General features: G+C 36.7%; 105 protein-coding genes, 1 tRNA gene and 1 pseudogene (1 of these 107 only partly in view). 42 read left to right on the top strand and 65 right to left on the bottom strand.

Annotation, left to right across the window (positions count from 1 at the left end; genetic code table 11):
* Positions 1 to 226 precede the first annotated feature (226 nt).
* The 7 genes from NYQ10_RS20295 to NYQ10_RS20325 all read left to right on the top strand — a co-directional run bounded on the left by NYQ10_RS20295 (position 227) and on the right by NYQ10_RS20325 (position 9790).
* Positions 227 to 2497 carry a glycosyltransferase gene (locus NYQ10_RS20295; RefSeq protein WP_289878045.1) on the top strand — a complete coding sequence of 757 codons (2271 nt, stop codon included), beginning with the start codon at positions 227 to 229 and terminating at the stop codon, positions 2495 to 2497.
* Between the two features lie 266 nt (positions 2498 to 2763).
* Positions 2764 to 3522, top strand: coding sequence for an MlaE family ABC transporter permease (locus tag NYQ10_RS20300; RefSeq protein WP_289878046.1), 759 nt, complete (start codon positions 2764 to 2766; stop codon positions 3520 to 3522).
* A gap of 1 nt (position 3523) precedes the next feature.
* On the top strand, positions 3524 to 4303 hold the full coding sequence (locus NYQ10_RS20305) for an ABC transporter ATP-binding protein (protein WP_289878047.1): 780 nt from the start codon (positions 3524 to 3526) through the stop codon (positions 4301 to 4303).
* 22 nt (positions 4304 to 4325) lie between these two features.
* The gene (locus tag NYQ10_RS20310; protein WP_276172733.1) at positions 4326 to 5171 is read left to right on the top strand and encodes an MlaD family protein; all 846 of its coding nucleotides are present in this window, start codon (positions 4326 to 4328) and stop codon (positions 5169 to 5171) included.
* A 109-nt stretch (positions 5172 to 5280) separates the two neighbouring features.
* Positions 5281 to 8091 carry an AsmA family protein gene (locus NYQ10_RS20315; protein ID WP_289878048.1) on the top strand — a complete coding sequence of 937 codons (2811 nt, stop codon included), beginning with the start codon at positions 5281 to 5283 and terminating at the stop codon, positions 8089 to 8091.
* A gap of 5 nt (positions 8092 to 8096) precedes the next feature.
* Positions 8097 to 8549 (top strand): low affinity iron permease family protein, encoded by a 453-nt coding sequence (locus NYQ10_RS20320; protein WP_289878049.1) that lies wholly within the window; start codon positions 8097 to 8099, stop codon positions 8547 to 8549.
* Positions 8550 to 8590: 41 nt separating this feature from the next.
* On the top strand, positions 8591 to 9790 hold the full coding sequence (locus NYQ10_RS20325; RefSeq protein ID WP_289878050.1) for an NAD(P)/FAD-dependent oxidoreductase: 1200 nt from the start codon (positions 8591 to 8593) through the stop codon (positions 9788 to 9790).
* Between the two features lie 83 nt (positions 9791 to 9873).
* On the opposite strand, the gene NYQ10_RS20330 is transcribed toward NYQ10_RS20325, so the two are convergent.
* The gene (locus NYQ10_RS20330) at positions 9874 to 10824 is read right to left on the bottom strand and encodes a helix-turn-helix domain-containing GNAT family N-acetyltransferase (protein WP_289878051.1); all 951 of its coding nucleotides are present in this window, start codon (positions 10822 to 10824) and stop codon (positions 9874 to 9876) included.
* 326 nt (positions 10825 to 11150) lie between these two features.
* The gene (locus NYQ10_RS20335) at positions 11151 to 12176 is read right to left on the bottom strand and encodes a helix-turn-helix domain-containing protein (RefSeq protein WP_289878052.1); all 1026 of its coding nucleotides are present in this window, start codon (positions 12174 to 12176) and stop codon (positions 11151 to 11153) included.
* A gap of 170 nt (positions 12177 to 12346) precedes the next feature.
* Here NYQ10_RS20335 and NYQ10_RS20340 point away from each other — a divergent pair, with 170 nt between their 5' ends.
* Entirely contained in the window at positions 12347 to 12832 is a 486-nt protein-coding gene (locus NYQ10_RS20340; RefSeq protein ID WP_436836297.1) for a DNA-deoxyinosine glycosylase, read from the top strand.
* A gap of 298 nt (positions 12833 to 13130) precedes the next feature.
* A complete protein-coding gene (locus tag NYQ10_RS20345; RefSeq protein ID WP_289878053.1) occupies positions 13131 to 13565 on the top strand; it encodes a DUF6526 family protein in 435 nt (144 codons plus the stop codon).
* A gap of 1 nt (position 13566) precedes the next feature.
* Here the strand turns inward: NYQ10_RS20345 and NYQ10_RS20350 are convergent, their stop codons facing one another.
* The 3 genes from NYQ10_RS20350 to NYQ10_RS20360 form a co-directional block, all read right to left on the bottom strand.
* A complete protein-coding gene (locus NYQ10_RS20350) occupies positions 13567 to 14730 on the bottom strand; it encodes a hypothetical protein (protein WP_289878054.1) in 1164 nt (387 codons plus the stop codon).
* Between the two features lie 196 nt (positions 14731 to 14926).
* Positions 14927 to 16345: an MATE family efflux transporter gene (locus tag NYQ10_RS20355; protein WP_289878055.1), complete on the bottom strand. Its 1419-nt coding sequence runs from the start codon at positions 16343 to 16345 to the stop codon at positions 14927 to 14929.
* Positions 16346 to 16404: 59 nt separating this feature from the next.
* A complete protein-coding gene (locus tag NYQ10_RS20360; RefSeq protein ID WP_289878056.1) occupies positions 16405 to 16881 on the bottom strand; it encodes a MarR family winged helix-turn-helix transcriptional regulator in 477 nt (158 codons plus the stop codon).
* A gap of 170 nt (positions 16882 to 17051) precedes the next feature.
* On the opposite strand from NYQ10_RS20360, the gene NYQ10_RS20365 reads away from it, so the two are divergent.
* Positions 17052 to 17966 carry a hypothetical protein gene (locus NYQ10_RS20365; protein ID WP_289878057.1) on the top strand — a complete coding sequence of 305 codons (915 nt, stop codon included), beginning with the start codon at positions 17052 to 17054 and terminating at the stop codon, positions 17964 to 17966.
* A gap of 338 nt (positions 17967 to 18304) precedes the next feature.
* Here the strand turns inward: NYQ10_RS20365 and NYQ10_RS20370 are convergent, their stop codons facing one another.
* The 6 genes from NYQ10_RS20370 to NYQ10_RS20395 all read right to left on the bottom strand — a co-directional run bounded on the left by NYQ10_RS20370 (position 18305) and on the right by NYQ10_RS20395 (position 28092).
* Entirely contained in the window at positions 18305 to 20323 is a 2019-nt protein-coding gene (locus NYQ10_RS20370; protein ID WP_289878058.1) for a glycoside hydrolase family 97 protein, read from the bottom strand.
* A gap of 25 nt (positions 20324 to 20348) precedes the next feature.
* Positions 20349 to 21593, bottom strand: coding sequence for a glycoside hydrolase family 71/99-like protein (locus NYQ10_RS20375; protein ID WP_289878059.1), 1245 nt, complete (start codon positions 21591 to 21593; stop codon positions 20349 to 20351).
* A 311-nt stretch (positions 21594 to 21904) separates the two neighbouring features.
* Positions 21905 to 23407 carry a RagB/SusD family nutrient uptake outer membrane protein gene (locus NYQ10_RS20380; protein WP_289878060.1) on the bottom strand — a complete coding sequence of 501 codons (1503 nt, stop codon included), beginning with the start codon at positions 23405 to 23407 and terminating at the stop codon, positions 21905 to 21907.
* 29 nt (positions 23408 to 23436) lie between these two features.
* Positions 23437 to 26451: a SusC/RagA family TonB-linked outer membrane protein gene (locus NYQ10_RS20385; RefSeq protein WP_289878061.1), complete on the bottom strand. Its 3015-nt coding sequence runs from the start codon at positions 26449 to 26451 to the stop codon at positions 23437 to 23439.
* Positions 26452 to 26479: 28 nt separating this feature from the next.
* Entirely contained in the window at positions 26480 to 27562 is a 1083-nt protein-coding gene (locus NYQ10_RS20390) for a hypothetical protein (protein ID WP_289878062.1), read from the bottom strand.
* 8 nt (positions 27563 to 27570) lie between these two features.
* Positions 27571 to 28092 (bottom strand): DUF5004 domain-containing protein, encoded by a 522-nt coding sequence (locus NYQ10_RS20395; RefSeq protein ID WP_276172715.1) that lies wholly within the window; start codon positions 28090 to 28092, stop codon positions 27571 to 27573.
* A gap of 480 nt (positions 28093 to 28572) precedes the next feature.
* Between NYQ10_RS20395 and NYQ10_RS20400 the strand changes: the two genes are divergently transcribed.
* The gene (locus NYQ10_RS20400; protein WP_289878063.1) at positions 28573 to 30171 is read left to right on the top strand and encodes a DUF6377 domain-containing protein; all 1599 of its coding nucleotides are present in this window, start codon (positions 28573 to 28575) and stop codon (positions 30169 to 30171) included.
* 225 nt (positions 30172 to 30396) lie between these two features.
* On the opposite strand, the gene NYQ10_RS20405 is transcribed toward NYQ10_RS20400, so the two are convergent.
* From NYQ10_RS20405 to NYQ10_RS20445, 9 genes are all read right to left on the bottom strand, one after another.
* The gene (locus NYQ10_RS20405) at positions 30397 to 31620 is read right to left on the bottom strand and encodes a sterol desaturase family protein (RefSeq protein WP_289878064.1); all 1224 of its coding nucleotides are present in this window, start codon (positions 31618 to 31620) and stop codon (positions 30397 to 30399) included.
* A 133-nt stretch (positions 31621 to 31753) separates the two neighbouring features.
* Complete coding sequence (locus NYQ10_RS20410; RefSeq protein WP_289878065.1) at positions 31754 to 33040, bottom strand: Glu/Leu/Phe/Val family dehydrogenase; 1287 nt, start codon at positions 33038 to 33040, stop codon at positions 31754 to 31756.
* 458 nt (positions 33041 to 33498) lie between these two features.
* Positions 33499 to 34350, bottom strand: a complete 852-nt coding sequence (locus NYQ10_RS20415; RefSeq protein WP_289878067.1) for an EamA family transporter — start codon at positions 34348 to 34350, stop codon at positions 33499 to 33501.
* 105 nt (positions 34351 to 34455) lie between these two features.
* Entirely contained in the window at positions 34456 to 35919 is a 1464-nt protein-coding gene (locus NYQ10_RS20420; protein WP_289878068.1) for a magnesium chelatase, read from the bottom strand.
* Positions 35920 to 36007: 88 nt separating this feature from the next.
* The gene (locus NYQ10_RS20425; protein WP_289878069.1) at positions 36008 to 37126 is read right to left on the bottom strand and encodes a vWA domain-containing protein; all 1119 of its coding nucleotides are present in this window, start codon (positions 37124 to 37126) and stop codon (positions 36008 to 36010) included.
* Between the two features lie 106 nt (positions 37127 to 37232).
* Complete coding sequence (locus NYQ10_RS20430; protein ID WP_289878070.1) at positions 37233 to 37631, bottom strand: YchJ family protein; 399 nt, start codon at positions 37629 to 37631, stop codon at positions 37233 to 37235.
* Positions 37603 to 37836, bottom strand: coding sequence for a hypothetical protein (locus NYQ10_RS20435; protein ID WP_057116258.1), 234 nt, complete (start codon positions 37834 to 37836; stop codon positions 37603 to 37605). The genes NYQ10_RS20430 and NYQ10_RS20435 overlap by 29 nt, the downstream gene beginning before the upstream one ends.
* A gap of 79 nt (positions 37837 to 37915) precedes the next feature.
* Complete coding sequence (locus NYQ10_RS20440) at positions 37916 to 38062, bottom strand: hypothetical protein (RefSeq protein WP_289878071.1); 147 nt, start codon at positions 38060 to 38062, stop codon at positions 37916 to 37918.
* Positions 38062 to 38604 (bottom strand): hypothetical protein, encoded by a 543-nt coding sequence (locus tag NYQ10_RS20445; RefSeq protein WP_289878072.1) that lies wholly within the window; start codon positions 38602 to 38604, stop codon positions 38062 to 38064. Before NYQ10_RS20445 ends, NYQ10_RS20440 begins: the two co-directional genes overlap by 1 nt.
* An 86-nt stretch (positions 38605 to 38690) precedes the next feature.
* Between NYQ10_RS20445 and NYQ10_RS20450 the strand changes: the two genes are divergently transcribed.
* From NYQ10_RS20450 to NYQ10_RS20475, 6 genes and pseudogenes are all read left to right on the top strand, one after another.
* Positions 38691 to 38936, top strand: coding sequence for a hypothetical protein (locus NYQ10_RS20450; RefSeq protein ID WP_276172705.1), 246 nt, complete (start codon positions 38691 to 38693; stop codon positions 38934 to 38936).
* Positions 38937 to 39258: 322 nt separating this feature from the next.
* A complete protein-coding gene (locus tag NYQ10_RS20455) occupies positions 39259 to 39699 on the top strand; it encodes a KTSC domain-containing protein (RefSeq protein WP_276172704.1) in 441 nt (146 codons plus the stop codon).
* A gap of 261 nt (positions 39700 to 39960) precedes the next feature.
* Positions 39961 to 40722, top strand: a complete 762-nt coding sequence (locus NYQ10_RS20460; protein ID WP_289878073.1) for a DUF4369 domain-containing protein — start codon at positions 39961 to 39963, stop codon at positions 40720 to 40722.
* A gap of 18 nt (positions 40723 to 40740) precedes the next feature.
* Positions 40741 to 41130, top strand: a pseudogene (locus tag NYQ10_RS20465) (TlpA family protein disulfide reductase); the annotation flags it as partial.
* A gap of 383 nt (positions 41131 to 41513) precedes the next feature.
* Positions 41514 to 41594 (top strand) — tRNA-Tyr (locus NYQ10_RS20470).
* A 292-nt stretch (positions 41595 to 41886) separates the two neighbouring features.
* Positions 41887 to 43194 carry a site-specific integrase gene (locus tag NYQ10_RS20475; RefSeq protein ID WP_179005354.1) on the top strand — a complete coding sequence of 436 codons (1308 nt, stop codon included), beginning with the start codon at positions 41887 to 41889 and terminating at the stop codon, positions 43192 to 43194.
* A 40-nt stretch (positions 43195 to 43234) separates the two neighbouring features.
* Here the strand turns inward: NYQ10_RS20475 and NYQ10_RS20480 are convergent, their stop codons facing one another.
* The 22 genes from NYQ10_RS20480 to NYQ10_RS20585 form a co-directional block, all read right to left on the bottom strand.
* Positions 43235 to 43555, bottom strand: a complete 321-nt coding sequence (locus tag NYQ10_RS20480) for a hypothetical protein (RefSeq protein ID WP_256871169.1) — start codon at positions 43553 to 43555, stop codon at positions 43235 to 43237.
* Positions 43542 to 43817 (bottom strand): hypothetical protein, encoded by a 276-nt coding sequence (locus tag NYQ10_RS20485; RefSeq protein ID WP_056253946.1) that lies wholly within the window; start codon positions 43815 to 43817, stop codon positions 43542 to 43544. Before NYQ10_RS20485 ends, NYQ10_RS20480 begins: the two co-directional genes overlap by 14 nt.
* Before the next feature lie 83 nt (positions 43818 to 43900).
* Entirely contained in the window at positions 43901 to 44188 is a 288-nt protein-coding gene (locus tag NYQ10_RS20490) for a hypothetical protein (protein ID WP_179005352.1), read from the bottom strand.
* 22 nt (positions 44189 to 44210) lie between these two features.
* A complete protein-coding gene (locus NYQ10_RS20495; RefSeq protein WP_179005350.1) occupies positions 44211 to 45242 on the bottom strand; it encodes a hypothetical protein in 1032 nt (343 codons plus the stop codon).
* Between the two features lie 27 nt (positions 45243 to 45269).
* Positions 45270 to 46073 carry a hypothetical protein gene (locus NYQ10_RS20500; protein WP_256871168.1) on the bottom strand — a complete coding sequence of 268 codons (804 nt, stop codon included), beginning with the start codon at positions 46071 to 46073 and terminating at the stop codon, positions 45270 to 45272.
* Positions 46074 to 46100: 27 nt separating this feature from the next.
* Complete coding sequence (gene traN / locus NYQ10_RS20505) at positions 46101 to 46931, bottom strand: conjugative transposon protein TraN (protein WP_179005348.1); 831 nt, start codon at positions 46929 to 46931, stop codon at positions 46101 to 46103.
* A gap of 17 nt (positions 46932 to 46948) precedes the next feature.
* Positions 46949 to 48235: a conjugative transposon protein TraM gene (gene traM / locus NYQ10_RS20510; RefSeq protein ID WP_179005346.1), complete on the bottom strand. Its 1287-nt coding sequence runs from the start codon at positions 48233 to 48235 to the stop codon at positions 46949 to 46951.
* Positions 48202 to 48639, bottom strand: a complete 438-nt coding sequence (locus NYQ10_RS20515; RefSeq protein WP_289878074.1) for a hypothetical protein — start codon at positions 48637 to 48639, stop codon at positions 48202 to 48204. The genes traM and NYQ10_RS20515 overlap by 34 nt, the downstream gene beginning before the upstream one ends.
* Positions 48640 to 48689: 50 nt before the next feature.
* Positions 48690 to 49301, bottom strand: a complete 612-nt coding sequence (gene traK, locus NYQ10_RS20520; RefSeq protein ID WP_256871167.1) for a conjugative transposon protein TraK — start codon at positions 49299 to 49301, stop codon at positions 48690 to 48692.
* Between the two features lie 24 nt (positions 49302 to 49325).
* Positions 49326 to 50492 (bottom strand): conjugative transposon protein TraJ, encoded by a 1167-nt coding sequence (gene traJ, locus NYQ10_RS20525; RefSeq protein ID WP_256871207.1) that lies wholly within the window; start codon positions 50490 to 50492, stop codon positions 49326 to 49328.
* 46 nt (positions 50493 to 50538) lie between these two features.
* Complete coding sequence (locus tag NYQ10_RS20530) at positions 50539 to 51174, bottom strand: TerB family tellurite resistance protein (RefSeq protein ID WP_179005339.1); 636 nt, start codon at positions 51172 to 51174, stop codon at positions 50539 to 50541.
* 11 nt (positions 51175 to 51185) lie between these two features.
* A complete protein-coding gene (locus NYQ10_RS20535; RefSeq protein ID WP_179005337.1) occupies positions 51186 to 51803 on the bottom strand; it encodes a hypothetical protein in 618 nt (205 codons plus the stop codon).
* A 15-nt stretch (positions 51804 to 51818) separates the two neighbouring features.
* On the bottom strand, positions 51819 to 52508 hold the full coding sequence (locus NYQ10_RS20540) for a conjugal transfer protein TraI (protein WP_179005335.1): 690 nt from the start codon (positions 52506 to 52508) through the stop codon (positions 51819 to 51821).
* A 12-nt stretch (positions 52509 to 52520) separates the two neighbouring features.
* A complete protein-coding gene (locus tag NYQ10_RS20545; protein WP_289878075.1) occupies positions 52521 to 54989 on the bottom strand; it encodes a TraG family conjugative transposon ATPase in 2469 nt (822 codons plus the stop codon).
* Positions 54970 to 55617: a DNA cytosine methyltransferase gene (locus tag NYQ10_RS20550; RefSeq protein ID WP_179005331.1), complete on the bottom strand. Its 648-nt coding sequence runs from the start codon at positions 55615 to 55617 to the stop codon at positions 54970 to 54972. Before NYQ10_RS20550 ends, NYQ10_RS20545 begins: the two co-directional genes overlap by 20 nt.
* A 34-nt stretch (positions 55618 to 55651) precedes the next feature.
* Positions 55652 to 55960: a DUF4133 domain-containing protein gene (locus tag NYQ10_RS20555; protein WP_179005329.1), complete on the bottom strand. Its 309-nt coding sequence runs from the start codon at positions 55958 to 55960 to the stop codon at positions 55652 to 55654.
* Positions 55961 to 55971: 11 nt separating this feature from the next.
* Complete coding sequence (locus tag NYQ10_RS20560; protein ID WP_179005327.1) at positions 55972 to 56310, bottom strand: DUF4134 domain-containing protein; 339 nt, start codon at positions 56308 to 56310, stop codon at positions 55972 to 55974.
* Between the two features lie 128 nt (positions 56311 to 56438).
* Positions 56439 to 56924, bottom strand: a complete 486-nt coding sequence (locus NYQ10_RS20565) for a hypothetical protein (RefSeq protein ID WP_289878076.1) — start codon at positions 56922 to 56924, stop codon at positions 56439 to 56441.
* Positions 56925 to 57166: 242 nt separating this feature from the next.
* A complete protein-coding gene (locus NYQ10_RS20570; protein ID WP_179005323.1) occupies positions 57167 to 57733 on the bottom strand; it encodes a hypothetical protein in 567 nt (188 codons plus the stop codon).
* Between the two features lie 16 nt (positions 57734 to 57749).
* Positions 57750 to 58952, bottom strand: coding sequence for a hypothetical protein (locus tag NYQ10_RS20575; RefSeq protein WP_179005321.1), 1203 nt, complete (start codon positions 58950 to 58952; stop codon positions 57750 to 57752).
* A gap of 33 nt (positions 58953 to 58985) precedes the next feature.
* A complete protein-coding gene (locus NYQ10_RS20580; RefSeq protein ID WP_179005319.1) occupies positions 58986 to 59873 on the bottom strand; it encodes a helix-turn-helix domain-containing protein in 888 nt (295 codons plus the stop codon).
* A 293-nt stretch (positions 59874 to 60166) separates the two neighbouring features.
* A complete protein-coding gene (locus NYQ10_RS20585; protein ID WP_179005316.1) occupies positions 60167 to 60856 on the bottom strand; it encodes a hypothetical protein in 690 nt (229 codons plus the stop codon).
* Between the two features lie 336 nt (positions 60857 to 61192).
* Here NYQ10_RS20585 and NYQ10_RS20590 point away from each other — a divergent pair, with 336 nt between their 5' ends.
* Together NYQ10_RS20590 and NYQ10_RS20595 are read left to right on the top strand one after the other, a co-directional pair.
* Positions 61193 to 62890 (top strand): AraC family transcriptional regulator, encoded by a 1698-nt coding sequence (locus NYQ10_RS20590; protein ID WP_179005314.1) that lies wholly within the window; start codon positions 61193 to 61195, stop codon positions 62888 to 62890.
* 68 nt (positions 62891 to 62958) lie between these two features.
* Positions 62959 to 63135, top strand: a complete 177-nt coding sequence (locus NYQ10_RS20595) for a histone H1 (RefSeq protein ID WP_056253890.1) — start codon at positions 62959 to 62961, stop codon at positions 63133 to 63135.
* A gap of 77 nt (positions 63136 to 63212) precedes the next feature.
* On the opposite strand, the gene NYQ10_RS20600 is transcribed toward NYQ10_RS20595, so the two are convergent.
* On the bottom strand, positions 63213 to 63488 hold the full coding sequence (locus tag NYQ10_RS20600) for a helix-turn-helix domain-containing protein (RefSeq protein ID WP_179005312.1): 276 nt from the start codon (positions 63486 to 63488) through the stop codon (positions 63213 to 63215).
* Positions 63489 to 63994: 506 nt separating this feature from the next.
* Here NYQ10_RS20600 and NYQ10_RS20605 point away from each other — a divergent pair.
* The 3 genes from NYQ10_RS20605 to NYQ10_RS20615 all read left to right on the top strand — a co-directional run bounded on the left by NYQ10_RS20605 (position 63995) and on the right by NYQ10_RS20615 (position 71104).
* On the top strand, positions 63995 to 67018 hold the full coding sequence (locus NYQ10_RS20605) for a SusC/RagA family TonB-linked outer membrane protein (protein WP_179005310.1): 3024 nt from the start codon (positions 63995 to 63997) through the stop codon (positions 67016 to 67018).
* An 11-nt stretch (positions 67019 to 67029) separates the two neighbouring features.
* A complete protein-coding gene (locus NYQ10_RS20610; RefSeq protein ID WP_179005308.1) occupies positions 67030 to 68439 on the top strand; it encodes a RagB/SusD family nutrient uptake outer membrane protein in 1410 nt (469 codons plus the stop codon).
* Positions 68440 to 68506: 67 nt separating this feature from the next.
* Positions 68507 to 71104 (top strand): S9 family peptidase, encoded by a 2598-nt coding sequence (locus NYQ10_RS20615; RefSeq protein ID WP_179005306.1) that lies wholly within the window; start codon positions 68507 to 68509, stop codon positions 71102 to 71104.
* Between the two features lie 59 nt (positions 71105 to 71163).
* Here the strand turns inward: NYQ10_RS20615 and NYQ10_RS20620 are convergent, their stop codons facing one another.
* The 3 genes from NYQ10_RS20620 to NYQ10_RS20630 form a co-directional block, all read right to left on the bottom strand.
* The gene (locus tag NYQ10_RS20620) at positions 71164 to 71445 is read right to left on the bottom strand and encodes a hypothetical protein (RefSeq protein ID WP_179005305.1); all 282 of its coding nucleotides are present in this window, start codon (positions 71443 to 71445) and stop codon (positions 71164 to 71166) included.
* Between the two features lie 64 nt (positions 71446 to 71509).
* On the bottom strand, positions 71510 to 73018 hold the full coding sequence (locus NYQ10_RS20625; protein WP_179005303.1) for a MauE/DoxX family redox-associated membrane protein: 1509 nt from the start codon (positions 73016 to 73018) through the stop codon (positions 71510 to 71512).
* A gap of 186 nt (positions 73019 to 73204) precedes the next feature.
* Positions 73205 to 73495 (bottom strand): hypothetical protein, encoded by a 291-nt coding sequence (locus tag NYQ10_RS20630; RefSeq protein WP_179005301.1) that lies wholly within the window; start codon positions 73493 to 73495, stop codon positions 73205 to 73207.
* Between the two features lie 291 nt (positions 73496 to 73786).
* Between NYQ10_RS20630 and NYQ10_RS20635 the strand changes: the two genes are divergently transcribed.
* The 3 genes from NYQ10_RS20635 to mobC are packed head-to-tail and all read left to right on the top strand — an operon-like array spanning position 73787 to position 77434.
* Positions 73787 to 74179, top strand: coding sequence for a plasmid mobilization protein (locus NYQ10_RS20635; protein ID WP_179005299.1), 393 nt, complete (start codon positions 73787 to 73789; stop codon positions 74177 to 74179).
* Complete coding sequence (locus NYQ10_RS20640; RefSeq protein ID WP_179005298.1) at positions 74164 to 75420, top strand: relaxase/mobilization nuclease domain-containing protein; 1257 nt, start codon at positions 74164 to 74166, stop codon at positions 75418 to 75420. Before NYQ10_RS20635 ends, NYQ10_RS20640 begins: the two co-directional genes overlap by 16 nt.
* Positions 75421 to 75445: 25 nt before the next feature.
* The gene (mobC, locus tag NYQ10_RS20645) at positions 75446 to 77434 is read left to right on the top strand and encodes a conjugal transfer protein MobC (protein WP_179005296.1); all 1989 of its coding nucleotides are present in this window, start codon (positions 75446 to 75448) and stop codon (positions 77432 to 77434) included.
* Positions 77435 to 77596: 162 nt separating this feature from the next.
* On the opposite strand, the gene NYQ10_RS20650 is transcribed toward mobC, so the two are convergent.
* The 10 genes from NYQ10_RS20650 to NYQ10_RS20695 form a co-directional block, all read right to left on the bottom strand.
* A complete protein-coding gene (locus NYQ10_RS20650) occupies positions 77597 to 78274 on the bottom strand; it encodes a hypothetical protein (RefSeq protein ID WP_179005294.1) in 678 nt (225 codons plus the stop codon).
* On the bottom strand, positions 78274 to 78741 hold the full coding sequence (locus NYQ10_RS20655; RefSeq protein ID WP_179005292.1) for a hypothetical protein: 468 nt from the start codon (positions 78739 to 78741) through the stop codon (positions 78274 to 78276). The genes NYQ10_RS20650 and NYQ10_RS20655 overlap by 1 nt, the downstream gene beginning before the upstream one ends.
* 201 nt (positions 78742 to 78942) lie before the next feature.
* The gene (locus tag NYQ10_RS20660; protein ID WP_179005290.1) at positions 78943 to 82089 is read right to left on the bottom strand and encodes a hypothetical protein; all 3147 of its coding nucleotides are present in this window, start codon (positions 82087 to 82089) and stop codon (positions 78943 to 78945) included.
* A complete protein-coding gene (locus NYQ10_RS20665) occupies positions 82079 to 82648 on the bottom strand; it encodes an ABC-three component system middle component 1 (protein WP_179005288.1) in 570 nt (189 codons plus the stop codon). Before NYQ10_RS20665 ends, NYQ10_RS20660 begins: the two co-directional genes overlap by 11 nt.
* A complete protein-coding gene (locus tag NYQ10_RS20670) occupies positions 82626 to 83912 on the bottom strand; it encodes an ABC-three component system protein (protein ID WP_179005286.1) in 1287 nt (428 codons plus the stop codon). Before NYQ10_RS20670 ends, NYQ10_RS20665 begins: the two co-directional genes overlap by 23 nt.
* Before the next feature lie 11 nt (positions 83913 to 83923).
* Positions 83924 to 84970: a ComEC/Rec2 family competence protein gene (locus tag NYQ10_RS20675; protein ID WP_179005284.1), complete on the bottom strand. Its 1047-nt coding sequence runs from the start codon at positions 84968 to 84970 to the stop codon at positions 83924 to 83926.
* Positions 84971 to 85753: 783 nt separating this feature from the next.
* Positions 85754 to 86083 carry a DUF3892 domain-containing protein gene (locus NYQ10_RS20680; RefSeq protein ID WP_179005282.1) on the bottom strand — a complete coding sequence of 110 codons (330 nt, stop codon included), beginning with the start codon at positions 86081 to 86083 and terminating at the stop codon, positions 85754 to 85756.
* Positions 86084 to 86127: 44 nt separating this feature from the next.
* On the bottom strand, positions 86128 to 86550 hold the full coding sequence (locus tag NYQ10_RS20685) for a hypothetical protein (protein ID WP_179005280.1): 423 nt from the start codon (positions 86548 to 86550) through the stop codon (positions 86128 to 86130).
* On the bottom strand, positions 86534 to 87754 hold the full coding sequence (locus NYQ10_RS20690) for a nucleotidyltransferase domain-containing protein (RefSeq protein WP_179005278.1): 1221 nt from the start codon (positions 87752 to 87754) through the stop codon (positions 86534 to 86536). The genes NYQ10_RS20685 and NYQ10_RS20690 overlap by 17 nt, the downstream gene beginning before the upstream one ends.
* Before the next feature lie 4 nt (positions 87755 to 87758).
* Positions 87759 to 88910: an SAVED domain-containing protein gene (locus NYQ10_RS20695; RefSeq protein WP_179005276.1), complete on the bottom strand. Its 1152-nt coding sequence runs from the start codon at positions 88908 to 88910 to the stop codon at positions 87759 to 87761.
* 960 nt (positions 88911 to 89870) lie between these two features.
* On the opposite strand from NYQ10_RS20695, the gene NYQ10_RS20700 reads away from it, so the two are divergent.
* Positions 89871 to 90716 (top strand): restriction endonuclease, encoded by an 846-nt coding sequence (locus tag NYQ10_RS20700; protein ID WP_179005274.1) that lies wholly within the window; start codon positions 89871 to 89873, stop codon positions 90714 to 90716.
* 483 nt (positions 90717 to 91199) lie between these two features.
* Here NYQ10_RS20700 and NYQ10_RS20705 read toward each other — a convergent pair whose 3' ends face one another.
* From NYQ10_RS20705 to NYQ10_RS20715, 3 genes are all read right to left on the bottom strand, one after another.
* Entirely contained in the window at positions 91200 to 91409 is a 210-nt protein-coding gene (locus NYQ10_RS20705; protein WP_179005272.1) for a hypothetical protein, read from the bottom strand.
* A 136-nt stretch (positions 91410 to 91545) separates the two neighbouring features.
* Complete coding sequence (locus tag NYQ10_RS20710) at positions 91546 to 91686, bottom strand: hypothetical protein (RefSeq protein ID WP_179005270.1); 141 nt, start codon at positions 91684 to 91686, stop codon at positions 91546 to 91548.
* A gap of 257 nt (positions 91687 to 91943) precedes the next feature.
* Positions 91944 to 92399 (bottom strand): hypothetical protein, encoded by a 456-nt coding sequence (locus NYQ10_RS20715; RefSeq protein WP_179005268.1) that lies wholly within the window; start codon positions 92397 to 92399, stop codon positions 91944 to 91946.
* A 723-nt stretch (positions 92400 to 93122) separates the two neighbouring features.
* Between NYQ10_RS20715 and NYQ10_RS20720 the strand changes: the two genes are divergently transcribed.
* Positions 93123 to 93371: a DUF6965 family protein gene (locus NYQ10_RS20720; protein WP_179005266.1), complete on the top strand. Its 249-nt coding sequence runs from the start codon at positions 93123 to 93125 to the stop codon at positions 93369 to 93371.
* A gap of 257 nt (positions 93372 to 93628) precedes the next feature.
* Here the strand turns inward: NYQ10_RS20720 and NYQ10_RS20725 are convergent, their stop codons facing one another.
* Positions 93629 to 93892: a hypothetical protein gene (locus NYQ10_RS20725; protein WP_256871165.1), complete on the bottom strand. Its 264-nt coding sequence runs from the start codon at positions 93890 to 93892 to the stop codon at positions 93629 to 93631.
* A 399-nt stretch (positions 93893 to 94291) separates the two neighbouring features.
* On the opposite strand from NYQ10_RS20725, the gene dinB reads away from it, so the two are divergent.
* The 5 genes from dinB to NYQ10_RS20750 all read left to right on the top strand — a co-directional run bounded on the left by dinB (position 94292) and on the right by NYQ10_RS20750 (position 102267).
* A complete protein-coding gene (gene dinB / locus NYQ10_RS20730) occupies positions 94292 to 95473 on the top strand; it encodes a DNA polymerase IV (protein ID WP_289878077.1) in 1182 nt (393 codons plus the stop codon).
* A gap of 3 nt (positions 95474 to 95476) precedes the next feature.
* Positions 95477 to 98533, top strand: coding sequence for a DNA polymerase III subunit alpha (locus NYQ10_RS20735; RefSeq protein ID WP_289878079.1), 3057 nt, complete (start codon positions 95477 to 95479; stop codon positions 98531 to 98533).
* A gap of 61 nt (positions 98534 to 98594) precedes the next feature.
* Positions 98595 to 99215 carry an alpha-ketoglutarate-dependent dioxygenase AlkB family protein gene (locus tag NYQ10_RS20740; protein ID WP_179005260.1) on the top strand — a complete coding sequence of 207 codons (621 nt, stop codon included), beginning with the start codon at positions 98595 to 98597 and terminating at the stop codon, positions 99213 to 99215.
* 123 nt (positions 99216 to 99338) lie between these two features.
* A complete protein-coding gene (locus NYQ10_RS20745; protein WP_179005258.1) occupies positions 99339 to 99656 on the top strand; it encodes a DUF3606 domain-containing protein in 318 nt (105 codons plus the stop codon).
* A gap of 292 nt (positions 99657 to 99948) precedes the next feature.
* Positions 99949 to 102267: an ATP-dependent helicase gene (locus NYQ10_RS20750; RefSeq protein WP_179005256.1), complete on the top strand. Its 2319-nt coding sequence runs from the start codon at positions 99949 to 99951 to the stop codon at positions 102265 to 102267.
* Positions 102268 to 102476: 209 nt separating this feature from the next.
* Here NYQ10_RS20750 and xseB read toward each other — a convergent pair whose 3' ends face one another.
* Complete coding sequence (gene xseB, locus NYQ10_RS20755) at positions 102477 to 102686, bottom strand: exodeoxyribonuclease VII small subunit (protein WP_436836298.1); 210 nt, start codon at positions 102684 to 102686, stop codon at positions 102477 to 102479.
* Entirely contained in the window at positions 102661 to 104097 is a 1437-nt protein-coding gene (gene xseA, locus NYQ10_RS20760) for an exodeoxyribonuclease VII large subunit (RefSeq protein WP_179005254.1), read from the bottom strand. Before xseA ends, xseB begins: the two co-directional genes overlap by 26 nt.
* Positions 104098 to 104417: 320 nt before the next feature.
* Here xseA and NYQ10_RS20765 point away from each other — a divergent pair, with 320 nt between their 5' ends.
* Genes NYQ10_RS20765 through NYQ10_RS20780 form a run of 4 tightly spaced genes read left to right on the top strand, consistent with a single transcriptional unit; the run spans position 104418 to position 106934 of the window.
* Positions 104418 to 104804 carry a single-stranded DNA-binding protein gene (locus tag NYQ10_RS20765; protein ID WP_179005252.1) on the top strand — a complete coding sequence of 129 codons (387 nt, stop codon included), beginning with the start codon at positions 104418 to 104420 and terminating at the stop codon, positions 104802 to 104804.
* Between the two features lie 44 nt (positions 104805 to 104848).
* Positions 104849 to 105208: a DUF7222 domain-containing protein gene (locus tag NYQ10_RS20770; protein WP_179005249.1), complete on the top strand. Its 360-nt coding sequence runs from the start codon at positions 104849 to 104851 to the stop codon at positions 105206 to 105208.
* Between the two features lie 26 nt (positions 105209 to 105234).
* Positions 105235 to 105624 carry a PcfK-like family protein gene (locus NYQ10_RS20775; RefSeq protein ID WP_179005247.1) on the top strand — a complete coding sequence of 130 codons (390 nt, stop codon included), beginning with the start codon at positions 105235 to 105237 and terminating at the stop codon, positions 105622 to 105624.
* Positions 105621 to 106934 (top strand): PcfJ domain-containing protein, encoded by a 1314-nt coding sequence (locus NYQ10_RS20780; protein WP_276174768.1) that lies wholly within the window; start codon positions 105621 to 105623, stop codon positions 106932 to 106934. Before NYQ10_RS20775 ends, NYQ10_RS20780 begins: the two co-directional genes overlap by 4 nt.
* Positions 106935 to 107030: 96 nt before the next feature.
* Here the strand turns inward: NYQ10_RS20780 and NYQ10_RS20785 are convergent, their stop codons facing one another.
* Positions 107031 to 107276 (bottom strand): hypothetical protein, encoded by a 246-nt coding sequence (locus tag NYQ10_RS20785; protein ID WP_149207808.1) that lies wholly within the window; start codon positions 107274 to 107276, stop codon positions 107031 to 107033.
* Between the two features lie 273 nt (positions 107277 to 107549).
* Between NYQ10_RS20785 and NYQ10_RS20790 the strand changes: the two genes are divergently transcribed.
* Positions 107550 to 107975: a response regulator gene (locus tag NYQ10_RS20790; RefSeq protein WP_179005243.1), complete on the top strand. Its 426-nt coding sequence runs from the start codon at positions 107550 to 107552 to the stop codon at positions 107973 to 107975.
* Positions 107976 to 108070: 95 nt separating this feature from the next.
* Here the strand turns inward: NYQ10_RS20790 and NYQ10_RS20795 are convergent, their stop codons facing one another.
* Positions 108071 to 108463, bottom strand: coding sequence for a response regulator (locus tag NYQ10_RS20795; RefSeq protein WP_179005241.1), 393 nt, complete (start codon positions 108461 to 108463; stop codon positions 108071 to 108073).
* Positions 108464 to 108748: 285 nt separating this feature from the next.
* On the opposite strand from NYQ10_RS20795, the gene NYQ10_RS20800 reads away from it, so the two are divergent.
* From NYQ10_RS20800 to NYQ10_RS20820, 5 genes are all read left to right on the top strand, one after another.
* Entirely contained in the window at positions 108749 to 108943 is a 195-nt protein-coding gene (locus tag NYQ10_RS20800) for a hypothetical protein (protein WP_179005239.1), read from the top strand.
* A gap of 350 nt (positions 108944 to 109293) precedes the next feature.
* The gene (locus NYQ10_RS20805; RefSeq protein WP_179005237.1) at positions 109294 to 112548 is read left to right on the top strand and encodes a PAS domain-containing sensor histidine kinase; all 3255 of its coding nucleotides are present in this window, start codon (positions 109294 to 109296) and stop codon (positions 112546 to 112548) included.
* Entirely contained in the window at positions 112538 to 112981 is a 444-nt protein-coding gene (locus NYQ10_RS20810) for a response regulator (RefSeq protein WP_223704583.1), read from the top strand. Before NYQ10_RS20805 ends, NYQ10_RS20810 begins: the two co-directional genes overlap by 11 nt.
* 498 nt (positions 112982 to 113479) lie before the next feature.
* Positions 113480 to 113836, top strand: coding sequence for a YciI family protein (locus NYQ10_RS20815; protein ID WP_179005235.1), 357 nt, complete (start codon positions 113480 to 113482; stop codon positions 113834 to 113836).
* A complete protein-coding gene (locus NYQ10_RS20820) occupies positions 113826 to 115040 on the top strand; it encodes a DUF6596 domain-containing protein (RefSeq protein ID WP_179005233.1) in 1215 nt (404 codons plus the stop codon). The genes NYQ10_RS20815 and NYQ10_RS20820 overlap by 11 nt, the downstream gene beginning before the upstream one ends.
* 220 nt (positions 115041 to 115260) lie before the next feature.
* On the opposite strand, the gene NYQ10_RS20825 is transcribed toward NYQ10_RS20820, so the two are convergent.
* Positions 115261 to 115343, bottom strand: the final stretch of a protein-coding gene (locus tag NYQ10_RS20825) for a fasciclin domain-containing protein (RefSeq protein ID WP_179005231.1). Its footprint extends 472 nt past the window's final position; 83 of the gene's 555 nt are visible here — the last part of the coding sequence; its start codon lies beyond the right edge, outside the window; the stop codon is at positions 115261 to 115263.

Below are 115343 nucleotides of genomic sequence, written 5' to 3' on the forward strand. Positions count from 1 at the left end.
AATATTTTCACTATACTTTTTTTTTCTTACAGAATTACCATGTTTATGCTTTTGAGTTAATTTTTTAGTGGATTGGATTAATCGTCGCTTCCTTCTCAAAGTAATTTTATCTAAAATTAATTACAGAACGAGCTTAAGCTCAAATGAATATTAGGCATTGTCACAAAAATCTTTAGGTGGCATTCTGAACCTTAACGAGTTATTAACCGAACAAAATTTATTCCTCATGAAAACAATATCAAATAAATCAAAAATAGTTTTTCTTTCAACTTTTCCGCCAACTCAATGTGGCATTGCAACTTATACTCAAGATACAATTAAAGGAATAACAGATGTTTACGGTAAATCTATTCAATGCGAAGTATGTGAGCTAGTTAGCGAACCTAAAGAAAACCCAACGCAAGCATTTACCTTAAATACTAAAAACAGAGATGAATATACTAAAGTTGCAGAAGAAATTAATGCCGACGAAGCCGTAAAATTGGTTCATATTCAGCATGAATTTGGTTTGTTTTCTGGAAATTACGGAGATTATCTTTTAGATTTTTTAAATGCAATAAAAGTACCTGTAACGTATACTTTTCACAGTGTTATTCCGAATCCGAATGATGAACTGAAAACGTTTGTAAAATTGCTACTTACTTATAGTAATTCGGTTTTTGTAATGACTAATAAATCTAAAGAAATACTAATCAACGATTACGATATTAATGAAGAAATAATTACTTGCGTACCTCACGGAACCCATATTGTCGTTTATGAAAAACCAGAAACTGCAAAAGAAAAATTAAATATTCAAGACAGATTAGTGCTTTCAACTTTCGGTCTTTTGGGTGAAGGAAAAAATATCGAAACAGGTTTACAGGCTTTACCAAAAATTATTGAAAAAGCGCCAAATGCTTTGTATTTAATTATCGGGAAAACGCATCCGAATTTAATTAAAGATGGTGTAGATCTTTATAGAGAAAAATTAGAAGGAATTGTTGAAGAATTAAATCTTCAAAACAATGTTCGATTTGTAAATCAATATTTAGATACCGATGAACTTTTAGAATATTTAAAAGCTACCGATATTTACATGTTTACTTCTAAAGATCCAAATCAAGCAGTTAGCGGAACATTCTCTTACGCGATGGGTTGTGCCTGTCCGATTGTGGCTTCTAAAATTCCACACACTAAGGAAGTCCTTACAACAGATTCAGGAATTTTGTGCGACATTGGAGATTCAGATCAATTTGCTGCCGCGGCAATTAAATTGATTGAAGATGAAAATCTAAGACACGAAATGGGAATTAATTCATTCACAAAAATGCGAGCTTCTTCTTGGGAAAATGTTGGAATTACTCAAATGAACACCTATATAAAATTGATTGATAATCCGGCAGAAATTAAATTCAGTTATCCTGAAATTCAGCTAAAACATATTAAAAAAATGACTACCGATTTAGGTATCATCCAATTTAGCAAAATCTCAATTCCAGATTTAGAGTCAGGTTATACATTAGATGATAATGCTAGAGCATTGGTTGCATTTTGTTCACATTACAGATTAACTCAAGACAAAGAAGATTTAGCTTATATACTAATCTATTTAGATTTTATACAACGTTGTCAGCAGCCAAAAGGCGATTTTATCAATTATGTAGACCAAGAAAACCGCGAACATATTGAGCAAAATGCCGAAGTTAATTTAGAAGATTCTAACGCAAGAGCAATTTGGGCTTTAGGAACTGTGGTTTCATTATCTGATATTCTTCCTGAAGCAATTGTTAAAAAAGCTGCAAAATGTTTATTAGCTTCTTTAAAATGGGCAGAAAACATTCAATCTCCGCGTTCAATTGGTTTTGCAACAAAAGGATTGTATTTGTATCATACTACTGTTCCAAACCTTTATGTTGCGGCAATTATCAATAAACTAAATGCTAAATTATTGGCAAATTACGAAGATACAGCAACGGAAGATTGGCAATGGTTTGAAAATTATTTAACATACGGAAACGGAATCTTACCAGAATCTATGCTTTATGCTTATTTAATTACCAATAAACCTATTTATCAGAAAGTTGCACTAGACTCTTTAGATTTCTTGATTTCTAAAACTTTTGTAAAAGGAAACTTTAAAGCTATTTCAAATAAAAGCTGGCATCATAAAGGTTCAGAACCGCACGAATACGGCGAACAGCCAATAGATGTAGCATATACCATTATGACCTTAAATGCATTTTATAATGAATTTAAAACGCCTTCATACAAGAAAAAAATGAAAGCAGCTTTTAATTGGTTTTTAGGTAAAAATCATTTAGGCCAAATTATGTACAATCCTGTAAGTGGCGGCGGTTACGATGGACTTGAAAAAGAAAATGTAAACCTTAATCAAGGTGCAGAATCGACAGTTTGTTTTTTAACAGCGAGATTGTTAATGGAAAAATTAGCAATGTCACAGTCTAAAGTTATTCCCTTAATGAAAAGCCGTTCAGGAATTGCTATTAATTCATAAAATATAAAACAAAGCTAACCAAATACTTCTCTTTTAAAACCCGAAAAATCCCTTTCTTAACGAAAGGGATTTTTTGTTGCATAAAACCGTAACGTCAATTTGCCTTAATTATTATGTTCTTATGTAAATTATATAAGGCTGAAAAAAATTTGTGTAAAATATTTTAACAAGTATTGAGCTAACTTTCATCTATAATTCAGTAAGTCCAAAAAACTGTTAAATAACTGATTATCGATTAAAAAATTCACACTAAAAACATAAACATTTTGATTCTCAACCTAAAAAATATATTCACCGAAATTGGAGAAACTACAATATTCGCCAAGAAGTTTTTTAAGGAGGTTTTTATTCCGCCTTACGAGACCAAAGAGTTTTTGAAACAGTGTTATATTATTGGTTACAAATCGTTGCCGCTGGTAGCCATTACAGGTTTTATTATGGGTTTGGTACTCACATTACAATCTCGTCCGACGCTAGTAAAATTTGGTGCAGAATCTTGGCTTCCCGGAATGGTTGCACTTTCGTTAATTAGAGAAATTGCTCCAGTAATTACAGCGCTGATTTGTGCAGGTAAAATTTCATCTGGAATTGGGGCCGAACTTGGTTCAATGAAAGTAACAGAACAAATAGATGCGATGGAAGTTTCTGCTGTTAATCCGTATAACTATTTGGTGGTTACGAGAGTTTTAGCCTGTACTTTGATGGTTCCGATTTTAGTTTTTTTTGCTGATGCAATTGGAATTGTTGGCGGATATGTCGGCATAAACATACACGGAGACGTTAATTTCTATAGATTTTTAACACAGATTATTCAGTCTTTAGAATTTTTAGACCTCTTTCCAGCCACTATCAAAACTTTCTTTTTTGGATTTGTAATTGGTATGATCGGATGTTATAAAGGTTTTACAGCATCAAACGGAACAGAAAGTGTAGGACAAGCAGCTAATTCTGCAGTTGTAACGGCATCATTAAGCATTTTTATTATCGATATGGTGGCTGTTCAAATAACCGATTTATTCTTTTAAAATGACAAAGGAAAAAATACATAAAGAACCTAAAACGAAAGAAAAAGATCAATCTCCAATTATCGAGATCAAAGATCTGCATAAAACTTTTGGAAAAGATAATACCATTTTAAAAGGTCTAAATCTGATTTTGCATAAAGATGAAAACCTTGTGGTTTTAGGAAAGTCAGGATCAGGAAAATCTGTTACGATAAAATGCATTGTCGGATTGATTGAACCAGACAAAGGTGAAATTAAAGTTTTTGACGAAAATGTTCTTAACATTTCAAAAAGCGAGCTGAATGCCATTAGAGTTCGAATTGGTTTTTTGTTCCAAAGTGGAGCACTTTACGATTCGATGTCAGTTAGAGAAAATCTCGCTTTTACATTGAGTAAACACAAACGCGATTTAAGTGCCGATGAAATTGAAAAAGAAGTCATGGAAGCACTAGAAAGCGTTGGTTTAGCAGAAGCCGTTGACAAAATGCCTTCGGAACTTTCGGGCGGAATGAGAAAAAGAATCGGCTTAGCGCGAACGCTAATCTTAAAACCTGAAATCATTTTGTACGACGAACCTACAACTGGTTTAGATACCATAACATCAAGAGAAATCAGCGAATTGATTTTGGATATTAAAAACAAACAAAAAACCTCGTCAATCATTATAACACACGATATGGCTTGCGCTAAAATGACTGCCGATAGAATTGTTGTTTTAAAAGACGGTGTAATTCATGCCGAAGGAACTTACGAAGAACTAGAAAAAGATGAAGACGAATGGGTGCGCTCATTTTTTGAATAAAGCAAAATAAATAATAGAAATCATGGAAAAGCAATCAGGATATACTTGGAAATTAGGAATGTTTGTAACAATTGGCTTACTGCTTTTTGTAATGGCCGTATATTTTATTGGAAAACAAAAAAACCTCTTCGGTTCTACCTTTCATATCACTTCTCAATTTAAAACCGTAAGCGGATTAGAAGTTGGAAATAATGTTCGTTTTTCGGGAATTAATGTTGGAACGGTCGAACAGATTCAACTAAAAAATGATTCAACTGTAATTGTTGTTTTAGTGATGAAAGAAGATGTTCGAAAATTCATTAAAACCGATGCTACAGCAAGCATTGGATCAGATGGTTTAATGGGCGATAAAGTTTTGACCATTACTCCAGGTGCGAAGTCTCAAAAAATGATTGAAGACAACGGCATCATCGCTTCTGTAGACGGAATTGAAATGCACGACATTATGAAAAGCGTTAAAAAGAGCGTGGATAATATCGGCGTAATTTCAGATGAAATAGCCATTTTCAGCCATAGCATGAATAACGGAAATGGTGCTCTAGCCCGTTTGGTTAAAGACGATAAAATGGCAAACAGTGTTTCGAATACGCTTAATAACCTAGAATCTGGAACAAAAGGTTTCAGTGATAATATGGAAGCAGCAAAAAGCAACTTTCTTTTAAGAGGTTATTACAAGAAAAAAGAAAAACAAAAAGAAAAAAAGATAGAAGAAGCGAAAGAGAAACAAGAAGAAGCAAAAGAAAAAGCTGCTAAAGAACAAGAAAAAAAGGAGAAGGAGCTGAAAGAACAAAAGGAAAAAGAACAGAAGGAAAAAGAGGAAAAACAGAAAGAAGATGCTAAAAAAGCAGAAGCTGAAAAGAAAAAATAACTCCTAATTTATTACAAATAATAATAAGTTATAACGTATTGTTCATCTTTTATAAATCTTTTTACATCTACATTTAACTGCCGTTTTTAAACAGCAAAAACTTACATATATGCCTACCACATTCAAACATACCGCCTTAAAAGTTTTAAAAATCACTGGAATAACAATTGCGGTGATTTTGTTTTTGTTGTTTATTATTCCGTTGCTTTTTCCTGGAAAAATTGCTTCTGAAGTAAAGAAAATTGCCAACGAAAGATTAGACACAAAATTAGATTTTACGAAATCTAAACTTTCCTTTTTTACTCATTTCCCAGCTTTGACTGTTTCTTTAGACGAATTGTCATTAACTGGTTCTAAACCTTTTAGTAATGATACTTTGTTAAAAGCAGATGAAGTTGCTTTTGGAATTGACATCAAAAGATTACTATTTGACAATGAAGTAAAAATCAACAAACTTTATGTTTCTGATGCTTTGATTAATGTAATGGTGAATGAAAAAGGTCAAGCCAATTACAATATTTATGTTGCGCCAGAAAAACGAAAAGACGAAAAAGATGCACCAGAAGAAGGAACAGCAATTCGATTAGAAAGAATAGATATAAAAAATTGCCACATAAAATATAATGACCGTTCGGCAAAAATTTTGGTTGACGCAAAAGGCTTCAATTATGTTGGAAAAGGAAACTTAAGCGAAGATATTTTTGATCTTGCCACAGATGCCAAAATTGATAATCTTGATTTCTTTTATGACAGAACAGGTTATGTTAGAAAAAAAGAAGTTCGTGCTGAATTAATTACAAGAATTAACACCAATTCGCTTTCTTTTATTCTACAGAAAAACGAATTGCGTATTAATAAACTGCCTTTAAAATTTACCGGTTTATTTACCATTTTACGAGACGGATACAAAATTGATATCAAAGCTTTATCAGAAAACACAACCGTAAAAGATTTGTTATCTGTAATGCCTCCAGAATATTTGACTTGGTTAGAAAAAACGGAAATTTCTGGAAGAAGCGATTTATTATTGACTTTTAAAGGCGATTATAATGTAGCGAAAAAACAAAAACCAAACTTGGCTTTCAATTTAAAAATTAATGAAGGTTCGGTAAATCATAAAGACGCACCAGTTCCTTTAAAAGATTTTCAAATGGATTTGAATGCCATTCTTCCGTCTTTAGATACCGAGCAATTGTTGGTGAATCTTAGAACTTTAAAATTTAAAGTTGGCGATAAAGATTATTTCAATGCTTATTTACGCAGTAAAGGTTTGAACGAAATGACTATTGACGCCAGCATAAAAGGCGCTTTAGATTTAGCGGTTGTTGATGCTGCTTTAGGTTTAAGTGATTTCGATTTGAAAGGAATTTTAAAAACCGATATTCAGGCGAAAGGACTTTTCAGCACTTCAAAAAAATTATTTCCGAAAACAATCGGAGGTATTTCTTTGCGAAACGGATGGCTGAAAACAAAATATTATCCAAATCCAATTACCAATATCACTTTTGTAGCAAATATGCTTAATAAAGCGGGAACTTTTCAAGATTTAATTGTTGCCGTTGCGCCTGCGTCATTCACTTTTGAGGGAAATCCAGTTTATATAAACGCCGCACTATCAGATTTTAATGATTTGGCTTATAATGCAAAAATAAAAGGTGAATTGAATGTTGGAAGAATTTATCAGGTTTTCTCACAAAAAGGTCTTGATTTAACAGGTTATGCAAAAGCCGATCTTTCTCTAAAAGGAAAACAAAGCTACGCCACAACTGGACAATATGACAAATTAGACAATAGAGGAACTCTGATTCTTAAAAATATAAAAGCTACATCCGAATTATTTCCGAAAGCGTTTTTTATAAAACAAGGAAATTTCCGTTTTCAAAACGAAAAAATGTGGTTTGAGAAATTTTATGCCTCTTACGGAAAATCCGATTTTGATATTAATGGTTATTTGTTAAATACCATTAATTATTTCCTAGAATCAAATGGAACTTTGAGCGGAAACTTCAACCTAAAATCAAAATTGATTAATGTTGATGAATTCATGGCGCTTGAAAAAGGAGAAAATAAAGATCAAAAGACAGAAATAGAATATGCAAAAGAAGATAATCCAAAAATGAGCGGTGTGGTTATGATTCCGAAAAATCTAAATGTAAGCTTAAATGCAAATGCAGACAAAGTAGAATACAACGGATTGATAATCAATAAACTTAACGGAAAAACTGGCGTTAAAAAAGAAGGATTTTACTTAGAAAACATTAACTTTAACATCATTGATTGCATTGTCGGAATTAATGCTTTTTATAAAGATGAATCTCCAACAGCTGCACACTTTGACGCTCATTTCACTGCAAAAGATTTCGATGTACAAAGAGCATACAAAGAAATTCCGATGTTTCATGATATGGTTTCTGCTGCAGAAAAAGCACATGGAATAATTTCTGTAGATTATAAAGTTAAAGGCGATTTAGACGGAAATATGGGACCAATTTATGCATCGCTTAACGGTGGCGGAACCATAAATCTGCGCGATGTAAAAATTCAAGGTCTGAAATTATTTGACGGAATTAGCTCTAAAACAGGACAAGACGGTTTGAACAATCCAGACATGAAAGGAATTGAAATTAAATCGACTATTGACAAAAACTTAATTAATGTTGAGCCATTTACCTTTAAAGTGGCTGGTTTTAGACCAACAATTAAAGGAACTACAAGCTTTGATGGACTTCTAGATCTCAGAATGCGTCTAGGTCTTCCCCTATTCGGAATTATCGGTTTTCCTATCGTAGTTACGGGCACGCATGAAGCGCCAAAAATTAAAATTTTCAGCAAAACTGGGCAAGAAATTAATCCAGCGGTTTATGATGAAAAAAGAAATAAAGTAATCAAGAAAGAAAAAGTCAGCAAATCCAAAAAATAATACTGATGAAAAAAGAAAAGCAAAATAAAAATGGATTTTTTGAAACGTTTGCCTCCAGAGTTACAAAAGCAACCGGAAGCACGACTGCATTTATAAGTGCCTTTTTGCTTGTGGTTGTTTGGGCTATTTCTGGACCTATTTTCAATTATTCTGAAACCTGGCAGCTAGTTATTAATACAGGAACAACTATTATAACTTTTCTGATGGTATTTCTCATTCAGAAAGCACAAAATAAAGATTCGCTTGCTATTCAGCTAAAGCTAAATGAACTCGTAGCTTCTAATGAAATGTCGAGCAACAGTCTTATTGATATTGAAGAAATGACCGAAGAAGAAATGATTATCATTCAAAAATACTATCGCCGATTAAGCGAATTGGCTAAGAAAGAAAAAAGCATCAAAACTTCACATTCTATTTCAGAAGCGCAAGAACTTCATAATAGAAAACACAAAAAATAGCACCAAATACACAACCAAAACTTAACTTTAAATAACCATAAATGAAACTGAGCTCTACCGAAACTTATTGGCCACTAAAAAATGCCATGAAACACAGCTATCCTTCTATAGCTTCTGATATCACTACCGATGTTTTAATTATTGGCGGCGGTATTACAGGAGCTTTAATGGCTTATAAATTAGTAAACGAAGGCAAAAAAATTGTTCTTGTAGACAGGAGAGATGTTTGCGGAGGCAGCACCTCTGGAAGTACCGCTTTATTACAATACGAAATTGATGTTCCGCTTCATCAGTTAATTAAGCTTAGAGGTACAAAATGTGCCATAGAAAGTTATCAAAATGGTAAAAAAGCTATTTTCGATCTTCGAAATATCATTGATGCCGTGGGTTGCGACTGCGGTTTTGAATTTAAAAAAAGCATCTATTTTACCACTTTAAAGAAAGATGTTCCTTTTTTAAAAAATGAATTCAAATCGAGAAAACAACATGGTTTCGAAGTAAGCTGGCTCAGCAGATCTGAATTGCAAAAAATGGGTTTAAACGCAATTGCTGGTATAGAATCTAAAACTGCTGCTGTTATGGATCCTTTTAAACTGGCAGGCGATTTACTTTTTTATTGTCATGAAAAAGGAATGCAGATTTATGACCGAACTAATATTACTGGCATTCAGCATCAAAAAGGGAGAATTATTGCGACTTGCGAAAATAAATACACCATAAAAGCAGACCACATTATACATTGTACGGGTTATGAAAGCACAGAAACACTGCAAGAAAAAGTTGTTGATCTGAAAAGCACTTTTGTAATTGCTTCAGAAAGCCAGCCTGATCTTCCTGAAAATTTTAAACACGCCATATTCTGGGATACAGGAAATCCTTATAATTATATTAGAACGACAGATGATAACCGAATTATTATGGGCGGTGGCGATGAAGATTTTAGAGATGCCAATAAACGTGATAAATTGCTTCCTAAAAAAGAAAAATATCTTTTGAAACAATTCTTGAAAAGATTCCCAGATTTAGATTTTAAAATTGATTATTCCTGGGCAGGAACTTTTGGAGAAACCAAAGACGGACTTCCCTATTTCGGAAAACCAAATTCGAGAAGAAATGAGCATTATTTTTTAGGTTTCGGAGGAAACGGAATTACGTTTAGCGTAATGGCAATGAACTCTATTCTAGATTCAATTCACAATAAAAAAAATACAGATTTGGAGTATTATAAGTTTGGACGATAATTCAAGAGGCAAAGGTTCAAAGGCACAAAGAGGCAAAGGTTTAAAAACTTTGTACCTATGTCCCTCTGAACCTTTGTCACTTTTTAAAAAACCAACTCCATCTGAATATTACATCTTTTATATGGCGTTTCTAAGCCAAAAACTTTTTCGAAACCAAGTTTATAATAGAGATTTATTGCAGGTTTTAAGATTGTATTGCTTTCCAAATATATTTTTTTTGCTCCAAGTTCTTTTGCTTTTTCGGCAATTGCTTTTCCTAAAAGCCAGCCAATACTTTTGCCTTGAGCTTTGGGTGAAACCGCCATTTTTGCCATTTCAAAATCATAATCGGCTACATTTGATTTTATTAGTGCACAAACACCAACAGGTTCGTTATCATATAAAGCAACCAAAATTTCGCCACCTTTATTAATAATATATTCTTCAGGATTATCTAGTGCTTTATAATCAGACTCTTCCATTTCAAAATAAGTCGAAATCCATTCTACATTCAAATCTTTAAATGCTTTTTTGTATTTAGAATCGTATGCAACAATTTCTACATTTTTGCTTTCGCGAAGTTTTTTCTGGTCGCTAACTCTTTTAAAAAGTGATTTCTGCTGCAATAAAAATTCCCATTCTTCGACCGCAGCCCAAAGATTGTGTTTCGCTTCAGATATTAAACCTTCAACAGCAACATCAATATCTAATAATTGCTGTTTGATTTTCTCAGAAATCTCAATTCCTTTCTTTGTTAAAACAACATTATTTTTACGTTTGTCTTCTGTTTTTATACCTTCTTCAAGTATTCCAGCTCCAATCATTTCCTGAATAATTTTACTTACAGAAGGTTGCGAATGCCCAATTTCATTAGCAATTTCGGTAATTGTAATTTCTCTATCTTCAGCAATTGTATAAAACACAGGAAACCATTTAGGATTAAAATCTACTCCATATAATTCGTAAATTTTAGAAGCATCTTCTGTAAAAGATGCAGTCATTAAACGTAAACGGCTTCCTAAAGCTACTTTTCCAACTTTATCAAAAAATTCCATAACAATAATTAATTATATAACTAGTTATGCAAATGTATAAAAAAAAACTTTTTTACAAAAGATTTTTTTTGGGACAAAGGTTCAGAGGCGCAAAGGGTCAAAGATTTTTTACTTTGAACTTATACAACACTACCGCTGAACCTTTCAAAAAAAAAACTAAGATTCTAAATTTAGAGTTTTAATTTTTCAGTTAAAAACTCATAAAATCAGAATCTTAGCATTTTAGTATATATCTTGCTTAAAAGCTAACGACATTATTTATTATGACAATTTTAGAAACCTTTGCAACTTTGTTCCTTTGTCTCTTTGTCTCTTTGAACCTTCTTCTAAGCTGTAATAGCCAACGAGTTCAAATTAAACTTGTATTCTTTTGGACTGCAATTGTATTTTTGTTTAAATATTTTAGAAAAATAACTTCTGCTTGTAAAACCGATGCAATACACAATTTCTGAAATATTTAGATCAGAAGTTCTAATTAAAACTTCTGCTTTTAGAACTCGCATATGAGTAATATAATCGTTTACAGTGCGATTATGAATCATTTTAAAACCTTCTTGAAGTTTGTTTGGAGATAATCCAGATTTTTTACTCAAAGATTTAATAGAAAAAGCTTCTTCTGGAGTTGATTTTATAAACTCCGAAAGTTCTTTTATTTCTTCCATTTCTCTCAAAGTCAAACCGTTTGATTCGTTTGCAAAAGCATGTAAATCATCAGAATGCTGCTGAATTTCCATTGCCAGAATAATTCTCATAATTCCTTCTTTCAAAAGATTTCTAACAATTCCGGTTTGCGTAATCGAATTAAGTTGCTCGATTTTTTCGGCAATTTGTAAATTATACGAACCGATATAAAAGAAATCTTGAACCAAATTGTTTTCAAAAAATGTATCTCTTACCTTTTGATTTAAAGATTGCGCCTGTTGTTTTGTATCACTTTGTGTTCCAACAATAATCAAGGTCAATTTTGTTTTTTTTCCTTTTTCAAAAAATAAAACATTATCCTGATTTTCTTTAGAAGTTACAATTGCTGTTTGAAAGGTTTTTAGTTTTCGCTCTTCTCCATTCAATCCAAAACTATGCGCGAGATTTCCTTTAGAACAATAAGCAAAATAAATAGGCGACGATTTCACATTCAAAATATCTAGTCTAACATCTGTAGAAAATGTCATATCAAATTGAACGTAAGAAATAGCGTCATTAAAAGAAGCTCCGATTATGGAACCTTCGGCAAAACTATTTTCAACTTCCAACGTATATTCGTCTAAGTCAAAAGTCACTTTTCCTCCAAAATTTGTATGAAGCTCATCAAAAATATTCTGAGTTTTCTCTGTATTTATAGTAACTATTTTCATGGTCGACGGATTTAAATTCTACAATGTATCCAACAGATCATTTGTAAAAATCTGAAATTCAAAGTTCGTTTAAAGACAGACCAAAGTTGTTATATAATTTTTCGGTTTTGTTTTATAATTCCTTATAAATGCTTACTTTAACATAAATTGAAGAATTGTTATAAGTAAGTATGAAAAGTTTCTCTTTTGCTCCAATAAGTTCACCAACTTCCAAAATATTAATTTTAGGCACAATGCCTGGAACAAAATCCTTAGAACTAAATCAGTATTATGGTCATAATCAGAACAACTTCTGGAAATTTATGTTTAAAATTTTAAATGAAGAATTCTCTGAAAATTATGAAGAAAGAAAAAACCTGTTAATTAAAAACAAGATCGCATTGTGGGATGTCTTACAATTTTGCGATCGAATTGGAAGTTTAGACAGCGCTATAAAAAATGAAATAGCAAATGATTTTGAAAATTTTTTAGAACTTCATCCTCAAATAAGCGTCATTTTCTTTAACGGACAGAAAGCTGCTTCCTTTTTTAAGAAGTATGTTCGTTTAAATAAAGATTATCAAACCTTTACATTGCCTTCTACAAGCCCCGCCAATGCCAGCAAGTCTTTTCAAAGTAAATTAGACCAGTGGAAACTCATTGGAACCTATTTATAACTAGGTAATTTTATACAATTAAAAGGCAAATATTGGAATCATGTAACTTTTTCCTTTTAAAATATAACAAATCTCAACCACTCTTAAAGTAATTTTACAAAAAGAAAAATAAGCCATATTGAAGATTTGACAAATGAAATGGAAAGGCTTTCTTCTTATTAAAATTTACAAAGCAAACTGTAAAAAGTTTAGTCTATAAAGAGAACATTGGTTATGTTAGTTTATTTTTGGGAAAAAGCTACTCTATAGAAATATAGAGTAGCTTTGTTTTTATAGGCTACCATAAAATTCAAAAAGCATGAAAATTCAAACCTATTATAATCATATTCGGTTTTACAAACCGCATCATTTCATATACTATCCTGTTTTAATTTTGTTTCTAATTGCGAGTATTTATTTTGCGATTACAACAGAAGATCACTTAATTTGGGCCTTTATAAGCGTCGGTTTTATATTCTTATTTGCGCTTGCTTTTATGCTTCGTCAGCATTATGCGCTTACTTTGCAAAACAGAATTGTACGTCTAGAAATGCGTTACCGCTATTTTACATTAACTGGAAAACGTTTCGAAGAATTTGAATACAAACTAACAGACGATCAAATATTTGCTTTGCGATTTGCTCCAGATGACGAATTTATTCCTCTTTTAGAAGATGTTTTAAAAAATAATTTAACTGGCGATGCAATCAAAAAAGCAATCGTACACTGGAAAGCCGATTATCACAGAGTTTAACTTATTCTTTTCTTTTATTGAAAATAAGATAAAACAGAAACAACAAAATCCAAACTACAGCAATTACGATAAAATAGATTCCGATAATATTGGGATGCAGATAATTCGGCTCGTAGAATAATTTGTCTAAAGTGGTAATTTTTTCTATAAGCGCTTTTCTATCAAAATTATTTCTAATTCCGTTTAATGGTTCATCATTTTTATCTCTGTAATGATAAACATCTTGCGTTAATTGTTTCGGGACAAGATTTGTCTCTATATTGTATTTTTTAAGAATCGTATCCAATCTTTGAAACTCGTATGTTAAAGAATCTTTCTTCGATTTATAAAGCAAATTATAACGGTCAATTGCCGCTTGACGTTTCTGTTTATTAATCGAATCTCCTTTTACAGCACTAAATAGCGAATTATTTTCTAAGAAAATGCAAATATCTTCATCATGTTCTGGATGCACAGGAACACTTTTGAAAACAATTTCGGTGCTATCATTAATTTCTCTTTTCAAAATAATTCGTTTGTATAATTCTTCTTTATCAAAACCTAAAATATCCAGAATACTGTCTGCTTTATTGGTTGTTTTATCAAAAGTACTTGCCAGAGCTTTTATGGTATCGATACTATAATAAGTAGTTTCTGTAATAGGATATTCGCCAGCCGAAATGGTATCTTCTTGTTTAATTACAGGATAAGGTTTTGGATATAAAATATTCTCATAATTAAACAATTTCTCCGAAGTGTACGAAGTGTAACCATACAAAAACGGATTTAAAACATTCAACAGTTTTTTATCTTTATTAAAATCTTTTTCAGGTAATTCTGTTTTCAGTTTCGCATTCATTCCGAAACTGTAACTGATAAAAAATGAAAAAGTCAAAAAAGAAATTAATAGCAAACAAGTTGCGATTTTTAGCAAATTTCCACCTTTATAACTTTCTCTAGAATGATTTTTAACCAAAAAAATCAGAAAGAATAACAAAAACAATCCGCTTACAAAGAAATGCGAAATCGAAACGTCATCGTAAAATTTAAATCTGTAGAATTCGGTATAAATATTTATTTTCCCTAAACCTTTAAAAGTCAAATAACCGTACAGAAAATAAACTAAATGAATTAAGGCTAATACAATAACAGATTTTACGAAGTAACGTTTTAGGTTTTTAGTCATGGAAAAAGGTTGTAAGTTGCTAAGATTCTAAGGTACTAAGTTTTTTTTAAAGTGACAAAGATTCAAAGGTTCAAAGGAACAAAGGTTTAGCCGTTGTTCAATAAAAAACAAAAAAAAAGACGCACAATAATGCGTCTCTTCAAAACCTTTGTCCCTTTGAACCTCTGAACCTCTGAACCTCTGAACCTCTGAACCTTTACTTAACCTCAAACCCTTCTTTCACAATTTCCTTTTCAACTTTATCAATCAACTTATTGGTTTTGCCTGTTAATCTTTCTTTTTTCCAATCTCCTTTTACATACAAAGCCAAAGTAATTAAAGCCGTTAGAACCGACGCAATCGGGAAAGCCCACCAAATTCCTATTTTACCTAAAGAAGTATTATGAGATAAGATAAAAGCAAGCGGAAACTGAATTACCCATTGCGAAACTAAAGTCAGAATCATAGGTAATTTTGTATTTCCAACTGCACGGAAAACGCCTGTTAAACAAAGTTGTAAACCTAAAAATCCCCAAGAAAGGCAAGTGATTCTTAATAATTCTGTTCCGCCTTCAATAACTGCCTGATCGTTTGGAACGAAGAACGCAATTAAATAAGGAGCGAAAATAAAAGCAATCACGCCAAGTCCCGTCAATAATCCGAAACCTAAATAAGCGCCTAATTTTGCAATTTCACCCGCACGGTCAATGTTTCCCGCGCCAATATTTTGACCAACCAAAGTTGCGATTGCCATCGATAAACCTAAAGCCGGAATTAAAATCAATTGAATTAAATTTGATCCTGCACCGTAAGAAGCAACGGTTAATGTTCCAAAACGTACAATTAAAAAAGTAATCGCCATCATTCCTAACGCTCTCATTGACTGCTCGATGGAAGAAGGGAATCCGATTTGAAAGGCTTTCTTAATATGTTTATAATCTGGTTTAAAATCTTGAATGCGAAGATGAATTCCGTGTTTTCCACGAAACAAGATTGCAAATCCGATTACAATTGCCAAAAGCTGTGTAAACAAAGTTGCCAAAGCTGCACCTTTTACACCCATTGCAGGAATAAAATTCCAACCGTAAATAAATAACGGATCTAGAGCAAAATTCAGAATAACGGTTCCTAAAACTATATAAACAGGTAAAGTAACACGTCCAACTCCACGCATAATGGACTGAAAAATCATAAATCCGAAACTAAAAACAAGTCCTATAAACGCTACGCGCATAAATCCTAAAGCATCAACATAAACTTGTGGCGTTACTTTTAACAGATATAAAAAATACGGACTCAAAATATATCCAATTATTGACAGTACAATCGAAACGATAATGACCATTGATAATGTTTGCGCCGCCACATGATTGACCATTTCCTGATTTCCAGCACCAAAATACTGAGCAATCAAAATTGATCCTGCAATGGCTAGTCCAGTTCCTAAAGCAATGGTTAAAAATATTACGGGAGTACTTATTGAAACTGCTGCAACGGCATCTCCGCCCAATCGGCCAACCCAAAAAGCATCAACCAACTGATATGCAGCTTGTAATAAATTGGCAATCATAATCGGAACTGCCAATTTTAATAATGAAGAAAGAATTGGTCCTTCTAGTAATTCATTTTTTTTCATTTATTCGAAATAACATTAAAAAATAAGTTGATATATCAACTTTTAAAGTTTAAAAAAATTTAAAGTGTTTCTAGTTTATCTGCGTATGATTTTACAATACCCAAAGCTTCAATTCTTTCTTTTGGAGAAAAAACAGACATTACCTCATCTTCAGCTCTTTTCATAAGAGAACGAATTTCTTTTGCCATTGTAAAACCTTCATCAGTAAGACTTACGATATTTTTTCGTTTATCGATTTTATCTTTTACAACTTCAACTAAATTCTTTTTTTCGAGAGCTGTAATACTTCTCAAGATAGAAGATTTGTCGCGCATTGTCTTGTCTGACAATTCTCTCTGCGAAAATCCTCTGTGACGTAAAATCATAAGTAATGGCAATTGTTCAAGCTGCAACGTAATTCCTGATTCTGTCATCAGCGCATTTGTTCTTCTAAAAATTGCCCTTTTCATACGATGAATTTGAAAAAAGAAGCTATCAGCTATTTCTTCTTTCCAAAAGTTTAAAGCATTTTCTTGATCTGCATTTATATTTTCCATGATGCAAATTTACAAAAAAGGATGACATGTCAACTATTTTTTAAAAATTAATCATTTAACTGATATTCAATTGTTTCAATCAAATAATTCGACTCAAAAAAGAAATTTGAACGATTATTTTTACTAACTTTATTGTTAAAATTTTCCTAATCAAATAAAAAATAAAGCTGATGAAAAAACTATTTATTTTTTTGGTAATGACGCTCTTTTGGATTCCAGTAAATGCTCAAACATTTGCAGAGAACACTTCAATTGAAAGTTTAACAACTGTTAAATCCGAAAGTGAAAATTTTCAGGATAATTACGCTGACGATCTTCCTTGGCATGCTAGAAGATTTAAAGTGACGGCTGGCGCTTTTTTTCCTATTAATAATACAGAAGTTAAAGTGGGTAGTAATAATGGTGAATTTGGAAATATAATTGATTTTGAGAAAGATCTTGGCTTTAATAAAAGTACGACTTCTTTTTTCGGAACTTTTGAATGGAGAATTTCCCGAAGATCTAGACTTGGCGCTGAGTATTATTATTTAAGCAGAAATTCTACAAAAACACTTCAGAAAGAAATTGAATTTCGCGATCATGTTTATCCTGTAAATGCTACTGTTTATGCTTTTATGGACAATCATATAGGAAGAATTACTTACGGTTATGCATTTGTCTCAAAACCAAAATATGAAATCGGGGCTCTTATTGGCGCGCACGTTCTTTTTGGCGACGTCGGAATAGGATTGGCTGGCGAAACGGCAAATTTAGAGGTTAAAGATAATTTTGGCTTTACTGCTCCTCTACCCGATATTGGAGTTTGGGGAGAATTTGTCTTAGGAAGAAAAGTTGGTCTTTATGCTAACTTCAATTATTTTGCAATTAAAATCAACGACTTTGACGGAAGATTGTTGAGTTACAATTTATCAATTTTGTATAATGTCTATCAAAATTTTAGTCTTACCGCTGGTTATACTGGCCTAAATATCAGAGTTGATATGGAAAAAGAAAGACTAAATGGATTCTTTAAATGGGGATATAATGGCCCAACTTTAACCGCAACTTATAGTTTTGGAAATCATGTGAAGCTTTATAAACATTGATTTTGAGCTTCTAAGGTTCTGAGTTGCTAAGGTGCTAAGTTTTAAAATTGGAATCTTTTTTTAACGCAAAGAGCGCTAAGATTTTTTGATAAGCGAGTTTTATAAAAACGCTAAGTTCGCAAAGCTTTGTGTAGAAAAAAGCTTTGCGAACTTAGCGTTTTGTATTCGTAATCTATTAAAAAATCTTAGCGCTCTTTGCGTTAAAATTAAGTTCAAAGTTAAGAAAACCTGAAACTTGAAACTTGAAACAAAAAATAAAAAAACAAACCCGATAGCTGCTCAGCTATCGGGTTCACTTCCAAACTTAAACTTACTTAACTCAAAATAAACTAACTAATTTATTTTTCTTTTGGAGTGAATTTTATAGCTGTTCCTCCTCCAGCTGCCAACTTAATGTTTAACACGGTTTTGCTGTTTACTGTTTGTTTAGAGATTGTAACCGGATACGGATTTGTTTTGTAATTTGCACCTGCTCCGTCTGCATATATTTCTGCTTCGTATTGTTTATTTTTATCCAAGAATGAAAGCGCAACTTTTAAATCTCTCGCATTTCTATTTGTAATAGATCCTAAATACCAGTTTTTTTCATCCCAATCTTTACGGGCAATTGTAGTATATTCTCCAATTTTTGAGTCTAAAACTTTGGTATCAGACCAAGTGCAAGGCACGTCTTTTACAAACTGAAACTCTGGTTTTCCTTCATAATTTTCTGGTAAGTCTGAAGCCATTTGCAACGGACTGAAAATAATAACATACAACGCCAATTGATTTGCCAAAGTTGTCTGTACTTTTGCTCCAGAAGGCGTTTTATAATCAAAATTGAAGTTTCCTGGAGTATAATCAAATGGTCCAGAAAGCATTCTTGTAAAAGGAAGCGTTGTTAAATGTTCTGGAGTATTTCCTCCATCTACAGACCATGCATTGTATTCTTGTCCGCGTCCGCCTTCTTGAGACATGAAGTTTGGATAAGTACGCTGCAAACCAGTTCCTTTCATTGGTTCGTGATTGTCAATCATAATATGATATTTGGCCGCCGTTTCGATTACTTTTCTGTAATGACGCGCTCCGTATTGGCTATCATGCCATTCTTTTTTATCTAAAAATTTGTTTACATAACCCGTTTTAACCGAATTGACACCCATTTTTTGATACAATTTGAAAGCATCTTCCAATTGATTTTCGTAGTTTTTGGTTGCTCCAGCAGTTTCATGATGTCCGATTAAACGAACATTTTTAACGGCAGCATATTTTGTAATTTCTTCTAGATTAAAATCTGGATAAGCTTTTACAAAACTAAACGCAGAACCGTCTGCCGTCCAGTCGCCGTCCCAGCCTTCGTTCCAACCTTCTACCAAAACTCCGTCAAAACCATTTTTTGCTGCAAAGTCGATATATTCTTTCGTATTTTTTGTAGTTGCACCATGTTTTGGTCCTTGTCCCCAAGTATATTTTTCTAAGTGCATTCCCCACCAAATTCCGATATATTTCGAAGGCGTTATCCAAGATAAATCTTCAATTTTTGACGGCTCGTTTAGATTCAGCATAATGGTTGAAGTTGCCACTTCTCCAGGATTTTTGCCCACAACAATAGTTCTCCAAGGCGTTTTAAATGGCGTTTCTGCATATACTTTTACACCATCAGCCCAAGGCACTAAATCGCTTTTGTATTGTTTGTCTGAAGTTTTTAATAAAGTCATAGAAGCAAAATCTGTTAAATTAGCTTCGTGAATCGCTACATACAATTTGTCTTTTGTTTCGAAAGTTGCGGGCGTATTAATGGTATCCGTTTTACTCATTAATGTTTTGCGATAAGTACTTTCGTAATAGCTATTTTCTCTGTGAACCGGAATCCACCAAACTTCATTATTATCTTTAAAAGTAAATTGCGTTATTTCATTAGAGATTTTGACTTTTCCTAAATGTGACTGTTTTGGAAATTCATATCGAAAACCTACGCCATCATCAAAAACCCTGAAAACAATATCTACCAAGCGCTCCTCGCCTTTTGCTTCTTTTAAATGAACAATCAATTCGTTATGATGATCTCTCACTTTTTTGAATTCGCCCCAAGGTTGTTCCCAAGTTTCGTCTGCCGATTTTTCTTCAGTAGAAACCACTTCAAAACCGTCTGTCATTTTGGCTAAACCTTGAAATTCAAACCCCATAAGAGAAGGCTCAATAACCGATTTTCCGTTAGAAGAAAAACTATATTGCGGCTGTCCAGTTGGTGTTAATTCAAAAGTTAATTCAGAGATTTTTTCTGGAGAACTGATTTTATACGTTTTTTTAGTACTGCATGCCAGCATTACTATTGATGCCAGCGCCATTATACAGTATCTATATTTTCTGTTTTTCATTATTTAAATTGTATTAATTACAGCTCTATTTTATTTCGCTCATTATTTGTTTTGCTTTTGCAGGCTGCATCGAAACAAAGTAATTAAACGCTTGATTGAGTTTTTTCTGGGCATCAGCATTTCCTTTTTTCTGCACTCGCAAATCATACAATTTGCTGATATCTGGAAATATGTTTTCGGTGTTTTTTACTCCAGCAAAAGTTTTTATTTTTTCAATGAAAGAATAACCAAATTCAGCAGTTGGCTCAATCATGGTTCCTTCTCCGAAGTCATTCCACGTGATTAATTGCAAATAATTGACATTGGCATTTTTGGCAAGTGTAAGCGTTTCATCAAGCGTCGCTCCATTTTTATGATCGATTGTCCAACCAATTGCAGCTCCGCCTCCACCTTCAGCATAAAAATCTTTAAAACCCGGATAAGCACTTCCCATTGCAACACCTAATTTAGGTTTGGTATTCGTATAAAAATTAGTCAAGAAACTGTTGTCTTTATATACCCATGCATACTCGCCAGAAGCGTTGTCTCCAGCTTTTACAGAATGATCCCAAAGCGTTAGAAAAGTCGGTTTCGTTGTTAATGTATTAAACACATTGGTCCATTCTGCAGGCGTTTGCAAAACAATTGGTCCAAAATTCATTAGAAGTGGTTTGCCATTAATTTTGATATAATTAGCATCAGTAAAATAATTATTTTGTACATAAGCTAAATCTGTTTTTGCAGCGCTTGTTACCGAAATGGCTTTTCCAGCATTGACAACATTGGTTAAAAATCGATCTTCATACACGATAGCATATTCTAAACCTACTTTGTCCAACATTTCAATTAACTGATCTGTATTTTCTTTGACCATTCTATAATCATTAACATCGTAAGTGCCGTACCAATCGATTAGAATTCCATCAATTCCTGAATATTTCATCAACAATAAATGATTTTCTATCACATTTTTATCGCCTGAGTGATAAGGTCCAATCAGCGGATAATAATATGATGCGATTTCTCTTCGGCCGTTTGCGCCTACATTATTCGGTTTTTTATTTGCCATTGTCCAGTGATATCCCCATTTTTTATCGGCACTGCTTTCGTTGGTTTCAAACCACGGCATATAGTGCATATAAATTTTGGTGCTGTTGGTTTTCTCAATCGCAACAGGTGCTGTTTTTTCTGGTTCTGTAGGTTTATCTGAACTTTTGTCATCGCTGCTGCAGCCAGCAACCATCACAATGCTCATTAAACCCAAAACCATTGATGTGATATATCTTTTCATATTGTTGTTTAATTTATTTTGGAACTAACGTAATAAGATCATTTTTTTAAGTTTTAGAAATAGTCCCAGAGGGACGAAATATTTATAGAAAAGCATTTAGCCCAATAAAAGAACTCCAGCTGGGTGAAATATTTATTGATCTTTACGTGTCACTCCTCCGGAGCTTTATTTGCACTATCAAATTATTCTATAAATATTTAGCTCCTCCGGAGCTGTTCTTTCTTTTGTAACTGAAATATATCTTTAGTAAATTCTTAAAAACATGTCAGCCTTCCACGACTAACCAACATGGAAGACTGACATTCATAAACCTAATACCCAGGATTTTGTTTCAGGTTTTTATTTGTTGTAAGTACTGAACTTGGAATTGGAAAAATGGCTCTGTATTTTTCGGTTGCACCTTTTTCCCACCAAGGCAAAAAGAAGGTTCCAAAACGAATGTTGTCTGTTCTTCTTCTTCCTTCGAATGTGAATTCTTTCAACAATTCTTGATCGATAAATGCAAGATCAATTGTCGTTGGCATTTCTTCTCCGGCGCGCGTAACTACTTGCTGTAAAAATGGTTTTGCTAAATCTGGCGAACCTAAACGAACATAACATTCTGCTTGCATCATTAAAATTTCTGCATAACGAATTAAAACGAAATCATGATCACGTTCCCATTGTTCTCCATCTTTCATTTCATATTTTGCCAAACGAACACCCTCATTTTCTTTTGCATCTGTCAAACTTGTTAAGTTCTCTGTGTAAGTCAGCGGTTCTCCATTATCCATCATAATTACAGAACCTGTTGCTAAGTTGATTTGATCGCCATGAAGCATACATTTTTTTCTTTTGTCTGTATCTGTAAAAGCAGAATATACTCCTGGTTGTGCACACATTCCGTTTGCGCTCCAAGGATAATTTCCTGTTGCAGAAATGGCTAATTTTTGGTTGTAATGTGCAGACATTGAATTCATATAATTTCCAACTGTTCCTGCTTTTGAATCGTAAGGAATTGCGAAAATTATTTCTGATGAAGTCTGATTTTCTGTTGCAAAATTGGCAAAGAAATCTGGCGTTAAAGTATATCCAGTAACTTTCTGGCACATATTAAGACAATCTTGCCAACGCGCAACGCCTACAAATGCTTCTGAATTAAGATATAATCTTGCTAAAATCGAATACGCAACATTCTTAGTTAATTTAGAATACACCACATTTCCATTTAAATACGGAATCGCGTCTGTCAATTCTTTTTCTACAAAATCATAAACTTGTTTTCTAGTTGAATTAGTTGGAAGATCAGTATCTTCAAAATTGGTTACAATTGGCACATTTCCGAATAAATCTAAAAGATTGTAATAATAATATGCTCTAACCGCTTTTAGTTCAGCAAAAATTGGTGCTTTTGCTTGTTCCGTCAAAGTCGATTTATTGATTTGATAAATGATCGCGTTGATTTTTGCAATTCCAGTATAATTGTAACGCCAAGCCGAAAGAATCATTCTATTATCTGCTTTCCAAGTATGTCTTTGCGCGTCTTGATATTGTCCGCCATCATACCAGTTGGTTCCTCTTGTTGGAATGGTCGCTTCATCTGAAACAGTTTCGTTCAAAAAGAAAACATATTCGCAAGTTGGATAGTTATTCGAAATCGGATCGGCAAATCCTCTTAACGAAGAATAAGCTCCACCAACCAACGCATCAATTTCTTTAGTTGTGTTTCCAAAATTCCCATCTTCTACCTGATCATACAACTGCTCGTTTAGATCAGTACATGATACCGTAAAAAGCATACTTAAAAGTATTGGTGCTATTATTTTGATTTTCATTTTTAGTATTTTATGGTTATCAAATTCGCTTAATTATTCAGCGTAAAATTTAGTCCAACAGAAATCGTTGTTGGTCGAGGATAATTATTGTATCGGTCAATTCCAGGAGCTGCCAAACCAGTCTGATCCATTACACCAGTTTGATTTATTCCGTCTTGAGCATTTAATCCAATCTCTGGATCTACACCTTTGTAACCTGTAATTACAAATAGATTTTCTCCCATTACATAGAATCTAACTTTCGATTTTTTGTATTTCAATGGCAAAGTATATCCTAAAGAAAGTGTCTGAAGTCTGAAGAATGATGCATCTTCAATCCAATAATCTGAATATTTTGGAGCCGAAGTAAGACCGCTGTTCAAGAAATCATCTGGCACATTAAAAGCTGGCAATCTGTTCGGATCGTTTAACATCATGTTGGTCGCGTTTAAAGCTTTTTGACCGAACATTCCGTATCCTGAAACTCCAAGATCAAAGTTTCCGTAAGAAAAATTCATTCCGATACCTAAAGTTAAATCTGGCTGAATGTTTCCTAAATCTCTTTTGTCAGCATCAACCAAAGCGTTTTCTGCAACAACCTCATTAGCAGCGTTGTAATACTGAATTTTTCCATCAGCATCTAAACCAGCATTTTTGAATCCCCAGAAAGTTCCAACTGGATATCCTTCTGCAATAATTTGAGAATATTGTCCAGACATACCTGCTAAACCATGAAGAGATCCACTGTAAATAACATCTGTTTTATAAGTTGGGTTGGAAAGTTTTTCGATTTTTTGAACATTGTGTCCAAGCGTCAAATTAGCATTCCAGTTGAATTTATCTCCTTTAACAATATCTGCGTTTAAAGTCAATTCCACACCTTTATTAGACATTTCACCAACGTTTGCTAGCATAGTTCCAACTAAATATGGCGGTTGAGGCACTTCATAAGTGTATAACAAATCTTTTGTTTTTTTAGAATAATATTCAAAAGATCCTGTAATTCTGTTGAAAAGACCGAAATCAAAACCAACGTTAATTTGTTCTGTAGATTCCCATTTCAAATCAGGATTCGGATTTTGTTTTGGAGAATATGCCAAACTCCAAGTTTTTGTAACTGGATCGTAATAACTATCATTTCCAACTCCTAAGATAGAAAGTGATTTGTACTCACCAATTCCGTCTTGGTTTCCTGTAATACCCCAACCTACTCTTAATTTTAAGTTGTCTAACCATCCTTTTGAAGATTCCATAAATTCTTCATTAGAAACTCTCCACGCAGCAGAAGCAGAAGGAAAAGTTCCCCATTTATTGTTTTCTCCAAAACGGCTTGATCCGTCACGTCTTACCGTTGCTGTCAATAAATATTTTCCATCGTAGCCATAATTTGCACGAGCATAAAAAGAAACTAAATTTGATTTTCCTTTATATGAATAAACATCACTCAAACGATAATTGTAACCTGCTCCTAAATTGTTATAACCAAAAGCATCTGTCACAAAACCACCTCTTTGCGCTCCAAAACCTTCGTAGATATTTTCAAGGTAAGAATATCCAGCCAAAGCGCTAATGTTATGTTTATCGATTATTTTGCTATAATTCACATAAAGTTCACCTTGTGCATTTGTATATTCAGCGTAAGTTCTTTGGGCAAAACCGCCTTCTGTCTGTCCTTCCATAACCGCGTAAGACGGTTTGTAAGTTCCTCCTTTTACTGCATTATGTTCTAATGAAATATTTGCAGTTGCAGTAAAATCATTCAAGAATTTTACATCTGTTTTAAAATAACCTAAAAGTCTGTGTCTTTCGTTATCAAAAGTTCTGTTGGTTAAAATCTCAACTGGATTTTGATAAATATTTCCTGTTACTTCGCTAAAATTTCCATTTGAATCGTAAACCGGGATTGTTGGATTTAAGTTATAAGCTCTTTCAAAAATTCTATAATCAATCGGGTGCCATTTGTCAATATTTGCAAATAATCCCATATCAAATTTCACTTCTTTGTTATCGCCTAAAAATTGATAACCGCTAACATTTCCGCTTAATCTTTCTAAACCAGATTTTTTAATAACTCCTTCATTGTTTAAGTATGAAATTGAGGTTCTAAAACCGCTGTCTGCTTTACCTGAATTAATACTCAAAGTGTGAGATTGAGAAATAGCCGTTTGCTCAATAGCTTTTTGCCAATTTGTATTTCCTCCATAATCTACAGCATCTGCAAGTCCGTTTTGGCGAACATATCCTCTCCACTGATTTGCTGATAATAAATCTAAATTATCATTAACATAACCAAAACTAGTTTGTCCGCTGTACACAACAGAAACTCCTTTTGTTCCTGATTTTGTCGTAATCATAATGACTCCATTTGCTCCACGAGAACCGTAAATTGCAGTTGCAGAAGCATCTTTTAGAACGTCAACCGATTTAATATCCGAAGGTTGTACGATATTAATATCAACTCCAGCAATTCCGTCCACAACAATAAGCGGACTATTACTTGCTGTTAAAGAAGTTCCTCCACGAAGACGAATTGTAGAACCCGCCGCTGGATCTCCAGAAGGACGAATAATATTCAATCCTGCTACTTTTCCTTGTAAAACTTGCTCTGTAGAAGAAATTGTTCCTTTTACCAAATCATCTGCTCCAACTGTAGAAATTGCTCCAGTCAAATCTGATTTTTTTACTTTTCCGTAACCTACAGAAACAACTTGTACTTCTGCCAAAGCGTAACCGTCATTTTGCAGACGAACTTCATAATTGTTATTTCCTGTAATTTGGATTTTTTGCGTTGTCGATCCGATAAACGAAACTTCAATTGCACTTCCTGCGGCTACCTGAAGACTGAATTTACCATCAAAATCTGTTGTAGTTCCGTTTTTTGTTCCTACTTCAATGACAGAAGCTCCCGGCAATACCGTTCCAGTATTGTCATAAACGGTTCCTGAGATTTGTTTTTTCGTCTGCGCGAAAAGACCAGCAGAAAGAAAAAGCATAAAAATCATCAATACCGCTCCTTTAGCAGTCCACATTTTATGCTGGACGCTTTTTATATTTTTACTATTCATTAGAATTGGTGTTTTAATTTAATAGTGATTATTTGTCTAGAGTTTTAAGCGGAATCATCGTATCCGAAATCGTTTTGTCTTTGTTATCCTTAACCAAAACATGGATTTCGTTCAAATTCGGAAGTCCGTTTAATTCTGTAACCAGATTGACAAAACCTTTAATTTCTGTAGTTCCTCCAGAAAACTCACCAGAAAATGTTTTTGTTCCAGCAGTAATCGTGTAGATTAATTTGTTTACGCCTACTTCGTTGTTTTTTCTAGACATTCCAAGAAAATCTTTTTGACTGATTTGTAATGGAAAAAAACTGAAACTTGGCGGCGGTGGCGGAATAAATTCTCCTGCATAAATAATTTGATCGCCAGAATTTGTAGTCCAATCTTTTGCTACCATCAAGAAAGTTATGTTTTCCATAACAAAACCTGCTGGCGGATTGTAATACTGTTGTGGAATCAAATCCATTCTATAAAAACCATTTCCAAGATCTTTCAATTTTGTTTTCTCAGAAACGTCTGGAAGCCAAGCCTGATATTCTTGCAAAACAGCCCAATTATTTAAACCACTATGAAAGTGAACACTTTCAACTCCAGCAAAACCCTCTTTCAAATTAGAATTGAATAAAATACTAACCGGTTTATCAATCAAAGGTTTTGACGGATACGATCTGATTAACTCATTTGAAGTATAAAACGATGAAAAATCAGTGTAAGGAATATTTGCAACATCACTTTGTTTAGATCCGTTAAAATTTTTCAAGCGAAACCAAAATCCAGCACTTGCTGCGATTTCAGCAGGAGTTTTAGAAAAATAAACCGTTGGTGTCAAAGTAAAACTCCAGATTTTATTTCCTTCGTATTTCAGTTTTGCAAAACTTGAAGAGTGTTCCCAGTTTCCTGCATCTGGCTCAGACGGAGACCAAATCCAGATGTATAAATCTTCTGTCTCAGCAAATGTAGATGATGACATATCAAAATACCACGTAACTTTTTCATCATATTTGTAAACAACAGGAAATGATGACATTGGTCCCACAGCTCCTGCGGCTTCTTGCGCCTTAACAAAATTAGGAGCCATCAACAAGCCAAGTAAAATTGTACATATAAACTTTTTCATATTACTTTTTAATTAATAGCATTTAATTTAAATACATAAGACACAAAATCTACTCCGCCTGAAGTACGGGTTAATTGAATTTGCATTTCTTCATTTTTTCCCGGAACTGCAAGTAATCTTAGTTCGTCTGTTTTTTGAGTTTTCTGTGCATCACTGTACAAGTAGATTTTATTTGTGCCACTATTAGTTGGCTGAAAATCTGAACTTAATGCCCAGTATCCCTTTGCAGCAAATAACGGAGGGACGTTTCCGGTAACTTCATAACTTGTTGGTTTGTTATTTTCATCTACGTTGAATTTGATTTTAAAATCTTCGTAATTGAAATAAGTACTCAAGTTTTCTTCACTTGGTTCGATCTTGTTTGCCTTGGCAACTTCGTCGACCATTTTCAGATTTGTTAATCCCCAATTTCCATTTACTTTTTCATAAAGGGTAATCGGATCTACGTAGCTTCCGTCATCTATGTTATCGCAACTAATTGCAAAAAAACACATCATAAAAGCTAACCAATAAAGACTTTTACATTTCATAAATTTTTGGTTTTTGTTAGTTTGTTATCCCCTTCAAAAGGATACCACGAAGCTAGAAGTTAAATAAATCCTAAAAAAAAAATCGGATAAAAATCAAGATATAATTCAGACAATTTCAAAAACAACTTACTGATTATCAATATTTTATTGTTATTTTTAAAATCAAAAAATCAAGGTGTTGTTTAGATGAAAATCAGTAGTTTTTTAATGGTAAAAATGACAATATGTAAAATATTTGGTATATTTTTTTCACTATGCATTTATATAACCTGTTTTTATTGTATAATTGCAAATAAATTGACCATTTTTAACATTTAACGCTTGTTTTCATCTCAGAAATCTTCTTTTAAAGCGATGTTATTAAACGAATTACAAAATTCCAAAAAGTCAGATTTCCGTTTATATCAAACTTATTTTAATTTTAAAACGAATTAACTAACTATACAAAAAATCAACCTTACTCTAAACCAAAACTAAATCATGCGAAGAATATTCATGCTGTTTTTCTTCATTATAGGATTTTCTCTAACTGCGAAAGAGACCAATCCTTATTTAGAAGAATTAGATCAGGTGCTCTTAAAAAAAGACATTTACCTGAAACAGAAATATCGAAAAATTGAATCTTTAAAGAAAAATGTATCCAAGTTTACATTGAGCCAAAATAATGAAGCTCTATATAATTGCTATATGTCATTATTTGATGAATACAAATCTTTCAAATATGATTCGGCTTATTATTATTTAGAACAGTCAAAAATCAAAGCAAAAGTTTTAAAAGATCCCAAGTTTTTGTCTAAAAGCCGAATCAAAGAAGGTTTCGTGCTTTTATCTTCTGGACTTTTTAAAGAAGCAATTGACACTTTAAACGTTATTGACGACACGAAATTAGACATTAAAAACAAATTCGAATATTACAACATCAAAGCCCGCGCCTATTACGATTTAGCCGATTATAATCGTGATCAGCGTTTTAATATTCATTATGTTCAGCAAGGAAATCATTTCTTAAAAAAAGCATTAGAATTAATTGGCACTAATACGAATGAATATTGGGCGGCAGAAAGTCTAAAACGACTTAAACAGCAAGATTGGCGAGGTGCTGAATTTGCTTTCAGTTATTGGATTAACAATTATAATCTTCCGCCAGATTATTACGGAATTGCAACTTCGAGTCTCGGATACATTTATTCTGAACGAGGTTACACAAAAAAAGCCATTCAATATCTGGCAATGGCAGCGGTTGCCGATGTCAAAAATGCGACAAAAGAAACCGTAGCGCTAAGAAATTTAGCCAATGAACTTTTTAAAATGGGCTATTTGGACAAAGCCAACGAATACATTAACATCGCAATGGACGATGCTACTTTTTATAATGCAAGGCATCGAAAAATTGAGATTTCGTCGATTCTTCCTATTATCGAAAAAGCACAATTGAATAACGTAAAAGATAAAAATGATAAACTTGAAAAAATCATTATTCTTTTGACGATTCTTACGGTTATCATTTTTGTTTTTCTTGGAATTATTTTCAAACAATTAAAAGAGAAAAATAAAGCCCGAAAAACTATGGCTGAGTCCTATTTAAAATTACAGGAAATGAATGTAAGTTTAAGCGAAGCAAATGCGATTAAAGAAGAATACATCACCTATTTCATTAAGGCAACTTCGGCTTTCATTAATAAAATAGATCATATCCAGAAAAGTACGCTTCATAAAATCATCACCAAAAAAACCGATGAAGTTATTGCAAGTTTAAAGCGTTATAATGTAAAGGAAGAAAGGGAAAATCTTTTTCATCAATTTGACGAAATCTTCTTGAAATTATTCCCAACTTTTGTGACGGATTTCAATAATCTATTTCCAAATGATCATAAATGTTTGGTCAAAAAAGGGGAACTTTTAAATACCGAATTGCGAATTTTTGCTTTGTACAGATTAGGAATTCAAGACAGTAATCAAATGGCAGAGTTTTTAGAACTTTCTGTAGCTACAATTTATACGTACAAAACCAGAATTAAAAGCAAATCTGATTTTAAAGATACTTTTGAGCAGAAAATTATGGAGATAAAGACGATTTAAGGTTCTGAGATTCTAAGGTTCTAAGTTGCTAAGATTCTAAGTTTTTATTAAAGCATTTCAAGTGCTTCGGAGAAGCATAATATTTATAGAAATAATATAGCACACCACCAAAGAGCTCCAGCGGAGCGGCATATTTAATTTATATGTCGCTCCGCTAGAGCTCTTCTATTTCAAACAAATATGTTTTCTATAAATATTTCGTCCCTCTGGGACTATCTTGTAAAATCATTCAGCACTTTCCAACTGCAAAATCGTATTTTGATAAATCTTACTTAATGAAAATAATTGCTCAACAAAAATCATAATCGCTATTGGAACAAAGAAAAATACAAGCAAATCTTCTTCGTATAAAAAATACGTTGTAATCATAATTATACGACTGTATTCTATATAATAAATCCATTTTCGCTGTTCTAACAAAGCTCCGCAGTTGATTAAAGTTAGAATTACCAATGAAAGCACAAATATCTTGTCGTAACTTTCTAAATAATCAAAATAATAAGTAAAGACAGTCAGAATCAAAGTGCAGATTCCTAATTGTATATACAAGTAGTTTTTAAATCGAAGTCGCTGATTTGGAGAAGCTTTATCTTGCAGAAAACGCTTTTCCAAAATCGGACGAATGTCTTGATCCATATGTGCCGGACTTCCAAAAACGGCTTTCCATCTTGCTTTAAATCCGCTTGAGCGCTTCCATAATTCGTAAATTTCAAAGTAATAATGAAAGTGCTGCCATAAAAAACTATAGCTTTTTAGCGGATGCGTTAATCCGTATTTTGGTTTTTCTTCTTCAGTTTGGAAAGTTCCAAAAAGTCGATCCCAAAAGGTAAACATATCGCCGTAATTTTTGTCCAGATATTTTTCGTCAGATGCATGATGAACACCGTGAACAGAAGGTGTTACAAAGACATATTCTAACCATTTTATTTTACCAATCAATTGTGTATGAGTGAAGAAAGAATACGCGCCATGAACAATCAACATTGTAATAACCATACTTGGATGAAACCCAACAAAAGGAAGAACACACCAAAATCCAGTTCGAATTATGGCTTGAAAAGTAGTAATTCTCGCCGCAGCCGTAAAATTAAATTCTTCACTATGATGATGGACAATGTGCGCCGCCCAAAAGAAATTGACTTCGTGCCCTAATCGGTGGTACCAATACCAGACAAAATCGGTTGCAAGAATTAGTGCGAACCAAACTAAAGCATTGCTCGGAATTTCGAACAATCTATAATTGTCATAAATCAAATAATAAAGCTGATAAAAACTAGCTGCGATAAATAGATTTATCAAGCGCTCTGCAATTCCGATGGAAATATTAGAAACAGAACTTTCATAATTAAAAATTTCAGGCTTTTTCTTGCGTTGAGCAAGCTTATATTCTAAAAACAAAAAAAGAAAAAAGGCCGGCATGGCAAATGCGAGAAAATTGATATTTTTCATTTTGGTTGATATTTTTCGATTCTAAAAATTGTACTATCAAAAACAAACGAAAAAGACACTTCCATCAATTACGTTATTTTAGGAGACAAAAACGTAATCAACGAAAATGATCTTTTACGAAGTAAACCTGATTTTAATTCTGCTTAAACAAAGGAGCTTCCAAAGCAACTTCCTTAACCGATTGTGTTTCGGCTACTTTTTTCAAAGCAATAATATAAGCAGCAATACGAGGCGTTACATCATGTTTTACTGCCACTCTAAAAACAGTTTCAAAACCTTTTTCTAAAATATCTTCCAGACGTTTATTAATCTGGTGAATTCTCCAAGACTCCAAAAGCGAATTTTGAAGCCACTCGAAATAAGAAACTGTAACACCGCCGGCATTGGCTAAAATATCAGGAACAACTAATATATTTTTATCATGTAAAATCTGATCTGCATCTGAAGAAACGGGACCGTTTGCACCTTCAACAATAATTCTGGCTTGAATATCTCCAGCATTTTTCTGTGTAATAACATCTTCTTTTGCAGCAGGAATCAACACATCAACATCCAAAAGCAATAAATCTTCATGTTTAATGGCAACCGAATTTGGGTAACCTTTTATGGTTTTATTATTCAAATTATAATATAAAATCAACTCCGGAATATTGATTCCGTCAGGATTATAAAAAGCTTCTGAAACATCGCTTACTGCGACAATCTTCACTCCTTTTTCATACAGAAACAAAGCAGAATGTAAACCTACATTTCCAAAACCTTGAATTGCCGCAGTTGCTCTCGCTGGTCTAATTTTTAGTTTTTGAAGCGCCAAAAGACTAATAATACTTACACCTCTTCCCGTTGCTTCAACTCTACCTAAAGATCCACCAGAATGAAGATGCTTTCCTGTAACAACGGCATGAATTGGTCTTCCATGCAAAAGCGAAAATTCGTCCATAAGCCAGCCCATTTCGTCTGGTCCCGTTCCCATGTCTGGAGCTGGAACATCTTTTTCTGGGCCAAAAATATCAGCTAAAGCTTTGGTGTAAGCTCTTGTAATTTTTTCTAATTCGGTTTTAGAGTGTTTTCTCGGATCGCAAATAATGCCGCCTTTTGCACCGCCAAAGGGAATTCCAGTTACAGCAGATTTCCAGGTCATCCAGGCGGCAAGTGCTTTTACCTCATCTAAATTTACAGCAGTATCATAACGAATTCCACCTTTAGAAGGCCCTAAAGCCGTATTATGAATTACGCGATAACCTTCAAAGTTCTGAACGTTTCCGTTGTCTAGAGTAATAGAAAAATTTACGGTAATTTGTTTTTCTGGGCGCTGCAACTTTTGACGAAGTGAATTGTCTAAGTTTAAAATATCTGCAGCGATATTAAAACGATCAATCATAGATTGAAACGGATTGTGTTTTATAATTTCTGAACTCATAATATATAGTTTTTAGGTTTGGGTTATCTTTTTATGTCTATTGAAAATCTTTATAAATAAAAGAGATTTTGCTTTTATCTCGTAAAACTGATGCAACACGGAATCTTTATGAGGCATCGGCGCATCAAAATTTTCATATTTCTATTGGTTCTCATATTTAGATTTTTTAACGATTCAAAAAAAAGCCTTTCATGGTGCAATGAAAGGCTAAAAAAAAAAATAACTAACAAGTACTTTCTCTATTAACGCCATTTCAAAACGTGATTCAACATGCAGCACATCGCAAAGCTGCAATTGAAAGACATCATAATATTTCGGCTATAGTTTTTCATTGTTGAAGCAAAGCTACAAAATTATATTTAAAAATTCTATAGAATTAGTCGAGTTTATTTTTAATAAATTTTAAATAAACTATTAAAACAGCTGTAAACTAAAGAATTACGACTTTAAAAATTTTATTATAATTGCGAAAAAACTATAAAAACAACTGCAATTAAAGCCAAAAGCAGTCCCAAAATATTGGTTTTAGATAATTTTTCTTTGAAGAAAAAAGCACCGATAATTGTTCCTAAAATAATTACACCCATATTCATTCCTGCAAAAACTGTCGATGGGTTTTCTGAAAATGCTTTGTGCGCCTTTAAGTAAAATAATATATTTCCGAAGTTAAAAATTCCGACGAACAGTCCGAAAGGAATATTTTTAACTGCTAAATTTTCTTTTGTTACGAATGCTTTATACATAACAATAACCAGCGAAACTGCAAACGAAATCAGGAAAACCAAAAATAAGGAAGTCGTATAAGGCACAACAGTGTATAAAGCAATTTTCTTAAATAGAATATCAACAATACCGAAACCAAACAAAACCATCGTTGGATAAATCCATTTATTTTCTTTGTTATCTGATGGCTTTTTCAATATAAATAAAAGCGCTGCAAAACCAATTAGCACACCAATAACTTTATAAGTATTAAATGCTTCATTAAACAATAACCAAGCGGCAAGAATCGGGATAAAAAGCGATAATCGTTGCGCGGCATCAGTTTTTGCGATTCCCATAAATTTTATAGAAAGTGCGAGAAATAGAAATACAATTGGAAGCAAGATTCCAACCGATGTATAAACTTCTAAAGGCGCATTATTATCTAGCGCTTTTAGATCTGGACTAAACGTAAAATAGCAAAGCGTAATTGCCGTTATATAATTGAATGAAATAATTTGTGATGGATTGGCTTCATATTTTCTAGAAATTTTGAATATAACACCAACAATAACACTGCAAAGAATACTTAATATAAGGAATAACATAGATTTATTTTTGGACTGTAAAAGTAATCTTTTGTAAAATAAAAAAGTCCAGCCGGTTTTAAAAAACCAGCTAGACCAGATTAAAATTTTAAAGCAATTCTATTTTTAGAATTTGCTGATATAACTTCCGTAAATATCTCTAAACTGATTTCCTTTTGCAAATCTGTCTTTGCTTAACTTTCTATATTCTACCAATCCCCATAAAACAAATTCTTTCAAAAAATAAAGATCTTCTTTTGCAGTTTGAGGCTGGTATTTTTTTATTAAATCATCTAAAGGCGTTACTTCATCTAGAATACTTTTATAGTCTTTATCTGAAGCGTCGTCTAATAATTCGAAACCGCTTTCTGCAAAAAACCATTCTACAATATCAGAATAAGGTGTTTTTTCGTCTGGTTTTTCTAATTTTTCAATTTTTGGAAAATATTCTGGAAACAAAGTTCGAATTGCAGAACCAATTAAACTTTCAGCCACAACGTCTGCTCCCTCCTGCTCTCCTTCGTAAACCAATTCTACTTTTCCTGTAATTGCTGGAATTATTCCGATAAAGTCAGACAAACGTAAAGTTGTTTTATCAACGCCAGAAATTAAGGCGCGGCGTTCTGCTGTACTAATTAAGTTTTCAAAAGCGGTAATACTCATTCTGGCGCTTACTCCACTTTTGTTATCAATATATTCACTTTCGCGAGCTTCAAAACTAATTTGTTCTAAAATATCTCTTGCTAAACTCGGAACATAAACAATATCGGTTTGATTTTTATCTAATTTAGATTCTTGTTCTGTAATCGTTCTTGCAATGGCAATACTTTCTGGATAATGCGTTAGAATCTGAGAACCAATTCTGTCTTTTAAAGGCGTTACAATACTTCCTCTATTAGTATAATCTTCTGGATTTGCAGTGAATACGAATTGCATGTCTAAAGGCATTCTCAATTTAAAACCTCTAATTTGAATATCGCCTTCTTGCAAAATATTAAATAACGCGACTTGAATTCTGGCTTGCAAATCGGGTAATTCGTTAATTACAAAAATACAGCGATTCGCTCTCGGAATCATTCCGAAATGAATTACACGATCGTCTGCATAAGACAATTTTAAATTAGCCGCTTTAATTGGGTCAACATCTCCAATTAAATCCGCAACTGTTACATCTGGAGTTGCCAGTTTCTCGAAGAAACGTTCGCTTCTATGTAACCATGAAATTGGAGTTTCATCGCTTTTTTCTGCAATTAAATCTTTTGCAAAACGAGAAATTGGGTTTAATGGATCGTCATTAATTTCTGAACCAGAAACATACGGAATATATTCGTCTAACAATTCGATCATTTTACGAGCCAAACGCGTTTTCGCCTGTCCACGAAGTCCCAAAAGATTGATATTATGACGAGATAAAATAGCTCTTTCTAATTCTGGAATTACCGTATTTTCGAAACCATGAACGCCTTCAAAAACTGGTTTCCCAGATTTAATTTTTTCACGGAGATTATTTCGTAATTCATCCTTTATGCTTGTACTTTTATATCCAGCGGCTTTTAATTGACCTAATGTCTTTATAGTATTTATTTCCATTGTATTGAAATATAGATTGTTTATTAATTGATTTGGCGCTTCGACTTCGCTCAGCGTGACAACTGCGACTGAAAACTGTGACTGAACACTATCTGACTCTCTTCTTTCTATTTGTTTCGTAATCTTCAAAAATCATTTCGCCCAAACCTTTAATTCCGGTATAAAATGCTTTTCCTTGATTGGCTTCTGTAAACTGATTTACAAAACGCTGCAAATACGGATCTTTGGCAATCATAAAAGTGGTAATCGGAATATGAAGCTTTCTTGCTTGTTGAGCCTGCGTGTAGCATTTGTCTACAATATATTCGTCCAAACCATTACTATTCATATAATAAGAACCATCTCGCTCGCGAACGCAGCTTGGTTTTCCGTCGGTAATCATAAAAATTTGTTTGTTGGTATTTCGCTTTCTGCGAAGAATATCCATTGCAAGCTGTAAACCTGCAACGGTATTAGTATGATACGGACCAACTTGCAAATAAGGCAAATCTTTAATCGGAATCGTCCAGGCATCATTTCCAAAAACCAAAATATCTAATGTGTCTTTTGGATATCGGGTTGTAATTAATTCTGCTAATGCCATAGCCACTTTTTTTGCTGGAGTAATTCGATCTTCTCCGTACAAGATCATACTGTGGCTAATGTCAATCATCAAAACGGTACTCATTTGCGCTTTGTACTGAGCATCTTCAACAACCAAATCATTTTCGGTCAGCATGAAATTTTCGACACCGTTGTTAACTTGAGCATTTCGAAGACTTTCAGTTAATGAAATTCTTTCTAAGCTATCTCCAAAATTAAATTCGCGGAATTCGCCTGTATGTTCATCACCATTTCCAGCATATTTTGTTTTATGATTTCCGTTTCCAGAACGTTTCAGATTTCCGAAAATTTGATCCAAAGCTTGTTGTCTGATGGCTCTTTCGGTTTTTGCAGTAATTCCTAAACCAGAACTTCCATCGCCTTTTACTTCATCTCTGATGTAACCTTTTTTCTTCAGATCTTCAATAAAATCGTCTATAGTGTAGTTCTCGTCGGTAAGTTTATATTCTATATCCAGTTCCCGAAGCCAACTAATTGCTTCATCAAAATCACCCGAAGTATGAGTGATCAGCTCTTTAAAAATCGTAAAAAGTTTGTCAAACGGAGACTGAAAAGGAGCTTCGTAAGTCTTAAAATAAAAGCCTTTTTTAAATTCGTTTTTCATAAATCTAAAATTACATCTTTTTAGAATTATGAAAAACGAATCTTTTATTAATTTTTAGTTAAAATATTCAACTAAAAACCGAAGTTAACAATGTTAGATATGTTAATTATTCAAACTTTCCATCCAAATAATACCACACTCCATTTTCAAATTTAAAAGTTGAAAATTCGTAATGTATTTGCGGCTTGTTATTTGAATCTAAAAAGTAAGCTTTGAATTCGACCGTATTTTCAGTAAAACTCAGAATTTCTAATTTGTGCCATTTATTAGAAACTGCCCATCTTAAAATTTCAGGTTTCGAATAATATTTTCTTTCCGAAACATAAGTGGTTTCTAAAAGATAATCAGCATTATGAGTTGTATATGCAGAATATCTAGAACGCATTAAAGCTAATGCTGAAGATGCTTTTTGATTGTCTTTCAAATACAATCCGCAGCAATTTTCAAAAGGCAATCCAGTATCGCAAAAACATTTTTTATTCTCCATCGACAGGTTCTTCTCCATTAATTTTAACGTGAAGCTGGTTCAATAAAACCTGATAACGCGTAATTTCTCTTACTTCTTCATCTTCTTCAGCAAAATCAATCATTTCGTCAAGTGTTTCACTTACTTCTAAAAGTTTATTATTGGCTTCTCTATCATTTTTTGCAGCGATTAAATCTATAATTTCTTGTACGCTTGCTTTTAGTGTTTCGAATTTACTATTCATTTCTTTTTTAGTTTCAGGTTTCAAGTTTTAGGTTTCAGGTTCAACTTGGAACGTAAAACCTAAAACTTGAAACAATAATTTATTCTTCGTTTTTACTTTCGTTGAATTTCTTTATGATTTCCTTTAATTTTTCTTTTCTGGAAATTTCAGCTTGTTTTGCTTTTGCTTGGGCTTTGTGCAACTTATCGTTGTGCTTTTTGATATTCTTTTCGTTATTGCGTCCCATTATACTTCTCTTTTAATTTGTTCTAATGTTTTTTCTGTGAAAATCAATTCTTTGATAATTTGTTTTCGCAAATCGTCAATATCATCATAATCGAAATATTTTGCCCAATTGGTCAGTTGCTGCAGATTTCTTATTTGTTTTAAACGTTTTGTTGTTTCAAAACTTGTTCTTAAAACTGCTTTTCCATCATATTCTGGATTATTTTTATGCTCGTAATTCGCAAGACTATTTTCGAAATCGGCTTTAATATAATACAGTTTTTCTTCGGCATTATCTGGATAAAATTCACTCCATTTTGCAAAACCAATTTTCGTTTTAGATTCTGTTTCTGGATTAAGGGCAATTAAACGCCATTTACTATTTGCCAACCTTCCCCAATGATTAGAAACACGATACATTCCTACTTCTGTATAATAATAGGCACTTCCTGCTTTACTTTCAAATTGTTTTTTCAAACCGACAATTGCTTCTGGAAGTACTTCATGAAAAGCACAAAAGGTATTTTTAAAAGAATTAGGATGTGGTTTAAAGTTTTTCTGCATTTTGCAAATATACTCAGTTTGAAGAGAACTCCATAAAACAATCCATAATTGCTTACCTTTGCTTCTTAATTTAAAAACATAAAATCATGTCTAAAGATACACAAGAAAAAATGCCGCAAAAAGGAGTTTACACTGGCATTATAGAAAAAGATGAAAACAACAATTATTTCTGTGGCGAATATCTTTTAGATTATAAAATGGTTCAAACGAAATTTAATGTCGGTGATTGGATTACTATAAAATCTGTTATTGAAAACCCAAGCGACATGAGCTACGATAAATATCCTAAAAAATCAAGAAACTTCGATAAGGCGAATCATAAGCCTGAGTAGTTTTTTTGTTTCAAGTTTCAGGTTCCAAGTTTTTTTTGTTGGAACGCGTAATTTTTAACGCAAAGAACGCTAAGGCTCTTTTTACTGAATGCTATACATTGAGAATATTTAAGTTCGCAAAGCTTTATGTTGACAAAGCTTTGCGAACTTTGCGTAAACCTTAGCGTACTTTGCGGTAAAATAAACTTACAGTTAACTTTCTTTAATATTTTTTCCATCAAAACTAAAAAGTTAAAAAAAAGTGTACCTTTGCAAAAAATTTGTCGATTTGAACTAATTAATATCGATTTCAAACTAATAGACAAGTAGTTACCTTTTATTTATGAAAAAAATAGTTGAATACCGCAAGTTACTAAACGTAGAGAAAACTGCAGAGTTAAAAGATTTAAAAACAATTTATCGTAATGCGATGAAAGAATCTCATCCAGATAAATTCGTTGGAGATGACGCTGGTCTGAAAGCTGCAGAAGAAAAAAGTAAAACAATCATCGAAGCTTACCATTTCTTAGTAAGCATTCATCCTGATACTATTAAACTTAACTTACCTGAGTACACTGAAACAATTTCAACTTGTACAATTACAGATTTTAAATTTGTTGAAGGACGTTTAATTATTGATTTTTCTAACGGAAGTGTTTACGAATACATCAGTGTTCCAAAAGCAACTTACGTGAAAATGGTAAATGCTGATTCTCCTGCAAGATTTGCAAAAAGACATATTTTAAATTCTTTTACTTGGAGAAAGAAAACAAACCAAGAATAGTTTTAAAAACACTATATTTACAAAAAAGCACTCAATTAAACGAGTGCTTTTTTTATATCTAAAAATTAAAAATTTGAATATAATGATTTCAAATAAGTTTTGTGATGATAGTTTCAAATCAATTAAAGCGAACAAACACGCTGATTATATGCATTTTAAACCTAAAAAAACTATAACAAAATTTTAGGTTACAAAATTCTGTATGTTTTATATTTTTAGATACTTTTGTTGCACAAATCAATTAACTAATTAATTTTTATAATGAAAAAAATACTTTTTGTACTTACAGCTTCTGCAGCTATCATTTCTTGCAGCAAAGTTAAAGATGGAGAATACCTTATTACAGGTACTGCTACAGGAATTGAAAACGGAAAAACAATCATTTTACAAGGTGCTGATCCGGCTACAAGAATGCCAGTTTCTTTAGATACAGTAAAAGTTGAAAACGGAAAATTTGAAATAAAAGGAAAAGTAACTGAACCAGCTTTCCATACTTTAATTTTACAAGGTGCTAATGGTCCTATTCCATTCATTCTTGAAACTGGAGAAATTAAAGTTAATATTGACAAAGATAGTATCCATAAATCTAAAGTTTCTGGAACTTACAATAACGATGAGTATGTTGCCTTTACAGAAGACATGACAAAAACTCAAAAAAACTTAATTGATTTTCAGAAAAAGAATAATCAAAAAATGCAACAAGCTCAACAAGCTCAAGATACAGCAACTATCAACGGTTTGATGAAACAGTATATGACAATTCAAAAAGAGGTTCAGGAATCAAGCAAAACTAAATATTTAAAGTATGCTGAAACTCACCCAAAATCATTCATTACAGTTTTGATTGTTCAAAGTATGTTTAATGATCCAGCGGCAGATACAAAAAAATTAGAAGCACTTTACAATTCTTTAGATGAGTCTGTAAAAAATACTGCTCCAGGTAAAGAAATCAAAACTAGATTAGGTCAAGCAAAAATGCCATCAGTTGGTGCTACAGCTCCGGCAGTAGGCAGCCCTAACTGAAGAGCAGATTTTTCGGCTCCTAATCCAGAAGGAAAAATAGTTTCTCTAAAAGAAAGTTTAGGAAAAGTAACTATTGTAGATTTTTGGGCTTCTTGGTGCGGACCATGCAGACAAGAAAATCCTCATGTTGTGGCATTATATAAAGAATTACACTCAAAAGGTTTAAACATCATTGGAGTTTCTTTAGACAAAGATGCTGCTGCTTGGAAACAAGCGATTGCAAAAGATGGATTAACTTGGACTCACGTTTCGAACTTAAAACATTGGGAAGAGCCAATTGCTAAGCAATACAATGTTGAAGCAATTCCAGCTACTTTTATACTTGATGCAAACGGAAAAGTAGTTGCACAAGATTTAAGAGGTTCTGCATTAAAAGAAAAAATACTAGCGCTTTTAGCAGCTAAATAATACTTAAGTATTCAGAATAAAAAAATCTCCCTTGTGGAGATTTTTTTGTTTTATAAATAATGATAAAATCCATAAAGAAGAAATTTCAAAAGCCTAAATTAACTCACTATTTATTCTAATACATCAATAACAACAAAGCTTAACGCCTTAACAAAACTTAAGTTCAATACAAAAACCAGAAAAACAGCAAAGAGAATAATCTTACATTCTGAAATAAATCAAAAAAAAATTGAACAATGGCGTTTTTTATTTTATTCAATTCCAACTAATTAAAAAATAACTTTAAAATAACTTAAAATTAAGTTCTTTTTTTGTTTGGAAATGTAGAAAGAGTTCCTATCTTTGCCACCGCTTAGAACAACAAAGCACAACAAGCTGAGATCGGGGAGATACTCAAGCGGCCAACGAGGGCAGACTGTAAATCTGCTGTGTGAACTTCGCAGGTTCGAATCCTGCTCTCCCCACGGAAAGGCCTAAAAGGCGGAAAACTTAAAGTTTTCATTCTTTTCAAAAAGCCAAAAAAAATGTCTGAAGACCTGCAAATTCAAGGATTTGCAGGTTTTTTTTATTTTAGGCCTGTTTTCAATATTTATAAATCCTCACAAAATTAAAGGTGCAGAATCGGTGCACTTTCCGGCGCGCTGAAAAGTGCACCAGAAACAGCAAAAATCCCTTATACTACAGGGGGTTAACGAGATTAACGACTTGATTTGGCAGTAATATTATTCTACATTTATTAATTTAAAAAGTAGGATTATGTTGGAAAGCAGTTTTGGTTTGGGATTCTTTTTAAAAAGACCCAAAATAGAAAGTAAAGAATGGATTGTGTATTTCAGAATAACTGTTGACGGTATCCGTAAGGAAAGCTCAACCAAAAGAAAATGGGATAGTACACGATGGGATCAAAGGTTCGAAAGAGCGGTCGGCTCAAAGGAAGATGCAAAGTCGCTGAACTTCTTTTTGGATTCGCTGACTTTAAAAATCAATGAAATCAAAACCGAAATGATGTACAGCGGCAAACTCATAACCGCTGAGAAAATTATGGACGAGGTTCTCGGCAGGACAGCGCCGAAGATCAAGGTGCTCGAGGAATTTCAAAAGCATAATGATGAAATGGAGGCGCTTCTTGGAAAAGGCTATGCAAAAGGCACCCTTGACCGGTTTACCATTACTAAAAACCATTTGACTGCGTTTATAAAATTCAAGCTTAAAAAGCACGATCTTGAATTTGCGGATTTGAATCTTGAGTTTGTAAAGGATTTCGAGTTTTACCTTAGAACTGTACGCGACTGCAGCAACAACACCACCCTCAAATACATTGCAAATTTCAAAAAGATTGTAATCCGCGCCATTGATAAGGAGTTAATCACCAAGGACCCATTTAAGAACTTTAAGGGACGTAAAACGAAACTGGTAAAAAAACCACTCACCGCACAGGAATTGTACGAACTTGAAAGTCATTATTTCACAACTGACAGGCTCAACGTAGTAAGGGATGTATTTGTCTTCCAATGCTACACTGGCCTGGCTTACATAGACGCTTATCAATTAAAGAAAACGGATATCAAAGAAGGCATTGATGGAAATCTATGGATTATGTCCGAAAGGCAGAAAACAAACTCATCATTTAATGTCCCTCTTCTTCCCCAAGCACTGAAAATAGTTGAAAAATATAAAGAGCACCCGCTGTGTATCCAGCGCGGAACCGTGCTTCCTGTTTCATCCAACCAGAAAATGAATGAGTATCTAAAAGAGGTGGCAGTCTTGTGTGGCTTTCCTTTTACATTAAACACGCATATGGCCCGCCGTACATTTGGAAGCACTGTGACATTAAATAACAACGTCCCTATTAATGTAGTTAAAGAACTGCTGGGTCATGCATCGGTAAAACAGACTGAGGCATATGCTATAACTGAGCAGGCTACAATCGGTCGTGAAATGTCAATTCTGAATAAAAAGCTGAACAAAAACGCTTCCAAGATTTCAAAACCGGACTTAGCGGTTCTCGGAAGACTTGAAAAAGAAATCCAGGCAATTAAAAAGAAATACAACATAACTTCTTGAAACTTGCTTTCAGATGGTAATTAAAATCAAAGAGGCTATCTCAACAATTCTGAGATAGCCTCTTTTTATATAGTTTAACTACACTTTTATAACCCGGATGATAAGACGGGCTGTATTTAATATAACCTAATTCCTGCAGCTGTTTAAAATATTTGTGATAAGTGGGTAGTGTATTTACATGCGCCATTTCCATAATTTTACTTCGGCTGACTTGTATCCTCCTACCCTGCCCCTGTCTGTAACCCAATCCTAATATTGCCGTTAAAATTGACAAATGCCACACATTAAGCTTTGGATCAGCAATATAAACTGAAAGATATTCCATGATATTGCTTTCTTTTAATTTCTTAGTCTTTTTCATCCCTAAAAAGTTTTTGAATATCTTCTCTATTGTAATAATAGGATCCAAGCACTTTCTTAAAACGTACTTTTTGTGATGTTCTAAGAGTCTGAACAGATCCGGCAGAAATGTCGAGCATCCTGCGGACAGCCTTACTTTTCAGCCACTCAGATTCCCTTTCAATATTTTCTGCATTAAAAGCTTCCGAAACCGCATTACGGATTGTATCGGTCATTAACAGTCCAAACTGCCTTAAATCGTCTTTTGTTATAAGTTCTTCCATAAAATACCGGCTTAATGCGTTACAAAAAATTAAATCATATACTTAAAAAGATCATCGTCATTCCAAAAAAATTGCCGCAAAGCTTACTCCAAATAAAAATAAACACTGCTTCTTTTGTTCTTATTCTTTGTCGGGACATAAATAAGATAACCGTAATCATCTAATTCGCGCATGCATTTATGATAAGTTTTTGGAGATACAACCTTAGCGATATTCTGGATTTCAATACTGTATGCCTGAATTGGATTTATAAAATTCCTGTTTGCGCGAAATTGAAGCAGGGCGGCAAAAATTGCAATGTGAGTTGTGCTGATTCTGAAATCATTTTCAATTGCCTGAAAAAATCCCGATAAAAGCTTAAAATCTTCCATAACTCTATAAGATAAATAAACATCACATATGATGAGATTTTTTTGCGGTCTGAGTCTCAATATTGTGCTGTGGTTTCAGCAGCGGGCTAATTTTACAGCCGCTTTTAATTTCTCCCAGACTAAGTTTCTGCATTCTGTCATTATAAAAATTCAAGGTTTTAAACCGTGGATTTGCTTCCAAAAAAACCTTCATTTCTCTCCCTTGTATCATAAAAGCAACTTCTTCCCTCTTCCCCTTTTTCAAAGAATCGACCAGGGATTCGAATGTCTCATAGTCATCATTTTTAAGAGGAACAGTCCTTAAAGCATTGCTTACATTGTATCCATACGATTCTGGAAATTCATGCATCCTATAATTGTCATTAAGATCCCTGTCGTTGAAGCTAAACTGTTTCCAGGTTCCGCTTTTTAGAACTGCTCTTCCTGCAAGCATTTCGTATGCTTCAGCTGCGCTGAAGCCCTCAGATTTTTCATTCTTAAAGTAATGTGTACATCGGCTGGATGGCGACGAATCTGTATAAAGAATTGATCTGAATCCATCAAATTGGTAAGCCCCCTGCGCATCTTTTACAAATTGAAGTGAATGTTCAAGTCTTTCATTCTCTGAGATGTGATAAGAAACAGGAACAGTAAAATTTAACAGCTGTTCCTTCATATTCGCCAATACTTTGCCATAAGCCTCATGAAAACCGCATTTTATCAACTGTTCCTCTAAAGTTTTCTTGTTTAATTCCAGATCTTTAAGATAATCCTGTTTATCTATCCTTTCAAAAACAACAGCACTAAGCGCTCCATTTACAAGCCTAACAATGATATTGGGATAGACTTGATGCTTCAATTTGTTATATTCATGCTTAAGAAACCTGAGAGTTATTTTTTCATCTACAGCTTTCGTCTTTTCATATTTAAAAAGTAACATCTTAAAAAATTTCAGTTTCTCTATGCCACAAGAGCGTTCTATATTAGGGCTGTTCTGAAATAGAAATTTTAATTTTTCTTCCTTGGACTGCCACACTTTTATCTCATTTTCTACTCGATTGTTTTCAGAAGACATAACTCAGTTTTAATTTATTTAAGCACCTTAAACCGATCTGCCCGCTTTTTTTGAACGGGAATTAATTTTTTTTTCTTTCTGAGAGGTCTCATCGGAATTGTCAGCCAGGTCTGCGCTCTTTCCTTTGGACTGCGACTGCTTCTCGTTCTTGCTTTCACGGTCATTTATTCTCTGCAGAGAAGAATCATAAACCTTAATAGTCTTAAACTGGGGATTAGCTTCCACAAACTGTTTTCTCTCCTCTCCTCCTACCACAAAAGTTACGGACTGTAGATTGCCTTTTTTCAGAGAGTTCATCAAATCTTCCTTGTACTGAGGTGTCAGAAGTTCTTTTATCGAATGCTTTTCCAGCGAAGCTTCCAGATCATATCCATAGTTCTGATGATAATGCTGAAGCTTGAAATTTCCACGGTCGTCACTTTCTTTGAAGTCCATACGAATCCAGCAATTATAGGCTTCACCGTCCTTATTCTTTAAATCCTTATTGACCGATCTGCCCTCCATCAAATTATACGCCTCTTTGAGAGTGATGCTGGTATTATCATTGTTAATATAAAAAATCTGTTCCAATCCCGGCTTATTATCCTCTTTTTGTAGATTAACCTGATAGGAATTGAAAAAATACATATCGCTCTGGTCGGACTTTTTAAAATTCAGTTCAACAGTGACTGTATCTTTGTTAGGGACACCATTGTTCATAATACCGGTATGCATTAATTTAAAATCCTTATCCCCCTTCTGAATATTCTCTCTTAATTCAGCATCAAAAGTTTCTCCGAATCCAGTATATTTTAACTGGTCTTTCAGATACTGTACATTTTTCTCGTTCATGATATTCACATTTAAAATTAGTACTGATTATAGGTTACCCAGTATTTCAAGATTAACCAGGTGCCTGTTTTTTATGTTAAGTTCCAGATGCCTGCCTCCATTTTTCTCAAAGACCTGCATTGTGAATTTCTTCTTTTCCGGTATCGTAAATTTAGCTATGGCAAAAACTACTGTAGTTTCAGATTTATCGGAAATCCTGCTAAATTCTCCGGTGCATAAAAGCGGTGTCATTTCTATTTCCTGAGCTGCAGTTCTTTTGGATTTTTTCTGGTCTCGGATAAAAAAACGAAGTTGGTCCACATCGTAATTAATTCTGGAATCATTCCCTAAAACCAATCTGAAATACATCACGTCCTGATGAATAAAAATGCCGTCAACCTTAAACTCAATTTCTGCATTTTTTGAACCCAGTCCGCTTACCTTATTTTTCTTGGATAGAGCAAACAGGGCATATTCTTTTATTTCTTTCTGGTTTTCGTTCTCAAGGGAAAACAGCAGCGATTTATCGTCACCAATTCGTAACCGTGCATCCACATTTAATGTAGGACACAGATCATCAAAATTTAAAATGAAACTGTAAAGATTACCGTCGGAAGTTACAACAGTCAGGTTAGTCTGTGGAAAATTCTGCTTGCCAGCTTTAAGAAGCAGGATATTTTCAACTCCCTTTGCTTTCTGTACCAGAACATCACGGCTTCCGATATCAAGGCTTTTTACTGCATACGGAAATAAAATACTGGTGGTTTTTGTATAGCTAAGCTGTATATTATTAAATTCGGCTTTAGCATCATACTGTGCAGAAACTGAAAAACCAGCCAGAAAAATAAATGTGATAATTAGTGTCTCTAAATTTTTCATTTTCTTTTAGTTTAAAGTTATTGTTCATTCTTTTCTTTTTCATCGTAGAGAAGCACTTTGTAACCTGCCTTGACTGCTACTTTTATCAGCTTAACTTTCCTGCTTAAAAGTGATTTGGCTGCCTCCACTCCCATTCCTGCCGCCTGAGCTCCCCAAGAATCACTGACTCCTGCCAGTCCAATACTCTGCATGGACCTGTCAGCGGATGCTTTTGCTACATCCCTGTTTATGGTTCCAGGAATGTAAATGCCTTTAATGCCGTCTATATCAAAGACGGATAGTTCAACCGGGAAAATGGAATTCTGGTATTTTATGGTATTGATCTTTATTTCAAGCCTTTCTCCCTTAAGTGACGCTGTCCCAAAAACGAAACTGTTTTTTGGAATTAGTACGCCATTGATAAAAACGTCACTTGCAAGTCTGATTTTTACAATAGAACCGTTGACAATCGTCTGCGTTTCATGAACAGCTGCCTCAACTGCGTTCTGATTTTGTTCATCGTTGATTTCACCATCAAGCGAATAAAATGAATTTGCTGACTGCTCATAATTTACTTTGTTGGTCTGAAGAGAGCTCAGGTTTTGCTCTTCAGCTTTTCTGTTCACTGAAAAAACTTTTCCTTTTTGAAGCTTTGAGTTCTGACGCAGTTTCTCCTGTACACGTTCTGGGTGCTGGATATCCAGAATATTTTCCAGCATGCCGCCAAGCTGGGCAAGTTCAGGATCAGGCTCAGAAGGCGCACTCATGACTGCCATGAGCTGTTCAAGATTTTTTAACTCGGCTGATTCACCGTCAGGCATTTTCTGGTACTGAAATTCCCTCATATCCTGACCGCTCTGATATTCTTTTGGAGGCTCCGCAATAGCTTTCTGGAGCGCTTCAAGTTTCTGGTACATCTTCTTTTCATTCTCTGGTTTTAGATAGTCTGTTTTCAGTCCGTTTTGTTTATCATTCCATGCAACCTCATCCGTATCAAAAAAACGTTTTGATTCAAGATTATCATTATCTTCCGCACCAACCGAATAATTAGGATCTTTCTTTTTTTGTTCCTGCAGTTTTATAGAATCAATTGATGCCTGGTCATAATAGCTCATTTTATCCAAACTGGAATCTTCCTTTAGTTTTGGATTTGGAAGCAGCATATTAAATCCTTTTTTTTCAGTTCCTGAAATTGGATTTTCTGTTCCTTTGCCTCCTCCAAGCACCCAGAACAGCATGGTTATAAATGGAAGAACAAGCAGTGGAAGAACCAGCATCATACTGCGATTCTTTATCTCTCTGGTTGAAAGTGTTTTATGTTCCATAATCTTATTTTTTTATAGTTAGATGAATTAGTTTCCTTGAGATTCGGACTGCTGGTAAAATCTTCAGCGTTGGAATTTTGATTTTTAGACCAATCGATTAAGTCTGCTGCATTTATCACACTATCAATATATCTGCTGATATTGGATCTCTCAGCATATTTGTTAAATGGCAGATCCAGAGAATGCATATGGCCTACCTCATCACCATAAGCATGCTTAAGCACTTTTACTGCATCAATGTTCATTGATTTTTGACTTTCTGACAGAAAACCGCTCAATGCGTTATAAACACATAAAATCGTTCCAAGGGCCGCAAAAATGATTACTGAAAACTTAAGCTGTGAATTTGAAAGGTCTCTAGTCAGCCTATTCATTTTTTTTACCCACCAGAATCTGATTATCATATATGACCTTGAAGACTTTACATTCTGTCTTTGTTTTCGCATCAGACTTCTCATGGCTTTCTGTTTACTGTTCCAAGATCTTTGTTCTCAAGAGTATTGAAGCGTTCAATCAGAAAACCATGCGGATTATTATCGCTCCTTGAAACATTTCGAAGCGTTCCTTCCGTAATCAGATTTCTGTTCAATATGCTTGTTGTCCTTATGATGTTCTGCCGGGCAAAGCACTTAAAGCGGTAGGGATATTCATTAATATCAAAGCTTACGCTGTCTACAATAACAGTCTGGCTGATATTTCCTGATATAATTCCCGAATAATATCCGTTTTCTTTTAAATCATCGTATATGCGCTTGACAGAATTATCAGCCAGATACAGGGCCTTGGTAACATTGGCTTTAATTACTTTATCATCTGGGTCAAGGCTGAAGAAAAACTGATGGAATGTCCTGACATGATCCCTTGCTTCAACAGGTACATTATCCTTACGGTCTGATGCAAATGCCTCAAGCGCTTTTCCATTTGCCAGGATGTAAACCTTGTCTTCCATTAAAGCAATAGAGCTGAAACTTTTATACAATGCATAACAGGTTATGGCAGCGCAAGCAAGAACGACCAGCATAGTAAATCCCCTGACATGGCGGAAAGCCGTATCTAAATTTTTCATCTTCGTAAACATAATCTAGTGTATTTAACTTTTAGAATTTCCTTTGAGCCTGTCACTCATATAATTTCCCTTTTCTTCAAAATAAGGCGAAGCAGCTGCTGAAGATGACATGCTCTGGCTCATTCTGCCTGCTGCATTTCCCATTGAATCCATTACCATTCCTGCTCCTGTGGCAGCTCCTCCAATCACTGAGGAAGTCGATCCGCCAAACAGGCTTGTCACTTTCTGTCCCAATGCGCTTCCTCCTGATGCATGCACGATATAATTGGCCACAGAAGGCACAGTAAAGTACCCCACAATTCCTATAATCATGAAAATTAAGTAGCCGATATCGGTCCTGCTGAAAAAAGTATCTCCCGCAGTATTAATCTGTGAGATATCAAGCCTCAGCATCTGTTCCTGAATCTTCCCGATAATGCTTCCGAAAATGTTGGCAACGGGAAGCCAGAGATAAATGTTTATATACCTGGCAAGCCAGACCGTCAGGGTATGCTGGAATCCGTCAAAGACTGCGATTCCAAATACCAGTGGCCCTAAGATGGACAGCACTACAAGCTGAAATGTTCTGAGAGTATCAATACACAATGAAGAAGCTTCGAAGAGAATTCTCAGAATTTCGCTAACCCATTCCTTTACAGAATTCCTGAAACTATATGACGCTTTCTCCATTGCAAATTTTATATCATTTCCGATTCCTTCCATAAGTCCTTCATCTGAAGAATCTGCACCGTCATGAGTGTATTTATACCATCTGTCGCGGTCGCCTGTGCCCAGCACTCCGACATACATTTTCCAGGGTGCGCTTTCTTTGACTGCTTTTTCTTTTTCTCTCAGCAGCACTTCGATTGCTTTGTTTGACCCCTCAACCATAGAAGCTGTGGCAGTAACTGTTGGTTTCATGACCCCGTTTATGAGCGCCAGAACAGAAGGAAAAATCATAATGCAGAAACCGATCACAAAGGGCCTGAAGAGCGGATAAAAATCAATCGGTTCCGCATTGGCAATATGACGCCAGACTCTTGAAGCGATATAGAAAATTGCAGCAAATCCCGCCAGCCCCTGCCCGACTCCAATCAGATTGCTGCAAAGCGGCATCATCTCATCGTAAAGCTGTTCCAGAACTGCATGAAGACTGCCGATATTATCTCCGAGTCCCTGTGCAGAAACTGTTTCAGGGAACATAAAGAGCATTAATACTAATACAGCTGATTTGAAAATATTTATCATAAGGCCAGAGTTAATTTTTAAACCGATAACTGTTCCGCATCGCATTCGCATCATTAGCTTCCTTAGAACGCTGCAGCGCAAGCACTGATGTTGATCCGTTAAAATCATTTAGAAACAGCACCTTCTGCTGCATATCTTCATATATCTTATCTATAGCTGCAAGCCTTTCGTCATCACTCATTCGGAGTTTATCAGCTGTTACGATGGAAGTCAGTTCGTCTAAATTTCTGAGGCTTTCCCTGCTTAAATTAGAATACACTTTTTCAAAATACTGGATTTCCTGACGGCTGAACTTTTCATTTTTAATGATAAGGTCTATCCCTTTTCTGCTTTCCCTCATGAGCGTTAACTGATAGTCGATAATGTCCCCGACTCTTTTGTAATTCTTTACCACTGGGCTGACCTGCATCAGGGCATCCAGGAAAGTCTTATGCAGTGAAAAATTCCCCTCTGACATATCTTTGACGGCCTTATACCCTCCGCTGAGAATATCATATCCTTTTTTCATGTCGCTTAATATCTTTTTAAACTGCGACAGCTTTTCGATATTTAAAATAAGCTGCTGGATTTCAGCTGACTGTGCCTTTCCAGTAAAAGGCATAAAAAACAGAAATAGCATTGCAAAAAATATAAGTATCTTTTTCATGATTTGTTAATTTATAAGCCAAGCAGAACTTCGGCTTGTTTGACATCATTTTTTTCTCTTGCTTTTGATAATGCCAGAAGTTTAATCTCACCGCTGAATTTTTTACAGAAAGAATAATCTTCCCGCGCAGCTTCATAAAGCTTATCAATGCGTTCAATACGTTCATCATCTTTCATTTCAAGTGAAGTACTGGTTGTGATAAGAAGCAGTAAATCAAGATTGTCATCACAGCTGTCCGCCAGACGCCTGAAAGTCCTTTCAATGTATTCAAGTTCATTTCCGTGAAACAGATCATCCTGAGGGAGGCTTGCTAAAGTATTTTTATATATCTTAAAAATTTCAATCTGAAGAGTGATTATTTCAGCCACCCTGCCATATTTTTTTACTTTGGGATTAACCGATACCAGTGATGTGAAATAATCGCTGTGCAGGTTCACTTCTCCCTTCTTTACATCTGATATAAAGTTAAGTCCGCTTTTAACTGCCTTATAACCTTTTGCCGCATAATCCACATAAGTTCTCAGGGCTGCTATCTGAAGCAGCAGCATCCTTTTCTGTTTTGCCTGCTGAGCCTGAAGCTGGCATGCAGATAAAAATACAGACACAAGAAGCATTATTATATTTTTCATTAGTTTTAGAGTTGATTACGGAATTCCGTAAAATTGTTTCACTTTATTTACATCAGCATCTGTTTTTGCTCTCTGGAGGCTGAGCAGTACATTCTGTTGGTTAAAAAGTCTCAGATCATTGTAATTTGAATCTATCTGATCTGCTGCTGTATTTATAATTTCGAGTCTTTTCAGATCGCTCATCTGCGTGGTGAAAGATTCTATGATTAAAAATATCTGGTCGATATTTTTCATGCTTTCTCCAAGAATTCCGTCATACACTTTTTCCATGTATTCAAGTTCAGAGATTTTGAAATGGTCGTCTCTTTTAAAAAGATTCCAGGCCTTTTCATATTCGGCAATCAGGCGGGTCTGTTTTTCTGAAATTTCTTTAATTCTCTGATAGTAGGTTATAATAGATTTCACCTTCTGCAGTTCGTCGTAATAATCCTTATAGAGATCACGCTGTTTTTTTGTCCAGTCCGAAATCTCATCGAGTTTCAGTTTTGAAAGCGTGTTTTCAATCTGCTTCTGTGCATTCTGAAGCCAGATGGTCTTATTCTGAAGCCTTTGGATCCCCAGATCAATTGCCTTTATTACTTTCTTGGTAACTGCTTTTACAATCTCCAATATCGGCAGGGCTGCTGTCTTTTCTGCTGGTCTTGCAGGCATGCTTACTAAAAAGAAACACATTAAAAATGTGACAGCTTTAATTTTAGTTTTCATTTTTCTAATTCTTTAAGTTCTGCTTCTTAATTCCTGAGCCATAGCGGCAATTCCTTTTTTGATGTCTCCTCCAAATTTCTGGGCGTACAAATTCATTTTTACTTTCTCGCTTTCCTCTGTAGTGTAGGCAAGATATTCCTCCAGAGACACTTCTGTCTTATAAACCTTGGACAGCATTCCTCCAAGAGATATAAAAACTTCCTTGTATTTCTTGGAAGGATCATTTGCTTTGTTCACCGAAAGCACCAAAGCTTTTTCCTTGTCAGTCAGCCCAAGCAGTTCCTGAATCTGGTCAAACTTATTCTGGTACTTGCTCTGGTCCAGCAGAATTTTGCAGTCGCTGTTGTTGATGATTGCCTGCTTCACTACAGGCGATGAAATGATATCCTCCACCTCTTGAGTTACGACAATTGCCTCCCCGAAGAACTTACGCACAGTTTTAAAAAGATACTTGATATATTCTGACATTCCTTCCTTCGCAATGGCTTTCCATGCTTCTTCAATTAGAATCATTTTTCGTATGCCTTTCAGTTTTCTCATCTTGCTGATGAATACCTCCATGATTATTATGGTTACTACAGGAAAAAGAATCGGATGGTCTTTGATGTTGTCCAGTTCAAATACAATAAAGCGCTCTTTTAGCAGATCCAGATTTTCAGTAGCATTGAGCAGATAGTCAAACTCTCCTCCGCTGTAATAAGGACGAAGCACATAAAGGAAGTTATTCACATCAAAATCCTTATCTTTTACATTATCACCCTGAAGAATTGTTACAAACTCCTGTCTTAGAAACTCATAAAATGTATTGAAACAAGGAAAGATGGATTCATCCTTATGCAGTTTTTCGAAATACAGCTGCAGGGCATTGGAAAGAGCCACATATTCGCTTCTGTTAAACGTTTCATCATCTTTCTTCCACAAAGCCAGCAAAAGCGTTTTGATGCTTTCCTTTTTCTCGGTATCAAGACTGTCTCCTTCCCCGATATAAAATGGATTGAAACGGATAGGATTCTTTTCGTCATAGGTAAAATAATAGCCGTTTACCATATCGCATAAGCCTTTATAGCTGTGCCCGACATCCACCAGAACAATATGAGTGCCCTGTTCGTAATAGCTTCTGACCATATGATTGGTAAAAAAGGATTTCCCGCTTCCAGAAGGCCCCAAGACAAACTTGTTTCTGTTGGTGCAGATTCCCATTTTCACCGGCTCATCACTGATATCGACGTGAACAGGCTTTCCCGTCAGCCGGTCTCCCAGTCGTATTCCGCAAGGGCTTAGAGAGGATCGGTAACCCGTTTCCATATTCAGAAAACAGACAGCCTGCTCGGTAAAAGTGTCAAAGGCATCATTCATCGGAAAATCTGCTGCATTTCCCGGAATCCCCGCCCAGTAAATCTGCGGAGCTCCAACTGTCTCTTGTTTGGCGGCTGCATCCATCTGCGCCAGCGCAGATGACACTTTGTTTTTTATGTCTTTGAGTTCTTCTTTTTCAGATGTCCATGCAAGAACATTAAAATGCGCTTTCACAGGCAGGCGCTGCTGCGCGATAGCTTCGTTCAAAAAATCGTTGGTTGCGTCCCTTGCAATCATATTTTCTCTGCTGTAAGCAGACAATGACTGAAGCCTTAATCTTTTGCTCTCCAGTTTCTGGATTGTTTTCTGCGAATCTTCAATGAAAATATACTGGTTGTATATGTGATTGCAGGACAGCAGCTGGCCCAGTGTTGAGGCAAATCCAACGCTGAACTTTGTCTTATCGGTTGAATAACGGTCAAAATTAATTCTTGAACCGCACAGAGCAGGTAGATCGGCCGCATCTCCAAGCGTAAAAAGCTGGGTGTGCTTGTCCCCTATCTGCATCCCGTCTGAGAACTTGAGATCGTTGTAGATATACGAATTTTCATTATCAGATAGAAAACAATACTTTTCAATAAGGCCTGTTTTTCTGCTCTGGCTTTTCAACTCATCATTTCGAAGTCTTCTCAGCCCTATGAACCCGCTGTCTTCCATGATTCTTTTAAACTGTCCCGTGCTGTCAATGAAGTCTTGGAGAAACTGCAAATTGAGAGTTTCGTCAGGCACAAGATTATTCCTTATAAGATTAGAAAATAACGAACTGGAACTTTTTCTTCCTGCTGGTTTCTTTGTAATCATTATATAACAGGAATGATCCAGAAATGGCCTTTCATTGAAAAATCTCTCACTGCTTCTGGTTAAAAAACTGCTGTCTTCATTATCAAAGTCCCCTTTATAGCTGCTTTCTAAAAACCAGTCCTGCTTATGAAAAACTGTGAACTTCGGCAGAATTTTTATCGCCTTTATCCATGACTGGTGAAACGCCTCATATTCCTGGTCCGACATTGTAAAAATTTCTGGCAGATCGGCCTTAAAAACCACTGTAATATCTCCCTGCTTTGATAAAATGCAGTCATGATGCACGTCCATTATCGGTAAAACATCACCTAACTCCTTTTCCATTTTTTCTAGTTTTACTCTTCACATTTTTCATATAGAGACTTCTGGCGGTATTTAAAATATGGAGCCCAAGATTTGGGTCCACACAGTTGCGAAGCACCTGCCTTTTATTTGAAATATTGGATCCCTTTAAGCAGAAACCTAACGACTCTTCAAGTTCAGGAATCTGTGCGTGACGTATTTTAATCACTGTTTTTATTTGTAATTCTGGAATCTGAAAATTGGACCAGAAAAGATGACGCTGCAGAGCAGCATCAGGTTTGATAAGCGCAGTGTAATAAGGCTTGACATTTTCAACGGCCCATAAACACTCGGCATTATGCTGCAGAAATAAAATTTCCTGATACAGCCTCATATCGGGAAATACAGCAGGAGTGCCTCGGAATCTCACGCAGATATTCTGCCGGAAAGAGGAATGTGACTGGCAGGGCGGTGATGACCAGATAAAATCAAATTCTTTGTAATGATCCAAAAGATACTGGTGTGCATCACCTACAATCACTATATCATCTGGAAAGTTCTGCGAGTACAATGCTGCCAGTGCAGGATCCAGCTCAACTGCAGTAACCGATACGTCATCCCAGTTTTTTCTGTTTCCGCCAATTCCGGCATATAAGTTTAAGGCCTTCATAATCCATCTCCATCTATTTAACGTTCTTTGACTATCACTTAATAAAAACTGCCCTGCTGCGCACCTTAACACATTTAGGAATCTGCCTTGCAGCTAAAGCTTTCATCATGCCGAATTCACCATACTGCCCGCTCATTTTATAGATCTTAATCACCATCACAGTACCTGCCGTACCAATTAAAGCCACACAGACAAGAGAGGGAATACCGACTATGAAAAGCACTGCAAAAACAATCATCAGTCCCACGACACCTCCTCCCAGATACCATATATACTGAGCTTTCAGGCCTTTAAATTCAATTGACTGATTGATTCCTTTGTTAATCTGATAAACACTGCTCATTTTAAAGCTGCTTAGACTCCAAAGAAAGATTTGATCACAGTGGCAACCACTACCAGAAACACGCAGCTGCCAAACCATGCTGCTGCCACTTTACCTGTGTCAGGATCTCCTGCATTCCACTTCTGATATACTTTCACCGCTCCTATGAGTCCCAGTATTGCTCCTACTGCATACATTAGCTCAGTACCAGCATCAAAATAGCTTCTCACCTTTTGGTTGGCCTCATTGATTCCGGCAATACCATCTTGGGCATAAGCATTTCCATTAATTACTAAAAGCAGAAGAATAGTGCTTACTAATAACTTGTTTGTTTTAAAAAAACACTTTAACTTTATTCCATCGTTCAACATCGTACATCATTTTAAAGATTAATACTAATTCAAAAAGCAGAGGAACAGCGCCGTCACATCATCTATTCTCCTTGTCACATTTTACCATACCGCACTAGAGCGGACGGGGAAAGTTCCTCTGCTGTTCTTTAATTATTTTCTTCCCATAGTTTGTCTGCCTCATTAGAAGTGAGAAGCAGTTCCGGGTGCTTTTTCGTTTCGTAAGCAAGCAGATTATTTACATTGCTGCGTAAAGAAGAGATCTTCACATAAGGATATTCAGAGAGTATTAATCTGATGTAATTATTGAATTCCTGCTTTGGACGGCCCAGTTCGGCACTTTCTGAAACTGCTCCTGTCAGTCTTGCTGACAGTTCTTTAACCTCATCAAGTGTAGCAAAAGATTCTTGAAATGCTTCATTGAGATTTGCAGGATTACCATCTTCCTGGTCAGAAGAAGGCAAGGAATCATTTTTTGTTTTTTTTCCTAATGACGGAAAACCAATTTTCTTTCTGCCCGAGAGAATCTGCTTTATCTCAGAAGAATAATAGCGGAAGCATATATACAGATACCACAGGACTAATAGAGTAACAACAGCCACTAGGTAACTGTTCCAAGAAATAGAATTTAACATAGCATTTTTCATTTATCATTCAACATCATCTCATACTATGAATAAACCAAGAAGAATAATTATGGTTTATTTTACATTCCAAAGTAACTGCGGAAATAAAACTTCTACAAGTACAACTTTTTCTGTACCTCAGCTGTACCCCTGTACCTCTAAATTATAATACCGGCTAAGCGTAGGACATTAATTTAAATCCATAAAAAAACCTCCTTAATAGGAGGCACTTTTTTAACGTTTTTAGATATTTATTTTTCCGTAATTTTCTTAAGCATCATAAGTTCGGCATCTTTCTTCTCAATAATCTGCCAGCCATTATCTGAGAATATGAAATATGCTTTTTCTTTTTTTTCGGCAGGAAGGCCTGGCCATAACACCCCAAACTCATTCATGCGGTAGTTTACGTTGTACTCGGCAACAGCCATTCTTTTATCGTTTGTTTCTGCAGTTATCTGGATGATTTTATCAAAATTTTTTGATCCGATCTTCACCTTCTGTATTTTATATTCTTTTTCTTCTAAAGTCCTTTCAAGCAGAAAGTTTTTTGATAAGGCTGTAAATTCGATCAACGGTTTTTCACGATCTTTAAATTCTCTTGTCTTAATTATCTTGACAAGACCTTTTTCATCCAGTCCCGAATCCAGCATTCTTCTTGCATGAATAGGATCACTGCAGAATACTTCAAAATCTATAACAGATGGATATTTGTATTTTTTAATAATCAAGTTTTCCGCAGTTTTAAAATCCAATTCTTTATTCTGGCAGGAGATAAAAAGAAACAAAAGCACTGGTATTATTTTTAATAATGTTTTCATAATCTCAATAATTAAATTAATATTCTTTTATATGCTTAATAATTTTCTCTAATGTTTTAATAACAAATTCTTTATCCTTTTCCTCAGGATTGTAGGACTTGCTTCTTACCGACTGATACGATAGATTCCGTTTAAATGGTGTTGACAGATAAGGAACAATCGTTTTAAAAATCAGGCTCATTGACTTGGCCTTTAATATCCTTGTTTCATCGGTTGCTCTTAAAATCAGACCCATTTGATCAGAAGAAAGGGTGCATTGGATTTTATTTTGGTCAGCAAGATGTGAGGGATTGCTATTTTTTTTAGAAGATGAAATATCTTGAGTTTCAATTTCATCTCGGTTTTGAAGGAAACTAATTTCTGATACAAACCAGTTTTCCAAAACATCCTTAATGTTCTGATGGCTTGCATCGAACGTTATTTTCACATTTGAGTGAAGCTGTTTAAAATCCTTGAAAAATAGCAGAAGCAGGTTTAATTTGGCAGATTGTTTCTCGGTTGTGTAAATCTGCTCGGTCATCCTTTCTGTTAGAATTGAAATATATTGCACCGAATTAAAATTATGGTCAATTAGAAGTTCATCAAGCGGAGTGAAAATGGAAAGATTTTCCATATCATCATTATGTTCTTCTAACAGCTTTAAAAGCTCCCGGAAATAAAGGATCCGGCGATAAGTTAGTTTCTTTCCGTTTTCTGCTTCAATTGCATTCTGCAGTATTTTTACAACTCGCTTGATTGTTACTTTATCAGGCTCAGTACTTAAATTCCTTTTACTGATTCTCTGCAGTTTTAATGCAAGTTCTTTTCTGCAAACCATAAGATAGGTAATTGGAACTCTTTCATCTAGGCTCAAATAATAAGAGAATCTATCCTCGATGAAAGAAATCAGATAATCCAGGTTTGAAATGAGAAGATCAGCAAGCTTCCGCATTTTGTCAGATTGAATGACCTTTTCCGTTCGATTTTCCATAATACTGTCCAGCAGAAAAATTAGTGTTGAATGATATTGCCTGACTGTGACGCGTATATGTCGTTTCTTCTTTAATGAAAAAACTTCATTTTTTATATGCACCTGTATTTTTATAGATTCCTTGGAAATATTCTCAGAAATAACTGCTATATCATTATCAGTCAAACTGTCAATATACATGCTTAATGGATCAAAAGTCTGCAGTATCAAAGAATCAAACCATTCTAATGGATATATATTATTCATCATAGCATAGTTTTTTTTCGATAATTACATCAACCACTAGCTGCCTTTGAATTTTTCAAAAGAATTAGATCGATAATCAGAAGGCGATAAAGAAGTGTACTTTTTAAAAAATATCCTAAAAATTGACAGACTTTCGAATCCCAGTTCTTCTGATATTTCTACCAAACTCAGCTGACCATCTTCCAGAAGAATCTTAGCCTCGCTTATAAGTGCCTCTATAATTAATATTTTGACGCTTTTGGCGGTAATTTCTTTTACCACTCTGTTTAAATAAATTGGAGTGATAAAAAGAGCTCCTGCATAAAATTGAACGTGATGCTGTTTTTTATAGTGAATTGACAATATTGTCAAAAACTCCATAACAATATTTTCCTTTCTAGTGAACTTAGGCATCGAATTCCCAACATACTTCGTATAAATAACTTTAAGTTCATAAAGGAATAAATTTAAACTTATACGGTGTAGCTCACTTTCATATCCCTCTCTATGTGCATTCACATTTACATAATATACAAGCCTATAAATAAGAGACAAAACTGAATATTCGTTTTCATTCAGTGATGCTTTCATTGTTTCTTTCCTTATAAAAAAGTAAAACGAGTCGATTAGCTCTTTTTTGAGACAGTTTTTAACCGTAAACTCTGAAGAGAATGTAACTAGATAAATCTGCAGTTTATCGTGAATTTCAAGAATATTACAATCTGAGTCTTTAGGAATTATAATTAAATCGCGTGCCGACAAATCTTGAATAACGTCTTCAAGTTTTAATTTAAATCCTCCTGATCTTATTAGCAAAAAGGCTAAATTTTCAGACTTAAATTCATCTACACTATTAGTGACTTTTTCATATTTTTTAATAAGGTGAATATCGAATCCGTCAATAGGAAGGTTTTGCAGTTTCGTGTTGATTAAATTCTTTAACATTATCCTAATTTTATCATTTTTAAGATGTATTCAAGTTTTTAATCTTTAAATTTCCTTCTAATTATGAGAAAAAAAAAGAAATAAAGATTGGAAAGAGTAATTATATATAGAACATATGCAGAAATTCTAAGGTTGTTCCATAAACTTAATACATTATGATTTTCGGCTTCCATCTCATCATAGGTAAAAAGACCTATGATGAAAAAGAGACCTATAAGATTTACTAAAATCAAGAGTGGAAATAAAATGCTTCGCAGTTTCATTCTAATAGGATTTTAATAATCTATTCAATTTTACTTGATTGCGTTTAAAAGAACCGCCAGGTTAATATATGTCATTTGGTTCTCTTTCAGGAAGGGAACTGACGGCCTGTTTGTCACTGATGTCTTCCAATCAGGATCACGTTGTCTAGCCTCGGCATATAAGGAGTATCTTGAAATTGATGAAACTTTTAAAATTGTATCTTTTTCATCTTCTTCCAAAATTGAATCAACCACAACAGCTGCCTCATATGATACGATGTGTTCATATACCTCGTCATAATCATCCTGCGCTCTACTAATTAAATCCGCAACAAATTCATTTAAATTTGTTTTTACAGCTATACTCAAATCGGATTCACTAATAATTTCTACAAGTTTTCCTTCAGGATCTGATAAAATCAATGATATCAATTCTGGTGTTATAGTAATGACGCTTTTACCTGTCATTTTACTATCTCCGCGTTTAGCCAGCAAAAAGAATACTTGATCAATTAAGTGCTCATTAGAGCTTGGATATCCATATTTAGAAACATAGAAGTCAAGGTCATTGTAAAAATTAATACCTGTCTGTTCAAAAGGATTAAACTTATTAAAAGCATTTATTCCTTTTTCATTTGCATTTGGAACCACAGTGTTCACAATTTCAGAATTATAATCTTGGTCAGCTGAACATGAAAATACCAAAAAAGCGGTCATGCTCATTAATAAAAAACTTTTCATTTCTCAATAGTTTGACGGTGAGCGGGAATTACCCCAGTCCATTTCATCCGGATTGGCAGAACTTTAATTCAGCACCTTGCTGAACATTTTTGCCTTTGAATTCGGAGCAAATCTATTTCGTAAAAAAGCCTTGCGCAAGCCATTGTATATGGATTTCCATGAAATTACACTATGGATTTCATGGAAATCCACACCTCATTTTAACATAACAATTCCTTAACATTCAACTATTTAACCTATTTTTACAAATGGCTTTAGAAAGATAATCCTGCGGTGGCAAATTTTCTTCAGGATTCATTAAATCACAATGAAATATCTATAAAAAATATCGCCCGTATGAGACAAAATTTAATATTTGTAATGCTGTTTTGTGTTTTTTATTCTGAATTCGGTTTTGCACAGAAAAGAGAATTAAAATCAACTGATTCATTAAAATATAAAACTTATACTTACCTTGACGATCAATTGTATAAGTATCGAGAAGACAGTTCGAAAGCGTCTGTATATCTCTTCAGTTATCTACATAAAGCTAAAAGAGAAAAAAACTGGAAACAGATAATTTATGCATACCAAAATATTCTTCATCATTCTCCTGAAAAATTGCGCCTAATCTACGCAGATAGCATGATTTACAGTGCTAAAAGATCAGCTGACAATACTCTCCTTGGTTCATCATATCTCTCAAAAGGAATAGTGTATTATGGTCGTAAAGATTATGAGAATGCTTTCCAGTATTACATTAAGGCAAATAGCTATATTTCTGGTTCAGATGATAAATATCTTATCAATAAGGTAAAATATCATATGGCTCAAATCAAATACTATCTTGGGTTTTATGACGAAGCCATTTCATTATTTAATGATTGCTTAATCTACTTCAAAATTGAAAATACCACAGCTTATCTCAACACACTTCATTCAATTGGAGTGTGCTACAACAGAATTGGAAATTACGGACTGTGTTCTAATATTAATAGAAAGGGTATTAGGGAAGGCAAATCTATGGGAATTCCTGACATGGAGATCTATTTTATTCATTCGGATGGAATTAATGAATATTTCAAAAAGAATTATCATCTAGCAGTGTCAAAGATAGAATCAGTAATTGGAAAAGTAAAAGACAATAGAGATTTTGCTAATGAAACAGTAGGATACTTTTATATCGGTAAGAGCTTTTGGGCAGTAAAAAATAAAGAGAGAGCCCTTCCCTATTTAGTAAAAGTTGATTCGGTTTTTCAAGACAAAAACTATATAAGACCTGATCTTCGTGAGGCATACGAGCTTTTAATTAGTTATTACAAAAATAAAAAAGATCTCAATAAGCAATTGTACTACATCGACCAGCTACTCCGCGCAGATACAATATTAAATAATACGTACAAATATCTTGTGACTAAAATACATAAGAGCTATGATACCAAAGAACTAATAATTGAGAAAGAAAAAATTCAAACTGAAAATAAGCAGATTCATAAAGAACTTGCAAAGGAAAAGCATTATGACTTAATTTTTGCGGGAGTTATATTGGTACTTTTTACTGTATCTTTTTATCTTAACTACAGGCATCAAAAGAATAAAAAGTTTTATAAAAAGAAATTTGATGAACTTATACTTGAATTAAACACCAAACCTCAAGATACAAAAGAATCGACAAAAGAGAAAGGAGTAATACTTGATATACCCTTCGAGACGATTACTTCTATTTTAAATGCATTACAGAATTTTGAAGATTCTAAAAAGTTTCTAGGAAAAGATCTTCGCCTCAATTTGGTCGCTTCAATGCTACATACCAACTCAAAATATCTCTACAAAGTAATTTCACATTACAAAGGAAAACGTTTCGTAGAATATATTAATGACCTAAAAATAGATTATATAATAGAATTACTAAAGAATGATAGAATGGCAAGAAAATATACTAATTCAGCTTTAGCGGAAATGGCTGGTTTCAGCAGTACGCAGCAATTTGCTCTTGCGTTCAGGCAAAAGACCCAAATGCCAGTTAATTTTTTTATCGAGCAAATAAGTAAATAATTCATTTTTTTGAACTCGTTTTAATCTGTAACTTTTACATTTGCTGCCGTAATTTAAAAAAAGACAATATGAAAGATCTGATCGCAAAGATTAATGCAGAGATTGAAACATTCAAAACTGAATCTGATTCTCTATCGGAAAAAGGAGTTAAAGCTGCTGGAGCTCGAGCTCGTAAATCTTCTTTGGAAATTGAAAAACTTTTAAAAGAGTTTAGAAAAGTTTCTATTGAAGAATCGAAAAAATAATTATTATACAAAGTCCTTCTAAATTTAGAAGGACTTTTTTTAAGGAGCAGAAGAGATATTCTAAAAAATATATTAATCTATTCTTTACCGATCTCCTTGATAAACTTTTCAACATTTATATCTACATTTAAAATTGAAATAGTTTTAATATTTAATGATTTTGCTAAATAAAGAATTTTTTCTAAGGTTGGATTAGCTTCTCCTCTTTCAATTGTACCAATTAAGTGTTTTGTTACTCCGGTATTATGATCGGCGAGTTCTTGTTGTGACATAGGTTTTCCTTTATATTCTTTGCTAGGAATATTTTCACGCAGTCTTTTAAATTCTTCCCCTAGCTTTTCCTTTTCAGTCACACCATTCTTTTTATGAATAGTTAAAATTCATACTTATTTTTAAAAATATTGGTATGATATATCATACCAAAAGCTTTTTTTGTTATATTTGTAAAATAATTGCAATTAAAATGTAATTTTGCGATCCTTCATTAAAAAATATTGAAGCATTCGCTTTGAATCTCGTTATCAAAAACTGGTAATTTTTAACGCACGAGATGATAAGTAAGATGCTCACGTCTTATGGCGTGGGCTCACTTATTCGTGCGTGGGTATACCAGTACCTTGATAGCGTTTAAGATGAGTTCCACGCTTTTTTTATTTAACTCCTCTTTAATTCATTGCAAATCTTTCTTAATGTTTCTTTCGCAGTACTAGTCACTAATCTGAAATAATAATGCCTGTGAATTAAGAAATCAAACTTGCTTTTACTTCAAGCATAAAAAATGGCCCTCAACGGCAGCGACCAAACTAGCGTAGAGGACCTTAGCTAATCAAAATCAATTTAACTAACCAATCCCAATATTATGAATTATTCTTCATTCTACAAGGATGGAAAAGCAGTTTATTGCCTGTTTTTTGCGGGCATAATATTGTCTTTCTCATCATCAATGGCCGCAAATTCTAAACGGCTTTTCAGCGCATTTTCGCAACATCTTCAAGTTCAGGGAACCGTCACCGACGGAACTGCTCCCCTGCCTGGTGTCACCGTCTCAGTCAGAGGTCGAACAAGCAATGCTGCAATAACAGATTACAATGGACAGTATTCTATCAGTGTTTCACCTACCGATACACTTTCAGTATCCTTTATAGGATTTAAAACCAGGCTCATCCCTGTAAAAGGCAGATCTAAAATTGACATTACCCTAGAATATGATACGACCACACTTCAGGAAGTGAGAGTTAATGCAGGATATTATTCGGTTAAAGAAAGTGAACGCACCGGCAGCATTGCCCGTATAACTTCCAAAGATATTGAAACGCAGCCTGTGACAAATGTACTGGCAGCTATGCAGGGACGAATGGCAGGAGTTTCGATTACACAGACTACAGGCGTGCCGGGCGGCGCTTTTGACATTAAGGTAAGGGGCCAGAACAGCATAAGATCAGATGCTAATGCCCCGCTTTATATTATTGACGGAGTTCCATATTCATCAGATCCAATCGGCTACAGCCAGACCTCAACTCCTTTTCCTTCACTAACAAGTCCGCTTAACAGCATTGATCCTGCAAGCATAGAGAGCATAGAAGTTCTTAAGGATGCAGATGCCACTTCTATCTATGGTTCGAGAGGAGCAAATGGTGTAGTACTTATCACAACGAAAAAAGGAAGAAAAGGAAAAACAACTTTTTCATTTAATGCGTCAACAGGTGCATCATCCGTAACTAGGTTTGCAGAACTAATGGATACGGAACAGTATCTAAACATGCGTAGACAAGCATTTGCAAATGATGGAATAACTTCCTATCCAGCATCAGCTTTTGATGTAAATGGAACATGGGACCAAAATCGTTACACAGACTGGCAGAAGACCCTAACTGGACGCACTGCACTTACAACTATTTTAAATGCAAGTGTACAAGGGGGCTCTGAGCGCACTCAATTCAGATTAAGTGGCGGTTCAAGCCAACAGTCCACTGTTTTTCCAGAAGAATTTACCTATAAGAAGAGCGGGGTTCAGCTAAGTGTCACCCACACCTCAGCAGATGATCGTTTCAGGCTTTCTGTCAACACTGGCTACAACCTGCAAAACAACAATCAGCCCGCTTTTGATTTTACTTATACTGCAAAGTTTCTTGCACCCAATGCTCCTGCTTTATATGACGAAAATGGAAAACTAAACTGGGCAGGTAACACTTGGTTAAATCCTCTTAGAAATCTTGAGGCAAAATTCAAGTCTAAAACAAGAGATCTTATTACAGGGGCAGTGGTATCATACGATATATCCAAAGGATTTCAGCTAAAAGCCAATTTAGGCTATAGTGATCTTAATCATATGGAGACGCGAATTAATCCTTCTACTATCTATAACCCTGTCGCTAATGTTACCAGTGCTTCTTCCACCCTGTTCGTTAACAATACTCAAAGAACTTCTTGGATCGTAGAACCTCAGATTAACTTTGACAGGGAATTCGCTGGAAGCAAGCTTTCTGTAATTCTGGGAAGCACATTTCAGGATCAGACCACAACTAGTCTGGCCCAATCCGGAACAGGGTTTAGTTCCAACAGCCTAATTTATAACATGGCTTCTGCATCAACATCCAGAACTTTGTTCAGCGAAAAACCACAATACAGATATCAGGCCTTTTTTGGACGCATCAATTATACCATAGAAGAAAAATATATTCTAAATCTTACTGCAAGACGTGATGGTTCAAGTCGATTCGGACCCGAAAACCAGTTTGCGAATTTTGGTGCCATAGGGGCTGCATGGTTATTCTCGAAGGAAAAATTCATGATAAACAATCAGTGGCTGAGTTTTGGAAAATTACGTGCAAGTTACGGTACGACAGGAAGTGACAAGATTGGCGACTATCAATACCTAGATACATATACCACAACTGGTGTACTGTACGACGGAAATGTAGGACTTCAGCCTTCACGCCTTTTCAACCCCGATTTTGGATGGGAGGTCAATAAAAAACTGGAAGCAGCTCTTGAAATAGGTTTTCTTCATGATAGAATATTTCTGACTGCCGCTTGGTATCAAAACAGATCATCAAATCAACTTGTAGGAATCCCGCTGGCATCCACTACCGGTTTTTCCACTCTTCAGGCAAATCTTGATGCTTTAGTTCAAAATAATGGACTTGAATTTACTTTACGTACAGAAAACATTACTGGCAAAACTTTCAGCTGGGCAACTAATTTTAATATTTCAACTAACAAAAATAAACTGCTTGAGTTTCCCAACCTACAGGGTTCATCCTACAGCCAAACCTATAGAATAGGCTTACCGCTAAATATACGTTTACTTTATCAATTTGAAGGAGTTGATCCCCAAACTGGTCTTTATAAATTTAGTGATTTAAACTTAGATGGAAAAATCACCAGTCCTGAAGACAAACAGATCGCAATGGATCTAACGCCGAAATATTATGGCGGACTGCAGAATCAGTTGTCATACAAAGCATGGAAACTAGATTTTCTGTTTCAATTTGTCAAGCAGAAAAATACGATTGCGTCCCTAGATCCTGCAGGGCAGATGTCCAATATGCCTGTAAGATTTGTGGACAGCTGGACAAATCCTGGAGACCAGACTCCTTACCAGATTTATACTGCAGGTTATAATAATGGAGCTGTTAACAACGGATATCTATATAATTCAAGCACAGCTTTTGTAACGGATGCTTCTTTTATAAGACTGAAAAATATTGCACTATCCTGGCTGATCCCTCTTCAATTAAAAAACGTTCAGTGCAGTTTAAATGTTCAGGCAGAAAACCTATTGACATTTACAAATTATCAAGACGGGGATCCTGAATTTATTTCTTCTGGAAATCTTTCTCCTTTAAAAACAATCACTGGAGGAATCCAATTTAATTTTTAATTAACCTAATTATGAAACGTTATTTATCCCATACCATTTTCTCACTGAATGTAGCACTTTTTTTTGTTCTTTCAGCAACTGGAATTTTAACAGTATCGTGTGATTCATTTGTAGAAACTGCTTCCCCGCAGTCACAGCTTCCCAGCTCTGCTGTTTTCGAAAATTATTTGACTGCGAGTGCAGCACTTACCGATATTTATTCAAAAATAAGGGACAGAGGAATGCTCACGGGACAGAGTTCTGGCATTTCATATCTTCTTGCAAATTATGCTGATGAACTAGATTTTTATGGAACACCAAGTTCATCTGCTTCTTCCTTCTATATAAACGCTTTACTGCCGGGCAACACTAATTTGCAGGAATATTGGAGTGTGGCTTATAACCAGATATATGCAGCTAATTCTGTAATAGAAAGGACAAAAGCTTCACTGTCGCTTACGGAGGTACAGAAAAAACAGCTTTCTGGTGAAGCCTTTTTTATAAGAGCACTTGTGCACTTTTATCTGACTAATCTTTACGGAGACGTTCCCTATATTGTAAGCACTGATTATAAAATAAACAGTATGCCTGTTAAAGTGAGCACTAAGGAGGTATATAACCTAGTTATTAATGATCTGAACGCTGCAGCGGATATGCTTGGCTCAGAATATATAAAAAATGAGAGAACAAGACCAAACAGATATGCTGTTCTTGCCTTGCAGGCAAGAGTTTACTTATATGATGGAAAATGGGCTGAAGCTGCCAATGCATCATCCGCAGTTTTAAATGCCTCAGGGCTTTTTGCGCTCCAGACGGATTTAAAATCGGTTTTTCTAAAAGAATCTAAAGAAACAATATGGCAGTTGCAGTCTTCTGTAAGTGGCAAAAATACCGATGAAGCAGCCTCTTTTATTTTTTTCACCGTCCCGCCTTCTTCTGCAGCACTGAATTCTGCAATCATCAATTCTTTTACTTCTGTTGATAAGAGAAAAAATTCATGGACAGGATCACTGTCCAGCGGTGCCTCGACATGGTACTATCCATTTAAATATAAAGAATTCTATAATACTTCTGTTTCAAAAGAATACCCTATAATGTTAAGGCTTTCGGAACAATATTTAGTCAGGGCTGAAGCAAGAGCTCAGCAGGGCGATATCATTGGAAGTAAAGAAGACCTTGACCAAATCCGCCAGCGTGCCGGACTTAGTAAAACGACTGCAGTCACAAAACAGGAGATTCTTGATGCCATTTTAGAAGAAAGAAAACTGGAACTGTTTTCTGAGTATGGTCATCGTTTCTTTGATTTAAAACGTACCGGTAATTTGGATCAGAAGCTGTCGGGAATTAAGCCTGGCTGGAATACAGCTGACAGGCTGTTTCCAATACCTCAGAATGAAATAAACTTAAATTCAAATCTACTTCCTCAGAACACTGGATATTAATAATAGTCAAATGAAATTCTATAATCCATTCATATTTACACAAAAGTGTCATCGATACACATTTTTAATGAAACCCTTTTTATTTTTGTTTTTAATTTTGCAATTAGTAGTCTGTCCTCTAAGAGGACAGGCGTTGCAAAAAAAAAAGGTAGAGATTGAAAACTATTCTCTGTGGTCGGATATAAGGCTTAATGGAGTAAGTCCAGAAGGGAAATGGGTCAGTTATCTCTTAGCGTATGACAGCGGGAAGGATACCTTATTTGTAAAAAGCACAACATCAGAAAAGGTATATAATTTTACAGAAATTAATCACTATCAATTTCTAAAAAAAGAGCGCTTCGTATCCTTGAGTAACGGAGATTTAAATATTCTTAATCTAAAAAATGGAAGTTCTAAAAATATATCTGATGTTAAAAACTATTCTTACTCAGCTGAAACAGATCAATTAGTGATACTGGTACAGCACGGGAATAATTCAACGCTAAAGATTATAGACTCCAAAGATAATCTTGTAAAAAAAATGGAGTCGATTTCTTTTTTTCTGTTAAGTCCTGACGGCAGAAAAATTGTCTACGTTTCTAAATCAGAAAATTTATCTTCGCTGGGGATCTTGGAACTAAAATCCGGATTTCCTCAAAAAACACTAATTGAAAAAAGCCCAGAAAATTGGGACTATTTTGTATGGAAGCAGTCAATAGCTTTTTCATTTTTAAGGAGATACAATCAAGATTCGCAAGCGTCAATTTCTTACTACAATTTTGAAGAAAATGCTCTATTTGTTTTTAACCCCCTATTAGAAAATGCGTTTCCAAAAAACAAATTAATTACGAATGATTTTAGATATCCAATTGCAATCTCCAGTGATTTAAAAAGGGTTTTTTTCTGTATAAAACCACTGTCAGATGGCAAAAAAGCTAAAATAAAAACAGATCCTGAAATTTGGTATACTAAAACTAAACAAATCTATTCCCAGCAGCAGAAATCAGAACCTTTTAGTGACAAGCCCAGTCTTGCAGTATGGTTTCCATTGACTGGAAAATTCGAGGTTATATCCTCAGAAGATTTTTCAGATGTTTTACTTACGGGAGACCAGCAGTATGCACTGCTGTCAGATCCTCTCGCTCATGAGCCCGGATTAGAATATGATGCGCCTAGAGATTTCTATTTAAAGAATCTGACAACTGGAAAACAGGAATTTTTAGTAAAAAACATAAAGGATTTCAGACGTAGTATCCTACCATCTCCTACTGGTAAATATATTGCCTATTTCTCTGAAGACAACTGGTGGGTTTATAATATATCTAAGAAGAGTCATAAAAATATTACTGAAAAGATTAATACAGTTTTTTCAGGTCTGGCAGCAAATATGGATTTAAGTTACCCATTCGGTAATCCAGGATGGACTGATGGCGATAGCGAGATCCTTTTATATGATCGCTATGACATTTGGGCCGTTAAACCAGATGGGGCATTTAGAAGACTTACAAGCGGACAAAAAAAGCAAATTCAATTCCGTTTCGCATATAATTTAGGAGGTAATTTTCGTTTGGACAATTATGACGGGTGTATAAGCAGCACCATAAAAATTAGTAAAGGAGCTATACTTGACGCAGAAGGAAGTGACGTAAAATCCGGCTATTTTGAATGGAATGAAACCAATAAAGAACAGCCAATTGTATATGAGCCTGCATCTATTAGTCAAATCCATTTTATAAAGGAAACTAATTCTTACATTTATCAGACACAAGACTTTAACAGGTCACCTTCTTTGGTATATAAAGCCGTAGACAGGACTCCCTACATTTTTTTTGAAAGCAATAAACATCAGTCAGGATATTATTGGGGGCATTCTGAACATATTGACTACAAAAACTCGAAAGGGAGTTCGCTTCGTGCTGGATTGTATTATCCTGCTTGTTATGATCCACAAAAGAAATACCCTATGATTGTTCATATATATGAAAAACAATCGCAAAAAATACATAAATACTACAAACCTACTTTGTTTGAGGCTGCCGGATTTAATCCAGCTGTGCTATCTCTTGAGGGATATTTTGTATTGTGTCCAGACATTGAATACGAAACTGGAAAGACAGGTGAAAGCGCTCTAGACTGCGTTACAGCAGCTACTTCCGCAGTTATTGAAAAAGGCTTGGTCGATCCAGACAAAATCGGACTTATGGGACATTCTTTTGGAGGCTATGAGACTGCATACATTTCAGGTAAGACTGATATATTTGCAGCTTCGGTTGCTGGTGCTGCCCCGATAGATCTGAACAGTTTCTACCATGCGATTAACTGGCGTACCGGAAAACCCCATATGATAAAGTTTAATATTGGACAGTTTAGATTAGGAGTTTCTGCTTATGAAATGCCTCTTACTTATTTAAATAATTCGCCGCTGAACAATGTAGAAAACATCAACAAACCGCTTCTTTTTTGGAGTGGAAAAAATGACCAGCAGGTTGACTGGCATCAAAGTATTGAACTTTATCTTGCAATGCATCGTCTTGAGAAAAACAATATAATGCTCCTTTATCCAGAAGAAGAACATTCATTTTCGGATCCATACAACCAAAAGGATCTTTCAATTAGAATACTGCAGTGGTTCAATCACTTTCTTAAAAATGAAAAGGCGTTTGAATGGATTGAAAATCGTGGATAATAAAATATACAATGCAGTTCATTTAGAACTGCATTGCTTTTAATGATTGTTTAAATTAATTATGGCATATAAAGTGTCTCCCCACAATTATTCGCTTTACCAAAAGCAGTCTGTCCATTTGCTTTACAAATTGGATTATTGCTATTGTCAGAACATTGCACTTGGACATCACAGACACCTGACAGGCTGTTGATATAACCGTCACGAGGTGCTAATTTCGATGCACTTTGCATAGAGGTGGTGAAGAACGCACCTGAAATTCCTAATACTACCGCAGCAGTAAAAGGCATGGTCGATTTTAAAAATGTCTTTTTCATAATAGTTAATATTAAATTAAACATCGATCTACTTTTTTAGCAGGTGTTGATCTCTTTCCTGCAACCAGCGCTGGTATATTATAATTTACTATTCTTTCAGCTGTTCTTTCAAGATTCCCCTAAAGGAATAGATATCTAGATTATTACCGCTGAGAATGTATAGATGCGTATTAGTTGCACGCATATCTTTTATTTTTTGATTATTTTCTGTAAAAAGAGGAAAACTCAGTAGATAAATTCCCTTGTTAATATCATATACATCAACCACTGATGCTCTCTTCCAAATCTGATCATCCTCATAGCGTCCCGGAACTTTCGAATGTATAAACAACAGGTTTTTAATAGTGGCTGATAGTGCATTTACAAAAAATGGCGGGGAACTTAAACGGCGCTCAGTATGCTCTTTTAAATCCGAAACTTTTATCATGGCTCTGCTGATCGTATCGATTGTATGTCTTCTCTTAAAGTTTCCTTTCTTATCGGAAATTATAAACTCGTTTCGATAATAATAGACGTATATCATTTCATGGAGATCATTGTTATAAAGCAGCATCCCGTCTGTATCGAAAATACCGTCAATCTGCTTCTGCAAAAGTGCAGGAAAGTATTTCGTATTTGGTTTAAAACTTTCGCTATATATGCCTAACTGATGGCCTGAATTGGGACCTGTATTATTTCGTAAGAACAGACTTACACTGTCTATTGGTTCGGCAGCTGTGAAACGTGGAATATCTTTTATTTTACCTGTTACTTTCCAATCTTTGATATTCCCTTTGTAAACAATTGGAACGGTACCATCTATCAGATAAAAATAGGGTGGCTTCACCTTTGCAAAAATCTTACGAAAAGGCTCTCCATCATCAATAAATTTAATTCTATGTTCTGCACTCATATTCTGAAGAGTGTCTATGCTTAGTACTCCAAAAGGATCCGTTAAATTCCCCAGATAAATTTTACTTCCACTAACGCCTGCAAAATAATACGAGTTAAATTTTAAATCTTTATTATAAACCGCTTTAATAGTCTTTTTAATGTATCGCCGAATAAATGGATTATTTTTGTGAATGATCTCTTCTGAGCTTAGGAACAAAACAATTACAACACTTATGCTGAAAAACATTATTAGTCCAGCCCTTTTTAACTTGGATGCCTTTGTAATATTTGAATTTATTCTTGTTTGATAATCATCATAAAACCGTAGACCAGTTAAAGCGAGAATGATAAAAAAGAAATTAAAAACAAGGTGAACATTCCAGGACATCTTTTCTAGGATTCCGCCACATGAACATGGCACAAAGGAGCTGAAATGTAGCACTATAAAAATATAAGCAGTAAACATAGTCATCAGGCATAGCGCTGCATAAAGTCCTGCAAAACGTGACTTAGGAAATAAAAGCATCAACGATATAAGTAACTCTATTAAAGGCACTAAAATAGAAACCCATGCCGCAAAAACACTTATAAGCGGTGACTGTGCTAGCTGCACCCTAAAAGTTTCAAACTCAAATAATTTATTTACAGCTGCGTACACAAATAGTAGTATAAATAAAAAGCTAACGATAGAAACTATATTGTTGTTAATTCTAGAGTTTTCCATGTCTTCGGCAAATTTTATTTTAATATAAAACAAATGTAAATCAGCAAATTGAAAGAAAAAACATCAAAAACAAACCAAAAAACATCAAAACTATACCAGTTTCATTTTTAACTCTTAAATAATAAAAAAATGCTCTACAGATTAAAAATCCATAAAGCATTTTCGAGTTTTTTCAGTTTCTCCTATTTATACCTTACCGTCTTCGATAAAAGTCAAAAGCTTTTGATTGAGTTCGACAAGGCCAGCCTTTTGAAGGCATTCCTGCGAGATGTTTTTTAGTTCGGTAATTTCGTCCTGTGCTATGCTTCCCATGAGACTACCTTCATCCTTTTCCAGCAGCAATCCCCTTTCTATAAAGTGGGATAAAAGCAGTACATTTTTGCGTGAAATTTTCAAATCAATCTTCACCGGCTCACTCATTCCAGGGATGCTCAATACAGTATCAAACACCTTGGCTGCATAATTCTTTGCACTCATAATTTCAGCATTTTTAAATTAATAAATCAAAGCCTAAAGTTAGCAATGATGCATCAAAGCATCATAAGCAAAATTTACCTATGATGGGATGCATTGGATTTTCCTGCATAAATTCGTCTGAGTATTTGAAAGAAGTCTGAGTTTTTTATTCAGGCTCAGAAAGATTGCCACGTTCCTGCAATCTGCAAGATGTCCGGTTGTATCACAATCGATATTTTGCTGCCTCTCTGCTCGGAACTCGCTGGCAGTGAAAACTGGAAGTTTTGTAATGTCAAATGAAAAGGAAAAATGATGAAAGACGAGAAAAAAAACAGAAACAGATGGCTCCATCTCAGGCTCAGTGAGCAGGAATATAAGATCCTTCAGAAATATTTTGCAGAGTCTCTGTGCCCAAAACTGAGTGATTTTGCCCGAAAAAATCTGCTTCAAAAACCTGTTGTTTTAAAATACAGAAACGAATCTCTTGATGATTTAATATCCGAATTAACAAGGCTCAGAACAGATCTGAATCCCATTGGAAACAATTTTAATCAGGCAGTGAAAAAACTGCACTCGCTTTCACAGACTTCTGATTTCAAAATGTGGATTCTGGGTTTTGAAACAGATAAAAAAATACTGTTCAATTCTATTGAAGATATTAGAATGACTATCCGAAATCTTGCTGAAAAATGGTTGCAGTCATAAACACGGGATCATCAGTCAGAAACATCTTCAATTATAATGAAAATAAGATGGAAGCAGGAAAAGCAGAACTCATAGGAGAAGGAAATTATCCTGCAGCAGCCTCTGAACTTCACAAAGAATCAAGGCTTAAACTTCTTTTAAAACAGCTGGAATTAAATACAAATGTCAAGCGCGGAAGTGTGCACATATCACTAAATTTCGATTCCTCTGAAAGCAATATTTCAAAGAGTAAGCTGATGGAAATTGCACAATCTTATATGGAAAAAATCGGGTTTGGATTTCAGCCGTATCTGGTCTACCAGCATCATGATGCGGGACATCCGCACATCCATATAGTGTCTGTAAAAGTGAAGTCCGACGGAAAGAGAATTGACATGCAGAACATAGGCAGGAACCAGTCTGAAACAGCCCGTAAAGAAATTGAAAAGGCATTCAATCTGGTTCCTGCACTGGGCAGACAACAGGAAAAAATACTAAATATAAAACCTGCGCAAGGCAGTGTTTTAAAGTATGGAAAAGCTGAAACTAAAAAAGCAATTGCTGCTGTATTAAACGCAGTAATTCCTAATTATAAATATACCACAATAGGAGAATTAAATGCAGTCTTGAATCTCTACAATGTTACCGCCGTGCAGGGAAGTAAAGATTCAAGAATGTTTCTCCATAAAGGTCTGGCGTACCAGATTCTGAACGATAAGAGACAGCCTGTGGGTGTTCCCTTAAAAGCCAGCAGCTTTTACATGAAACCTACCCTTGCTTATCTCGAAATAAAATTTGCGGCAAATAAGATTGGGAGAAATTCCCATTTAAAGAGAGTAAAAAATGCGGTTGATCTCGCCTTTATACAGAACAGGATAAAGTCAGTTTCTGATCTCGACAGAATTCTTATTCGAGATGGAATTAAAACTGCTGAACGAAGAAATGAACAGGAGATCCTTTATGGCTTAACCTACATAGACCATAAAACAAAATGTGTATTTAACGGAAGCTCTCTAGGAAAAACTTACTCAGCTTCTGGCATAGAAGAACGCTGCGGTGTCAAAGATTTTAACACTGGCAGAAACGCCGTTAAAATTCTTGAGGATAATACATTAAAAAATAAACCATCTCAGTCTTCATTTATTTCTGTTGGCGAGCTGCAGAAAATAATTGATTCGGTGCTCCAGCCCGAGTTTTCTGCTGATTTTGTTCCCTCTCAGCTGAAAAGAAGAAAGAAACGAAAAAAAGGAAAAGGGCATTAAGATTACTAACTAAAAAACTAAGACTATGCAGACAGGTGAAAATGAACAGGCACTTAGAAAAATTTTAGATATGACAAGGCTTATCAGCATGATATTGTTAGGTCTTCATTTCTATTATTACGGATATAATGTGTTTAAAATATGGGGACTTGCAGGCAGTTTTGGGGATAAACTGCTGGGGAATATTTTGCGCACCGGGCTCTTTGATTATTTTCATTTATCTAAGCTGATTTCTTTGGGATTTTTATGCATTTCCCTGCTTGGGGCAAAGGGCAGTAAAAATGAAAAGCTGGTGTTCAAAATTGCATTTTATTATATGGTTTTGGGACTGATCGCTTATTTTTTGAGCTATTTTTTTCTGATCATTCCAGCCACTCCTGAAAAAAATCTGGTTCTTTATGTGCTCTGTACTGTCTTTGGATATCTGCTCATGCTCGCAGGCGGAACACTTTTGTCGAGAATCATAAGAAGAAATCTCAGCCATAAGGATATTTTCAACCGTGAAAATGAAACATTTCCGCAGGAAGAAAGGCTTCTTGAAAATGAATATTCCATTAATCTGCCGGCACATTACAGATTAAAAAACAAAGTCCGAAAAAGCTGGATTAATATCATAAATCCTTTTCGGGGAATCTTGGTAGCAGGAACACCGGGTTCTGGAAAATCCTATTTTGTGATCCGCCACATTATAACCCAGCACATCCGTAAAGGCTTCTCAATGTTTGTATATGATTTTAAGTTTGACGACCTCAGCATAATAGCCTATAACACTTGGCTTCAGAACAAGCATTTATACAAGGTGGAACCTAAATTTTACGTCATTAATTTTGATGACCTGAGCCGCACGCACAGATGCAATCCTCTTGATCCGAAATCAATGGACGACATAACAGATGCAGCTGAATCAGCACGCACTATTCTTTTGGGATTAAACCGTGAATGGATAAAAAAGCAGGGAGACTTTTTCGTTGAATCTCCTATCAATTTTCTTACTGCTGTAATATGGTATCTGCGTAAATACAATAACGGCGCGTTCTGCACCCTGCCTCATGTAATTGAGTTGATGCAGGTTGAATACAACAGTCTTTTTAGCTTGCTAAGAACTGAAAAAGAGATAGAGATTTTGATAGATCCATTTGTTAGTGCCTACCTCCAAAATGTTATGGAGCAACTGGAGGGGCAAATAGCTTCTGCCAAGATATCTATGGCAAGGCTCTCCAGTGCGCAGCTTTACTATGTACTCTCTGGGAATGACTTCACGCTCGACATCAATAATCCCAAAGATCCAAAGATAGTCTGCATGGGAAACAACCCGCTAAAAATACAAACCTATGGCGCCGTTCTCTCGCTTTATGTAAGCAGGCTCATCAAGCAGGTGAACCAGAAAGAGAGAATCAAAAGCAGCCTCATATTTGACGAATTCCCGACTATCTATCTTAATAATATAGACAGCCTGATAGCCACGGCCAGAAGCAATAAGGTAAGCACTTGTCTTGGGATTCAGGATTTCAGCCAGCTACGCAAAGATTATGGCCGAGAACAGGCAGACGTCATACTCAATATCACGGGAAATATCATCAGTGGACAGGTGAACGGCGATACTGCAAAACAGCTGTCAGAACGTTTTGGAAAAATAATGCAGGACCGTGAGAGCATTTCCATAAACAGCTCAGATACCTCCATCAGCAGATCAAAACAGCTGGAAGCTGCTGTGCCTGCTTCTAAGATTTCCTGTTTGAGCTCTGGTGAATTTGTCGGCATTACAGCTGATAATCCGGACTGCAAAATTGAACTCAAAACATTCCATTCCGAGATAATCAATAATCATGAGCAGCTAAAAAAAGAAGAAGACGCATATCAGGGAATCAGCCCTGTGCGCATTATAAACAATACAATTATTGAACGTAATTATCTGCAGATAAAAGAAGATATCTCCGAAATAGTTAATTCAGAAATGGAGCGTCTTTTGCATGACCCTGCCTTGTCCCATTTGGCTATCAGAAAGAAGAAATAGGACAGCTCTTGTATAATAAGGAAAAAAAGAATATTTAGGACCTTCTTCTCCACAAAAAAATAACAGTAGAATTCACTATCAGCGTAACCTCTTTAATACACAATATTGCTTATATATAAAATTTGTAGGAACAATAAATATAAAAACAAATTGGCATTGTGACTATTTCATCGGATTATCAAATGAATATAGGTCTATATCATATTTTCTACGCTGAATGCTTTGTAAAATTCCTCTTGCAGTGGGATTCAAAATACCACTTACATAAAGAAACGGAGCCAAGTGGATTGATTGATATTTTTTACTTCTTATCTTTTTGAGTCTGCTTGGCTGAAGTTCATGAACTAACCCTACAAAACTAGCGACTAGCTCTGCAAAAGCTGACATATGCTTTACTTCTCCAAAACTAAGTAACCATTCATTTGGCACTGCATCATCTGATGTAAAATATAGAAGATCATTGTCTTCAATTAAAGATATATCGCAACAGATATTGGCATTATTCTTTTGCCCACGAACATATGCAGATGTAGTTATTCTAAGCTGGTGCCTGAGCTGAAATGAATATTCATCAAGTGTGATTATTGCATATGAATATTTATTAGGAGCTCCTCTAGTCGAAAATTTCAATCTGAAAACTTCTTTCCCATTTACTTTAGGATTGACAATTCTTATAGAATAACCAGCTGTTTTATAATACTCAATAACCTTAGCGAAAACATATGCTTCGAATGTTTGATTGACTGCATTTCCAAAACTTGTTAATTTTGACTTCTCGCTTTTAAAAAAAGTCTGCAAATTCTGCTTAGCTTTTTTCTGATCAAATAAATAATTATCCATTATCTTTCAGGGTAAATTATTTTACGATATTTTTCAATAATTTGAGTAACATACCTTGAATTATTAATCAGATCCAGAAGATCTGGATCTTCAATTTTTTCTACAAGCAAATCAGCTAGTCTGTACCCTTCCAAAACATTCTCATTTCTTTCTTTAAAATGCTTCGAACCAATCTGAAAGCCATCTTTAATTCCTATATCTTGAAATGTATCTACCGCTTTGATTGCTGCCTCCGTTCCTTCCTTAAAAAACTTTTTCAAAATGAATATAAGAATTACTATTGAAGCCTCATTAACTATACCTTTCAGCCTTCTTAATTCCTCTTTCCTTTTTTTCTCTGATTCAATTTTTCTTAGCTCTTTATTCAATAAATTTTCAGGAAAAAATGAATTCCATACATATCTGTTTATAGATGAAAATCGCTGAGAAATAAATTTTGGAGCATCTTTAAATATCGAGTCTTCCATTTCATGTAAAATTTAATAATACTTTTTCTGTATCTTCTTACTTTTTAAATTATCACCGAATTATAATATAAATATAACTCAGAATACTAATTATATGCAAGTTCCGCAAATTTTGAATATTGTCTATTTGTGCATGATAATTTCTTCCGAAAGCATAACAACAATATAAAACCTTGTCAATGCTGACTCTGCAAAAACTTTTTAATCCATTCTTAGTTTCCCAAAAGTCTCCAGTTCTAGATATTTTGCTTTAAATAAACTGGCAGGTATTTTCTTTTTTAATAAATTATGAAAATTTTCATCATGAGTTGACAAAATTATCTGTTTCTTCTGATTCACAACAATACTTCTAAGCAGATCTATTGTTGACAAAATATTTATACTGTCCATTGACTGTATCGGATCATCTACAAAAATACAATCTATTGAATTACCGCTGTCATCTTTGGCATTTAATGCTTTAGCCAAAAAAATACATAGGCTTAAAATGTTTAATTGAGCATGACTAAAGTATAAATTTGGAATAATAAAATTGCTTTGGGCATTTTCCATGTAAACACAAACATTCAATTTTGGTTTTGAATCATTAAAATCCGGAATAAATTTTACTTTTTTATAGTCAGGGTGGGGATCAATTCTTTTGTATAGATCGTTTATAAGTGGTTCAAAAAAGAATGATTTAATTTGCAACTCGATATGTTTCGAAACTTTTTTTAGCTCTTCTGTCAGTTTTTTTCCAATTTTATCTTTTAAGATACTTATCCTTTTCTTTATTACCGATTCATTTTGCCTAGATTCTTCATATTTGAGGTAAGGCACAACATTATCCTTTAGATCAGATAAAATCTTAATATCCTTTATCTCCTCTTTATACTTAAAAATTTTATCATCATTTTCTTTTCTGGCCACCGCAACAATCTTTGGATAATTTTCTAATTCAATCTCGTCAAAACTAAGATCTAGTACTTTTGCAGCATTAGATTCATATAAGTTTATTCGAATTTTCAGTTCATTAATTAATTCTTTGACCAGTTGAAGATTTTGATTCACCGCTTCTTCATCAAATCCGATTAGCTTTTTCTGGATCTCGGCAATTGATTCTTCAATCTTTTTGATACTATCACTATATTCTTGATTTCTTTTTAAATCTTCTTTTATCTGTTTATCCAAATTAGTAACCGTAATTTCTCCTTCGGGATAATTTTCCTTAAAGTAGTCTCGAACCTCAACATAGGCACCGTCTTCTTCTAATTCTGTTTTATCTTTTCTGCATAAATCAATTTTTAAAGCTGTATTCTCACGCTCTGATGTAGCTGATTGTATGTCTTTTCTAATTAGATTTAATTCAGCGATAAATTTCTCAACCTGGGCACTTAATTTTTTTATTTCATCTACTGTCCATTTTATAAAATCCTCTGCCGATTTATTTAAAAGAAGGTTCTTATTAAAGATTAAAACTCCATTATCTTTTTCTATATCATTATTTAGTTTAGTAAGATCATTTTTACATTTAAGACTTTTTCTATTTAAATCGATCAGTGCTAATTCACTGTTAGAAATATCTTTTTCAATTAATTTTATAAGCTTATCCTTGTCCTTTACAAGATCATTCGTTAAAACATTAATTTTTTCTTGAGCATCATTTCTTTTACTCAATAAATCATTTATGATCTTGGTAAGCAGAACATTATTTGATATTTTTTCTGCAAGAACTTGATAAGACTCATATTTATGTTCGCATAGCGGACATCTCTCATATTTAGAATCATTGACGATTGCAAGTCCAGCCGAAAGAAAATTCTGCAGTTCAGTCTGGAGTTTTTCCTGCTCGACAATATCCTTTTTGATAGAATCAAAGTGCCTATTTGAGATTTGCAATTCCTGCTCAATCCTATTGATTTCCTTGATTACAGTTGCATATTTAATAAAGTTTATATCAAATTCAGATGGATAATCTTTATTACTAATATTAGACAAAGATTTTTTTAAATCATCTAAATACAATTTTATTTCTTCAACATTCTTTCCATGTTTAATTAAAGCAGCAGAATTTAATTCTAACTCTATGCTATTTTTTCTGATGTTTTCCTCACTGTTGGTAATTTTTTTATTTATTTCAGGTATCTCTAGAATTATTTCATTTATTGCAGTAATCTGATTCTGGGTATTGTTGGTCTGTAGCTCCAGTTCGGATTCTTTATTTTTTTTTGTACTTATATCTTCTCTAATTTTTCTAAGTGCATCCTCTGCTTCTTCAGCCTCTTTATCTTTAACGCCAATTTTGAGTCTTACCTCATCATACTTTTCGATAAGACCAGAAATCCTTTCCTTCTTATCAGTTCTAAGTTTTAAGTCTCTTACGTAAATTTGAATTGAGTTTATTTCTGCTTCTTTTTTTCTTAAATCTTCAAAAATTATCTTCGTTAAATTTAAATTCTGTTGCTCTAATAAAGCGTCACCTAAAATCTTTAAATCATCTTTGTATTTGCTAAAACTTATTATCTGGTCGTTTCCGCTAATTAAATTATCCAAACTTGAAATCTTTTCATTAAGTCCAGCTATTTCAAAGTCAATATTATTAAGCCTTTCAGATATATCATTTGTAATATTCAATATATCAAAATCTGAAGACTGAGAATCTATCTTTGTAAAAAAAATAGCCGTCTCATTCAATGAATCAATTTTGTTGTTTATTTTATTTAGAATTTCCTTATCTCCATCAAATTTTAAGTATATCTGAATACCATTCAGTTCTGAGGCCAGTACCTTAATCTTTTTTGAATTAATCTCAATGAGATCTTTTAAAATATTATAATATTTATCAAGTTCCTTATCTCCAAAATATTCCATAAAAGTTTTGTAACGGTCTTCGGGTTTGCTTTCCTTTAAAAAACCGCTAATCCAGTCCTGAGATAATATTACTTCTCTAAAATACCTATTTTCGGTTTCTTTATCGTCAAACTTAAAATCAGCCGCTCCTTTCCTTGCCGGAACAGGTATTTCCCTAAATAGTGGTTTACTGGAATTAGAAACTAAGATTTTAACATAACTAGACAACGATTCATGAGAATACTTATTTCTTAGAATATACTGCTTATCATTTTTATTAAGATTTTTTTCTGACTTCGCACTATCTTGGTTTATTTTAAAGTTCTTAAGAAATCTGTCTATATTCTTTGTATAGCCATATTCAATTGCATCGTAAAACGATGTTTTACCAAAACCGTTTGGTGCGTAAAGCGACACAAAATCCGCATACTCACCATCTTTTCTCTGAAAATCAAAAGTCCCATTCTCGACATTGTCATAGGCTCTAAAAGCCTGTATTTCTACTTTTTTAATTTTCATTGTTCATCTCTTTTTCTAGTTTGGCTAATACATCTGATAAATCTTGTTCCTTAAGATTTTTTCCCACTCCACTTACTAAATCTCCAAGTGCTTTTTCAATTAACAAATCCTTTGAAAATATATCTGAATACTCATTATCGAGACTAAAATCTATACTGTCATTAACAATATATTCTGAGATAATTTTATTGATCAATGCCTGGTCAATTTCTGAATTAATTTCTTCGCAGATAATTTTTCTGCTGCTAAATTTATTGTTCTCTATCTCATATTTGAGCTCCCTTGATATCTTCTCGCCACTTAGATAAAATACGTAAAAATTCCATTTTGAATACTCATCTTTAATATTTGAAAGATACTGAGCCGTAACAAAATTGTTAAAATCCTTCCACTCTATTTTCAAATTATCTTCTGTATCGAATTGTACAAATGCCACTATTACACTGCCTCCAAAAATGATTTCTCCTAACTCAAAAAAAACTATATCTTTAAAGCTTGCTCTCAATTCATCATCAAGCGCATTTTTACTAAATTTCTTAAATAATACCTCTTGTTTCATCAATTATAGTTTGTTTTACATTACTTACGTTAATATTTCTGAAAGAATTAAAATTTTCAATTATATGTTTTTGAAACTTATAAATATGTATTATTTTTAAATCTTCCGCAACTTTAGTTACAGAACTGCTAATCAACATTTGTTCAGCTGGAACACTGCAAATATCCTGAACATAATCAGTATCGAGTTCCACCGTAGTAGGTTTAGTATCTTTCGTGCTGCTGACAACAATGTAGCCTCCTGAATCAACAGAAGACAGATCTGACTTCATGATTAAATCAAGTTTTTTAACCCAATTATTGCAATCAATGAAAATTAGATTATGCTTTTTTCTTATAGCCCTAAGATCTTCAAAGGTCAAGTCTCTATCAAAAATTGACAACTGGTTTATTGAGATTAATTCTAAAAATGCGATCCAAAGTTGCTTATGTGAAACATACGATTTATCTGTTCCATTAGCAATAATTGAATCTTTATAAAAATCTAAGACATCCTGCACCCGAAATACTTCACATAAATTTTTTGCGATTATTTTTAACTGATTTTTCAACAATTCCTCCTTTTGAGGTGTCAATAATATTCCTGTTAATGGAAATACCTCTTCATGAATAATCTCTAAAGAAGCAAAATATGGAGGAAACAAGGCTGATAGCTTTTCGTTGTTTTCTGCAATAATTTCATCAAAAAAAGACAGTGGAGCAAAAACAATCCTTGATAGAGATTCAACATTATCACGGGCAACCATTCTTATCTGTATTCCAGCTAGTAAAAAACATGTCTCTTCTTTCTTTATAATTCCTCCGCCTGACTGACCTATAACTTCAGAATGAGTAACATTTTTTTCAACTTCCCCTTCAATGTAATTAAACTCTGTAGAATTGTTGATAACTAAATTGTTGCTTCTAAAGGAGAATCCCTCATGTGCTCTAGATTCTGGATGCCCGCACAAACTATATCCTTCTTTTTCATTTAGATACTGATCTGAGCGTAAAAGCAACTCCAATCCTTCTACCTTTCTGACCTTAATTATTGCGACGTCTTTACTAGGATCTGAATTAAAATATGGTCTCTCCAAAACCTCTATTCTTTGGTTCTCAACCTCACCATGAGTAGAAAGAACTTGCCTGACTATTATTAAATCATCAACTCCTTCCACTACATGCTTTGCTGTAAGAACATAACTATAATCGCTATCTAAAGGTTGGAATAGGCAGCCGCTGCCATCTGCAACTTTTACTGTAAAGCGTTCTAAAGTACATTCCATTTTTTTATCTTTTAAATTTTTTCGGACTCCAGATACTTAACTTGTGGAAAGTCCTTTCTATCTTTTTCTAGTATTATCTTGTTTATTAGTTCTGGATAATTAAAATAAAACTCTGCTTTTGGATTGACACTAATTATTCTTGCTATTGTTATCTTATCTGGATGCCCGTGCATATCACCATTCGTGCTGATTAAATACTTATCTGTATCGATGAGTTTAAATAATTCGACAGGATTATTTTTTTTACTTCCGTGATGAGAGAGTTTTAAATATTCAGCCTTAAGTCTGGTTTTATCTTGATTAAAAACCTTTAACTCATTAATAATCAATGATGGATGAGCATCACCTAAAAAAATATAGTTTAACTTATCTTTTGTTAATATAAATGCAATTGAGCTTCCATTGTAAGGATCCGTGTCTTCCGAAAAATTATCAGTGGCAATCAGTTCAGTTATTGTCTTTGAGTAATCATTAATTCTTGCTGTATTAACGGATTCTGGAGCCTTTTGCTGCCAATTATCAAGCAGTTTTTCAAGTTTATCGTTATTTGGCGATAAAATGTGAAAGTTCAAATCATCAAAGATAAATACTTTTCCAGCACTAATAATCTGCTGGTTCCAAATACCATTTCCGCTAATATATTTTTCAAAATTTACCGCTTGGGGAACGCTTGTGTTAGTTCCTTCGGTAAATCTAAATTCTATATTGCTAACGATAGCTTTTTCGTCATTTAAATACTTTTTTATCGTAGAGCCAGAATTGAACCAAATTTCTCCTATTGATTTGCATGCATCAGAATCATTACCAAACCATTTTAAAAAACCGTCTATATGGTCGTCATCAATATGTGATAATATCAGCAGATCAATTTTTTGAGGTTTAATTGCATCTATTGTCTTCTTTAAATCCCCATCTGCTATTTTTCCTTTGCTATCTTTAAAAGTATATGTTGTCGAAGTTCCTCCGTCAATTATAATGTTTTTAGACACACCATTACTGTCAACATAAGTTAAGTGAATACAATCGCCGTTGTAGGCTTTAAGTAATTTTATTATCATAGTATAAAATTTTAAAAATACCTTCGTTTTTTAGAATTATTTTATGGTTGTCCTTAATTGATTAGAAATCTACTTACGAAATAGCTGAATTAAACGAAATTTAAACTCATAGCAATTTCTCATTTTTCCAAAAATTTTACTTTATTTTAATTCAACAAAATTTCATAAAAAGTAATTCGTAATCTAGATATTTTTTTTGTAAAGTTATATATTTAAAACAGCAGCTGTTAAGTATAAATACCTGTTTTTAAGACAAGTTCAAACTTAGATTATTTTAAGCGACTTCGGGAGCAAACAAAATAATTAATTATATCTGCTACATGCACACAACGGCCCTGCTCTGCTTCTCAGCCCGTTGAGAAGTATAGTACTCTCTCATCTTAATTCCTGCCACTGATTCTCTTCTTTCCTTTTTCTCGGTTTTTTATGGAAGTGTTAGGATATAAGTCAACTGTTATGTACAGCAATTAAAATTGTCGCTTGGTGCATTATTAATTAGCACAACAATTGATATCAGTTAACGCCACACCATTGGATATTGGCAGGAGGTTTGGCTCCAAAATCGTCCAAGCACTAAAACTCCATGACATTGATGCCATTGATTATCTCAACTGCTGATTAGTATTATTCATTACTGACAATGGAGAACTTCTCTGAAAAGCAGCACTGCATAGCAATTAAAAAGCCCGCCGTTATTTTAACGGCAGGCTTCTGTGTTATCGCCACGCTCAGGCATCTCCTTTAGATCATAAATTACAGCACTGTTCTTAAAACATCGCCCCCCTAATAGATCCAGCTGTAATCAATTAAATGCCGAAGGTTATCCTGAACCGTACTATCATGGTTGCTTCTTAAAAACTTTCCGCTTGCGCCATTGACCACATGCACATCTTCTCCGCCCTGCCACATGGCTTCTTTGTATTTCCACATAAAGGTTTTAACAGTATTGTTTTTACTCTCCACCAGCGTAATAGTTTCCGCTTTTGATTTTTTAATTGCTTTATTGATGGTGTATCCTTTTCCATCTCTGTTTTTAATTCTTTCATGAACAGCATAATGGGTTATTCCCCCTTTATCATCTGTCCAGATTCCTGATATTCTGTATTCAGCCATAATTTTTCTAGTTATATTGGTTAATTTTTGAGTTTTAATTTTTCTTAATGGGATGTCCCTCCCCCTTTCCATTCGCCTGTTTCCAGCCAGATTTCATAAAAAAACAGCCATTCGGATGCCCACATCAGTATGGTGTCTGACAGTAATCTGCCTCTGTTCCACTGAATCCCGTCAGGATAGAACAGGCAGAGCTGCTGGGTTTTCTGGTTATAAACATGCTTGAGCACTCTTTCTCCGGCAGGCATCCTGAGTTTTTTAGGCTCAAGGATGTAAATATCGGGAGATTTACCCAGGAGATAGTCGATTTTCACCTTATAAGACCTGCTGAACGGAGTGGGCGTTAAATAGCCAACCCACTCCAGCCGTGTTCCCATATAAGTGCTGATTTTTGAATCCGGAAAACTTTCCTTAAGAAATCTGGCCTGCGTCGGTATGGAGATAAAGCGCGTCTTATTCTTTATTGCCATGGAAGGTATGGTTTGGAATCTTTTTATCCGCTGATTCGGTAATAATGCCAGAACCAGCCACAAAACCCAGTCTTCCCGACTCACGTGCCATTCTGGCGGATTCGCCGAATTCAGAAAGCGTTTTTGTTACCAGCTTATCCCCCATGGATCGGCGCATCGATTCATTTAGATTCTGTATCGTGTCGGCAGAAAGCAGCTTTGAGAAGAATCTCTTCGCCTCATCCAGCCAGAGATAGAAATTCAGTTCCCTTACCGGATGCTCCTCCCATTTGTCTGCAAAATTTTCACGATGGTCCACAGGATTTTCGATCCAGGTCACGGTTTTTCCTCCAATGTTTTTTCTCTTTATATAACCAGGCATACCCTCCAATATATTCATAAGAGCATCATAGAGGTTAGCCTCATTACCGTAAGCTCTTGCTGCCAGAGTGGTTATGATAATGCTGATCGGCTTGTCATCATAGCTGAGCGAACTGCTTTCTGAAAACATCTGGTTGCGGTGCCTTTTCATCAGCTGGATCGCACGCTGCAGCGGCGTTTTAATTTCGTAATCCGGCACATCGTCAATCTTGACATTGTTTTTTGCCGAGAACATACGCCTTCCCTCATTAAGCTGCACCAGCATCTGCGCCTTAAACCACTCCCTGTAGCCCAGAGGGTTGGATTTAGGCCAGCCTCTGCTGTAGAACTCATAGTCGGGATGCTCCTTATCTGTAATGCTGATAGCCGTGTTGGAATAATCCTTAATCTCCGGCAGGCCCGTGATCGAGGGAGTAGAGTCCGGAATAGCAGCCAGAACATCCAGATGGAATCTGGTGGACTCGGCATAATCAATACGCCAGCATCTTCTCCCGTCAGGCCTGCAGACCATATCTTTATACATGCCCGAAAGCAGTCTGTCCCCGATCAGGTTCTTTAATCTCTTCTGGGTAAAAATCTGATGGGTTCCCCTTTTCAGTTCGCAGACCAGATCAATGTCAAGCTCATCCACATCCGAATCAGGTTTTGTCACTGTTCCCAACCCGAAGGATCCCTGCGGGTACATGTGCAGGTCATACTGTGCAATGGTCTCATCCCCTTTTAAGTAATTTGCCACTGCCTCATATTTTGCCACAGCTTCCTTGTGCTGGGTCGGGGTAATATCTAAAACCTGTCCCATTTTCTCTAAAATGGAAGCTAGGTACTCTTTTCTGATCTCATTCATCTTCTTACGCTCTTTTGATTTCTATTGTTTTTAAAAATTTGTCCCTTCCATCGTATAACACCAGAGGCAGGTCCACTTTAGGCATCCACGATCTCCCGAATTCAACCGCCGCCGAAACAGGCATTGCCGGAAAAACATGAAGCTCGCCGTGATGTCCGTGCTCCTGCTTTATCCGGTTCAAGGCATGCCGTGCCGCTATTCTTAACTTAGGCAGAATATCGGCGCTTTTTAAGAAATCAAGTCTGGGATCATCGATGGTAAGCTTCCAGATCGAAACATCCTGCTCAGGAAAAACATCCAGAATTCTCTCATCACTGATATCGGCGCTGAATGAAATATTTAATACCGCAGTTCCGCTTTTGGACGATGGCTCCTTCAGGGTGAAATCGCCGAAATCTGACGTATCATTCCACTGCCAGCCCTGCGGTTCCCTGTGGTACTGATAGGTGTCCACTTTGTACTTATCGCCGAGCAAAACCCCAAGTTTTACCAGCAGCGGCATCGGAGCAAAAGGAAATACCGAAAAATGCTCAGCCGAAGAATTAAGGTACGGCTGGATTTTCTTCTCAAAATAAGTTTCCAACGACCTGCTCTCATACTCCCAGTACAGCCCTTCGCTGTCTTCCACCACCGTATTATCCGGTCCCAGATGTACAGTTTCCTTATGAGGAAAACAGTTTTTCTGCACAATCATCCGGCGCATGGCACCGGCATCCATCGGAGGATTGAATTTTCCGATTTTAGCATTGTACAGAATCAGACGTGTCCTGAAAGTGCCGTCAATACCGGTCAGATACTCGATTCTCTGCTCATGTTCCTGCTTCATTTCCAGAAGAAGCCCAGCAGGGTGCTCATCCTTCTCCTCCCTGTCGATTTTTCTGTGGCAGGCGTCGCACATCAGCATTAAATTGGAAAAATCAGTCTCCAGCTCCGGAGACTTCATCGCATCATATCTGGCCGAACCCGGGGCGTAACCGTAAATATGGGCTATATAGGATTTATTTAGATCCTTAAAGGTCAGGCTGTCTTCAAATAAAATCTCGTTGCAGCCGCGGTACTGGCACCTCCCTCCCGACTTAAGCCAGAGCTTCAGCTTGACTTTCGGGTCAATCGGAGGTCTTTTTACTTTCTTGGTTTTGGTTTGGTTCTCCTTCATTCTAATACTAATTTTTTAATTGTTCTCATACACATCTGTATTTTTAAAAGTTCAAATTCGACCGGCATTGAACAGCTCCGAAAAAGAAATTTGTCAAAAAGTTTGCAGGAGAAAAACAAATTACTATTTTTGCACCCGTATTAAGTGAATCTTCTTTTTAATAATTCACATAACAAGCCTCAGATTTGGGAAGTCTTTGTGGCAGTTTTCTTCATAACAGCATATGACATCCAACTGTCATGCCAATGCTGAAAATTCAAGTAATTTTTTACTATTATTTTATTAAAAAAGTGTTAACAAATTAGGAATCAGAATTTTAATTCTTTATATTAAGAAACTGACAATAATGACATTAATATTTTTTTAACATTAATTAAGTGTCATTCTGGCATAATTATTCTTTTTCAACTCTAATGTTAAAATTTAACGCTGCCTTTTAATGAAACCAGTGCAGATTGGCACTCCAAACGTTGCATTTCCACCCTCCGGCTTGAATGTCTTTCGTCGCTCATGATTTTGAAATTTAATGATACGCATAAAAAAAACCATCAGGATTCTGATAGGTTTTCTACATCAAAACTGCTGAAATATGCCAGGGCAGACAGTCGCAGATTTTCTTTTTCCCGAACTTTTAGACGGCTTCAGCGAAGAGGTGTTTCCTGGCGTGCTTTTGTTGTCATGCTGACGTCTGTTAGGCTTGCCCGTGGAATCTGCAATTCTTTTCGGTCCAGATTTAAGTGCCATGCTTTTAAAGTTTAATTGGTTGTACAACACAAAAACAAACAATTTTAATATAAGAAAATACACATAAGAAAACCCTGCTTACAGATCATTTTTTGATCTAAATACAAATGCCAGGTTATTCTCGTGTCTGAAAAGAACCGCAGAGATGGCTCAAAATTCATATCTTTACTTGTTTTCAAGCAGCATTAACGGCAGACTTATAAAATACTGAGCTAAATGAAAGACCAAAAGGAACTTGACTGGAGAAAATACGAATCGGTCACAAAATATATTTATGAAACTCTAGGACAGGAATATCAAATACACATTGAGGGATATGGAAAAGACTGCAAAATAACCGGAAAGTCCGGAGTGAAGCATCAGATTGACGTATTGACATCTGAAACAGATGACACCGGAACTTATTGGACAGCAATAGAATGCAAATACTGGGATAAAAAAGTTACCAAAGACACCGTAATGAAGCTCTTGGCCATCATTAATGATACTGAAATAAAACGAGGAATTATAGTATCAAAAAGCGGCTATACCCCCGATGCGCAGCAATTCGCCAAATACAATAACATCTTAATTGTCCAGCTTAGAGAAGCCGGTGCAAAGGAAAAAAAACGACAGGAGACAGTACACTTTTTTGATCTGGGGATCAACATAAAAATAAACATAAGACGCCCCGTAGTCACAAACATTGCCGCACTGGGACTTGATGGTAAAGTAATTGAGCTCAGCGAAAGCCAGCAGTATATTATCTTTATTAAAAAGGCACAAGGGACCAAAAGCAACCTATTTGATGAAATAATGGCATTCAAAGAATTCCTCAACAATCAGAAACCGTTTGAAACAGCAACTCGACTGCATGAGTACAAGACTGCAGATTTGCATCTTCAGGACGGCATCCACAAAATAAAAAGTATTGCCTTTACCGGTTTATTAACAGTTCAGGACCAAAATCAGAACAGGATTTTCTCGATTGTTGACAAGGTGTGGCTGATAATGGAAAAAATTTTCGAGAAGCAGACATTTATCATTTCTGAAACTGGAATGATTGCCCAAAATATACGATAAACAAAATCAGAAGTATTAAACTAAGAAATTTAATGAGATAGCTTTAACATTTAAACTTCAAACTAAAGTCTTTTCGGTTTTAGGTGCACATCTAACAGAATGAATACTTTTTTACCAGAGAAATTCATGGTATTTGTAGATATTTGACCAATATAAATTTTGTGACTGAATCATGGCAAATTGCATTCTGAAAAATAAACAATTCAGTAAATTCAAATCTTAAACTATTTTAGGTTCATATATATTAGACAAAGGCAAAAAATTACAAAAGCCACTAATTCAAGTTTTATGGCAAAATCGTGGCACTTGCAGTTTTAGGAAACGATAAGCATAGTAAAATTAAGGCCTAAGGAGCTTAGGTTCGAAACTGTATACAAATATTTACAAGGCAATGGCTAAGCTGGAAAAAATTAAAAAGCCTGCAGAAATTATATTTCTGCAGGCTTTTCGAATTAATAATCACCATTTATTTTAATTAAGAACCTACTTTGCTGGCGGCGGAGTCATGGTTTTAGAGGTATCGGTCCCAACAGTATCGGCTGGAACCGTACTGATGGTATCAGCCACAACAGCAGAGCTGTCTGCATAAGTATCATTGGTTTCAGCAGGAACTGTCTCATTTTTTTTACACGAAATGGAAAGCCCTGCAAGCACCAGCAGAATTGCAAACCCAGATTTAAAATTGATTTTCATAACAATATATTTTTTTAGTTTGAAATCCCAAGTTAAAAGAAAACCTGCTTATATTCTTACATAATTTCAGTGTTTTATTACAAAAGTTTATGGTAAAATCTAAAAATCAGCAAGTTTTTTTTTAAATAGACCGCCATTACACTATTACTGAAACCAGCAGCACGGCAATAAAGAATACTATTGAAATGACCATTGCATTTATTATAGCTCCTTTTCTCTTCTGTGATTGCTGTGCACGGTCGATAATGTGCTTTTTATTGCTTTTAAATAGTTTCATTCCGCTGTGATTTTATAATTTTAAAGAAAACGTAAAAATACTGCCCCATGATTTAAAAAGCTTACAGCTTTAAAATCAGGTTTTTCATAATTGGAACATCCTGCATTCCTGTTTTATAAAATAGCCAGCTGGTAAAGAAAGACCTATTTTTTTTGACAGAATGCTTACATAATTAAAAATCAATAAATTAAATCCTTCCGTATGTGCAGAAAAAGATCCTTGTTTCAATGAAAGGCCGCAAATTGAAAACAAAATATTTAATCGGCTCTAAACCTGCTGTTTCTGCAGAGCATCAGAACAAGTGTCACCACAATGCACGAGGCGCTTCCTTCAAATAAAAGGCAAAGGATATAGATGGGAACCGAAGGTTCCGCTCCGAACATAAAGGTCTGGGACAAGGATTCAACGTAATGGTCACCTCCCCGGGCATAACTGTACATCATAAGTGCAGCAAGACTAAGCACTACGCCTATAAACGAAGTAATCATGGCTGATACCGCATTAAAAAGAAAATTATTCTGTCCTTGGGAAAGGTTAATGTTTAAAATCCTGTTTACGCCGTAAAATATAAAAAACACATTCAATAAACGCAGATAAAATACATGGGAGAGATTCAAAAACTCCATGAGTAAAAAGAAAAACGCAACTCCTGCAAAAATGATCAGGCCGCCGCTTAATTCCTTAGGAACAGTGGATGAGTATGTTGTTTTCATAATAATTAAATTTTATTCGTATAAACTTCAAATTTAACACAGCTTTTCCCCGCTGCGTTATAAAATTAAAATACAGCTCTTACAAAATACACAGCACTAAATCACTGATAATCCAATAATTGCACTTGAAATAAATACAATACTAAAATAAAAAAAATGAAAGAATTGCAGTTTTCTGATTTTCTTTGATGCGCATAAAGTTTATAGCACACGTCCGCCGACAAAAAAAGCCCCTCAAAATTCAAGGAGCTTTCTGACAGCCGGCGGGTGCCTGAAATGGTATGCGGTAACTAACTAAATCATTGTACAGAACCTTCAGACGAACCCCGCCGGTCCCCTGTTTTTTTTCTGACTGATTAAATTGCTGTTTACCTTTACCAGTATATAGCAAATTTACCAAAACCTAAGGCAGATCACTTACAGTATATCCTTTTAGAATTACATCTTTTTAAGGCTTAAGCCCATTCTTTTGACAATTTGATTTAATCATTCTCCGGATCTGGCGGCGTACAAATGGTATTTATACGTCCTTTAAAAAAAAAAGCAGCACGCTTTGGCCTTAACGATATAAAACCAAATCATTCTGGCAAAAAAGTACAGGCAAATACGGGCAAAGGGCTGGGCTCCAGAATAGTGAAAACCCTGATCGAAAACAGAAGCCCGGCGGGCTGTAAAAGCAATGCCGGCCTTGTCTGATATATGATTTTGGATTATTTTTGCAGCATGAATTACGAAGATATAAAAAGACATTTTGAAGCGTTTCCTCCTCCCCTTGAGGTGGAATGGAAGCCCTGGGCAAAGATTACAGATACGCAGCTTTTTTTGAAGAGCTGCTACATCGGCATCCGTAATTTCAACGGTCCTGTAGAGAGATGCCCGGCCTGGTGGCATCTCAAGGATTTTTACCTGCACATCAAACGCACCATGCCCAATCAGGGAATTACTGAAAAAGAAACTGCCCCTGAAGAATAAAGCCCTGTCCTGTAAGATCTTGTATGATTAAAAATCCGCAAGCATTCAGATCCCTCATCATTATTTTTATCTTTAGCAGGCTGGAAGTTTTTTTTCCATCTCTTTTCTTAAGCTCTTAAGGTCCCTGTCCAAAATCCCTTTTAAAAGATCTTTCAATTCCATAAAGGTAGGCGGTTTTACGGCATAATAATCCGCCCCTAGATTATAGGCGGTCCGGATATGCATCGCACTGCTGCTGGTGGATATCATGATAATCTTTATATTTTTGAAATCGCTACCGCCGTTTCGAATTTCTTTAAGGCATTCAAATCCGTTTTTCGGGGCATATTGATATCCAGAAATATCGTTTCAGGAAGATGCTTCGCCTTTTCAAGGGTTTCCAGCAGTTCGCAGCCGTCTGCCGTCTGCACTACCAAAATGGGCAGGTTTAATTCTTCGACTGCATCAGCAAACAGCAGTCTGTCATCTTCGTCATCTTCAGCCAGATAAATAATCTTCTCCCAATTCTGCTTTTGTGACATAGTTTTAAATTTATATTGCGGCAGGTAAAAATAGATCTGAAAGCCGCAGTGGTTAAAAAAACTTAGGTCTTAGACTATTGAAAATAGAATTACATTTTTTGGTGGTAACTGTAAAGATAATTCTTTTTTTCTAAAAGAAAAAACTTTCAAAAAAAAGATGATTTCTGTGGGCTGAAATGCCTGTTTGGAAAAATCCAAATAGGCTGGCGGCGCCGGTTTAAAAAAATCGAAAATAAAGACCTGCCGTAAATTCTGAATAAAGTCTTTCTGCTTAATTGCAGCATAATCCAGACCGCCCGTAAAATCAGTATTTTGATTTTTTGTTATTATTTAGAACATAATATTTTTAAAAATTGTTATCATCTGTACTAATTTTGACAGGTATAAATGATATAGATTATGAACCGGGCTATTGTACACATTGACATGAACACCTTTTTCGTCTCCTGCGAAAGGCTTACCAATTCAGAGCTTAATGGGATTCCGCTGATTATCGGCGGGGGCGAGCGCGGCGTTGTGGCTTCCTGCTCCTATGAGGCGCGCCGTTTCGGGGTGCGCTCGGCAATGCCGATCCAGATGGCGCTCAGGCTTTGTCCGCAGGCCAAGGTTATGAAAGGCGATATGGAACTCTATTCAAGGCTCTCCCATGACGTTACCGAAATCATTCAGGAGAAAGCCCCTGTGGTGGAAAAGGCCTCTATTGATGAATTTTATCTTGACATCACCGGAATGGACAGATTCTACGGAAGCTACAAGTGGACCGATGAGCTGGCCCGCCGCATCACAAAGGAAACCGGCCTTCCCCTCACCTTTGCCCTTTCCATCAATAAAACGGTATCGAAGATCGGAACAGGTGAAGGAAAACAGAAACAGAACCTGGAGATCCCGGAGCATCTGGTGCAGTCTTTTTTAAACCCGCTCTCAGTGCGGAAAATACCGATGGTGGGCGATAAAACCTTCCAGCTCTTATCCCGAATCGGCATACGCACCATTAAGACCCTTTCTGAAATGCCAGCCGAAGCGCTCCAGCGCATGATCGGCCAGAACGGCATTGAACTCTGGAAAAAAGCCAATGGCATTGACAACAACCCCGTGGAACCGTATACCGAAAGAAAGTCGATTTCCACCGAGCATACTTTTTCACAGGATACCATCGACATGGATAAACTGGGAAGGGTTATCCTTGGTATGGTCGAGAAGCTTTCGTATCAGCTGCGCTCCGAGCAGTGGCTCACCTCAACGGTTACGGTCAAGATCCGGTATGCCAACTTTGATACAGAAACAAAGCAGTGCAGGGTGCAGTATACCTCGGCAGATCATATCCTGACCCAGACCGCAATGGATCTTTTTGGCAGGCTCTACCAGCGCCGGATGCGCCTGCGCTTGATTGGGGTGCGTTTCAGCGGACTGGTGCGGGGAACCTATCAGATCGACCTGTTTAACGATACCCAGGAAATGCTGGCGCTCTACCAGGCTATGGACCGGATGAAAAACCGTTACGGTTTTGATGCGGTGATGCGCTGCGCCGGTGCTTCCTTTAAGCCCAATACCAAAGACGAAATCTTAAAACGTAAAAAATAAATCATGTATCTCAACTGCCACTGCTTCCACTCCCTGCGTTATGGCACCATACCGCTCGAAGATCTGATATCCAAGGCAGCCGCCTTGGGTGTCAGGGCTATGGCACTCACTGATATTAATACCGTAACAGGGATTTATGACTTTGTAAAGGGATGCCGGGCTGTGAATATAAAGCCTATTGTCGGAATAGAATTCCGGTCAGAGCATCAGCTGCGCTATATCGGGCTGGCAAAAAATGCGGCGGGCCTTGCTGAGATGAACAGCTTTCTGACCCGGCATAATTTTGAGAATGCCCCGCTTCCTTTGTCCGCTCCGGACTTTGAAAATGTTTTTGTGATTTATCCTCTGGAGAATGTGCCCGCAGTTTTAAAAGAACATGAGTTTATCGGGATTCGTCCTGAACAGACCCCTGTACTGATTCTCAGTGACTGGAAGAACCAAATAGACAAGATGGTCGTGCTCCAGCCTGTTACCTTCCGCACCAAAACGGAATACAAGCTGCACAAGATACTGCGGGCCGTCGACCTGAATGTAATTCTTTCACGACTCGGCAATCCCGATTACTGCAGGAAAACAGAAGTGATGGTGGATCTGGGCAGGATCCTGAAATGTTATGAAGGATACCCGCAGATCATTTCCAATACGGAAATGATTATTGAGCAGTGCAATTTTGAATTTGATTTCAAAACGCCGAAAAACAAGAAATACTACACCAATAACAAAAAGGATGACTTGCAGCTTCTGACCACCCTTGCCCAGAAGGGGCTCGAATGGCGCTATGGAAAAAATAATGCAGAAGCAAAATCAAGAATGTTCCGAGAGCTCAAGGTAATTGACCAGCTGGAATTCAGCGGCTATTTTTTAATCACCTGGGATATCATCCGATTCAGCAATTCTCAGAGGTTTCTGCACATTGGGCGTGGCAGCGGCGCCAACAGCATCATCGCCTACTGCCTTGGGATTACCGATATATGTCCTTTGGAACTGGATCTGTATTTTGAGCGTTTTTTGAACCTGAACCGCAAAAGTCCTCCCGATTTTGACATTGACTGGAGCTGGAAGGAACGTGACATAATTCTGGAATACATTTTCTCGCGTTACGGATATGACCATGTGGCATTCTGCGGCACCAATGTAGAATTCAAATATCGTTCTATTTTTCGCGAGGTAGGCAAGGTTTTTGGGCTTCCTAAGGAAGAACTCGATGCGCTTGCCAAAAACCCGATGACCCTGCATCCGGCAAACGAAGTCGTCCGTGAAGTGCAGCAGTACGGCATGATGCTGGAGAAATATCCCAACCAGAGAAGCATGCATTCCTGCGGCATCCTGATTTCCGAAGAGCCCATCACCAACTATTCCGTGCTGGAAATGCCTCCAAAGGGGTTTCCCATCGTGCTTTTTGACATGCATACCGCCGAAGATATCGGGCTTGAAAAGTTTGATATCCTGAGCCAGCGCGGGATCGGCCATATTGATGACAGCGTAAAACTGATTGAGAAAAACCGAGGCATAAGGCTCAACATCCGTGACACCTCGATTTCAAAAGATGAAGCCAGCTGCAACAGCTTTCTTTCAATGGGAAAAACCATAGGCTGTTTTTATATCGAGAGCCCTGCCATGAGAGGGCTGCTGCGGCGTCTGAAATGTGACAATTATAAAACCCTTGTGGCAGCCTCCTCCATCATACGCCCGGGGGTCGCGCAATCGGGAATGATGAAGGAATATATCTTCAGGCACAATCATCCCGACAGGTTTGAATACTTCCATCCGGTGTTCGAGCAGCAGCTCGGGGAAACCTACGGCATTATGGTATATCAGGAAGATGTCATTAAAATTGCCCTGCATTACGGCGGGCTTCCTGCAGCCGACGGGGACATTCTGCGCCGTGCCATGTCTGGAAAAGGACGCTCCAAAGCCGCATTGCAGAAAGTAAAAGACAATTTTTTTGCATCCTGCGCGGCCCAGGGGCACCCCTTGGCGCTCAGCCAGGAAATATACCGCCAGATCGAGTCCTTTGCCGGATATTCGTTCTGCAAGGCACACTCAGCCTCCTATGCCGTGGAAAGCTACCAGAGCCTGTATCTGAAAGTGCATTATCCAATCGAATTTATGGTGGCGGTAATCAACAATCAGGGTGGTTTCTACCGAACCGAAGTGTATGTCCACGAAGCGAAGATGTCAGGGGCGGCAGTGCACAATCCCTGCGTGAACAAAAGCCAGTTGGAAACCACTTTGTATGGTTCCGATGTCTATCTGGGGTTCATGCACCTGCAGAGCCTTGAATCCAAAACAGCTGTTTTGATCCAGCAGGAACGGGAAAAAAATGGGCTTTACAAGTCACTGGAGGATTTTATCAACCGCATACCCATTGGAATTGAAGCCATACAGATTCTGATTTTCATCGGCGCATTCCGGTTCACCGGGAAAACAAAAAACCAGCTGCTGGTCATTGCCCGTCTAATTCTGGTAAACTTCAAGCCCGAGAACCGCGCACCGATGCTGCTTCATGAGCCTGTAAAGGAATTTGTACTGCCGCAGCTGGAACGCTCCCCTTTTGAAGATGCCTTTGATGAGATTGAACTGCTGGGCTTTCCGGTCTCCTGTTCCCCTTTTGATCTGCTTCAGACTCCTTTCAGGGGAAGTGTCATGGCAAAAGACCTTTTGGACCATCATAAAAAACAGGTCCGAATGCTGGCTTATCTGATCTCCCGCAAGCATGTGCCCACAAAGATGGGCGCTATGTATTTCGGCACCTGGATAGATGCTGAAGGGCAGCTTTTTGATACGGCGCATTTTACCGACAGCCTGGCCATGTATCCTTTTCAGGGAGGAGGATGCTACCTGCTGCTGGGCAGTGTGGAAGTGGATTACCATTTCCCCACCATAACGGTTACCAAGATGGCTAAAATGCCCTTTATACCAGATCCGCGCTATGAACAGGAGAACGACTGGAAATACAGGGCGCAGCAGAGAATACGCGAAGATGTGAGCATGACCCATCGCGCTCCCTATCCGCAGGAACATGAAATCAATATTCCAAGGCTTAAAATGAGCAATTAACAGGCTTCTTCGGCTTTAGGCTTTAAGCCTGCACTGAGTATGAACTAAAAAAATAAAGAACATGATGCTTTTTGATGACACCGAAATTTTTTCATCAGGCAACGGCGGCAGGAGAATATTTGACGTCCCTGATGCCGACCTGCTGCTAATTGATAATTTCTTCAGCAAAACCGAATCCGATCATTACTACAATGTTTTATACCACGGCACACCGTGGAGGGAATATGAAATGCCCATGTATGACAAAGTGGTTACAGCTCCCCGCATGATCTCGTGGTACGGGGACAGCAGCAGGCCTGAACGTAAATCAAATCCGGATTGGCCTTTGGAACTGCTCCAGATCAGGGAGCGCGTGGAAAAGGAAACCCGCATAAACTTTAACGGCGTACTGCTCAATTTGTACAGAGATGGCACCGATGGTGTGGGATGGCACAGCGACAAGACCTCATCGAGCAATAAGAATATGAACATCGCTTCTGTGACTTTCGGAGAAACGCGTCTGTTCCGCCTGCGTCATAAAGTACTCAAAAATATGGCGCCAATCGAGATTCCGCTGCACCACGGAACCTTTCTTCTCATGGCAGGCAGCACCAATACCTACTGGGAGCACCAGGTGCCTAAGACGGCCCGTCCCGTACTGCCCAGAATCAACCTTACCTTTCGTCAGGTCAGGGAAATATAAAATAACGACTCCTTTCTAACCGACTGAAAACCATAGCAATCCTATAATAATAGGGGATTAAAATATAACAGCTTTATTTTTCTGTCATGTTAACTTTGGAATTCACTATTAAATTTAAAAATCATGGAAAATCTACATAATAACGGACAAGAGCAGAACGCTCATATTGATATTTCACAGCAGGCTGAAATCCAGCAGTGGGCTGAAAAGTTAAATGTCCCTGAGGAGATATTAAAAGATGCCGTAAGGGCAGCAGGCACTACTGTGGAAGAAGTAGCTGAGCACTTGAATGATAATTCTCCTTCTAGAGAAAGCGCCTCAGAAACCGTTCGCTTGAAAGACGGTCCCTGGCATGATGAAAAAGGGAATGGTAAGCATCAAAATCCGCAGGGAAAAAGCATTGAAGAGGCAACAGACCCTTCAAAACTATCACAGCTTTAAGTTTCAAAAAACTTAATTATCATTCATAGTAATAACTGCTTTATAAAAAGTAAAAACGAAAATAGGTAAAAGAATCCTGAAGGGCATTTTTTTGATTAAGCAGTCAAATGATGCTCTTCAGGATTTTATTTTAAGATAAATGCTTTCTAATTAACCGATAGGTAATCATCCTGAATATAACAATTGCTTCTTACCCTTCTTTTGAGTTAATTCCATAAATTTGTGCTGCAGACTCTTTGATCTGCCCCTCTGCTTTAAAAATAAATAGAGATCAAAAACATTCCGTTTAAAAATGAACGATCCGATTCTAGAAAACCTTAATCCCAGCCAGCTCCAAGCCGTGAAAACCACAGAAGGTTATGTGCGCGTTATTGCAGGAGCCGGCTCAGGAAAAACAAAGGCCCTTACCTCCCGCTTTGCCTACATTGTGGACAGGCTGGGAATCAATTCCTCCAATATCCTCTGCGTGACCTTTACCAATAAAGCGGCACAGGAAATGAAAAGGCGCGTCAAGGCGCTCATTGGCGATCTTTTTGATGTCAGCTTCATCACAACCTATCACGGTTTCTGCGTACGGTTTCTGCGTGAGGAAATAAATAAAATCCATTACCCGAAAAATTTTATCATACTGGATGCCGAAGACCAGAAAACCATTTTAAGGGAGGTGTTCAACGAACTGGACATCAATTCGAAAAACCTCACTTTCAAACAGGTGCTCCGCTTTATCTCCAAACAGAAAAGCACCTCCGATTATCTGGGGTACATGCTCGAGAATAAAAGCTTTGGGCCCGATGAAAAGGAATCGCTCTCCAGCCGCGTGTATCAGAAATACCTCGACAAGCAGAAGCGCAATTATGCGCTGGATTTTGATGACCTGATCCATTTTACGGCTTTCATACTCGACAGCAATCCTGATGTGCTTTTCAAATGGCAGCAAATGCTGCATTACATACAGGTCGATGAGGCGCAGGACAGCTCCGACAGCCAGTTCCATCTGGTGGAAATGCTCTCGCGTGTGCACCAGAACCTGTTTCTGGTAGGGGATCCCGACCAGACGATCTATGAGTGGCGCGGTGCGAAACCCGAATACCTGGTGGAATTCGACAGGATGTTTCCTGACACGAAAACCATTATCATGAACCAGAACTACCGCTCTACGCCAAACATCCTCAAAGTAGGCAACCATATTATCAAAAACAACAAGGTAAGGGTGGACAAGGATATGGTCACGGATAATCCCGAAGGAGTTGAAGTGGTGCATTTCCATGGAAAAAATGACTTTGAGGAAACCTTCTGGGTGGCTTCCGAAATCAAGGAAATCCTTAAAACGGAAAATGCCGCTTACTCTGATATTACCATTTTATACCGTTCCAACCATCTCTCCAGAAATATCGAGCAGGCACTGATCAAAGAAAATATTCCCTACGCCATATTTGGTGGCGTGCGTTTCTTTGAAAGAAAGGAAATCAAAGATGTGCTTTCCTTTTTAAGGCTTATCGTCCAGGGCGATAATTTCTCTTTTCTGCGCATTCACAACCACCCTTCCCGCGGGCTGGGGAAAAAGTTCCTCGAAAGGCTCAGCCTTCTGGCAGGCGAACAGAACCTGTCCCTGCTTCAGGCGCTGCAAAATAATATTGAGGATAAAGAGCTCAATAAAAAAGGAGCTGCGGATTTCCTGGCTCTGGTTGAAGAGCTGAAAACAGATGCCCAGACAAATTCCATTTCTGATCTGGTCAAGATCATACTCGATAAAAGCGGACTATCCGAACTCTACCGAAAAGACGGCGATGAGGACAGGCTGGAAAATATAAAAGAGCTGGTAAGCTCCATGCTGCTGCTGGAAAAAGAAAACAACGGCCCTGTAAATATTGTCGAATACCTGCAGGAAATTGCACTCTATACCGATCTGGACAAAGACACGGAAAATCAGGATAAGGTACGCCTGATGACCATCCACATCTCCAAAGGGCTTGAATTTCCCTATGTGTTCCTATGCGGTTTTACCGAAGGGGTCCTGCCAAGCGCCCTTTCCATAAAGGAAAGACGAAAACGTGCTATTGAAGAGGAAAGAAGACTGATGTACGTTGCCGTTACAAGAGCCGAGAAAAGGTTTTACATGACCGATTCGGAAGGCTTTAATTTCACCACAGGGCTGAGCAAGTACCCTTCAAGGTTCCTCTTTGAAATCAAGGAAGAATTTTATGTGCGTAAAGGAAAACTGTCAGCAGAAATCCTCCAGGCGGCGCAGTCATCGGCGGCGGCTTCAAAAAACAGTGAAGATACCGAGTTCATTGAAGGGGATCTTGTAATGCATCCTGTCTGGAACAAAGGGAAAGTGCTTGCCGTAGATAGGGAGAAAAACCAGTACACTGTGCATTTTTTTGAAATGGGAAAAGAGAAACCCATTGACTTTTCGTTTCGTTTCCTAACTGCCGCATCAGATGTTGAGCTGGAAGGTTCTTCCCCTGCTGCACTTTTAAATATCCACGAAAACTTAAAAAATGCTCCTGATCCATTTGCAGACCAGGAGCAGCAGAACGGCTTTGCTGAAAATGAGGATAGCCGTATTTTTAATGATAAAAATACAGACAGTAAAAAGGAAGAATGGTAAAAACCGGCTCATCAGAGCGGTATTGCTGTATCGGTACTTAAATCATTTTTTATACAAAAGCCCATTGTTTCAAACAGCAATGGGCTTTGTCTTGTATCGGCGTATAATAGGCAGTACCTGAAACTTTCCATCACAGGCATGCGTTTTCATCGGAGTATAACTTAAACTATAACGCCTTAAAGCTGCATTTTAGTATGCCGCATCCTATTTTACTCCTTGGTATTCTCCATACCGCTGATAATTTTAGCCACTTCAGTTTCGGTCGATTTTAGTTTTGCCTGGCAGAACTCTATCAGTTCAGATGCCCTTTTTACTTTGGCAGCCAGTTCATCCACAGAGATGGTTTCGTCTTCCATCTCTTTGGCGATCAGGGCCAGCTCTTTGGCTGCAGCCTCATAAGTCAGTGTGTTTTCCATCATATTCTATTTTTTCGTTGACCGTACTTTTCAGTACGGCATCTTTTGTTACTATTTCAATCTCTTCGCCTTCCTTTATGCTCCCTGCTCCGTTTACAATTTTATTGTTTTTTCGGATCACGGCATATCCTCTGCTGAGCACATTCTGCGGGGAGAGCAGCTTTATAGTTTTATGGTGGTCCTCCAATTGGAGTCTGCGGCTTCGCAGGTACTGGCTGGTAAAGATCTTCAGGTTCGCTTTTAAATGCTGAAGATTGCTGTTTTCCTGCTGGATGATGCTCTGTGGTCGCTGCAGTGTTTTCTGCGCAGTCAGCAGCAGGTTTTGCTTTTTCTCCGCCAGTATGTCCCTGCTGGTCCGGACAATATGCTGATGGGTAAGCATGAGTTCTTCTTTCTGCACGGCAATCAGTTGTTTCGCATTATGGGTAACCGTGCTTTTAAGTCCGCTGAGTTCTTTATAATACCCAAGGAAAAGCTGCTGCGATTTAATAACTATTATCCTTTGCAGTGACAGTATATGCTGCTCGAAACTGCGGTTGTGCGCTATGATAAACTCCGCCGCCTTGGTTGGTGTTTTGGTATGGGTATGGGCCATCAGGTCGGTAATGCTGACATTTTTCTGGTGCCCGATGCCGGTTATCACAGGGATCGGGAATTTTGCCACTGCCCTTCCGATATTGTAATTGTCGAAAATCAAAAAATCAGACTGCGATCCGCCTCCCCTTGTGATGACAATGGCATCATAAGCAATTCCAGTGTTGTAGACATCAATAAGCTTGTTTAGGAACAGTTTGGCATTATTGTCCCCCTGAACAACGGTATGATAATCATCAATCTGAAAAACATAGCCAAAATCGTTATGCTGCATCGTATGGCGGAAATCCTCATTTCCGGCAGAACTGCTTGAGGAAATCACCGCAACCCTCTGAATTATCGCAGGAAGCTTCAGACGGCTGTTCAGCGTGGAGTAAAACTCTCCTTCTTTCTGTATGAAATCATTCTCTTTAACAAGCCTTGCAAGAGTGGCGTTGCGCTGCTGTTCCAGAATGCCGAGCATGAAATTGCTGTCGATATCCAGAAGGTTTACCGAAAGACCGTACAGCGGATGGAAATCCACGCTAACCTGAACAAGAACATGAAGATTGTTGGTAAAACGCTGTCCGGTGCTGTTTTCAAAATCAAGGATCTTTAGTGCTCCTGCTCCCCAGCTCTTGCCCATTATTTTAGCAGTGATCGTACTGCCTTTCTCTGATTTCTCCACCAGTTCAAAGTAATGGATCTTTTTATCGGCCTTGAAGGAATGGTTGGTGATATCTGCCACTACCCAGTACGTCTGTCCCTTAAAGCGGGAATGGATCGTATCCTGGATCTGGCCGGTGAGCTGTGAGAGTCTGATATGCTGGTCTGGTCCCATATTGTTTTTAGGGGTCTGCTGCTGTTTGTTTTTTCTTCTTCACCGCTAAGATAGCTATTCTCAGGCGGATCTCAAAAACAGAAAAAAGAGAGGTTAATTTTCAATTCAAAACGGGTTAAAAGGGCAGCCAAAGTAGTGCCCGCCCTCACCTGCATGCGCATAACGGCTCCTGGCCGCCCTTCGGGACTTATAGCACTCCGGCTCGGTATCTAGCCACTTTTCTTCTGCTTTCTTTTTTCCCGTTTTTTCTTTTGAAAAATTTGCGTTGCGGACGACGGAGGAAGAAATCTGAAATAAGTATTCACTAAAAATTTTATGTCATGGAAATCACAGGACGAATTGTAAAAGATGCCTCCGTTTTTAAAGTAAAAGAAAACCGTGAGGTGGTAAACTTCTCCATAGCAGTCAACGACAGCTATAAACCCAAAGGAAGCACAGAGGTCAAAAAGATTGTAACCTATATCGACTGTTCTTACTGGCTCAGGTCGGGACTGGCGCAGTGGCTCAAAAAAGGAACGCTCGTACAGCTCTTCGGGCGCATCGGGCTGAATGTCTATATCGGAAATGACGCCCGCGCGCACGGCGCTTTGACCTTTCACACATCGGATATTAAAATCCTTGTATTCCCCCAGACGCAGAGCACAAAAGCAGTACCTGCGGCTAAAAAGGACAATAAAAACGAAGAGCCTGACGACCTGCCCTTCTAATTGTTATCTCCATTAAATTTTTACACACGCCTAAATGAAATAGTATGAAAGCCTTAGAAAGATCAAATTACAGTGGGTACCGTGTAAGCGATGCCTTTAATGAAATTATCCTAAAAAGCATTACTTCCTACAGCGGAAAACGCAGAGAAAAGCTCAAATCCTTTTTCCTTGATTTGCAGCAGGGAGGATGCGTGAGCGGCATGATTTCAGAATTTATCTACAACACGGACTGCAAAGCGTTTTACATCGAACATATCGATGACCTTGAAAATATACGTACTGAACTGGAAGAAGCTATCGGCGAGCCGATCGAAAACCGATTTCAAGCCCCGCATTACACCTTTGTCTGCTGGCTCTGCTTCGAGGAATATTGTTATGAGCTCTATTCTAGGCTCTTTGAATAGAAATTTCCAACCTTAAATCTATTCTTATGAAAGCTTCTGAAAATTTTAAAAATGCCATAGAGAAATACCTCAGCACTTTGGCGCAGGGCGATACCGCCTTTGCGCCGCACTTTGCCAAAGCATCCAAGAACCTCGAAAGCTGCATCCATTATATCTTCGGCGAGGTAAAAAAAACAGGCTTGTGCGCCTTTGACAATCAGGAAATCTTCGACATGGCAGTAAAGTACTACACCGATGATTCTATCGGCACGCCTGCGCCGATTGCGTGCAGAGCCGTGGTGCAGACCCCTGCACCGTCCGACCTTTTTACGCAGCCCGAAATCCCTGCTGCGCCTGTCAAAACCGAACCTGTTCCAACCGTAAAAAAAGACGTAAAACCTGCGGCGCAGACCGCCCTGACACTCTTTGACCTATGACACCCAAAACCATCATCGAAAAGCAGCTGACGGCGCTGAGCGCCTCGCTTGCGCCTATTAGAGAAGAGGTATTTACTTGGGCAGAGCAGACTATTTTTCTCAAATGGGGTGTGTTGTCCCGCAGCAGGTTCTACTGCCTGGACTGCGCCCACGTTTGGAAACCCTCCTGTCCAAGCACCTGCGCCAAGTTCACTTCCTGCCCTGCCTGCGCAGGCAGACTCAAAATGATGCCTTATAATCAGGTACATTTTAAGGAAACAGAATATTTCGCCGTTATCGAGCGCTGTGCGGGGTTTCAGGTGGTGCGCATGGACATTTCCCACAAGCACATGAAAAAGAATTTCGCACCCTCCTATTTCCATAAGGAAGTCATGCAGCATTGGATAAACCCCAAAGGTGACGTTCGCACGCTCGCACGCAGCACCAATGTGTTTTCCAGTAACCTTGATGCATGGAAATTCTATTCCCCGCTTGAAATAAAGCCAAAGGATTTCATCCGCAATTCCAGATTCTATATCAATCCCTTCAAGGTTTATCCGCAGATGAAAGTGCTTCCGATCTTAAAACGCAACGGCTTCAAGACTTCGGTATATGACATTGCACCGCACTTATTGTTTTCATCGCTTTTATCCGACCCTGTTGCAGAAACCCTTTTAAAATCCCGACAGCTGAACCTGTTGCAGTATTACCTCTGCGCATCACGGCAGAACATCCGCCGCAACTGGCAGGCGGTGAAGACCGTCATCCGAAACCATTACAAAATTTCAGATGTCCCCGTTTGGGAGGATTATCTCGAACTGCTGCGGTATTTCAAAAAAGACCTTTCATGTCCTTTGTATGTCTGCCCCGAAAACCTCTGCGAAGCGCACGACCATTTTGTGAAAAAGAAAAGGGACTTGCTTCGCAAGAAAAAACTCCGCGACCTGCGCCTTGAAATCGAAAAGGCGCAGAAAAGATATGCAAACGACAAAAAGCGCTTTTTCGGGCTGTCGTTCCGCGATGGGCAGCTCAGCATTTCCGTTATTGAAGAAGTAAAAGATTTTATGGCCGAGGGCGACGACTTGGGGCATTGCGTGTTTACCAATGAGTATTATGTTAGAAAAGATTCGCTGATACTCTCGGCAAAGTTCTGCGATAAGTCCATGGAAACCATCGAAATTTCACTCAGCCGTATGGAAATCCTGCAGTGCAGGGGACTGAAAAACAAGCCCTCCAGACATCACAGACAGATCCTGCAGCTGCTGAGCCAAAACTTATATCAGATAAAGGAGCGCATGAAAAAAAGAAAACCCAAAATTATAAGCCGATAAGCATATCGGCTTTTTTTATGCAGTGAAATCAAAGCCCGAAAGCCCGCCGTCCTCCCGGACGGCGGGCTCTGGATTCCAATGCCTGCCAAAGCCGCATTACTTTAAGGTAATCGCATCGGCAAGGTTTTCCTGATCGATAAAGGCCGTTATATACTGCCGGGCTTCACCGCGCTTCTCCAGATCCGTTTCAAAGGTATTGAGATGATACTCCTCGTCCTGGTCCAGGATATGAATGATCTCGGTATAGCCTTTCGAAATCAGGCTCCCTTTGAGCTTGATCACGGTGAGCTGCTGGTGCGGGTCCAAATCTTTTCTCACCTTTAATTGTATTGCTTTTTCCATTGTGAAAGATCTGTATGTTAGGGTAGTTGTAATTCTCCTATCAAATATAGCAATTAAGACCGCAGCCACAGCACCGGGTACTGTTAAAAAAAGACAAGCAGCATTTTACCGCACATGTTAATTTAGTAAGAAAAATAAAATTTACTGTAAGAAAAAAAATAAGGAAATGATTTAATTTTAGGGAGGCAGAATTTTAAAAACGTTTAGCCCTCACAATGGAAAATCAAAACTGGACAAAGCTAAATTACTTAATTTAAAGCGTATCTTTAAGACATGAGAAGAAACGGAGAAATAATAATAATCGAAGATGACGAGGATGACAGGCTCTTCCTTAAGGATATTTTTGAAAGCCTGGACTATCCCAACAAAATAAAATTCATTGAAGACCCAATGGATGCCCTTTCTTACCTTTCCAATTCGAAGGTGAGGCCTTTCCTTATTTTGTCAGATATCAATATGCCCAAGATTAATGGCTTTGAACTCCGCGAACAGATACTTGCCCTGGCGGAAATCCGCGAGAAATGTACTCCTTACATCTTTCTTTCCACCTCGAAAAACCCGGAAAATGTACTCAGGGCGTACCGCTGCCAAGTACAGGGATACTTTAGGAAAGAAGAAGACTTCTCAGTCTATCAAGCCATGATAAAAAACATTGTGGAATACTGGCGCCTAAGCCTTACTCCGGGATCAGCACTGTAAAAAACACATCTGCTTTATTTATATTGTACGAATCCGCCCGCTGAACTTCAGGTAAAATCTGTTGCGGCTTTCTATTTTTTTTCTTGCTCGAAACATCAAAATGGCTTTGGCTGCAAAAGCGAATCCAGCTGGGAAAGAAGCTCGCCAAAACTGTTGGGCTTGCTGATATAGGCAAGGATGTTATGCTGCCCGATTTTGCTCTTCATGAAATCCGCTGAGGGGGTCGAGATCATCACTACAGGAATATCCTTCAGCCTTGCGTCATTTTTTAAAGAGACCAGCAGCTCCAGCCCATTGATTCTGGGCATATTATAATCTAGAAAAATCAGTTCGGGCAGCTTATCAGACCCCCTGAGTTCTTCCAAGGCAGTCTGCGGACTGCTCTCCCATCGCAGCAGTATGTTTTTATTGAGCTGGTCTACCGCTTCCATAAACAGCTCGGCATCTTCACGGTCATCATCGATAAGCAGAATACTTCTATATAACATGGCGCATACATTTTTAAGCTCCTCGACTGCAGTTAAATACGGTTTTTAGTCCGATGCGGTTTGGCGCGGCAGGCAAAAAAAGATAAATCACCTATACAGCCGCCCTTAAAGGTACGGCGATTTTCTGCAGCAAATGGACGCTGGCTGCCAGATGTGGAAATTTTACAACTCTATTTTGGAATTATATAAAAAAAATGCTGCCGTGAAGATTATTTTTGCGTTTTTATAGGATTTTTCATCCTTGCCTATCTGTTTTCTTTTGGTTTTAAATTAGAACTGCAGACTATGAGAACCCTACTGTTCCTTTTTTGTACACTGGCTGTCTGGGGCTGTTATCCGCAGCAGCACCATGATCCTAAAGTGCTTCTTGCCATGGAAACCTATGCTTTTTTGAAAGGACAGAGTGCCGCCCTGAAAAAGGCCGCCAGCCAATTCCCTGCCTTTGCAAAAGAATCCAAAAAAAATGGTTTAAAAAAATAGTCGGCTCCGGCTTCCCACAGACAAAACCTTAAAAATGCCCTTGCAGTATGAAGATGTAGTGTTTGGCATTATTTAACTAAAGTTTTATGCCGCAAATGCAGTTGAAAAACTAAAGCCTTAAAAGTGACAATTTTAAAATTTTTCATAAAAATTGTATAAAAGCTGCCACAGCGGAAAAATTAATTTTACGCAAGACAAAAACTATTTTTTTACGCTGGCTGTTAGGCAGAAACAGCATACCGGATGACGAAGTCCGTTCCATCGGAACCGCAACAAAAAATAAAATTGCTTACTTTTACAAAACCAAAACTGTTATCCTGTATGCAGCAGCCCTTCCTAAAACTAGAAAATTGAATCAAGACCCAAATACTTCAGACTTTTACTTTCTTCAAAATGGAGGTGAAGCCGCCGAGCTAATTGAAAATATTGACTGGGAAAGCCATACTTTGGGCACTCCGGACACCTGGCCGGAGAACCTCAAAAACACCATTGCCACAATCGTGTCCTCAAAATTTCCGATGTTTCTCTATTGGGGTGATCAGCTGATACAGTTCTACAATGATGCCTATCGTCCCAGTTTCGGAAATGAGGGCAGACATCCCAAAGCCATGGGACAGAAAGCCGTGGACTGCTGGCCTGAAATATGGGATTTTATCCATCCGCTGATTCAAAAAGTGCTGTCAACGGGAGAAAGCATCTGGTACGACGACCTGCTGCTGCCAATATTCCGAAACGGCAAAATGGAAGACGTATACTGGACTTTCAGCTATAGCCCGATAAGGGACGACCGCCGCCAGATCAAGGGTGTATTGGTAATCTGCAATGAAACCACTGAAAAAGTAAACAGCAGACTTCATCTGCAGCAAAGCAGCGACGAGCTGGAATTTGCCATCAACGCCGCCGAATTTGGGACTTATGACCTGGATCCAAGGACACGGCGCTTTTCTTCAAATGCAAGGCTCAAGGACTGGTTCGGGCTCAAAGCCGATCAGCAGGTGAAACTCGAACATGCCCTGGGGGCAGTCGCAGAGAAGGACCGTCAGCGTGTCACTGAATCAATTAATTATGCACTCCGATATGAATCAGGCGGGCGATACGATATTGAGTATACCATCATCCACCCCATTACCAAAATACCGCGGATTGTGCATGCCCTTGGAAAGGCATGGTTTGACAATACTAAAACCGCATACCGCTTTAACGGCATCCTGCAGGATATCACCCAGCACCGCAAAGCAGCCCAAGAGCTTCAAAAATCAAGACAGCTCACCGATCTTACCATACAGAGCATGGGTTTGGGACTTTTCAGCGTGGATTATGCCGCTGATACCCTTGAGTATTCCGCTGAATTCAGCAGGATCCTCTCTGGAAATTTTAAACCCGGCCTGGGAAGGAAGGATTTCCTCAAATACGTGCATCCCGATGACCTGCATCTGAGAACCGCCGCCATCAAAAGCGGCATGGAAAATGGCACCTTTAACTATGCCCCAAGGGTTATTTGGGACGACGGAAGCATACACCAAATTGCCATATCAGCGGCACGCATCATCAATTCCGAAGCAAAAGCACCGATGTTCTCCGGAACGGTCGCCGACATCACCGAGAAGGAAAACAGCCGTCTGGCCCTTGAGCAGGCACAGTCACGTCTTGAGATGACCAAGCGGGAGGCAGACCGCCATTTTTCAAATGTAACCGACAGCTCCCCTACCGGGTTATGGCTTTCCAATCCGCAGGGAATGTTTACCTACTTCAACAAAACCCTTATTGATTTCACAGGGGTGCCCTACCAGGAACTGCTGGAGGGAAAATGGACCTGGGTCATTGCCGAGCAGGACTATAAAAAAACCAAAGAAGCATACCTTAAGGCACTGGAGCAGAAAAGCCATTTCGATGTGCTTTTCCGGGCAAGGAAAAACAATGGGCAGCTGATCTGGTGCCGCGCCGCCGGCGACCCTTTTTATGATGCCGACGGACAGTACGGCGGCTACGCCGGGTTCTGCATGGACATCGATGAAATAATTTCCGTGCGCCAGGCCGTTATTGAAAGCCAGAACCAGCTCACCTCGATGATCGAGCAGTCCCCCGTGGGGATCTGCCTCTTTACAGGACTGGATATGAAGATCGAAATTGCCAATGATATAATGATTGGATACTGGGGCAAGGACAGCTCCGTGATAGGGCTTCCCATGGAAGAAGCTGTTCCCGAATTAAGGGGGCAGCCTTTTATGGATATCCTGCAGCAGGTCTACCGTACAGGCGAAACCTATTACGGCCATTCCGTACCGGCGGACCTGAAGCTCAACGGAAAAATCAGCACCTATTATTTTGAGTTTACCTATACCCCGATCCGCGACTCCAAAGGCACGATTTACGGGGTTATGGACATTGCCATTGACGTTACCGATCAGGTCATCGCCACCAAAAAACTCGAAGAGACAAGGATGGCGCTCGCAGGGGCTATTGAACTGGCCGAACTCTCCACATGGACGCTCGATGCCGAATCTAAAACCATTACCTGTTCGGACCGTTTTAAGGAGTGGCTCGGTTTAAGCGCCGGCACCGCAGACCGGGAAGAGTTCCTGCAGCGCATCAGCGAACCCTACAGGCATAAAGTTGCCGCGGCCCTGGAAGAGGCCCTCAGCGGTTCGGCCGAACAATTTTATGATTATGAATTTCAGATTGTAAACAAAATAACAGGACAGCAGCGCATTATCCATGCCAACGCCCAGGTGCAGTACGGCAAGGATGATGTGGTAAAATCACTCAGCGGCACGGCGCAGGACGTGACCAAAGAAAAGGAACTCCAGCAGGAGCTTACCTTCAAGGTAAAGGAGCAGACCGCCGAGCTGCAGACTAAAAATGCCGAACTCGAGGCCAACAACCGCGAGCTTTCGCAGTTTGCCTATATCGCCTCCCACGACCTGCAGGAACCCATAAGAAAAATCAGCGTTTTTACCGATCTGCTGCAGAACAATCTGGGAAAGAACCCCGAGAAGGTAAATACTTATATCGACAAGATCAGCTCTTCTTCCAGAAGGATGGAGAACCTCATTAAGGATGTGCTGCAGTTTTCAAAGCTCACCCATATTTCACATCAATTTGTACCGGTAAACCTCAATACAGTGCTCAGCGAAATATTGGCAGATTTTGAACTGGTCATCGAACAGAAAAATGCCCAGGTAAGCATCGGGCAGCTTCCCCTCGTGCAGGCCATACCGCTTCAGATGTCACAGCTTTTCGGCAATCTGCTCTCCAATGCCCTGAAATATACCAAGCCCGGCACCAGGCCCGAAATCAGCATTAACGCACAGCCTGTTCCAGAAGCTCAACTCAGGCTGCATGCACTGGATCTGGAACTTCCCTATATCAAAATAGAAGTGCGCGATAACGGCATTGGATTCTCACAGCAGTACGCCGAACAGATTTTCAATATCTTCCAGCGCCTGCATGGAAACGACCAGTATTCAGGCACCGGAATCGGCCTTGCCATGTGCCGCAAGATCATGCAGAACCATAATGGTGAAATTACTGCCGCATCGCAGGAAGGCTCAGGCACTGTTTTTACTATTATTATGCCTGCACTGCGCGAAAAAAATGGGGGATGATAAAAAATTAGGAGGGAAAATAGTATATTTACACTCCATTATTATACATATGACGACCATTTTTTTAATTGATGATGATCCAGACGACCGCGAAATCTTTGCTGAACTGCTGGCCGAAGACCATCCCTCAATTGTACTGCAGCAAGCCATAAATGGCGCAGATGCCTTTGAAAAACTTAAATCTGAAAACTTTACAAAGCCGGATTTGATTTTTCTGGACCTCAATATGCCCATAATGGACGGGCGTACCTTCTTGCAGCACATTAAAATGGATCCGGACCTGAAGGATATACCGGTTATCATATATACGACATCCTCAAGTGATCTGGACAGGAATTTTGCCATGGAAAACAAGGCCGCCTTTTTCCTGACCAAACAATATTCGCTGCAGCAGCAGCGAAAGGATATTATGGCGGCCATAAAGAACTTCTAAACTCTTGATTCCCCTTACATTGATCAACGCTATTAAAAAAAGAATTATTTCTTACAAAAAACTCCCTTTTTGAAACTTTTAAGCTATTCTCATGGGGCTTAATTCATTAAGTGCAGACTCTACTTTACTCCAATTCGAACAGCGTAAAATCTTCTCTCAATTTTGCGTCAAAAACTTAAAGCTTTTTTCTGCGGCGCAAAAGCAAAATTTCCTGCCATTTCATCATATTGGACTTACTGTTCCGATTTAAACAGTACTATAAAAAGAAATTTAAAAGCAGATTCATAACTAAAGCATAAAAACTAATGAGATTTAAAAAAATCTCATTAGTTTTATTACAGTTTTTTTTGAATTCAGATGCAGCGTTACCGCAGCTGAAATTTTTAAATGCATCACACACAAGGATCCAAATCGCTGTTTATTTTGAAAAAAAATTAAATAAATGTCCAAAACCGGAACACCCAGATGTCTTTAATGAAATTTTAAAAATAATTTATTATGAAAAAGTTCCTATTATTACTTCATGAAGACATTGAAAAACTAAATGAGCTCTCATCAAAAGAAATGCAGCAGCTGGCTGATGCGCATATGAATTGGGCAGAGAGATTAGCCGCGGCAGGACATTTGATTTCAGGCGACGGACTGCAGGAAAAAAGTGTTTTGATCAGCGGGAAAGACTGCATCATCAAAGACGGGCCTCATCTGGAATCCAAAGAAATTATCGGCGGCTATTATTTACTGCAGGCAGACGATTTAAAAACGGCTGTCGAACTGGCCAAGGAATGTCCTGCCCATCTTTACGGAGGCACTACCGAAATCCGCCAGATAATGGAAATGGAAGAATATGGGCAATGAAATGTTTTTCGGGGAAGAAAGGAATTATCGGGCATTATACGGAAAGCTGTTTGCAGCGTTATTAAATCAGTTTGGTGCAGATTATATTTCTGAAATTGAGGATGCCATTCATAATTCCTTATTAAAATCCTTAAAAATACGCAGCCAGAATACCATCCTGAAAAATATGGAAAACTGGCTTTTCATCGTTGCCCGAAATGACCTGCTGAACCAGATCAAAAAGGATAAAGAAATAAACAGTTTTTCTGCGCAACATATGGAAGGTTATGCGGCGGAAAGCTGCCAGACTGACCTGCGGCTCCAGACCGTTCTCTTTATATCTGCTGTAGAAAATATTTCCAGCCAAGCCAAAATACTCTTTGCTCTTAAGGATATTTTTGGGTTAAGCATATCTGAAATAAGCCGCTGCACCTTGATGGGTAAAGAAGCAGTTTACAAAAGCATTGCCAGGACAAAGAAAAACATCCAGTCCCAATTTAAGGGCAAAACTGTCGAACTGGATTCAATAGCAGCCGTCAGGGAAGATATCGCCAGGGCAGAAGAAATATTTTATGCTGTTTTTAATATAGGCTATGACTGTTTTGATGAAAAGGCCCAAGGGGTTTTCAATGAAGATTTATGCCTGGACGCAATGGCTCTGGCTAAACTTTTATACGGCCGCTATAAGTATGGCTCTACAGGCAGTCTGCTGGCCCTTTTCTGCTTTCATGCCGCAAGAAGTGCAGCCCGGGTTGTCAATGGCAGGCTCATTTCTTTTTTCAGCCAGGACCGCGAAAAATGGAATACGGAACTGATCGCTTTAGGCTTTCATTATCTTAAAAAACCCAAAACCTTAAACCGTTTTTATCTTGAAGCGGTTATTATCAGCAGGTACATGTCCATTGCGGAGCTAACACAAAATGACTGGCTTGATATTGTGAAATTACATGAAATCATGCAGCAGGTCTGCCTGTCTCCTATTGCAAGACTGAACTATTGTTTTTGTCTGGCTAAAATTGGAAAAACGCAGCAGGCGCTGCAGATTCTTTCTCAGATTGAAAAAGAGCTGCCGGCCGAACATATCTATTTTTCTCTGGTAAAAGCTAAAATCCTAAAAGAAACCAGACCTGAAGAGTCCGATTATCTATTCACTTCGGTGCTAAGTAAAATGAACCAGAAAATAAGGAAAGAATACCTGCTGGAAAACGAGTCAGTCGGATTATAAAATAAAAATATTTCAATTGATATTTCTTTTTTGATTTCTACCTTTTCAGATAAGAGACATGATCTCCAGTGCAGGCTTTAGAACTGTATAAAATTAAAAAAACATTACCATTTAAATGCCGTAAGCCTTCACTTATTTTCGCCGGGAAATCCAAACACTGAAAAGCATAAAAAAGCCCCTTTAAAAAAAGGGGCTTATCGCATACAATCTCTTTACAGTATTACATCTTTGGAAGCAGGACAGCATCAACCACATGGATTACACCGTTTGACTGGTTTACGTCCGCTATGGTAACCTTAGACT

This window comes from Flavobacterium johnsoniae (assembly GCF_030388325.1).
Classification (GTDB): Bacteria; Bacteroidota; Bacteroidia; order Flavobacteriales; family Flavobacteriaceae; genus Flavobacterium; species Flavobacterium johnsoniae_C.

Bases quoted from the DNA above. Each gene is read 5' to 3' on its own strand.
- NYQ10_RS20295 (WP_289878045.1), top strand. From the start codon at position 227: ATGAAAACAATATCAAATAAATCAAAAATAGTTTTTCTTTCAACTTTT.
- NYQ10_RS20305 (WP_289878047.1), top strand. From the start codon at position 3,524: ATGACAAAGGAAAAAATACATAAAGAACCTAAAACGAAAGAAAAAGAT.
- NYQ10_RS20310 (WP_276172733.1), top strand. From the start codon at position 4,326: ATGGAAAAGCAATCAGGATATACTTGGAAATTAGGAATGTTTGTAACA.
- NYQ10_RS20315 (WP_289878048.1), top strand. From the start codon at position 5,281: ATGCCTACCACATTCAAACATACCGCCTTAAAAGTTTTAAAAATCACT.
- NYQ10_RS20320 (WP_289878049.1), top strand. From the start codon at position 8,097: ATGAAAAAAGAAAAGCAAAATAAAAATGGATTTTTTGAAACGTTTGCC.
- NYQ10_RS20325 (WP_289878050.1), top strand. From the start codon at position 8,591: ATGAAACTGAGCTCTACCGAAACTTATTGGCCACTAAAAAATGCCATG.
- NYQ10_RS20330 (WP_289878051.1), bottom strand. From the start codon at position 10,824: ATGGAATTTTTTGATAAAGTTGGAAAAGTAGCTTTAGGAAGCCGTTTA.
- NYQ10_RS20335 (WP_289878052.1), bottom strand. From the start codon at position 12,176: ATGAAAATAGTTACTATAAATACAGAGAAAACTCAGAATATTTTTGAT.
- NYQ10_RS20340 (WP_436836297.1), top strand. From the start codon at position 12,347: ATGAAAAGTTTCTCTTTTGCTCCAATAAGTTCACCAACTTCCAAAATA.
- NYQ10_RS20345 (WP_289878053.1), top strand. From the start codon at position 13,131: ATGAAAATTCAAACCTATTATAATCATATTCGGTTTTACAAACCGCAT.
- NYQ10_RS20350 (WP_289878054.1), bottom strand. From the start codon at position 14,730: ATGACTAAAAACCTAAAACGTTACTTCGTAAAATCTGTTATTGTATTA.
- NYQ10_RS20355 (WP_289878055.1), bottom strand. From the start codon at position 16,345: ATGAAAAAAAATGAATTACTAGAAGGACCAATTCTTTCTTCATTATTA.
- NYQ10_RS20360 (WP_289878056.1), bottom strand. From the start codon at position 16,881: ATGGAAAATATAAATGCAGATCAAGAAAATGCTTTAAACTTTTGGAAA.
- NYQ10_RS20365 (WP_289878057.1), top strand. From the start codon at position 17,052: ATGAAAAAACTATTTATTTTTTTGGTAATGACGCTCTTTTGGATTCCA.
- NYQ10_RS20370 (WP_289878058.1), bottom strand. From the start codon at position 20,323: ATGAAAAACAGAAAATATAGATACTGTATAATGGCGCTGGCATCAATA.
- NYQ10_RS20375 (WP_289878059.1), bottom strand. From the start codon at position 21,593: ATGAAAAGATATATCACATCAATGGTTTTGGGTTTAATGAGCATTGTG.
- NYQ10_RS20380 (WP_289878060.1), bottom strand. From the start codon at position 23,407: ATGAAAATCAAAATAATAGCACCAATACTTTTAAGTATGCTTTTTACG.
- NYQ10_RS20385 (WP_289878061.1), bottom strand. From the start codon at position 26,451: ATGAATAGTAAAAATATAAAAAGCGTCCAGCATAAAATGTGGACTGCT.
- NYQ10_RS20390 (WP_289878062.1), bottom strand. From the start codon at position 27,562: ATGAAAAAGTTTATATGTACAATTTTACTTGGCTTGTTGATGGCTCCT.
- NYQ10_RS20395 (WP_276172715.1), bottom strand. From the start codon at position 28,092: ATGAAATGTAAAAGTCTTTATTGGTTAGCTTTTATGATGTGTTTTTTT.
- NYQ10_RS20400 (WP_289878063.1), top strand. From the start codon at position 28,573: ATGCGAAGAATATTCATGCTGTTTTTCTTCATTATAGGATTTTCTCTA.
- NYQ10_RS20405 (WP_289878064.1), bottom strand. From the start codon at position 31,620: ATGAAAAATATCAATTTTCTCGCATTTGCCATGCCGGCCTTTTTTCTT.
- NYQ10_RS20410 (WP_289878065.1), bottom strand. From the start codon at position 33,040: ATGAGTTCAGAAATTATAAAACACAATCCGTTTCAATCTATGATTGAT.
- NYQ10_RS20415 (WP_289878067.1), bottom strand. From the start codon at position 34,350: ATGTTATTCCTTATATTAAGTATTCTTTGCAGTGTTATTGTTGGTGTT.
- NYQ10_RS20420 (WP_289878068.1), bottom strand. From the start codon at position 35,919: ATGGAAATAAATACTATAAAGACATTAGGTCAATTAAAAGCCGCTGGA.
- NYQ10_RS20425 (WP_289878069.1), bottom strand. From the start codon at position 37,126: ATGAAAAACGAATTTAAAAAAGGCTTTTATTTTAAGACTTACGAAGCT.
- NYQ10_RS20430 (WP_289878070.1), bottom strand. From the start codon at position 37,631: ATGGAGAAGAACCTGTCGATGGAGAATAAAAAATGTTTTTGCGATACT.
- NYQ10_RS20435 (WP_057116258.1), bottom strand. From the start codon at position 37,836: ATGAATAGTAAATTCGAAACACTAAAAGCAAGCGTACAAGAAATTATA.
- NYQ10_RS20440 (WP_289878071.1), bottom strand. From the start codon at position 38,062: ATGGGACGCAATAACGAAAAGAATATCAAAAAGCACAACGATAAGTTG.
- NYQ10_RS20445 (WP_289878072.1), bottom strand. From the start codon at position 38,604: ATGCAGAAAAACTTTAAACCACATCCTAATTCTTTTAAAAATACCTTT.
- NYQ10_RS20450 (WP_276172705.1), top strand. From the start codon at position 38,691: ATGTCTAAAGATACACAAGAAAAAATGCCGCAAAAAGGAGTTTACACT.
- NYQ10_RS20455 (WP_276172704.1), top strand. From the start codon at position 39,259: ATGAAAAAAATAGTTGAATACCGCAAGTTACTAAACGTAGAGAAAACT.
- NYQ10_RS20460 (WP_289878073.1), top strand. From the start codon at position 39,961: ATGAAAAAAATACTTTTTGTACTTACAGCTTCTGCAGCTATCATTTCT.
- NYQ10_RS20475 (WP_179005354.1), top strand. From the start codon at position 41,887: ATGTTGGAAAGCAGTTTTGGTTTGGGATTCTTTTTAAAAAGACCCAAA.
- NYQ10_RS20480 (WP_256871169.1), bottom strand. From the start codon at position 43,555: ATGAAAAAGACTAAGAAATTAAAAGAAAGCAATATCATGGAATATCTT.
- NYQ10_RS20485 (WP_056253946.1), bottom strand. From the start codon at position 43,817: ATGGAAGAACTTATAACAAAAGACGATTTAAGGCAGTTTGGACTGTTA.
- NYQ10_RS20490 (WP_179005352.1), bottom strand. From the start codon at position 44,188: ATGGAAGATTTTAAGCTTTTATCGGGATTTTTTCAGGCAATTGAAAAT.
- NYQ10_RS20495 (WP_179005350.1), bottom strand. From the start codon at position 45,242: ATGTCTTCTGAAAACAATCGAGTAGAAAATGAGATAAAAGTGTGGCAG.
- NYQ10_RS20500 (WP_256871168.1), bottom strand. From the start codon at position 46,073: ATGAACGAGAAAAATGTACAGTATCTGAAAGACCAGTTAAAATATACT.
- traN (WP_179005348.1), bottom strand. From the start codon at position 46,931: ATGAAAAATTTAGAGACACTAATTATCACATTTATTTTTCTGGCTGGT.
- traM (WP_179005346.1), bottom strand. From the start codon at position 48,235: ATGGAACATAAAACACTTTCAACCAGAGAGATAAAGAATCGCAGTATG.
- NYQ10_RS20515 (WP_289878074.1), bottom strand. From the start codon at position 48,639: ATGATAATCAGATTCTGGTGGGTAAAAAAAATGAATAGGCTGACTAGA.
- traK (WP_256871167.1), bottom strand. From the start codon at position 49,301: ATGAAAAATTTAGATACGGCTTTCCGCCATGTCAGGGGATTTACTATG.
- traJ (WP_256871207.1), bottom strand. From the start codon at position 50,492: ATGCTCTTTATGTTCCCTGAAACAGTTTCTGCACAGGGACTCGGAGAT.
- NYQ10_RS20530 (WP_179005339.1), bottom strand. From the start codon at position 51,174: ATGAAAAAGATACTTATATTTTTTGCAATGCTATTTCTGTTTTTTATG.
- NYQ10_RS20535 (WP_179005337.1), bottom strand. From the start codon at position 51,803: ATGAAAAATATAATAATGCTTCTTGTGTCTGTATTTTTATCTGCATGC.
- NYQ10_RS20540 (WP_179005335.1), bottom strand. From the start codon at position 52,508: ATGAAAACTAAAATTAAAGCTGTCACATTTTTAATGTGTTTCTTTTTA.
- NYQ10_RS20545 (WP_289878075.1), bottom strand. From the start codon at position 54,989: ATGGAAAAGGAGTTAGGTGATGTTTTACCGATAATGGACGTGCATCAT.
- NYQ10_RS20550 (WP_179005331.1), bottom strand. From the start codon at position 55,617: ATGAAGGCCTTAAACTTATATGCCGGAATTGGCGGAAACAGAAAAAAC.
- NYQ10_RS20555 (WP_179005329.1), bottom strand. From the start codon at position 55,960: ATGAGCAGTGTTTATCAGATTAACAAAGGAATCAATCAGTCAATTGAA.
- NYQ10_RS20560 (WP_179005327.1), bottom strand. From the start codon at position 56,310: ATGTTGAACGATGGAATAAAGTTAAAGTGTTTTTTTAAAACAAACAAG.
- NYQ10_RS20565 (WP_289878076.1), bottom strand. From the start codon at position 56,924: ATGTTAAATTCTATTTCTTGGAACAGTTACCTAGTGGCTGTTGTTACT.
- NYQ10_RS20570 (WP_179005323.1), bottom strand. From the start codon at position 57,733: ATGAAAACATTATTAAAAATAATACCAGTGCTTTTGTTTCTTTTTATC.
- NYQ10_RS20575 (WP_179005321.1), bottom strand. From the start codon at position 58,952: ATGATGAATAATATATATCCATTAGAATGGTTTGATTCTTTGATACTG.
- NYQ10_RS20580 (WP_179005319.1), bottom strand. From the start codon at position 59,873: ATGTTAAAGAATTTAATCAACACGAAACTGCAAAACCTTCCTATTGAC.
- NYQ10_RS20585 (WP_179005316.1), bottom strand. From the start codon at position 60,856: ATGAAAAGTTTTTTATTAATGAGCATGACCGCTTTTTTGGTATTTTCA.
- NYQ10_RS20590 (WP_179005314.1), top strand. From the start codon at position 61,193: ATGAGACAAAATTTAATATTTGTAATGCTGTTTTGTGTTTTTTATTCT.
- NYQ10_RS20595 (WP_056253890.1), top strand. From the start codon at position 62,959: ATGAAAGATCTGATCGCAAAGATTAATGCAGAGATTGAAACATTCAAA.
- NYQ10_RS20605 (WP_179005310.1), top strand. From the start codon at position 63,995: ATGAATTATTCTTCATTCTACAAGGATGGAAAAGCAGTTTATTGCCTG.
- NYQ10_RS20610 (WP_179005308.1), top strand. From the start codon at position 67,030: ATGAAACGTTATTTATCCCATACCATTTTCTCACTGAATGTAGCACTT.
- NYQ10_RS20615 (WP_179005306.1), top strand. From the start codon at position 68,507: ATGAAACCCTTTTTATTTTTGTTTTTAATTTTGCAATTAGTAGTCTGT.
- NYQ10_RS20620 (WP_179005305.1), bottom strand. From the start codon at position 71,445: ATGTTTAATTTAATATTAACTATTATGAAAAAGACATTTTTAAAATCG.
- NYQ10_RS20625 (WP_179005303.1), bottom strand. From the start codon at position 73,018: ATGGAAAACTCTAGAATTAACAACAATATAGTTTCTATCGTTAGCTTT.
- NYQ10_RS20630 (WP_179005301.1), bottom strand. From the start codon at position 73,495: ATGAGTGCAAAGAATTATGCAGCCAAGGTGTTTGATACTGTATTGAGC.
- NYQ10_RS20635 (WP_179005299.1), top strand. From the start codon at position 73,787: ATGAAAGACGAGAAAAAAAACAGAAACAGATGGCTCCATCTCAGGCTC.
- NYQ10_RS20640 (WP_179005298.1), top strand. From the start codon at position 74,164: ATGGTTGCAGTCATAAACACGGGATCATCAGTCAGAAACATCTTCAAT.
- mobC (WP_179005296.1), top strand. From the start codon at position 75,446: ATGCAGACAGGTGAAAATGAACAGGCACTTAGAAAAATTTTAGATATG.
- NYQ10_RS20650 (WP_179005294.1), bottom strand. From the start codon at position 78,274: ATGGATAATTATTTATTTGATCAGAAAAAAGCTAAGCAGAATTTGCAG.
- NYQ10_RS20655 (WP_179005292.1), bottom strand. From the start codon at position 78,741: ATGGAAGACTCGATATTTAAAGATGCTCCAAAATTTATTTCTCAGCGA.
- NYQ10_RS20660 (WP_179005290.1), bottom strand. From the start codon at position 82,089: ATGAAAATTAAAAAAGTAGAAATACAGGCTTTTAGAGCCTATGACAAT.
- NYQ10_RS20665 (WP_179005288.1), bottom strand. From the start codon at position 82,648: ATGAAACAAGAGGTATTATTTAAGAAATTTAGTAAAAATGCGCTTGAT.
- NYQ10_RS20670 (WP_179005286.1), bottom strand. From the start codon at position 83,912: ATGGAATGTACTTTAGAACGCTTTACAGTAAAAGTTGCAGATGGCAGC.
- NYQ10_RS20675 (WP_179005284.1), bottom strand. From the start codon at position 84,970: ATGATAATAAAATTACTTAAAGCCTACAACGGCGATTGTATTCACTTA.
- NYQ10_RS20680 (WP_179005282.1), bottom strand. From the start codon at position 86,083: ATGGCTGAATACAGAATATCAGGAATCTGGACAGATGATAAAGGGGGA.
- NYQ10_RS20685 (WP_179005280.1), bottom strand. From the start codon at position 86,550: ATGGCAATAAAGAATAAGACGCGCTTTATCTCCATACCGACGCAGGCC.
- NYQ10_RS20690 (WP_179005278.1), bottom strand. From the start codon at position 87,754: ATGAATGAGATCAGAAAAGAGTACCTAGCTTCCATTTTAGAGAAAATG.
- NYQ10_RS20695 (WP_179005276.1), bottom strand. From the start codon at position 88,910: ATGAAGGAGAACCAAACCAAAACCAAGAAAGTAAAAAGACCTCCGATT.
- NYQ10_RS20700 (WP_179005274.1), top strand. From the start codon at position 89,871: ATGAAAGACCAAAAGGAACTTGACTGGAGAAAATACGAATCGGTCACA.
- NYQ10_RS20705 (WP_179005272.1), bottom strand. From the start codon at position 91,409: ATGAAAATCAATTTTAAATCTGGGTTTGCAATTCTGCTGGTGCTTGCA.
- NYQ10_RS20710 (WP_179005270.1), bottom strand. From the start codon at position 91,686: ATGAAACTATTTAAAAGCAATAAAAAGCACATTATCGACCGTGCACAG.
- NYQ10_RS20715 (WP_179005268.1), bottom strand. From the start codon at position 92,399: ATGAAAACAACATACTCATCCACTGTTCCTAAGGAATTAAGCGGCGGC.
- NYQ10_RS20720 (WP_179005266.1), top strand. From the start codon at position 93,123: ATGAATTACGAAGATATAAAAAGACATTTTGAAGCGTTTCCTCCTCCC.
- NYQ10_RS20725 (WP_256871165.1), bottom strand. From the start codon at position 93,892: ATGTCACAAAAGCAGAATTGGGAGAAGATTATTTATCTGGCTGAAGAT.
- dinB (WP_289878077.1), top strand. From the start codon at position 94,292: ATGAACCGGGCTATTGTACACATTGACATGAACACCTTTTTCGTCTCC.
- NYQ10_RS20735 (WP_289878079.1), top strand. From the start codon at position 95,477: ATGTATCTCAACTGCCACTGCTTCCACTCCCTGCGTTATGGCACCATA.
- NYQ10_RS20740 (WP_179005260.1), top strand. From the start codon at position 98,595: ATGATGCTTTTTGATGACACCGAAATTTTTTCATCAGGCAACGGCGGC.
- NYQ10_RS20745 (WP_179005258.1), top strand. From the start codon at position 99,339: ATGGAAAATCTACATAATAACGGACAAGAGCAGAACGCTCATATTGAT.
- NYQ10_RS20750 (WP_179005256.1), top strand. From the start codon at position 99,949: ATGAACGATCCGATTCTAGAAAACCTTAATCCCAGCCAGCTCCAAGCC.
- xseB (WP_436836298.1), bottom strand. From the start codon at position 102,686: ATGATGGAAAACACACTGACTTATGAGGCTGCAGCCAAAGAGCTGGCC.
- xseA (WP_179005254.1), bottom strand. From the start codon at position 104,097: ATGGGACCAGACCAGCATATCAGACTCTCACAGCTCACCGGCCAGATC.
- NYQ10_RS20765 (WP_179005252.1), top strand. From the start codon at position 104,418: ATGGAAATCACAGGACGAATTGTAAAAGATGCCTCCGTTTTTAAAGTA.
- NYQ10_RS20770 (WP_179005249.1), top strand. From the start codon at position 104,849: ATGAAAGCCTTAGAAAGATCAAATTACAGTGGGTACCGTGTAAGCGAT.
- NYQ10_RS20775 (WP_179005247.1), top strand. From the start codon at position 105,235: ATGAAAGCTTCTGAAAATTTTAAAAATGCCATAGAGAAATACCTCAGC.
- NYQ10_RS20780 (WP_276174768.1), top strand. From the start codon at position 105,621: ATGACACCCAAAACCATCATCGAAAAGCAGCTGACGGCGCTGAGCGCC.
- NYQ10_RS20785 (WP_149207808.1), bottom strand. From the start codon at position 107,276: ATGGAAAAAGCAATACAATTAAAGGTGAGAAAAGATTTGGACCCGCAC.
- NYQ10_RS20790 (WP_179005243.1), top strand. From the start codon at position 107,550: ATGAGAAGAAACGGAGAAATAATAATAATCGAAGATGACGAGGATGAC.
- NYQ10_RS20795 (WP_179005241.1), bottom strand. From the start codon at position 108,463: ATGTTATATAGAAGTATTCTGCTTATCGATGATGACCGTGAAGATGCC.
- NYQ10_RS20800 (WP_179005239.1), top strand. From the start codon at position 108,749: ATGAGAACCCTACTGTTCCTTTTTTGTACACTGGCTGTCTGGGGCTGT.
- NYQ10_RS20810 (WP_223704583.1), top strand. From the start codon at position 112,538: ATGGGGGATGATAAAAAATTAGGAGGGAAAATAGTATATTTACACTCC.
- NYQ10_RS20815 (WP_179005235.1), top strand. From the start codon at position 113,480: ATGAAAAAGTTCCTATTATTACTTCATGAAGACATTGAAAAACTAAAT.
- NYQ10_RS20820 (WP_179005233.1), top strand. From the start codon at position 113,826: ATGGGCAATGAAATGTTTTTCGGGGAAGAAAGGAATTATCGGGCATTA.